The organism is Stenotrophomonas sp. AG209, from assembly GCF_003550055.1.
In the GTDB taxonomy this organism is placed as follows: Bacteria; Pseudomonadota; Gammaproteobacteria; order Xanthomonadales; family Xanthomonadaceae; genus Stenotrophomonas.
In genome coordinates this window covers 113,408-228,750 of sequence record NZ_QXDB01000002.1, presented here as the reverse complement: position 1 = coordinate 228,750, position 115,343 = coordinate 113,408, and the positions used below count along the sequence as shown (strand labels likewise).

Below are 115,343 nucleotides of genomic sequence, written 5' to 3'. Positions count from 1 at the left end.
AGCAGGGAAGGGTGGTCATCGCCCCTCGACTGCCCGAAGACGCCGGGAAGCCTTACCGCGTCCTGGACGGCAATCAGGGCGCGCCAACGGGCTTTGGCTTCTACGTGGGCACCACCCGCACCACCTATGAAGTCGTGGTCCGTGGCCCAGCCGGGGTTCGTCGGTTCTCCTTGGGCAGCGTCACTGACATCGGCCCGGAGCAAGCCTACGAGCTGGCGCGACGGAAGTTGGCGGTCGTTCGAGAAACGGGCGAGCATCCTTCGAAGGAAGAGGCCCGAACCGAGCAGCTGGCGGAGCTGAAGGGGCTCACGCTGGCGGACTGCTTTGCGGCTTACGTTGAGGACCTGCAGAAGCGCGTTCGCAACAAGAAAGCTAAGCCCGCCAGCATCCGGGCCATCCAAGACAGCTTGGCGCGGTTTGCTCGTCCGGAAGTCGGGCTGGCGGACAAGCCGATCCTTCAGCTGTTGGACAAGGACATCCACCGTGCGTTCGACAGCTTACGGCGATCGTCCATGGTGCGCTCCAACCGGATCCCCACCCCGATGCGCCAAGCGCTGGCTGATCAGCCGGATTGGGCCGCGCTTTCCACGCAACAGCTCGAAGCGTTGGGCGTGACCGGGAAGTACATCCAGCGAGTCAAAGCGGCCGGTTTGGCGTCGACCGAGCACGCGTTCACAGACGCGAAGAGGGCGGTCGACCTGATGCTGAAGCGGGAACGCAAAGCGGCGGCTCAGCAGCAGCGGGAGCCGGTGCTGCGCTACAACCCGTTCCAGGTCATCCACGACGACGACATGTTGCGGGACTCGCAAGCGCTGCGCCGGCATTACGAGCGCGCGGAAGTGCGCAATCCGTTGGGGGACGAGACGCTGCCCACGGTACTGAAGGTGATCTTGGCGCGACGGGACGAGCAGGGTGGCTTGAACGCGACCGGCGCCGACTACTTGCTGCTGACCTTGCTCTGGGGCACCCGCCGCGGCGAGGCCGCTCCCCTGCGCTGGTTTGACCGGTGCTCCCCGGGCGAGCTGCGCCAGTCGGAGGTGTCCTGGGTCTGGTTGGCAGCACCGGATGAGGTCAACCCTTACACGAGGCGGGCAGGCTCTCAGGTCTACCTGTTTGACACCAAGAATGGCGAGGAGCGCTACCTGCCGGTGGCCTACTTTGCTGAAAAGATCTTGCAGCGGCGTTACGACGAGCGCGCGGACGAAACCAAGCTCAAGCAAGACCTGGCGGACGCAGAAGAAGTGTTGGACGCCGCTCGAGCTAGGCGTGCGCGCCGGGATCTGCTGGACCGGCTGGAAAAAGAGGTGGAGAGGGCACGCCGCTCGCGGGCCAAAACCATGTTCGTGTTCCCCGCCCGATCAGATCGCAGCACGACGGGGCACTACTCGGACAGCAAGAGCATCGTGGCAAACGTGCGCCGGGACGCGGGGTTGCTCGATCTGCGGGCAGAGGTGGACATTGGGCTGACCCTCCACGATCTGCGCCGGACGCTCGGCCGTTACGCCGCCCTCCTGTTCGGCGAAAGCCGAATCGTCTCCCAACTGCTCCACCACAGAACGTTGGGGCGAGGTGAGGATCGCATGGCTGCTGTCTCCGAACGCTACACCGAGCAGGAGTGGTCCAAGCTTCGAGAGGCCATGGGCCGGGTTGAAGAGCACATGGTGGCCACGAGTCCCCGTGTTTGGAATCGCTTGAAGGGGACGGATAAGCCTCGGCTGGACGAGTCCGGCGATGCCCCAGTCTCCATTTTCTCAGCAAGAAACCGGCGCGACGCCCAGTAAGGAGCGACCCAATGGAGTGCCAGCGCAAAGAAGAGGACTACCTGGAGCTGCGCTCTGCGGCACTGGATGCTGAGCTGAACAAAGCCGCCGCGGGCCTCCCGCCTCCGACCATCAGCACCAAGGCAGCGGCGCGTTACCTGGGGGTGCACTTCGACACGCTTGGCGAGTGGCGCCGCCGAACGCCTCCGGCAGGGCCGCCCTTTGTGAAAGGCGCCGGCCGCTCTGGTGGAGGGGCGAACGAGCACGTCCGTTACCCTTACGCCGAACTCGTTGCTTGGCAGGCCTCGCGCGTGGGGCGAAGTGTCAAAGAGCGTCGCCTGATCGACGAACTGGACGCAGCCCAGCAACGGGTCCGTGAGCTGGAAATCGAATTGGCCTTGCGGCAGGCGCGGGACGACGCGAGCCGGCTTCAGAAGAAGTTGGGGCGTATCGCAACGCTGGCCACGATCGATGACGTTGCCGTGGTTACCCATGAGTGGGCATTGGTGGATGGCCTGGTGGCGGGGCATGTCTTGGTGGTGAAAGACCAAGTGCTGAGCGGTGCGCTTGAGCGGGGTGACGTTTGGGATGCCACAGTCGAGGTGGCCCTGCAGGCGGCTTGGGTCGACGGGGAGACGCGTGAGCCCTACCACGCCGCTTATGCCAAAGTGCTGAGAGTGGTGATGCAAGAACTCTCCGAAGCCCAGGCAGCCCAACGGGCCATCGATCTGGAGGCGCGTTGGGCGCCAGCAGTAGCAACGGGCTGTTCGGTGCGGCCTTTCGCCCCCAACAAAGAGGCGTTATGACGACTGCAACGGAACCGGATGCGGAGTTGATGGGCCTGCGCCCAGGACGGCCTCCGGGCCAGCCCAAACCAATCGAACTGACCCCGGCAGAAGAGCTGGAGTTGGCTAAAGCGAAAGCCGGTCGAGTTGAGTGGGTCGGTCCTGGGGTTGCCGCGTACATGCTTGGCATCTCTAAAGAGGCGCTCAAGAAGCGTCGACTCCGTGGAGAAGGTGTCGTTCCCGAGCATCGGGCGGCGAGAAGCAACAAGCACGGTGTGCGTTACAGGTGGTCGTCGGTTGTGCGCTGCGGCGGGGCGGAGCGCTTCCAAAGCGAAGTCCTTGCCGAGCGTTTGGAAGATGTCGTGAAGGTTTTGAAGAAGCTCGGGCTTGCCGGCCTGGAGCGCGACCTACCATGGGCTTTTACTGCAGAGGGACGCATCAGAGGATTGGGGCGCTTTCACCCTCAGCTTCTGGCGGAGCCTCTTTCACTCAACCGGGCGTTGCGGCAACCCTGGACCAGCACGGAAGACCGCAGGCCCTTCCAAGACCTGGCGTTTAGGCTATTGTCTGCTGGGCTGGCGGCGGCTCGTAGAGCAGCGAAACGATAAAACGTGGCGACGCGTCGTAAATGAGGATATGACTTGAAAAGCTGAGCAAAATTGGCCGTGCTGACATCTTCAGGTAGATGGTCAAACATCTCTTGCAATTGGATTGATCGCTTGGTTTCTATGGATCAGTCCGTCTGCTCGCGATCTAAAAAATCTCCAAGACAGTCTAGCTCTCGAACAGAATATCTCCCTGCTCCTCGAGATAACTTGCCAGCAAGGTCGGTGTCGAACTCTTGAAAGCTCCGCTTTCTCAATATATTGTAGATTTGACGTCTTTTTTCTGGGTTAAGTGCCCATTTTTTCTTTCCTTTGCTGATCTTGTTGATAATTAACCCGGATTGGAAAAGAAGGTTGATAACTTGACCCAGGTACTGAGTGAACTTCTCATCAAAGCCCCGCCCATTCGGTAGATCATCTGCCCACATATAGCCTTTGTCATTGTGGCCCGACCACCTTCTTTCTGCATCAAGCTTGTTCATGAGAAGTAGTGCAGTAATGACATTGGCAGGGAACAGCGGTTCGCCATTATCGTGGGCTTGCTTTACGTCAATCCACGCAAGCTCAAAGGAATCGCTGTCGTAAGCGTCATGTAGACTTACCGGCGTTCTTCCTCCGAGGCGGCGCTGAATCTCCTCGTAGTCATCATTTCGAATTGGCCTGATTAACAGAACCGGGCCGATGTTGGTCCCTACGAGCGAGCAAAAATTCGTAGGCTTCAAGGCGCTATTCGCCTCGTAACATGCCATTCGATAAGACCATTCTGGATTGGCGGTCTTGAATGCTGCCGAACCGAAGAAGCCGCTAATGCAAGCCGCTAGCCCCGGGATGGTGTTTTCTGCGGGATGCCCAACGTAGATGATGTGAGCCATTTCTATTCCGCGCGTTCAATGCAAGCCGCGCGGAATACTAAAATGCTTCTTGGCTGCTTCAAGCAGCACGCTGCTTGGCAGTGGGATAGCGAGAAGTTGTTCTGTAGTCAGGTTTGCTAGTGCTGACAAGATGCACTGACGGGCTTCTTGGTCGCTTAGGCAGCCGAGCGAACTTCCGGATCGGGCGGGCTGCGGCAAAGAATCGATCTCAGGCGAGACGAACAGAAGCTCTAGAGGAACCGAGTTTCTTAGTCCCCAAGTCTCGACTGCAGAGGATACCTTTAAAGATCTGCACCGGTTCCACTCTATGCGAAGCTTAAAGGACGAGTGTTCGCTCAGAGCGACCGGGAATGATTTATGCCAATCTTGCCCTTCAAGCGCCAGACTAACATGTTCATCTTTTGAGACATGAGCATCGGCGAACTCGCGTGCCCAAGCTTTTTGCTCAGTGTCAGCAATTGGACGAATTTCGACCCATTCGTCAATTGGGGTGGGGGAGACCTCGAGACCGAGTCGAATCGCTCCAGTCGCTCGATGCAAAAAACGTCGACCTGTTGGGCTGCTGAAAACAAAGGCGGCCCACACTGCCTTGCGCAGGGGGTTATAGCTCTTCTGCGCCACGGAGGCTGGGAGGCTCGAGAGGTCCGTTGGGGCGACAGCCCAGGCCTTCTTATCCGTCTGAAGTAAGCGAATTAATCCGCGCCGCTGAAGTTCTTCAATAAAGCGAAGAAATGACCTGAACTGGAAATCCTTCCAAGACGCCTCAAGATTCGCCCGACTAAGGCGCTCTCCGAGCGATGCGACAGTTAGATGCCCACGGCGCGGGTCAATGTTGGTCAGAATAAGCTGCTGGACCTGCGCGATGTAAGAGTCCAAATCCATGATTATCCTCATAGCAATACTCCTTAGACTCGGCCCGTCAGCCGAGTCTAAGGAGACAATCCGTTTGTAAGGCTATGCAGGAACCAGACGAACGACGTATCTTTGATACCAAAAGGGTTTGGCCATGGCGTATTAGCCACCTGCTGCGGCTCGCAGGCCAACCTTCGTTGTCATCGACCTTCAGGTCCTGGGTCATGGCCTACTGCCTTCATCCCCATTGCAAATGGGGCAGACCCGGGTCATCGGTAGCGCCTAGTATCGTGCCGCCGACGACCTATGTCAAGCCCACGAGAATGACACCTACTTGGGCAATCTCGCAGCTGTCCATAGGCGGGAGGTTGTTCTTAAGTCATTGATGTCTATGAAGATGTTGCACTTTTGTCCTTGATCTGGAGCATGCTGCTCCCGCCTGCGGCGAGGCCGTGCGCTCCCGGAACATACCGCTCCGGGCTGATCAGCTGAATAGCTCCGTTGCGCAACGTCCTAACGAAGCCCAGTTCTGAAGGGGCTGAGGTTCCGCTGCTTGACCTCAGCTACGGACGACCCTGCACTACGGCCGGAACAATGCAAGGGCGACTGGGGGACTAATCGCGCCATCGCGTTGTCGAGGAAGAAGTCCCCCCGCCACGGAAGTTGTTGTCAACGCAGCTTTGGCAAGATCTTTTCAGCATCGGGTCGCGTCCACGTCTAGGGAATCGCACCTGGTAGTGTCCTGATCGCGCTTTGACATTGTCGGGACAGATGTCTCGATAACGCACCACTGACCACTTGGAGCCCTACAGCATCCGTTTGCCACCATGGTGGCGTTCCAACCGGGAACGTCTTTGGTTGAGCGTCGATGAGCAACGAGATGGACAATGACGTGGGTGCTGAAGGGCATCGCAGTGCTTGCGATCCGCATTGCAGCCTATTGATCCAGCGAGACGATGAAACCCGGGCCGCCATGGAGGAGATGGACGATCTCATCAGCCGGCTGCCTTTGGAACTCCAAGTGCGCGCTCGAGCCTTACCGTTCCCGCAGTTCCACCACGCGTGCTCCCATGGCGATATCGAGATGGTTGCAGCGATGTTGGAAGTCGGGGCAGAGCCGGACGGCTACCCCTACACCTACGACGAGATGGACCAGCCTCCTCTGGTGTGGCTTGCATGGGCAAGCGATCTAAGTAGCAAAACTAAGCAGGAAGTGGCGGTGATGCTTCTCAAGGCCGGTGCGTGCATTGAGGAGGGCGAGCCTCGGCTCGAAGCACTGGCCTGTCAAGACGAGGAGTTCGCCGATTTTCTGGAATCGTATTCCCCTGTCTAGAGGTTGGGGTGAGGGCCAAGGAGAGGCAGCTCAGGCGCCTCCGCTTCGGCCTGTAAGGGGCAACTGCGGCGAACATAGCGTGGACCGTCGGGTGTGATCCTCCCCAAGATCACGATGTCATCGTTGATGCGGTGAAACCGATCACTCGGATGTACGGCGCACGAAGTATCGCTATAAAGGTCGAGCGCAAATGCGGTGTGGCGGGCCACTGATCTCATCCAGGACGGCGCTACTGGTGAGTCTCCTATCGCGAACGCAGCTACGATGGACACCACTGCTGCGGCAAAAATGCGTGAGCAAAGCATCAAATAGTCAAAGTCGCTCCTCTTCGTTTTCCCCCAAGGGGACGTTCCTGCAGCCCAAATGAGAATGCCTATGGCTGAAAGGCCGCTTGAAACCGTAATCACGAAGGCGATGATCGGCACGAAAGCGAAAGGCACAAGTAGAGCTACTGCAGTTGGAAAATGAGAAGGATCCTGTCCGGTGCCATCGTTGACTGCCAGGCGGCTGATCCCTGTTGCGGCGGCAAGCGCCATAACGCTCATCGCTGTGACAGCCAACTTGACCAGTGGCAGCTGGAGCTTCGGATAGAGCCAGAGAAATGCTTCACGTAGGAACCCAACTGCAAAGAAGAAACTGGCCGCGTAAGTGATGACGTCGGTGGCCAAAGCCTTCGGAGCAAAGCGGAACAGAAGAAGGGCGATGCCCATGAGGGCCGCCCCACTGCAGTAAGCCCGAACGGTCAATGGTTGGATGAACCACCACAGTTTGAACCGTTGAAAGCGATCGCTGATCGTAGATGAAAACAACATCCCGTATCCCCCGTGTCCATACCGGGCGGATTATCACCTGTTGCCGTCGCAATCGCTGAGACCGGCTCGCTGGAAGGAGCCTATGAAGGTTCGAGGTCTGCCAAGAGGCGGTCAATGGCCTGCTTTCGCTTTCCAGGGGGGAGTGCGGTCAGCTCTTCCAGGGCTTGAGAAAGCTTGGCCTGCTGGGCCTCGCTTTGAACGCCCAGCGCCAAAATGGCGTCGGCCATCGCCGGCGTCGTCGCCAGCAGGTAGGCCGGCGGCACGTCCAGTGCCTGCGCAAGCTCAAACAGTGCTTCCAGGCTCACCGTCATCGACTCGCTTTCATAGCGACTGATGCGAGCCGATGCGGTGTCTTTGTCCAGGCCCATCCTGACCCCCACTTCGCGCTGGCTGAAGCCTCGAAGGATCCTGGCTTGGCGCAAGCGCGCGGCCACGATCGCTCGCGGAGTTGTCGGCGTAGTCACAGGCTGAACGGATGCAGTGCAAGCATGCACCGATCATGACGCAAGGCCTACGCCCCGGGTAGACTCTACGTGCCACGTAAGTATGTGGCAAGTCCATCCAAAGGAACGAGGGGCTGTATGAAGAACGGGGCAGTTCTGGCTGGCGCGCTCGCGCTGGCCGTATCGACGGGCGTCAGCGCCGAACCCACGACCGCATCGGGCCTGCTTCGGCAGATCGGTGGGGCCATTTCTGGGAAATCCGCGTCACAGGCCAAGGTGTCCCATCCCCTGTACGCCGAGCCGCTCGGCATCTACTGGGACCTGGACGAGGACACCCTTGAGGGTGCTCAGCACCTGCGCGAAGGGCTGTCCTCCACCGGGGCACAAGGGATCGACATGTGCGACATGGGCCTGTTGGCCATGGCCCATTCCGCCTACCAGTTGCGGCCTGACAAACGGCAGTGGTGCTTGCGGCAGGCGTGGGTGGCCGCAAAGAGGACGACCGGCAGCAAAGAGGCAGAGCCGCCTGCGGCGGTGATCGAGCAGCGCTTCGGGCCTGCTTTCGACGCCCGGCTGGAGCGGTTCAAAGGGATTCGGCGGTATGCCGTTCGCCCGAACTTCAAAGCGCTGGGTGGGGTCAGCTACAACGCGAATCGGGGCGTCATGGAAGTGTTCGTGCCGATGCCGCAGATCTCGGTTGCCGGCTTGAGTGTCACGGGAAAGAACTTCGTCCCCTGGATCCGCAAGACGCCCACCGGCGTGTCCAGCCCTCCGAACGCGGGGCGCTACCGGTTGCTGATTCGGATGGACCCCGCCGAAGCGGCCAATCTCGCGCGGCAAGGCCGCTCGTTCCAAGACGACCGCGTGGTCTTCTCGGTCAATCGGGTTTGGGTCGACGGCACGGAGCCCAAGATGGACGTGACCGTCGAGAAGGTGAGCCTGGGCTATCGGAACGAAACGATCGAAGTGGACGTCACTAAGAACCTAGGAGAAGGTGCATGAAGCGTGGAATGGTGGCCGCTGCAGTAGCCATTGTCGGCTTGGCCGCATGCAGCAAGGCGGACCAAGGGCCGTCGATGGAGCAGGTGGCGAAGGGTTATGAGCAGTATTTGAACGAAAACCTGGTGGCCGAGCTAGGGCAGCGCGTGGAAGTGCGTGGCTGGGAGGACTTGAACGCCGACTGCCATCCGAGCGGGCCCGAACGAACGACGTGCGTCACGGGCGGCACCCTCGATGTGATCGGTTTCCAGGGCGGTCGCCAGCTCAAGGAGAGTCCTGCACCCGTGCCGGCGCGAGCGGATCTGGTGTTTGAAAAGCGGGCAGGGCAGTGGCTGCTTGTTGATGCGCAGAAGAAGCCCTGATCGGCCCCTGTAACCCGCCCTCGGTTTCGCTCATTTGGAGGTTCCATGAATGTCCACGTTCGCTCTCACTCGACCGCGTCCAATATGCAGTGGGCCCTGCTCGCACCCGCAACGGTCCTTCTTGGAGGCGCTGGCCTGCTCGCCTTCGTAGGCGGTGCAGAAATTTCTGGAGAGCTTGGGCTTGCCTGGCAGGCTGTGGCGGCGTTCTCGGCTGGAGTCGGCGTGTTGGCGCTCCTCCTGCTGCTTTACGTGCTGAACTGGCGGGCGGCGCGCGTTCGGGCAGCCAGGGCGGTCAATCCCTTCTTGGAACCGAGGCGCGGGGGCTTTTGGAAGGGGGCACTGATGGGCACGCTGGTCGTGGTGGTCGTCCAGCTGGCGAGCATCGGTGTAGGGATCTTCTACCCTGGCCTGATCGAGTCGGAACGCAACTTCTTCGTGTCTGTCCCGCCGCTGGCGTTGGCCGCCCTCTACACCGTCTTCCCGATTGCGCCACTCATGGGCGGGCTGATCGGGCGCGTGTGGCGGGCCACCAGTCTGTAAGGCGTGCCGGCAGCTTCTGACAACAATCAAAGGGGGCAAATGCCCCTTTTCAGCGGTTCGCGAAAGATGCCGGCGGCGATGGCCACCTACTCCCTTCGATGCTCGATCAAAGCCGTCCGGCAGTTCTCGCAGGCGTCCCTGAGCCCCGATTGGGCCGCCGCGATCAATGCATCGGTGCCCATGACGGAAGCTTCGTTCCGTTCGACGATCAAGATTGGTATGGCCTCGGTGGCCTGCCGCCAATCGCTAGCTAAGCGTGGTTCTTTCTTGTTACCGCGAACGTTGCCCATCGTTGCTGCCTCCGTTGAAGATGGAAGCATCTAACCATGCGTCTGAAGCTTGGCAAGGTATACGGAGTAGCGGATCTGAAAATGTGTCAAGCCATTTGCGATCTGAGGCTTAACTGCTATCGAGCTCTCACTATCCCGTAAACTGATTCATCTCCCACTGCTAGTTTCCTTCTTCAAGCCGGTCTGTCATCCACGTTGAGTGTCGCCATGATCTCCCCGGCAACCTCAGCAGTTGCGCAGAGGAAGAAGACAGCATCCTTCTCCGCCGCCTGGGACAGGAAATGGTGGACGGTGATCAATGCGGCAGTCGTGTTCCTGACGAACACCTCGTGGCACTGCGAGAGCCGAACATGCGCAAGCTGGGCTGCGAGCGCCTGCTTGGTTGCGTGGACTTCGGCACGGTGATCGCTGTCAATTCGCCCGGGAAGACCCACTCCGCATCCGGTATAGACACATTTGTCCTTGAACCTGGTTTTCCAGACGAATTGAGGTGAGTTTAGTTCGAAGGGCGGAGCGTGGAGGGGATTGCTCTTGATCATGCAGTGGCGATGACTCTGGGCTGATCGCTTCCTGCGAGTTGCGCAAGAAGAGTCCGATGCCGTTCTTGACCGCTCAGCATTGAGCGGCGTCGGCGAGAATAGTTGCGCGAGCGTGAAGGTCCCGCGACTGAGTGACCTCTCGCTTTCGCCTTTGCTTCCTGCACACCCAGAGCACAAAGCGCGGCGTAGGCTGACGCCTTAACTCGAGGTTGTTAGGCATGCTCAATTGCTCGGTTGTCTTTGTAAGCTCAGCAGTAGAGGAGCTGACTGAAGTGCGGATTGCCGAGCTGATGGCAGCCGGCGCTGAGTTCAATGAGGCATGTGGTTCGCGCGCAGTTGTGTGCTTCGATGGAAGCCGCTTTTTCACCTACCTTGAGGGGACCGCCAGCGCGGTAGGTGCGACGATGGTCTATGTGGAGTCGCTGGACATCCACTCAGAGCTTGTGCAGCTCGCTAGAGGTGCTGTCCAAAAGCTTCGCTTCTCCGATCAGCCTCTGCTGTTCATGCGGGTGTCCACTCCCTGTTTGAAGACCTTGGTTCGAGCGGACTGGACCAACTTCTCACAGCGTTTGAAGGGCAGGTTTGAGCCCGTGACGGGCATGGAGCAGCTCGCCGAGCTCGTTGCCCGACACCGAGAGCCAGCCGAGGCCTAGTGCGCGCCGTGGGCACGTAGTAGGGCGCAACTGGGGTTCGTTTCAGGATGAGGGTTTGCTTTCAATGCGGGAGCGCTTGATGGCACCTGCGGCGAAGATCCCCGCGATAACGAGGGTGCGGTGCGGGATCTTGAGACGCGAGCAAGGACGACAACGCCGCGATTGGGCGCATAACAGGGGGCGGCTTGTCGAGCCGGGTGGCCCTAGAGCCGGTTGGTGCAGGTTATTCTGCACAACCCAGCTTCGAGCATAGAAATGCACGCCTTCCAGGATTGGACGTTCAGCGCCAATGGCAGAATCATAACCGCCAGAGTGGAGGTGGATGGAAACGGGGGTGGAACCATCACTCGGTTTGAGACTCGTCCTGGTCCCGCTCAAAGCGGCCTTTCGATCAAGGTCAGCTCTCAGCGGGAGGCGGCCACCAAGCTGGAGCAGATCCTTACTGATCTATTGGGCGCTGGCTGGTAGGGCCTGGGTCCATCAGGGATATCTGTTCGGTGAGCATCCGAAGAGACTGCTGAAAGGCAGCGGTGAAGATCGGGCCATCGAGGCCGGCATGAGTGTCCGCCGCTTCCACCAACATCAGGTCCCAGATCCGGCGCAATGATGGCGGATCACTGTGGGTGGCGATGGTCGCGCCGAGTGCGTACTCCATCGCTTTGAGGTATCCCCGATGCGCTTCTAAGTCGACCTCGCATGCGTGCAGGCGTTCAGCAAGTTGCTCCAGGGTGTATGTCATAGCGGACTCGACTTGAGGATGAATACGAGAGATAGTCCATCTAGGTCATTAGGCAGACACAATGAGCATTCTCAACGTCTTGCTGAGCCCTAGCCAGCTCCTCGTTGCTGTTGACACCCTGGCAGAGGATGCCCGGACCGGCGCCCACTCCTCGGGCGCCAAAATGCTCCTGATTCCGCAGCACAATCTCGTGATGGCCGCACGCGGGTCTACGCAGTTTTTTCTTCGTGTCTACGAGCTGGCGCTTCAGGCGAGCTTCCGCGCAGATTTCACGATGGAACAGCTTTCCGCGGAGCTGGGCTTGGTGCTGGACCAACTGTGGCCGAACTACGTAAGGGCAGCTGCCGAAGCGCGCCTACCGATTGACCATCTCGGGACTGAGCTGGTTCTTGGGGGCTGGTCGCCCAGGAATGGTCGGATGATGGCAACTGCGTACGCCAAGAACGACAGCACCAGACCTACCATTGTTCAGTGCCTTGATGGCGGCTTGGCCTCGCCGGGAGAACCCTTGGCCGGCAGGCCTGAGAGCTTTGCCCCAGCCGATGTCCTCGCAGCCGGCAAAATCCAGGCCACTTGGCTTAACGCGCGGGTAGGGCGGCAGGTGGCTGGTGGTCGGCTTCTGGCGACGTTGCTGCGCGATGGGCAGGCGGTGATGCAAGATCTAGGTGCGATCTAGATCTTCGGGCACCAGCCCCGCTAGCGCCAGGATCCTGTCCTTTCTCATCTGCTCTCCCCAGAGAACCCACGCTTGGTCTACGGTCAAAATCCCCGTCACCGCGCATGCGGGACAGGTGAGCTCCACCCCCCCCACAGCATCGGTAAGGCCTTGGCCACGCGACATACGCGATTCGTCCCCACACGAGCCACACTTGGCCTGTAGGGATTCCACTCGCTCGATCGTTCCATTCAGGCGCAGCAAAGGGCGAATCCGAAGGATCCGGAAAGCGGTCGAGGGTGTCATGTGTCATACCTGAGAGGGGCTAGACACAGGGGCGAAGGATTTCGCGCCAGAGAGGAGCCAGTTGGGTCAACCTTACACCATGAACCGTTAAGAGTTTCATTCCGGCCTAAGCTCTGCGCCCCAGAGGAAGGCTCTAGAGCCTGCTCACCGGATCGATGCGCGCGGATGCCATGAGAGTGTGCCCCCCAAGCGAAGCGCTCCACCGTGTGCCTTTACGCCATGGCCTGGGTAATGCGCAATCCAATCCTGGTCTCGACCTCACGGGGTGTCAGGCAAGGCTCCCCGGGGAAGGGGGGGCTTCACGAACGCTGGTGTGTGGTCAGCTTTTGGCATTAGGCGGAAGCCACGGCATGGTGCCGGCGTGCTGATTAGAGCCGCACCCCGAGTGCGTCGAGCGTCGGAGTTGTCATCGTTCCTGTCGCTCGAATGCCGTGGGCCAATTGGAACATGCGCAGCGCCGATTGGGTTTCAGGGGTAAGCGCCCCGTCGATGGCGCCCGGATCGTAGCCCTTGGAATAGAGCGCTGCTTGGACGCGCATGATGAGCAGCTTGAGCGCATCGGCGTCCCGTCCCTCCGTGACTGGCTTTTCGTAAGTGCCAGGTTCCAAGGTCAGGTTGTTCGTAGACCTCGAGTTTGCTCGGGTGGCTGGATCCAGATTCTGGGACGGGTAGCTGTTCAAATGGCTGGCGCCACTCCCGGTGGTTCGGGAAGTTGCGGGCGCCGCCGGTTTCGCTGGCGTGGTGTAGCGGGTGGGCGGTGGGGTATAGGTCGCCGGTGGCGGGGTGTAGGAGCGATACGAGCTTCCCGACCCGGACGAATGGGAGCGATGGGAACTGTGTGATCGATGGGAGCTGTGGCTGCGGTGCCCTGCATACAGGTTGTGCCGGCCTGCATTCAACGAGGTGCTCAGGACGGTCGCGTATTTCCCGTCCAACTCGGAGAGCCTGGAAAGTTCGGACTGGCCCTTGGGCGGCTCCGTGCCCAGGGTTCCCAAGGTGGCGGCGCCGACGATCATCAGTGCGTTGGACATGATCAGGTTTCCAGGACAGGAGAGATGGACCGGCTGGTCCAAGCCGGTGTGACCCACGAGAAGAAGCCGCCGCACCGCTGTCGAACCGAGCAGGTTTCGCAGGCGGGTAGGTAGTCGTTCTTCCAAGGCGAAATGCTCTGCACGGCGTAGGGCCAAAGCGATCGGTCCAACGCGCACAAGGGCAGGTTGTAGAGCGAGACCGGGATTCCGCCCGCGGCCAGCAGCCCTACCGCTTCGGACAGGACGTCACCGTAGTCCGCTGGATCGGCCCAAAGCTCACGCTGATGGGCTTTGGCAAAGCCGATGGGCTCGATGCCCATCAGTGCAACGTGTTCGACGAAGGGCAGGTTTCGCCAGATGTAGCGGGCCAGCTGTGCCAGCCGCTCGACCGTGGGCTTGACCAACACGACTCGGATCTCCACCCGCTGCTGGGCGGCCTCCAGTGCGTAAAGCCCACGAAGGGTCTGAGCGAACGCCCCCTCGCTTTGCACGACGTAGTCGTGCAAGGCATAGCGGTCTCCGTAGAGCGGAATGCCCCAGCTCAGGTTAGGATGGAGGCCCGCAAATTTCGCGTGCAGGCCGGGCTCACGCATTCGGCCGTTGGACAGGATGTGCAGGTGGGTGTTGGGCAGCACGTGCGCGCATTTGGCCACCACGTCGACCAACCCGTCACCTAGCAGGGTCGGTTCCCCGCCGCTGATCGCCAGCGAAGGTTCCTCCGGATCGATGAGGTCAATCAGGTCCAGGAGGTGCCTCACCCGCCAATCGTCTTGAACGTCTCGGGGCGGCTGAGAGCACATCAGGCAGTAGCTGTTGCAGCGCTCGGTGGCGAACAACACATTGCCGGTGTCTCCACGCCGATATCGGATCGCCACCTTCTTCTGCAGGGGATTGAGCTCCACCACGTCTCCAGGCTTGCAAACACCCGGCGGACCTTCCAAGTGAACGAGAGGGGCCTTACCGGGTGAGCGCAACCCGCTCGAGGGCAAGACTGCACCCCAAGGCAGGTTTAGCAGCTCATTGCTGGCGTGGTCCGCTGGGACGTCCCGCAGGTCCAGAGCCAAGCGCTCGAAGGGAAGTGCTGATTGGGCAAACTCTGCCAGCGACACGACCTTGAGCAGGCTGGCCTTCGCCGACGGAGCCAGCTCGGCTCTGGTTTCAAGCGGCAGCATGGACGGCGTCCTCTACCGATGGCTTCGGATTGGCCCAAGAGCGCATCAACGCTTGGATGTTCCGGTCAGCCTTCTCGTATCGTTCCAGCAGAAAATCAAAGAGCCCCATGTTCCGTTGGCAGAAGTCGCTGCTGGGCCGATGGCCGATGGGATCCCCCTGGCGGGCGTAGTGCTCGATCGGATCGGCGCCGCACATCGGCACAAACGCGCAGTCGGAGCACGTGGGTAGGGCCTCGGCGACCCCGGCGTCCAGCAAGCGGGCCATGGCGGGCGAGGACAGCCATTGGCTGACCGGTTGGCTGACGTGGCCCAAGGCAAAGGCATCGTCCCCCATTGCGGCCAGCATGCGTGCCTCGTCCGACGGATAGACCCGCCCGTCGTGGTCGTAGATGACGGCGCCCAACCCGGCTCCGGAGGGCGATCGGAGATCGACGTAGCCGTGCCCGAAGGACGTGAAGAGCTGGGAGAGGAGGAGAGACGCGTAGGACTCTTCCATGGCGTAGCCGGCCAGGTTCACCGACAGCAAGTGGTCGAATGCGCGTCGGTAGAAGGCCAGGAAGTCTTCCGTGGGGTAGCCGGTGCGGCGGGCCGTCTTGGTGGCGAACCCGTAGGGGCTTAATGGACGCAAGGAGATGCTGTGGAAACCCAGCTTCCGGTATTCGTCGATGATGGCCTCAGGAACCTCGAGGCTCTGGCGGGTCAGCGTCGTCAGCGCCGAGACGCCATCGTCTCCGAGCCAACGGCGTGCGCGTTCAATCCCCTCCACAGTCCGCCGATAGCTGTCGCGGCCGGGCCGGGGGCGGTTGGCGTTGTGGAGCCATTCGGGACCGTCCAGCGAGGTGGAGAGCTTGAAGCGATGTTCGGTCAGAAACGCCAGCTGGTCGTCGGTGAGGTCATGCAGGGTGGATGCCAGCACGAAGCGCAGGGTGCGTCGGGCGCTCTGATTTCGCTCGACGATCCGCCGGGTGATGGCCTTCACTTGCTCAAAATTGAGCAGGGGCTCACCTCCTTGGAATTCGATCGTCAGTTCTTGGCTCGGCCATTCGAACAACCGTTCCACCGCCTGTTCGGCGTGCGTACCTTCCATGTCGAACGCAGTGGCGCTCGTCTCCTGCCGGGACACCTGGCAGTAATTGCATGTGTGGTGGCAGCGCAGCGACACCACGAAGATGTGGAGAGCGGGTCCACCCATCAGGTAGGACTTTCGGCTGCGAATTTGACTGAGCAGGGGCGCCAAGCTGCTTCGGTCGATCCCGGCGACGGCCAGGTGCCGGGCTTCCAAATCTGCAAAGAGGGCTGAGTTGGTCGGCAACTGGTGGGTCACCAGGCACTGAACGTCCTCCATCTTCATCAGGAGCCAGTCGCCTGCCATGGACGAGACAAAAGCACGGTGTTCGTCCCAGGGAAGGCGTCTGAACCGTAGAGGCAACAGTTCGTAGGCCGATGGGCCGGCGAAAGCCTCAGCGAGCCTAAACCTCGACATGGGGCACCGCCGGCTGTGCCTGGTTCAGTGCTGCACGAAGCAGCTCCTGCTGAAGTCCGCTCGTCTCCGCTCGCACGGCCGCTCGCAGGCGCTCGTCCAGCAAGTCTCGGGAAAACCGGGCCCAGAGGTCCTCTGGCAAATTAGAGCCGTCCAGAGACCACAAGAAAACGGTGAGGTTGGCGCCTTGCCCGCGTATCTCCACCCCAAACTTGTCGGTATAGCGATGCGCCGCGCGAGCGGTCACCTCGTCCGAATACAGTGTGCGATCAATAGTGAATTGCGAGCGTTCCATTGCCCATCCCCCTTTGATGCACGAACTGTGCTCCTGACCGGGCGCTGTTGCAAGTTCGGCAGTCGGAAGTCCCACTTGCTGCAGATTCCCTGTCTCCACAAAGAGCAGCGGTAGCTTGGGGCCTTCTTTCAAGCGCTGGACGCCCGCAGCCTATGCTCCGGAATGAAGCCAAACAAGCTTCTTTGCAGAGGATGGGCGGCCATGAGAGACATTGTCTTTCGGTCTTAATGGCGCCGATCGTGCAAGCGCGATATGCGGGCTTGACCGAGCCGATAGTGCTTACTCGCAACTACTTGGGGCAGCGACCTGCTCCTTGATGCGCAGGCAGTGATCTTTCAACGTTGGATTGAGCGCAAGTGCCGGCATTGCCGTCGCATCAGCGTGGAGTGCGAGCAGCTGGCTTTATCGGGCGAATCTGACACCCAAGTGCGGAGCCTGGTCGATATTAATCAACAATCTCCATGCCAGCCCAGCTGAGCGAATAGCCCGGGGCAGGAATGCCGCAGCGGCACAAAAGAAGGCGCCGCGCTCGTGACAGATAATCAAGAGCTCTACAGCAATCGTGCTGAAGCGATAACTGAGCTTAGTTAGGTCGTTCTGTTCAGGCCTCGTCGCGTGGCAGCTTTCTATCGAACCTTTCTCGTGCGGATCGAAAGCTGCTGACGTTCTCTACAATCCAAGTCCAAAGAGGGACCATTCGAACCAGGAGCTCATATCCAGAGTCGGAGAGTGCATATTCGACATGGGGCACCACTTCATCGAACTCGCGACGCACTACCAGCCCATCGCGCTCCAAATGGCGAAGCGTACGGGTCAGCATGCGTTGCGTGATTCCGTGCATCCGACGGCCGATCTCTGCATGTCGAAGCTGACCATAAACGCCTAGTGTATGAATGACACCTAGCGACCAACGGCTGCCTGCATGGGCAAGGACCTCTCGACGAAGCCCATCGTCATCATCTCGAAGTCCATCGCAGACCGTCTGGGAGTACTGAAGGATGTCTTCTCTACGGAGATTGTCTGACGGCAGTATCACGCGTGTGCCCATCTTTCGCGCCAGTTCACGGGCTGGCAGTATACCGGAAAGACAAGCTGAAGTGAGTGCAGTGATGAATAATGTGAATTATGACGTTAAGTCGAGAAATATTCTTGTATTGGGAGCGGGTGAGCTCGGTATGCCGGTGCTGCGCAGTCTGGCGCGTCGTGCGAAGGAAGTTGATGGAGCAAAAATAAGTGTCCTGCTTCGCGAAAGTGCCGTCAAATCGGGCGATCCGTCCAAGCAGAAGGATATTTCAGATATTCGTAATGCGGGTATCGAAATTGTGCTGGGGGATTTGGTGGATGACTCGATCGATGAGTTGGCTTCTCTCTTCTCCCGCTACGATACTGTGATCGGCTGTGCTGGCTACGCTGCGGGCATCAACACGCCTATGAAGCTTGCCAAGGCCGCGCTCCAGTCTGGCATTCCGCGCTACTTCCCATGGCAGTTCGGGGTGGACTTCGAGGCGATCGGTCGTGGTGGTCCGCAGGATATCTTCGATGCGCAGCTGGACGTTCGCGAGTTGCTGCGGTCGCAAGACAGGACCGATTGGGTCATCATCTCGACAGGTATGTTCATGAGCTACTTGTTTGAGCCCGAGTTTGGCGTGGTTGATCTCGAGAACAGTGAGGTCCACGCGCTGGGTAGTCTTGATAATGCTGTTACGCTAACAACACCCGATGATATTGGCCGCCTAACTGCGGAGATCGTGTTCTTTGATCCAACGATTCGTAATGAGATTGTCTTCTTGGCTGGCGACACCGTCACCTATGGTGAAGTTGCGGATAAATTGGAGGCTGGTCTTGGTCGATCCTTCAAGCGTTCCGTCTGGACGGTGCCTTTCCTCTTGGAAGAGCTGAAGAACGATCCCAAGAACATGATGCGCAAATACCGGGCTGCATTCGCCATCGGCCGCGGCATGTCTTGGTCGAAGGCCGGGACATTTAATGAGCGCGAAGGCATTCCGGTCACGGACGTGTCAGCGCTGATCGCCGCTGAGCTGGGAGGTGTTAAATAGCTTGCCTGGGCTAGTCGTCGTCCTCGCTGGGCAACTGGCGGTAGAGAGGTAGTCCTTGCTAGATCTGCGGCGAGTTACTTGAGGTGCTGATCGCAGCGTCTGTTTAGTAATGCCAAGTGGTTCCACAGATTAGGTGGGAGTCATGTGTGTCCCTGAGGTCCGCTACTTGCGCTGATTCAGGAGCCGCTCAGCGCCGGATAGCCCACCTGCGATGAGCGAGCGATGCCGCTTGGCGGTTGATTTTGATAGGCGGTCGGCCTGAAGTTCACTTCATGTTGCCTCCAACACCGAGGTATCACGCCAACGCGGCCGCCCTCCGGGGCGGACCGCGGCTTTGATGACACCAGGAGAGAGCTTGTGCGTACCGAGCTCCAGTTGTAGACGGAGCTAGATTCTCCGCCACGGGCATCGAGGAGGCCGTCAAGTAGCTGGGAGTGCCGAAGGGCTCGTTCTGCTACTACTTCGACAGCAAGGAAGCCTACGACCTTGTCCATCTGAGCGATCAGCCCAAGGGGGCTAGACTGCCCCAGCGGCACTCAAAGGCGCTCTGGTCGAGCCAGGCATCCATGAACTCTCCAGCAAGCACGCTCAGTCAATAGTTGAGCCCAGAGAGATCGCTCTGTTCAAACCTCTTCGCGTGACAGCTTGCTGGCGAACGGCTCTCGTACGAATCGAAGGCTGTTGAGGATTCTCTCCAATCCAAGTCCAAAGAGGAAATAATTGAGCCAAGATTTCGTCTCTCGGGTCAGCAAGTGCATATTCGACTCGGGGTGCCAGCTCATCTAAGTAGTGACGCACTTACCAGCCCATCGCGCTCCAAATGGCGAAACCTACGGGTCAGCATGCGTTGTGTAATCCCGTGCATCCGACGTCCGATCTCTGCAGGACGAAGCCAACCATTGAAGCCGAGTTGGTTATGCGTGTGTATCCCTGCCTCCGTCCGGGAATATCCATTCAATGGGAGATGGTCAGGGGCAATGTGGACCTCTCCCCTGACAGGAGGCGCCGCCTGCCTCGAGGGGGGCATGTCCTTGCCTTCGCTGGCAACTATGGACAAGTCATGGACAAACGAAAGATACATGTTCCTGCTGATTTCGATGGCGCGCAGCTGTAAACGGGCAGGACCGACTCTTTGGATACGCAGCGCCTGTCAAGAAAGGTGGTGAACGTCGCGCAATGTCGCTTATATGGTGGTCATTGCGAAAAGTCCAGGTGGGGTGCTACTCCGCTGTGGGAGGGCTAAGGTTGTGCCGGATGGGGCCGATCACTGGCCCGCTGACGTTGTCGGCCAGGAGCCAACTCCTCCCCCATGAAAGGTGTGAATGTGAAGAATTTCTTGATGCGGTTCAGGGTCGGTACCCGCTTGAGTGCCGCCTTCGCTATCTTGATCGCGGTTGCGATGTCCATCGTTGCGTCCGGTCTTTGGACGCTGTCCCGTGCTGAGCGAAGCATGGACTCGATAGTCAAAGAGAGCATGGAGCGCATTCGACTCTCCAAATCCATGGCAAGCGCGAACATGCAGATCAGTATCTCGTTGCGTGAACTGATCATGCTGCAGGACAAGGATGTCCAGGCATCCTTGATGCGAAAGATCGCCGAGCAGCGGAAGGTGTACGACGAGGCTCGTGATGCCCTCTACGCAACCCCTGCCGACGAGGAAGGGAAGAGGATTCGTGCCGTCATCACCGAAAAGCGACTCGCAGCGCGTCGGGTCAATGACTCAGTTGTCGAGGCGGCCTCGCAGGGTGACGTAGTTCAGGCTACTAAGCTTCTCGCAGAAGGAGATGTGCTCCTCAATGAGTGGCAAGCTGCCATCTTTGCCAACGCGGAGCTTCAGGAGCGCTTGGCGGACGCAAGCTATCGTGAGGCACAAGCCGCGAGCGCCAGCGGTCGCACGATGCTTATCACAGCCGGGCTTCTCGCGATCGTGCTCAGCATCGCGTTGGCAATTGCGATCACGCGCAGTTTGACCGTTCCTTTGGAGCAAGCCACAAGAACTGCCAATGCCATTGCATTGGGGGGCATCGAGAACTTAATCAAGGTGGAGGGACGAGACGAGACAGCAGCACTGTTGAGAAGCATGAGCGCGATGCAGGATCGCATCAAGGCTCTCATCGCTGATCAGGAGGAAATGGCCTCTGCTCAGGCCGAAGGGCGGACGTCCCATCGTATTGATAGCTCCCGTCATCCGGGTGCCTTTGGCCAGCTCGCAATTGACACCAACGCCATGGTTGAGCGCTCCAACATGCTGATCGAACAGATCGTCGACATCGCTCAGCATTACGCGATAGGGGACATGAGCGTACGGATGGAGGCTCTGCCCGGAGATCAGACCGCTATCACAGAAGCTATGGAGACCACACGAAGCAATTTGTTGGCGATCAACGAGGAGATTCGTCGTCTTGTTCAAGCCGCGGCATTGGGGGACTTTTCACAACGCGGAACTTCAGATGGCTTTAGTCACAGCTTCCGAGAGATGATTGATAACCTTAACCAGATGTTCGACGTCAGCGACCGAAGCCTTTCGAGTATCGCGAGTCTGCTGGGGGCGGTGGCTCAAGGCGATCTGACCTACCGTGTAGCCGGCCAGTTCAGTGGCGTTTTCGCCAAAATGCGTGATGCCGCGAACTCCTCCTCGGAGCAGCTTGGCAGCATCGTACGAGGCATCCAGGACGGAGCCGGAGTCATTCGGGTGTCCGCCGCGGAAGTGAGCAAGGGAAGCTCGGACCTGTCACGTCGCACGGAGCAGCAGGCGGCGAACCTGGAGGAGACGGCTGCGTCGATGGAGGAGTTGACTTCCACGGTGCGCCAGAACGCGGATCATGCCATGCAGGCTAGCAAACTCGCTTCGGATGCTGGTGAACTTGCCCTTCAGGGTGGCCGCGCTGTAGATCGGGCAATGGAAAGGATGGAAAAGGTTGAGGGGTCGTCTCAGCGTATCGCAGACATCACCGCCGTGATCGATGGGATTGCCTTCCAAACGAACATACTAGCGCTGAACGCGGCCGTGGAGGCTGCTAGGGCTGGTGACCAAGGTCGGGGGTTTGCAGTAGTTGCAAGCGAGGTCCGGACGCTGGCCCAGCGCAGCGCTGAGGCAGCGAAGGAGATCAAGCAACTCATTGATCGCTCGGTCCAGGATGTGGTCGACAGCTCGAACGAGGTCCGGCAGACGGGGGCCACCATCCATCAGGTCGTTGAGAGCGTCCAGCGCGTACGCGACATGATCACGGAGATATCCGCAGCCTCCCAAGAACAGACTGCGGGCATTGAACAGGTTAACCAGGCGGTGATGCAGATGGACGAGGTGACACAGCAGAATGCTGCATTGGTGGAAGAGGCCTCAGCAGCAGCCGGTGCCGTCGAAGACCAGGCCGATGGGCTTGCTCAGGCAGTCGCATTCTTTAAGGTAAATACTGAGTTCCGCCTCCGTTTGGTTCACGCCAGTTGAGTCCGATCCCGCCGGATAGCAATCTGTCCGGCGGGTCCTAACCCCGGAGTCAGGAATGCGCAAGTCATCCGCTAAGCGGCGATCTTTGCGATGGGCACTTCTCCGTTCAGCGCCTTTTCTTCTGGGGATAGCCGTGGTCGCGAGCACTCTGGCGGCGGCCCAGTTGGCAGTCACGCAGCGGGCTAAAGTTGAACTTGCCGACTATACGGTCGTTCTCTTGGAACACGCTCAAGATGTTGCCCGTGCCGGCGTTGATGGGTTGAACAAGGCGCTGTTGATAGATGCCGCGCCCTGTGGAGATGAGGACTTGGCCGAGCTGCGTCTCATAGCGTTTCACTCCCGCTACATCAAGGATGTTGGGAGATTGAGCAACGGGCAATTGATATGTACAGCAATATGGGGGCGCCTTCCTACGCCTGTAAAGCTTGTCGCTCCGAATCGCCTCGTTCGAGGCTATTCGCTCTGGCGGAGCGTGGCCGCCCCTGGCGATGGGCGCATCAAGGTGGACCTCGCGTCGTACGGAAACGCCATTGTGACCACGGCTCCAACAGCGTTTGAGCGAATGGCAGTGCCCATGGATGGGGGCGGAGCGTTGGTGGTCACGCGAGACGGCAGACACCGGTTTCAATCCTTTGGCGCAGTGCAGGAAATGTCGCTGGGTACGAACGGGGCGTTGACTCCATCTGCCGGGCACGTCGCTACACGCGCCTGCAGCAGTGAGTTCGATATCTGCGTCGTTGCCCAAACCGCATCCGGCAGCCTATGGAACGAACCTTCTTGGACAGTTACGTCCATCCTTGCGCTGGCTCTGGCTGGAGGAGCAGGGTCAGGGGCTCTACTGAAGGTCTTCCAAGGGCGGCGGGAAGCTCTGGACCTAATGCTGACTCGCGCAATTAGGCACGGAGACATCGACTTGGTCTACCAACCACTGCGACGCTTGTCTGACCGTCAGATGATCGGTGTCGAGGTCTTGGCTCGTTGGCGGACACTGACTGGATCCGATGTTTCGCCCGACACCTTCGTACCCATGGCGGAACACCTGAAACTCGGCACTGAGCTGGCGAAGGTGGTGGTCGCGAAAAGCCTAGATGAGATTGGATGGCGCCTACGATGTGGGGACGGCTTCTACGCAAGCATCAACCTGTCTGCCCAGGACATTCTGAGCATCGGACTAAGACAGTTTCTGCTTGCGCAGACAAAGATTTATGGAGTTTCGGCATCCGCCATAGTCCTAGAGCTGACAGAGCGATCCACTGCCTCTCAGCAGCTGCTGATAGAGGCGCTGCGCGAGCTGGAGCAGGCGGGCTTCAGGGTGTACCTGGACGATTTTGGAACTGGCTACTCGAACTTCGCCTATCTGGCTGACCTTCCTCTCGCAGGGCTGAAGATGGACCGCCGGCTCACCAGAGCTGCAGGCACTCATTCTCCGGCGAGCCATGCCGTTGAAGCCATCTGCGCAATGGCTAAGGCGCTGAAGCTGCCGCTTGTAGCCGAAGGCGTTGAAACCGAGCAGCAGGCGATTGCAATGTGCCGGCTCGTTCCCGACGCCGTTGGTCAAGGCTGGCTCTTAGGAAAGCCATGCAAGGCCGGCGCATTGCCCGCAGGTGAGAAGTTTGAAGGGCGACATCTGTGAAAGTTGGGCCCAGGACAACACAGAGCGGCGCTCCTCAGAAGGCCAGCGCGCAATGGAAAGGAAAGAGTAACGAAGTGACAATGTCCGATCGACGCCAGCCCTACAAAGGCCAACCGAAGCCTCTCTATCATGCGCTCGCGCAGTCAATCACCATTGACATTGAGCGCGGGGCTCATCCAGTGGGGAGTACTTTGCCGTCCGAGAAGAATCTCATGTCAGTTCACGGCGTGAGCCGCCAAACCGTGCGCCGGGCGTTGGCATTGCTCAGGTTCCAAGGCTTGATCGCGTCTCGCCCAGGGGTTGGCTCGATGGTGCTTCCGGCGCCACAGGAGGTGGAGGCATTTCCCCCGATCATTTCTGTAGATGGCCTTCGCGAGCTTCTCCGAAGGACAGAGCTTCACCACGTATCTTTGGGCTTGATCACCGTCAATGAGCGCCTCTCGGACGTTCTGGAGTGCCGGCGTGGTATCCAGTTGTCTGAGGCTTGTTTTCTAAGAAGGCGGTCAGCTGCTTCACTGCCGGCGGGCGTTGTGCGAGTTTACCTCCATCCGGAGTATGCGGCGGCCCAGATCACCTCGCGGATAGCACGTGGGCCGATCTATCAGAATCTGGAGCGGATGTACGGCATAGCCGTGACGGAAGTTCGGCAGGACATGACGGCTACGGTTCTCGACAAGGAGACCGCCGATCTGCTTCAAGTGGCGCCAGGTGATCCCGCACTTCAAGTTGTTCGCTTCTACTACTCCACAGCCGGCAACCCTGTCGAAGTGGCTGTCAGTCACTACCCAAGCTCACGCTTTCGACAGAGTATTAGGTATCCGCTGCCCCCGGCAAGTTGGCAGGCAGGGTGAATCAAGTGTGGCGTTACGCTGCGGCCGCGGGGCGCGAGAGCGGCTCGGCCTGGAGGTCCATCCTAAGCCGCTGTCGCGATCCATGACTACTTCGTCTGATGTCGATGAGCCGGCTCAAATCCTTCTCTCGCTGGCATCTGTCCGCGGATCCTCACGAGGGCGCGGTGGTGCCTGCAAGTACTGCTCTTTTCGGTCTGACGGCAGGGCAATTTGCGGCTTCATCCATAAGTGGATGGCGCTGCTTCGAGCAACCCGCAAAGGTGGGGGAAAATTCTCCATGCGACGTCTGGAGCACTCCCTGCATGTGCGGACATGCGGCGCAGGCTGACCGTCGTCATCGGCCAGTTGGCGACGCCCCGGCGTGGTGATAAGAAGGGCTCGCCGCCTCGACGGCTCCTGGACAAACATCAATAGTTGATCAATGACTCTTTCGAACTCTGTGTACTCGGTGTCGTCTCCTTACAGCGTGAGAAGAGTGCTGTTGGTTGAGGGTGACATTGAAAGCGCCGGCATACTTGAGGCTCAACTTCGAAAGGAGGGGTTCCTCGTAGCGGTTGCTGATGACGGAGAGCATGCCTTGGAGTTGTTCGCCCATTGGCACCCTCACATAGTGCTTCTAGAGACGATGTCTTCCAGGATGGCTGGTACCGATGTGCTCGCTATGATCCGCGGAAGGGCGAGCACACCTGTGATCATGATTTCTGCGATCGACGATGAGCGGGATAGGCTCGGTGCGCTGCATTGCGGCGCAGATGATTACATCGTCAAGCCATACAGTCCGCGGGAACTCGTCGCTCGTGTTCATGTGGTGTTGCGTCGCGTTTCGCTTGGATGGGGAATGGATAGCATCCTCCGGCAGGGAAGGCTGATTGCAGATGGAGTGGCGATGAGGGCACTGGTTGAATCAGAGGCGTCTGGACCGCCGGCTGTCGTCGACTTGACCCTGACCGAGTTCAACATCGTTTATGCGCTACTGCGGTCCCCTTCCAGAGCATTCACGCGTGGAGAGCTGCTCCAAGGCGTCGCTGCCGATGATTCGTCCAGTCGGGTTGTCGACACGCATGTCCACAATATCAGGAGGAAGCTCAAGCATCATGGCATCACCGGAGTGCTGGTGGCGGTTAGAGGTGTGGGATACCGCTTCAAATGACGGCCGAACAGTCGCATGGCTAGTAGAGACTCTTGTAGATATGAGTTCGCCTCTGACCGAGTGGGCCGGTCGTTGGCCTAAGCAATGCATGATGCTCAGCATGTTGCGCCAATGTCGCTCGGCCAGGCGGTGGGTTAGCCTGAGTGAAGAAGGTCCAGCGAAGACTTTGAAGCTGCTGTGCTAGAGGTGGATTCGCAATGACGCGAATCCACGGAATTTCGATTTCTGGCGAGGGCCACAAGATGGTGGTTGGTAAGCGTTACAGCGTGAAGTCACGTGGAATCATGACGTGCGGACTCATTTGATCAAGAAGTCGCTCGGCGACTTCCCGTTCTGAACCAAAGCAGCGAGCCACTTCGGTTGGCGCCCACGGCCGGACCAAGTCTCACCAGGGTTGGCCGGATTGCGGTACTTAGGGGCGACCTTGCTGCCGGCCGTCTTCTTCGGATTCCGGACTACTCGCTTGCCGGCCTTTTCCGTGGATGGACTTGAAAGCGCCCCATAGAGCTCCTCAATCGTGTAACCGTGGTCTTTAACATACTTGTTGATCTTGGCTCGCATGGCGGCAGCCTTGGGGCGAGTCAGTACTCTGGTTTGCTGTTTCTCTGCTTGAGCGATCAGCGTCTTGAGTTCTTTTGCCGAGAGGTGGCTGACATCGATTGTCATCTGTTCTATCCGAGGTGCAGAAGGGATAGCGTAGTTCGAAATCCGCCTCGATGCGAATGACGACAGCCTATGGCAACGGCACCGCGTCATTCCGCAGCGGCTTGGCCATTGGCAATAGCTTACGGGTAGAACTTTCCCGGGTCGCTCAGCTGTTTCGCGAACTGCCCCCTCTGGTAGGGCGGCAGCTCCACCGGCGGCGCGTAGCGGCTCAGAAGGTCGATTTGCTTCCTTCGGGCGAGTTCCGGCTTCTTATGGAAGTAGGCCTCATGCAGCACCGGCACTCTCTTGCTGATGCTGTGGCCCGTCAGCAAGGCAATGTCCTCGTCGGGAATTCCCTTGTGATGGAGCTCCGTGGCGATGGTGTGCCGAAAGGCGTGCAGCCCAATCCCCTTCCCGAAACCCAAGCTCTTCAGGTAGGTGCTGAACTGGTTGAGCGCCGCTTGGCTGTGGCGCTGGTTCGACTCACCCGTTTTGCGGTTCACGCCGGCGGTCAGGTGGGGGAACAATCGAGGATGGCCACACGCGCGGATATCCTCCACGAAGTCCAGAAAGCCCGCATCAAGCACTTGGGGAGGGATGGGGAGGGTTCGAATGGCAGACTTTCCTTTCAGGCGCTGACGGCTTCGGTTGCGGGTCTTGTGCGCCAAGTCGGGATCGACGGTCTTCTGGATCCGTATGCACCAGACGCCAGCCTCTTGCACTACGTCCGCTAGTTTCAGCTGAGCGATTTCGTTGATGCGCGCCCCTGTGCACAGGCCAAGGATTGGAAGCCACCAGCGGTGGGGGTACTTGCTAGCCCATGGGACATATGTCTCCAGGTCGAAGATGCGCTTGAGTTCTGCATCGTCAAAAAGGCGCTCGGGCTTGTTCGGATCCACGACCAAGTCTTTCTTGATTTCGTCGAAGGCGACCATCGGCGAGGCACCAATGGCCTTGGATTTCTCTAGCTTTTTGAAGAAGGTCGATAGGAAGCGCCGGTGTTTCTCGAGCGTGGCGGGGGCGGGCGGAGCAACGTTGAGTTGCTTTCCACGCGCGACCGCCTGGTCGTAGGTAAACCTTCGGTACTCGGGGTCGGACAGCAGACGGTCTGGGGCCCAGCGAATGAGGTCCCACAGCTTGTAGATGTGAGCGTGGTCGATGCGGGTGACTGGTATGTCCCCGCAGGTCATTAGAAGCAGCCGTAGGGTGCGAGAGGTCGCCTCGACGGTCTCTCTGGCCAGGCAGCTGTAGTCGCCGCGATTGCGGATGTAGTCGTCAATTTCTACGGAGAGCGAGCGCCCGGGTGTGCCCGCCGGCAGCGGCTCGGGATACCGGGTGCCGTTCTTCGTTGAGCGTGCGCGGCGGGTGCGCTCATAGGCGGCATTGAGAATCTCTTGGGCCTGGATCGCGGCCTCTCGGCTGGTGACGACCAGCTTTCCGATCCGAAACCTGCCGATGCGGATGTCGGACATCTCCAGCGAGCCGTTGGGGTCGTCCAGGTAGATTTGGAGGGGGCTTGGTGGGGGAGTCAACGGCATTGCGGGCTTCCATCGTTTCGATGGAGGTACAGATAAACCAGCTTCAGCAATCGTCAATGGAAATGGGTCGTTCGCGTACCGACCGTAGGCATCTATTGTGAGCGCCCATTACTGCTTCTTCAGGAAAAGAAAATTACGCAGGAACTGGATGAATTTAATGTATTAAAATCAAAGACTTGACTGGATAAAAATTATGTCGAATCGCAGTCATTACGGTACTGTTTAATTTCTACAAGCTAACAACTCCCTCTGAGATGCTAGTTTAGTTCTGTACGGCTGCTAAACGGTGCGGCCAGTTGATGGCTGAGAGATCACTTGGGAGGTGGAGCTGTGGCGCAACGACTCGGTCCATTGTTAGTGATCGCGATCCTCTTCGCGCCGCTGGGAGTCAGCGGTGGGACGCCCACTGACCCCGAGCTGCGCGGTGAGCTCCTGCGGATGAAGAATGCCGATCAGGCGGTGCGGGACCTCCCGCTGACCACCGAGGGCGAGGAGAGGGTGCTCAGTGCCGTCGATGCGGTGCACACCGCTCGGCTGAAGGCGATCGTTGCGGCCCATGGCTGGCCGACCGTGGCGCAGGTGGGCCAGGACGGGGCGGACGCGGCTTGGTTGCTTGCCCAGCATGCCGACAAGGACCCGGCGTTCCAGCGCTCTGTTGCGGAAGCCATGGAGCCCTTGGTAGCCACGGGGCGGGTCAGAGCGTTCAGTTACGTCTATCTGTGATGCATACACGATCCTGGGCGGCACCATTGGATGTTGGCTCCACGATGCGCGAGTGGCATACCTGACAATGCTGCCAGTTCCATCGCCCGCATGATCTCTTATCGGTTCCGATAGCGGCCAGATAGAACTAATGGGCAAGTTGACCCGTGTTTGTGGTCTGATAGCCTAGAGTCGCAATGCGTGCTTGAACAAGGAACTCATTTTTGGAGGGCGTGATATGAAAGAAAGTGATCAGGATTGGCTGGCGCGGGTTGCTGAAGTGCGGGAACGACTACGTGATGGAACGGAGCCTGTGATCCTATTGGAAGAGTATGAAGAGCTCCGGGCTGCGAGGAAGAAGAAGCGAGAGCTGGGAAGGCAGATTGGTGCCCCCCCGAAGCCCCTCTATTAGGTGGCCTAAATCCTTCTGGCTTTAACTGAATGATTCATGATTTCGCCTATGGAGTGGGTGTGAAAATTTATCAGGTCAGGATTACTGCGAGTGCCCAGGGGCAGCTGGATGCATGGGAGTTTGAGCATTCCCAAAAATTTGATTGGTCCGCAGCTGACGCTTACATCGATGATTTCGTCGAGGATGCTCGCACGCTATCGGACAACCCCCTGCGTGGGACGCTTGTGACGGTTGGGGGAAATGTTTTTCGACAAATTACTGGTTCGAGGACTCTGTGCCGCATCTCATATGATGTGGATGAAGATTGTGCGTATGTGGATGTTCTTGATTTTCGCCGTGCCAGTAAGTAGAAAGTATCAGTCAGTTTGAGGGTCTATTGCTGGAGTGATCTTAAGGCTGGCATTTGTCTCGTACGGATCGCCGTAGTTCCAGTCCCGGCATGTACGGATTGGTCTGATTCCTGCTTGCCCACCATTCGGTGCGAATCCATCCTTCCAGTGTTCCCTGACAGAAGCAGCGACCCCCTTAATGACCTCGAGGCAGAATGCCGCGTCAAATTGGGTCTGAGATTCAATAGCATGCACAATTCTCCAGCGCTATGGAACGCAGGGGCGTTGTGCAGACCCGGGGCGTTGGGAACCGCGCGCGGTTGAAGCCCCTGGGACGCTTGACGAGCGTCGCGCTCGAATGGGCCTGGCGCCCATGGCGGAGTATCAAGCGATGGTCTCCAGGCATTGCGAGCAGTTTGGGCGTTAAGATCGGATCAGCAGCTGCGGCGCTGCACGGGAACAGGCTGGGGTGAGGCCGGTTCTCCGGCATGGGGAGTTGAGAGCCCCGAGCAGTTCCGGTGCCCCGTCGCGGTGTTGCAGGGCGTGCGGGTCGGCAACTACGTAGCGAGGGAGATGCATGGGGGCTTTCGTGGGTCGCGCGAAGAGGTGGCTTGGGACGGCGCTCGCACTTGGCGCTTTCAGCCTGCCCGTGGGGGCGAGCAACCCGGAAGCGGCGTCGCACGCCTCGGCTGCAGCTCCGCAAGCGGTGGACATCCCCTTCGAGCGCTTCACGCTGCCCAATGGGCTGCGTGTCATTGTGCACACCGACCGGAAGGCGCCCATCGTGGCGGTCCACCTGTGGTATCAGGTGGGCTCCGGAGATGAGCCTGCCGGCCGCACCGGTTTTGCGCACCTCTTCGAGCATTTGATGTTCCGCGGCACCGAGCATTACCGCGACGCCTACTACGGGCCGCTGCAACGCGTCGGCGCCACCGACGTCAATGCCACGGTTACGCCGGAGCGCACCAACTACATGCAGGTGGTTCCATCCACGGCGCTGGACCTGGCGCTCTGGATGGAGTCCGATCGCATGGGTCATCTGCTGGGTGCCATCGATCAGAAGGCGCTGGATACCGAACGGGGCATTGTCGAGAACGAGAAGCTGCAGCGGCGTGGCGTGCCTTACGGACTCGTATGGGAGCAGCTCTCCCGGTCAAGCTACCCGCCGGGGCACCCGTACCATCATTCGACCTTCGGATCCGCACGCGATCTGCAGGCGGCCACGCTTGCCGACGTCCAGGATTGGTTCCGGACCTGGTACGGCCCAAACAACGCGGTGCTGGTGCTGTCAGGCGATGTTGGCGTTGAAGAGGCCAGGAAGAAGGTTGAGTCCTACTTCGGGCACATCCCATCTGCGCCCGACGTAGCCAGGTCTTCCGTGGACGTCGCCAACCGGGCTTCCACCACCCGGGAAACCTTGTCCGATCAGGTCCCTCAAGCGCGTGTTCACCGGACATGGAACATCGCAGCTCGTGGGACGCCGGACTTTGATCAGCTGCGGGTGTTGGCTTACATCCTGGGAGGAGGCAATGCCTCCCGGCTGGGCAAGCGCCTGGTGCACTCCGATCAACTTGCCACTGACGTGACGGCAGAGGCAGGGGGGCAGCTCGGATCTCGACTCATGATCGTCGCCAACGTGCGCGATGGTGTCGACCCGTCGGCCGTGGAAACCGCCATCGAGGTGGAGCTTCAGCGTCTGCTGAAGGATGGTCCCACCCTCGATGAGGTGCAACGTGCGCGGGCCGCGATGCGGGCCGAGTTCGTGAAGAGCATCGAGCGTAACGGTGGGATGGACGGCAAGGCAGAAGTGCTCGCCGCCTGTGAGGCATTTGAAGGCGATGCAGGCTGTTACCGGAGGTCCGCCGACGTGGTGGCATCGGCCACGCCCGACCAGCTGGTCCGCGTCGCTCGCCGCTGGCTGGGGCAGGGGGATCACATCCTGACGGTCATTCCGGGCGCCCGCGCTGCGTTCGCTGAGGAGGCCGAGCCGGCTGACGCGGTGTCCCACGCGCAAAGCCCAGGCAAAACCCATCGCGCTGCGGCACCGGGCGTGGATCGCAGCGCAGGGCCACCGTTTCCTGAAAGCTATCCGGAGTTGAGATTCCCTGCGATCGAGCGGGCGGCGCTGTCGAACGGCACCCACGTGATCCTGGCTCGACGGGAGGACGTCCCGCTTGTTCGCATGTCGTATCAATTCCCGGTGGATCCCGCGGCAACTGCGGGTCTGGCAGACATGGCGTTCAGCATGCTGGCGGAGGGGGCAGGGGATTACGATGCCTTGACGTTCGCGGCGCGCGCTGAATCGCTGGGGGCGGAGCTGGGTTCAAGTGTCGACGTGGGCAGCGGCGCGGTGACCCTGGTCGGTCTCAGAGACACGCTTGACGATTCGGTTGCGCTGTACGCGGACATGCTGCGCCGACCGCGCTTTGAGCCGGCAGCGATGGATCGCATGCGTGCCGCCAAGGTGGGGGCGCTTCGGGAGGAGGCGGCTAACCCACAGCGCTTGGCCACGAGCCTGTTTCCTGCGCTGCTGTACGGGCTCGATCATCCGTACGCCCAGGCCTTCAATGCACCGGGCACAGTGGCCTCCGTTGAGGCTTTGCGCCGCGATGACCTGGTGGAGTTCCACCGTGCCTGGATCCGGCCGGAGCGGGGCACGCTTGTCGTGGTCGGGGATACGACGCTCCACGAACTGATCCCGGTCCTTGAGAGGCATCTGGGCGACTGGCGCGGGTCGGGTGGGATCCCTGAGGTGCGCATCGACGACCGCCTGCCCGCGCAGGCGAGGCCACGGGTGTATCTGGTCGACAGCCCTGGCGCCCTGCAGGCTACCCTGGTGGCCGGGCAACTGGTCGCGCCGAGTTCAGACCCCCGGACGTTGGCCTTCGAGGTCGCCAATTCCGTCCTGGGAGGATCGCCAAGCGCGCGCCTCAACATGAATCTGCGAGAGGCCAAGGGCTGGTCCTACGGCGTGATCTCCAGTGCTGCCAATGCCCCGATAGCGCGACCCTGGCGAGTGGTGGCGCCGGTGCAGTCCGACCGCGTGGCGGAGGCCATGGCGGAGATTCACCGCGAGATTGCGGAGTACGCGTCCGGACCGGCGCCTGCCAGGCAGGACGAGGTTGCACGCTTCCGGGACAGCCAGGTGCGGCGTCTGGCGGGTGGTTTCGAGACGCGGGAGGCCGTCGCGTCGGAGATCGCAGACATCGTGCGGTTCGACCGGCCAGAGGATTGGACCACACAGCGCAGCAGCGCCCTCCGACAACTCGATCTCAACGAGGTCCGGGCCGCTGCCGCCGCGCTGGACGCCAGCAAGTTGACTTGGGTCGTGGTGGGTGACTTGTCCCGTGTCGAGGCACCCGTGCGTGCCATGGGGCTGGGCGAGGTGATCGTGATTGATTCGCAAGGCGCGCCGCTGCAACCCGGGAAAGCCCGGTCGGGCGGGAGTGGAGTGAACTAGGCTCGGCAATCGGGTCTAGATTGCTTTCAAGGACCTCAGGTAAGAAGATTTGTGTGCAATGCGTCTTAGGCGTTCCGGCAGGCGAATGGGCAGCTCTGAGGAATCAGTGGCATAGGACGCCCGGCCGGGGTGGTAGCACCACAGTTGAATTGTTTGTCCAAGGGAGGGGTATGAACAATTACTCGGTCTACTTGCTGCGTGAGGACATCAAGACGGACTACGACGCGATCGCCGTCCAAGTTGCTGGCATTCCCGTAGTCGATGGTGCGTCGCATTACGGGACACTGTTCGTGAAGCCGACGGCACCACGGGAGCCGAAGTGGTCTCCCTTGTTTACGCCCTTTGTGGATAAGAAAAAGCTTGGAAATGTCCAGTCCTCCGCAGCCGTCCTCATCGTTCCTGTGGACAAGCGCCTTTTCGCCGTTACGTTTGGCCAAGGAAGGCATCTACTAAAGCCCGAGGCTTTTGAGGAGCGGTTTGGGCTGCTCGTAACACTGAACTCCGTGCGGCAGGATGCTCTACGTAGTGTGGATAAGCGCGCCTTCGTGGATGACCAGAACAGCCGTGTGCAAACCAGTCAGGCATCTGCTGCCTTGGAATTCGGCATCGATATCGAGCGCGACCTTATTCGGGGCATCGTTGGCTATCCCGATGCGCCTGAGATGGGGCGCCGGTTGTCCGGATCGGATGCCCTCAACTTCACCAGCAAAGCGGATATACCGGAGCTGAGAAGGCAGCTGCGCCGCTATCTTCGGGCCTACTCTTCCACCGATTACAAGGAGAAGTTTCCTTGGGTTGATCAGGTTCGCCAGCTAAGGCCCAAGGGTCAACGTGCAGTCGAGCTAGATGCCCTGATGGTGGAGAAGCTAAAGATCGCCTGGAAGCAAGGTGGGCGGGTAGAGGGTTGTTGGCTTGCTATTCCGGATGTGGTGGACTGGGCCCGCATCGCAGGCTTCAAGTTCACCCGCAAGAAGAACGAAGGCATGTCTTCGGATCTCCACCTGCCTGGCCTCGTACAAGCATATCCGGATGCAGAGCCGAACATTGAGTTCTTGCGATCCCGGCAGGCATTCGCAGTGGATGAGGAGCAGTGGACCGTAGAGGACTGGCAAGTCTACCGCTGCATCCACTGTGAGCTGGAGGATGGTGGGAAATCTTACGTGCTCTCCGCAGGGAACTGGTTTGAGGTCCATGATGATTTTGCCGCAAGCATCGAAGAATTCTATGCGAACATCGCCAAGTTCCCTTTAGAGCTACCGATCTACAACCACGACGATGAGGCGGCTTACAACCAGGCCCTTGTGGACGAGAGCAATGGGGCGTGGTGTTTGATGGATCGCAAGCTTCTCAACGTGGGCGGTGTGCACGACAAAGTTGAGTTCTGCGATGTCTATGGGGCTAAGACTCTCTTGCACATAAAGCACTACGGCAGTTCCAGCGTGCTCGGTCACCTGTTCAATCAGGGATTGGTGTCAGCCGAGCTGCTTAAGTCAGACAAGAGCTTCGTGCAACTCGCCAACGAGAAGATCGATCCGGCTCATGCGCTTGATCTTCCCGTTGACGTCCCGCGTGATGTCAAGGATTACAAGGTGGTGTTCGGTGTGATAAGCCAGTCTGAAGCGCCAGGACTACATCTGCCATTTTTCGCCAAGGTTGTGCTCAAGTCTGTATGCGCGCGCATCCTCGAGCGTGGCTTTGGAGAGGTCATGCTTGCCAAGATCTCTGTCGATCAAGACAAAGTTAAGGTGAAGAAACTGCCGCCAGGTAAGAAGCCAGCGAAGCGCGGGCAAAGGATGGCACGGGGCGGCCACTGAGTCGTTTCAGCTGACAGTGTTGTCCTGTTCGGGTCTATTCGGAGTGCATTGTTGGAGGAGTGAGTATGACCAAGGGAAATCAAGCTGTGCGGAAGTCTGCCATCCCACCTGAAACGGATCTGGAGGGCCATCAATGGCCCAATGAAGTTCGTTTCACCCCGTATTGGGGTGACCTCTACTGGGGCGGGACGGAGGGGCGGCGGGTGCTCTTGCTTGGCGAGTCGCACTATCGGAGGGAGGGGACGAGCGATTCGCTAGAAGTGACCCGTCCTTTCACTCAAGACCATTTCCGAGAGATGGCCTTGCCGGTCCGGAACGGCCGTGACGGACCCTTCTTCAAGGCGCTCGATCTGATCCTCACCGGGCGGCAGGACTACCAACTCCAAGACGCCGCCGCGGCTTGGAGACGCGTGGCATTCCTGAACCTATCGCAGGCGTTCGCAGGTTCCCAAGCAAATCACCGGCCGCGAAATCAGGCGCTGCGCGACGGCGGGGACGTATTGGTTCGAGACATTCTGCCGGTGCTTCGGCCGGATGTGGTGCTGGTGCTCGGTCGCACAGCTTGGCGGTTCTTTAGTCATGGTGAACCGCGACCGGGCTTGGAGCCCTTCATCGCCCAGCAGGTGAATCGAGGGGCTGGCAAGCGACGCTACATTGAATCTCGGGAAGTCTGGTCGCTGGACTACACGGGAGGGTCCGCCCTGATGACGTGGGTCTACCATCCATCGTGGAACGTAGACACATGGCAGGATCGGGCGGGAGCGCTCCGGCACCTCATCTCATTTGCGAAACAGTGCTGATACTGTCAAGCCTCCCTGGGCAGAATGGAGGGAGGGCGGGCAACGGCAATGTCGAACGAATTAGTTTATATCGTTAGGGTATATTGACAGTCGTGGCGCGATGTTGCAGCTTTGTATGGCCGTTCCCTCTCAATGAAGGAGTCAAGTTATGTCGATTAAGCCTGGCCCGAAGCCGATAGCTCCCTCCACCGGGCAGCCGGATAAGCGTCGGCGGGATAACAAGGATACCCCCGGGAATACCCCTGGCTTGAAGCCTCACAAGCATAAGCCCGGCAAGTGACTTAAAGCGGATTGGTTGTCGGCGGCAGGGATCAAAAGAGCAGAAGTGCGACACTGGCCGACACCACTATGGCGCCGGCCTTCGTAGCTGTTGCCTGTTGTTGAAGTAATCGGTTTGGATATGCGCGGAAGCAATTGGCACTCTTGTCGTGTGGCGGCAAGCGGAGGGGCGATGTCTTCACCTGCCCTGAGAGTGCACAGCCGAGTGTTATGGTGAGGATGAAATCGCCGAAGTCCTGACAAAAGACTGCTGGTTTCTAGTTGGAATGCTCGGCGTATTGGATAGCCAAGACGATCCTGGAGTTCCAGACACCAGGGCGGCGTGCCCTGGAGTGTGGGGCATTCTGTTGGAAAGTGAAGAGCGGCATACTGCGCGCTCAGCTAACGCTCAACCCCATTGGCGGAAAAGAGGTCTTGCCGACGGGGTTGAGCAGCCTGCGTAAACGACTACTTACATCCTGCGCAGACCAGATGGCGCCATAGGCTTGAGTCCTTCAACCCACCTGTCGAAAATGAGCGCAGCAAGAACTTTATGGTTAAGCCTCTCGGATTCGCTGGGGGCGCGAACCTTGACGCTGATGTCTAGGTTGGCGCTGAGTTGCTGTTCCAGCTCAGGCAGCCGTGACGCATGCTTGCTGAGCTGCTTTTGATGAGTAGCGAGCAACACTGCTATATCAAGGTATAGCTGTTGCAGATAGATCAATCGGTCTTGCGTCGCTGCTGCCTTAATGGCGGACTTCGGCGTGGTCGCCTCGCCCCAGAAGAGGCCGCCGCCATTGATGACTTTGCTGATGTGGTCAATGAGCCATCCGCCTCCAGCGACTGCGCCCGTCGCCAGAAGGCCTCCGACAACGTCGATTATAGCTTTCTCCAGAACTTTCTTTGCCCAGGCTTTCCGTGTCTGAGCTGCATTGGCCGGGGACCCGCTGCCGGTTGCTTCGGTTGGCTTCTTAGTCTGCTTCTTCGCGGAGGTCTTGTTACTCGAAGATCTATTTTGGCCTTCTTCCGTCATTTTGCTCGTCCTTTTAATGGAAACTCTATATCGGTGGGTGGGGTTCAATAAATAATATACGAAGCAAGGCGCGATAGCCGATGCCGGCCATCTTCAGTAATCCGGTTAATTTGAATGAGACAACGAGGCTATAGCCTCATTCTGAGATGGCATCAGCCCTGGACTGGTCACAACGTGGTGGACTACCCGAACGCGCGCGCGAGCCAATCGGTAGCCCCTTCCAAGTCTAGCTTCATTGACGCGTAGGAGCGTCTCAAAAGGCGTGGAGGGAGGAGGCCGTCCCACTTCTGCGTGACCAGGTTGTTCGCAGAGTGAAGAAGCGCCTCTGGCGATGGCAATGGCATCTTTGCAACCCGCCCGAGCACCTTGATCACATCATCGAGACTCCTTGCTCCCATGGAAATTTCCACGCCCAGCCTACCTGCCTGAGAAGTGAATCCCTGAGCGTTCAAAAGGCAGGCGATGGCTTCATTTGCGGAGTCTCCCAGCCACGTCAGCAGCAAGGCGTCGCTGCCCTGGTCGAGAAGAATCTTCCCGTCGAGCCCCAATTGACGGTAGGCGTTCTGCGCCTCCTGCAGGAAGCGAGCGGCAGTTGGGTCCAGGAAGTCTGGTTTGATCTCTTGCTGATACAGCCCGCGCATCTTCTGGCGAACCTGCGTGTGGACCTGACCGCCCGTTCCATTGAAAAGAGGCGGGGTCCCGCCCTTCGCAGCGGTCACGTAGATCGTCTTTTGGGCTTCGTCGATCTGCTCTACTAGCCAAGTGCGACCGCCAAATAGAATTCGTTGGCCGACGGTCACCAGTTGGGATACGGGGAGCGTGCCCAGTGCCTTGCCGGCGGCCACGATCCGGAACTCTTCGTCGACGCTGAAAGCGGCGTAGAAGGTGTAGTGGTTGACCAACTTGTCGCCGACCGGGCCGTGGAGCAGCAAGCCGGAGCCGTCTTGAATCAGGACCTGTTCTTGGCCAAGGTGGCGAAGCAACTCTGCGAACGCGTCTTGGGACAGCCCGTGGAACGGTCCCTGATCTGCGCAGAGCAGCTGATAGGCTTGGGCTGCCTTGAGTCCGCCGTACTGGGCAATGGAGGAGAGCAACTGCTGAACCAGCGTCGATAGGTGTAGCCCGTTGACCGAAGGCGGTTCAAACCACCTCTCCAGCAGTAGCAGTACGCAAGCAGTGGACTGAACTGTGTCCAGTCGAAGCCTTGTTTTCAACGTCGACTCAGCATCGATTGCATCCTCGATAACGTAGCCTCGCAACACCGCTGGCTCTCCAGGGCGGCGTCCGGAGCGACCAAGGCGCTGGCGAAGGCTGGCCACGGAAGGTGGTGGGCCAATTTGCGCGATGCTTTTCACCGCTCCGATATCGATGCCTAGTTCCAGGGTGTTCGTGCAAATTGCGCTTGCTGGACGACCCCTTTGCTTCAGAGCCGCTTCCGTGTCCGTGCGTATCTCTTTGGACAGACTCCCATGGTGTGGCCAGAACTCTCTCGGCCGGCCGTCCCGTTCGCTCAGCAGGTTGAGGAGGTGGGTGTAGCGTTCAACCTCCCTTCGGCTATTGGGGAAGATCAGGTTGTTCGTCCCTGAAAGGACCCGGTAGAGGTGCTCGGCCAGTGCAGCGGGAGCCGCCGGATTCTCGTCGGACCCGGCGTCAGGTGCGGGTTGTTCGTAGCCCTTGATGATCAGTTGGAGATCATTTCCGGTTGATGAGGCGTTGACCAGCGCGGGGGCAGCCCCAACACCCGGGCGTAGGAAAGCCCCAGCGCTCGAAAAGTCACCCAAGGTTGCCGACAGGCCCAGGCGGGGAGTCTGCCGCCGTAACAGCACGTCGATCCGGTGCATCAACGATTGGAGCTGCTTCCCGCGCTCGCTTCCAATGAACGCATGGAGTTCGTCCACGACAACGTAGAGGAGCTTGGAGAACGCGGCGCCTACGGAGGTTCCGCGGTTGCAGAGCATCGCCTCCAAGGACTCCGGCGTGATCAGGAGCACGCCACGGGGGTGCTTAAAGAACCGCTGCTTGGTGGAGCCCGATACGTCCCCGTGCCAAGGCCACACGGGGACTTCAAGGTCCTCGCAAAGCCGCTGCAGCCGTTCAAACTGGTCGTTGATGAGCGCCTTTAGAGGGCTGATGTAGACAATCAGGCCCTCCTCGTCGGTGTTCAGAAGGTGCGTGAGCGCAGGAAGAAAAGCGGCCTCGGTTTTTCCCGAGGCGGTGCTGGCGGCGATGATCACGTCCCGGTCGGCGCTCAGGACGAGAGGAATCGCCAATTCCTGGACCTCACGCAGCGCCTCCCATTGTTCGGTCCAGAGGTAGCGCTGGATTCGAGGGTGCAGCGATTGGAAGGCGCTGGAGGCAGTCATCGTTAGAGCCTGAACGACGCCAGCTCGTCGTCCTCTTGCACGACCAATTCGCCGTCGCCCCCGTGGTCAGCTGCCACCTCGACCGATCCGATCAGGTCCTGCCAGTCCACGCCCGGGTTCTGCTCCAAGACGGCCAAGAGGTTGATAAAGGCGGTGATCGTTGTGCGCGGGGTGCGGAAGAAGTTATCGCCGATTCGATTGGCGCAATGGGTCATGAACTGGTGAATGGCTTCATCGGGCAAGAGATACTTGCCCGCGTCGCCGGCAGCGTAGACATGGCGAATCTTGGTGAGCAGGACGTAGAAGTCTTCGGCTGTCAGGCTCGACAGTCGAACGACAGGGCCGCTGAAATCCACCAACCCGTTGGTGGCAAAGGTATTCTGGGCCAGGCGGCTCTGAAGAGCTTCATAGCTGTAGACGCCGCGGCGGGTATCCATCAGGAAATCCGGGGTGCCGCCCAGAACAAAACCAAGGCCAACCGCAGTGCCCTGCAGGGAGTCGTTGAGCATGCGCAGGAGCTGTTCGTAGTTTGCATTCCGAGCCTGGGCGTTGGCCAACTTGTAGAGGTTGACCAGTTCGTCCAGGCACACCAGCAGGCCGCTATAGCCCGCCAGCCGAACAAAGCGGCCCATGAGCTTGAGCTGGTCGTAGACCGATGCGTCGTCCACGATGGTTCGGACGCCCAGCGCTGCACGCGCGTCCGTCCGGGTGGCAAATTCGCCACGCAACCAACGAATGGCATCGGACTTGAGCTGCTCGTTGCCTTGTTCGAAACCTCTCCAATAAGCGGCGATCACGTCGGCAAAGTCATAGCCGTTCACCAGTTCGCTCAGCTGCTCGAGCTTCGCGCGAATGACCTGCTCGGTGGATACGCCTTGCGACTTGGATTCGGCCACTGCGGTCGAAATGAACTTCTCTACCACCCCGGGCAGGGCGCCTCCGTCGGGCTTGGTCCGAGTGGCCAAGTTCCGCATGAGCTCCGCGTAGAGCGACCGGGCCTGCCCCCCTGAAGCATGCAACCGCCTGTCGGGATTCAGATCCGCGCTGGCCACGACGAGCTTCCGCTCCATTGCAATGGCGCGAACGAGGTTCAAGAAAAAGGTCTTGCCTGCGCCGTACTCACCCACTACCAGGCGGAAGGACGAGCCGCCATCGGCGAGCCGATCGATGTCACTGACCAGGGTTTGCACTTCACGGACGCGCCCGACCTGGATCAAATGCTGACCGGCGCGTGGAACGACGCCGGCGCGCAGCGACTGGATCACCGCGTCGCGGTCCCTGGAACGGATTGGGCTGCTCATTGCTCGATCTTCTCAATGAATTCGGGGTTGATCTCCAACGGGTCGTCGCCGTCGGAAAATGGGATGTCGTAAGCGTCGAACGACGCATCGTTGATTTGTTCAAGCGCGCCGTCGAGCATCAGCTCCATGTCTGCCGCGCCATCTTCCAGTTCCGCACGGGTCCAGACGGGGCGCGACAGCATTAGCCTCAGCAACGCGCTGTGTGCCTGATCAAGCCCGAGCAACTGACCAGGACTCTCCTCCTCGGCACTCACCGCTTCCGCCGGCGCAAGATCAGGGGGAGTCGCTTCCTCGTCGGTGAAAATGTTGGCGAGCAACGCGGAGACTTGGGCCGTGTCCCGCTGAAGAGCAGCGATCCGGTCGGGATCGAGTTGGAATGCGCCAGACGCAGCCTTGGGCAATGCGCTGGGGGCTTTGGACGGGCGTGGGGCATGGACGTCGCTGAACACACGAGCGGGATCCACGCCCAGCGCTTTGTAGACGCGCTCCAAGAACCGGACCTCCTCTGGGGAGACCATCCCGTCGACTTGGGCGAGCGTGGCCATGGACCCGGCGATGGCGTCCTTTATGTCCCCGCTGAGCGGATCCAGCTTCTTGCGCAACGTAGGCAAGGAAAGCGGTGCCCTCGCCAAGAGATCAAGGTGCGCGCGCAAACGCCGTCGGTCACCCTCGCTCAGATGCGTCCAGCTTTCGATTTCGCGTGAAAGGTGCTCAAGTTCGTGGGCGCTGAACGTGCCATCAGACTGAGCGACCGTCGAGGCGAGTTGCAGGGTCAACTGGGCCGTTTGATAGGCCTGAGCGTCGGTTCGATGGGTTTGGTCGGGAAGCAGGGGGAAGAGAACGATCGGGTCGTTATCGCCAGGCACCCGCGCGCCTTCGAGCACATTGGGTTCGATGCCGACCTTAGACTGCTCCAGTGCTCGTGCGAGTTCCCGAATTTTGTCCTTGCCCAAGGTGGTTCCGACTGCCCCAAGCCTTCCCAATAGGTCAGTCAGCTTGATCGACAAATTGGCGGCTTGAACATCCGAAGCGACTTCGGCCAATGCTGTCCGCGTGGCCAGCGGCCAAATCTCTGACGGAAGCAGCAAGGTGCCCTCAATGGATTGGCGGGCCTCGGGGTTCTTGCCCACGAGCCGGCTGAAGGCTCCGAGGTCCTCCGAGCACTGAGAAACAAGTTCCTGCAGCGCCTTTAGGGGCGCTCGCAATGCGGTGACATCGGGAATATCACCGAAAGTCTTGGTGCCAGCGTCGGTTCGGTCCAGGGCCGGGTTAAAGGGGCGGCGTGTGAACTTCAGCTTGGTGCGGTTTTTTGGCAGCACCATTCCAGGGCCGAACGTCTCTTGATACCGCAGAGCGAAAAGGCGATCGAACTCTTCCGCGCAACGCGTTGCGGCGGTTCGCAGCGGAATCTCTGGATTGAGTCGCACCCACGCCGTGGCCAGCGCGGGGGGCACGGGGACTCGATCCAAGGAGCATTGCCCCAGGGCCAAGCGGATGTAGAAAGGCAGTTCGTAAGTTCGTTCGAACGCTGGAAGAGGCGCGTTGTAGAGCTGTTCGCCTGCTTCGGTCAGAGCCATCCAGTCGAGCAGGCTGTTGACATGACCGTGGACGTTCGGAAGCACGGCAGCATAAGCAGACGACAAACGGAGGAGCATCGCCTTGATAGCGGGCCAGTCTTGCTTGGAATCCGGATCGTTCACCGAATCCAGCAAGATGCGACGCTCCAATCCAAACAGGAACAATCGAACATACTGGATTGCGCAGCCGGGATCGGTACGGTCCGAAGCGAGCCACTTCAGATAGGCGTGGCGTTCAGCGGGTTCAAAATCTGCGTAGCCTCCCCAGTAGCGCGTCGTGGACCGGTAATCCCCGTATCGCCCAACGGCAAGAACGCCATTGACCAAGCTGGGCTCGTTCTCACGCGTGCCAGGGGTGGCCAGCCGCGGACCTGTGTAGAACAGGCCGCCCCGGATAACGATGCCCGCGATCTCGATCTCGTCCTGGGCGCCGAGCCAGCGGGTCTTGTCCCAGCCCTCGGGGGGGCGGGGTACTGTGAATTGCTTTGCCGGCGTTCCGGCGTCGATGGCCACCCGCCGGAGTTCATCGGGCAGCGGGGGAGGCGGCGTCATTGCACCTGCGTCGCGGGTTCCGTTCGTGTGGGGAGGGTTGGTCTGCTCTGCGGCTCTTGAGTCCGAATGTGCGTGCGCTCGCCCATCTATGGTGCCCGTCAAGGGTTCGCCCGAGGTGGTGTCCGCGTTTGTGGTGGGCTGGATCAAGGGCTCGGCCAGCTCACCTTGCGAAGTCGCGGCCAAGCGCTGGGTCACGGCAAGTTTCGCTGCAGAGAGGTTGCCCGGGCGCGCGCGCTCAATGCGTTCCTCGTGAGGTTGGTAGGGGTAGGGGGTAGAAGGGTTTGCGGAGCCCACGGCCGTCAGCACCCGTGCGGCGGACTCGATGGCAAGGCGCATGCTCACCGCTGCTTTGGCCTCTTCCAAATTGCCAGGACGGGGCGGCGAAAGAGTCTCTGGGGGCGCTCTGCTCGGGGCCTGCGCCGCAGGCAGCGCCGAGCGACCCTCAGAGCCGACCGGGCACGCATCTTCTGACACGGCAGCGCAGACCGATCCCGAGGATGTGCCCGATTCAATACTCGCGGGTCTCGCCGGTTGGGCAGCTTCTGGGCGGGGCTGTCTCTGTGCCGCCTGCCCAGATGGAAGGGCGGATGCCTTGATCAACTCTGCCAAGGTCGGCTCTGGAGCGGGGACCGGCTTGGCGGGAGAGGGTGTCCTTTTCGGGCGCATCGCCTGCCACTTGGCCCAGAGCCAAACGGCAGTGGCCACCGCAAGGACGATACCCAATCCGATCCAGACTTCCTTTGGCACCAATGCTATGACGACCAGGATTGCGACGATCCAGCCGCCTGCGGTTTGCTTCCTTCTCGCCATGTGGCCCCCTGCCTTTGGCGCTTCCTTTGGGGCATTGTAGCTCGCCCACTCCACGTGAGACGCGCATAGCGAGGACGGGGCGGGGCACCGGGATGGCCAGGGTTTCGCCCATTCAGCATTGGCGTCCAGGGCGCTGGGAGTGCATGCCCGAGGCCTTGACGTTGATGGCCGTGCGATTGCGCTGGGATAATCAGTGGGACGGTGAGGGGCGTTTTTCGTTCACCGCAAGCAGGTGCCGCTGCAGGGCTGCGACGATCTCGTTGTCTGGCAGGTTCTGGGCCCCGGCCAGGAAAACGAGTTCGGCCACTTGCCGTCTGCGCTTGGCGTCGTCGCGGCGCTTGATGGCCTTCTCCCTGGCATCCTGCCGCTGATGCGCCAGAAGCTCCCTGGCTCGAAGCTGGGCCAGCCGATGGGTCGCCCTTTGGATCTGATCGCGGTAGTGATTGGTGGATGACATGATCTTCTCCTAGTGAAGTCTCCCTCAGTGAAGCAATGATTTCTCATCCGTCAACCTATTGATGGCGACATCGCATTCACACTTGAAGAAATCCAGAAAATCAGAAAAGGAAGATGCAAAAGCAAGGAGCGAAAAGCGCACTTAGGCATCACAAGTGATGCGTGCGCAAAGGGCTTCGCCCCTTGAACCCCAAGCCGCTTTTCGACTTGCCAACGGCAAATTCAAAGGCATAAAGAGCTCAAAGAACTGGAGCTCTCTGCATGGCGATCTACCACACCCGTGTCAAAACCTTCTCCCGTGCCAAGGGCCATTCGGCCGTTGCCGCCGCTGCATACCGCGCGGGCTTGTCGCTCGTAGATGAGCGCACGGGAGCGCGGCACGACTATTCTCGCAGAGGCGGAGTGGTCGAGAGCCGCTGGGTGGTACCTTTGAAGGCGCCCGACTGGTCGCTCGACGCCTCAAAGCTATGGCAAGCGGCTGAGGCGGCCGAGAGGCGAAAGGACGCGACCGTGGCCCGCGAGTTTGAGATCGCACTTCCGCACGAGCTCAACGGGCCGCAGCGCTCGGCCCTGACGGCGGACATAGCCCGGGCATTGGTTGATCGCTACGGCTTTGCGGTTCAAGCGAGCATCCACTCGCCGGGCAGCAACGATGGACTGAATTGGCACGTGCACATCCTCGCCACCACCCGGCGCTTGGGTGCCGAAGGCCTTGCGGACAAAACGCGCGAGCTCGACGGTGGCCCCTCGGGACGCAGCGAAGTGGAGTGGCTTCGGGCGATGGTGGCCCAGCTGACAAACCAGCACCTGGCCGCTGCCGAGATCCCAGTGTCCGTCGATCATCGAAGTTTGGAAGCGCAAGCGGAGGACGCGCTCGAGCGCGGCGACATCGTCGAAGCTGCGGTTCTCGGGCGGCGCCCAACGATCCACTTGGGCCAGCAGGCCTCAGCGCTTGAACGGCGGGGAGTGGAGACCGATGTCGGGAGAGTTCTGGCCAACATCGTTGCGGACAACCAGGATGCTGTGCATCAGGCAGCGATACGGTTTGAGAGGGCAGCGACGGATACAGACCGTGCCCGCGGACATGCGTCGATGCCGCCGAACCGTGTCGAGCTGGGGGCGAAATCAGGTGAAAGCTACATCGAGGACGTAAAGGGATTCGGTCGGCGAGGAGTTCTGGCCATTCGCACTCTTCCCGATGCCCCCGAACCCTCGCTGCAGTCCCTGATGGAAAGAGCATGGGGACTTTGGCGTGACGTGGTGGCGGCCGGTCTCGAGGGGGCGCTTCGCTCCACACTCGTGCTTCTACGTCGCTTGGACTTGGCTATTGGCAACGGGAGCGTGGGAACAAGGGTGCGCAAGGATGTCCAGCGAACGCTGAGGGGCTTGGCCGCGGTGAGGCGACGAGCTACAGAGTGGGTGCGGCGGGTCGAGGCTGAACGACGGGCGGCATCGCTTCTGACGCGCGCCGAGAGGTCGTTGGAGGACTTCGTCGAGCAGCAGCCCCGACCAGCAGGCGCTGGACTGGTGGCCTGGGCCCGGCGTCGCGGACGTCGTTTGGCAGCAATCGAGCAGCGTTTGGATGCCCTGAGAAAAGCTCGTACAAAGATCGAGGACGGTCAGGAAGAGGCCTGTGCGAATCAGCTGTCAGCCGCCGTGGCAGAGTTGGAAACCAGCAGCAAGATAGCCCTGGATCGGTTGGAGGATCCGCTCCACGAAATGGGAGACCCAGCAAAGCTGAGTGCATCCACGCAGCAGGCCACGCCTCGGCCAAGGCTTCACTGATAGGAATGAAGAGCCCCCGCCATGGCGGGGGCTTTAAGCCTTCAATGGAGCGTTGGCCGCTTGGTCGTTGGCGGCTTGGCCGGGGGCCTGATTCCCCGCCGATCAGCGAGCAGTTGGTTCAAAGACGCCAGCTCCTCTTTGACCTCCACGCGCTCCTTCGTTGTGGGCGTGGGCCGTTCCTGCGCTCGTGGTCCGTCGTGGGTGAGGTTTAGCGGGCTTCCACCCGCGCGCTGGCGTAGAACCTCGGCGGCGACTTCCAGGGCCACTCGAACATCTTCTGAGCGCTCTCGTTGGGAACGCTGAGCCGCTCGTTCGATGGTGCCGCTTAAAACGAGCGCGGCGATTCGGGTTTGTGGATCAGTCATGGCTCCTCCGCTGTCGATGCGTGCCCGTCGTCAGTCGACTGAGCTGTAATGTTGACCGGTTCGATCGGACTTCTCCTTTCGGACCTGCCCAGAATGCGCTCCGCGAGATCAAGGGCGTCTTGAACATCCCCCAAGCGCTCCTCGCGAGTTCGATGGGCGGTGGGATTGAGGGTGCCGCTCAGAAGTAGCGCGGCGATTTGGGTTCGTGGGTCTAGCAATGTGCGTCCTCGGTTGGTGTGTGCTCGTAGCCAACCAGCTAAGTGAAAATTAGCAAGGCCACTCAGCAGGGAATTGCGCACAGAATTGCTAGTTAGTCGGAAAAGCTCTGCTGTCGCGGTGCTTTCCCTTGAAAGTCAGCCCGCGCGGCAACGTGGCGGTCTAATAGCTTGGGAGCTTGCAGTTGAGAGAAGAAGGTGGCTACCCCGCTCTAAGCAGCTTGATGTCGGCTATGCGCTGAAGCTGTTGAAGATGATCCGGCTTGTTCTTGGCAAGCCATCGCACAACCGCTGCATTGTCCAAGAGGGTCGACCCAATGTGGGTTTTGACGATTTCGAGCTGGAGGCTGGCTGGGCCATAATTCTCCTCCAGCAGCTTCGTATCGGCTTGCAGCGCTGCCAGCTCCCGTTCCAAGCGTTGGAGCGCCTCGATAGGTGCACCGTTGACCGTCTTTGCTGCCAACGGCTCTATCAACTGTTCGACCGGCGTGTTTTGGAGAAGCGCGGTTGCAAGCTTGATCGAGTAATCTCCCAAATTCACCATGGTCTGGGCAGCATCGATCTGTCGGAAGGGCTTCATTTTCCGCAGCAACCGAAAGACGCCTGCGGCGGCGGGTTTGTCGGCCAGGATGGCGGTCGCTTCGTCGCAAACGCCATCCAGAAGCCGGAATTTGTCCCGGATGGAGCTGGCCGAGATGCTAAGCACCTGCGACAACTGTTCCACGGAAACCCCGCGCTCTGCTGCCCTGAGGATCATTCGGTGCTCTTGGACAACCGAAAGGCGGTTCACCTGCTTGTTGTAAGTGTAGCCCTCGTCGTCTGTTGAGATGAGGCAGGGGGCCACGGTTGCTCCCAGTTCCTTCAGAGCCTCCAAGCGCATTCGCCCATCCAGGACCAAGAACCGCCCGGCGGCGCCCCGGTCCAGGGTAACCACGATGGGTTCGACCAATCCCACCGTCCTGACCGAGCTCACGATCTGCTGATACTTGACGGAGGCTTTGGTTCCCGTGGGCATGGCCACGCTGTAATGGAGCTGCGCCACCTGGATGTCCACGCAATCCTTCTCAAAGCCCAGGCGTACGCCCGAAGGTTGCTTTTTGCTCATCGGGCCAACCCTCTGCGGGGCAGCAGGTCAGCCAGTGGTTGCGGGACGCTGGTCAGCCCTTCTGATTGGAGAACTCCGCAGAACTCTTTCGAGGCAAACAGCTCTTTGAAGATCTGGCGGGCCAGGAGGAGCGATTGCTGCGTGAACTCGGCCTTCTTCTGGATGCGTTGATGCATCTCCACGTCCCGTTTGTAGAGCTTGGCAAGGTCCTCGGGAGTCAGCTTCTTTCGCGGTGTGCCGTGAGCATAGGAGTTTGTTCCCTTCTTTCCGCTTCTAGCTCGATGAGCCAAGATATTTCGGACGACGGTCACCTTCTTTCCCTTAAGCTCACCGGCCTCGTAGGCGTCCATCAGCAACTGTTGCGCATCGCGATCATTTGCCCGGGAGATGTTGACTGCAAGGGCCAAGGAAATGTGGCCGGCCTCTGCGGCAGCGAGCAGACGTCGCTCTCCGCGCTCCATGAGGTTGGCCACGCTGTTCACCCAGGACGGAGTGCAGCCCAGCTTGGTGGCTATCTCCGGATCTGAGTAACCGCGCTCTCTGAGCACCTGGACCTGTTCCATGGTCTCGGCCGCCCTGGGCGTGCGGCGGGCGACGTTCTCCACGATGCTCATGACGTGGCCGGTATGCTCATCCACGTCCAAGATCAGGGCGGGGATCTCGCGGTGGCCCAACAACTTGCAGGCCTCAAGGCGGCCTTGGCCGCAGATCAGTGCATAGGGGAGGGACGTTTCATCAGGAGAAGCCTTGCGAACGCTAACCGGGCGCTTAAGTCCCACCGTTTCGATGCTTCGGGTGATGCCACGGTGGATTCGTTGGTTTCTGACACGCGGATTCGCGACGTGGATTTCGGCAATGGGGATCATCTGTACGCTTGTGCTTTTGTTCGTCATGCGGCCTCCAGCAATGCGGCCCGACCGGCCAAAGCGAAGAACTCCTCCAGTGTGTCCATCCGGTAGGCATCCAAGGAGAAGCCGTTGTCCTCCATGGAGGGCATGCCATCGGGGGTGAAGTCGATGGAAGGAAGCACGTAGAAGTCATGGGCATGACGGTTACCGGGATCCATCCGGATCACTACGGTCAAATGCGGCGTCAGGCTAGCATCCAGTCGGATGCGCCAGCGGTTGGAGCCGGCGGGTGTGGGCTTGCATCGTGCGATGACGACGGATGTGAGGAGCTCACCGTTCACCCGTAGCAGGCCGGTATCCCGGTATGGCTCGACCCACCCACCCTGTTGGGCTATGCCATCCACCACCAGCTGGACCATCTCGGGATGCCGCTGCCGAAGGGCGCGGTTGATCTCCAAGTAGGCGTAGTCGCGTTTGGGGGAGTAGCCAACCAAGCTATAGGCCCGGAGCAGGCTACCAAACCGATGACGAAAGGCGCTGCTGGAGGGGACGCCCTCTTCTTCGTCGATCAGCATCCCTGACAGCGCACCATGCCGCTCGAGCAGCGACCGCAGGGCGTCCAGCATCTGGTCGTCGTCCAAGTGGACCGAACGTGCCGCTATGACTGCTTGAACGCGCTCGAACAGATCAAGCGGAACAATGGCTTCAAACGCATGTTCCTTTCGCACCCACGCTTCCGGCGGGTTCTGAACGTGTTGCAGCTTCAGCTTGAACGAGGTCCGGTTGTAGACGTTGTGGCCGACGTATTTCTCATTCGTCAGTATTTGATGGATCGTCCCTCTGCTCCAGGGGCCACCCACTTCATTGGGGATGCCTTCTCGGTTCAGAACGGAGGCGATGACCCGTTCGGGCATAGCGTCCTTTAGAAACAGCCCATAGATCCGCAAGACGGTGGCGACTTCTTGCGCGGGCCCGGGCACCAGGATCACACGATCGGTCTGGATGCTCTTTTGCTCTCCCCGAGCGAGCACCGCCTTGGGCTGGAGGTGCCCGTCCACGAGTTGTCGGCGCAAGCCGTATCCCGGCGTGCCTCCTTGTCGGAACCCGTGTCGCACGATGTTGCATGCCCCTTTGAACACCTTGTCAGATAGCTCTCGGCTGTATTCGGCGGCCATGCTGCGCTTGAGGCCAATCATGATGGTGGATGGCAACGAGCCATCGTTCTTGAACGCTTCCGCGCAATAGATGACCGGCACACCATGGCTCTTACAGGCGTGAACGTAAGCGGCGGCCTCGTCGGGGTCGGGGAAGCGCCCCCAACGGCTCACGTCGTAGACCAAAATAGCGTTGAAGCCAGGGGAGGGGAGCTTCACATCCCGGAGAAGGGCTTGAAGAGCGCTCCGACCTTTCAGGTTTAGTCCACTCTTGCCTGAGTCCTCGTAGGTCTGGACGATCTCCATGCCGTGCGCCTTGGCATATTCGGCAATTGCCGCGGCTTGGTTCTCCGTGGAGTAGCGCTGATGCTCGGTAGACATGCGCACATACTGGGCAACCGGAATGAGCCGATCGGGGGGCTGAGTAGCATCGGACACTGCGTGGTGCGAAAACACGGTCAGCGCTTCCCATGTAAGACTATGTATTCAGCGACCGTAGGCGGGTAGATTGACGGTCTTGTGACCGTTTGAGTTCTTGGCTGAACCCGTCCGGTTAGTGACGGATCAGAAGAAGGCCAGGTTCTAGGGCGCAGACCATGTATCGTGGACAAACAGATGGTCATTCCGAGAGAGCGGATGGACGACATCGAAGATGAGAACGGCGGGGATTACCCCCGCTATCATGAAGAGATCGAAGCCAGTGAGTTGGTGGCCGGCCTGATGAGTCTGGCTCTGCTCAGCGACGATTTGGCAATGGTTAGCCAAGCCTACAACGTGGCTGCTGTGGACAAATTCATCATGGGTTGGAGATGCAATTCCTGCGCAGCCGCTATGATGAAGAGACTCCGCGCGAAAATAGGGGTGGCATGTTCTTATCTGCCCAAACCGAGATGTGGATCTTCGCCGCCTACGAGCTTGTCCGGTCCTGGCGGGAGCGGGCGAAGCTGGCGATTAAGCTTGCCGAGAATGGTGGGTTGGACGTCAAGATCTCTCACCTCGTTGGGAAGCCAGATTGGGATTACGGAAGCCAGATGGTGGCCCGCCAACTCAGTCAGGTCCGTGATGAGCCTGCGCTCGTTGCAAGACTTAAGGACGATCTGCGCCGGAGCCATATCCCATTCCACTTGATCGAGTGGGTGAGGGTTCAGCTGGCAAAGCATCAAGAGCCCGGTAACGCTAAGTCTTTTGTTCGCTCGCATCCGATGATGGATCGAAACACGGGGTCGCTTAATTATCAACTGACTCAGGGGCCTTTGATCTTGGCCACCATGAGCAGACGCGAATTGGCAGACGCGCTTCGGGACCTCAACGATCCGTCGGTCCCTTCAGAAGAGGACATCGCGTCTTTCAATAATTTCCGAAAGGCAAGAGCGGTGAGCATTGATACACCAGGAGAGTGACTCCGCCGCAGGTCCACGGGGGAACATCTGGCGACGGCAATGAGAGGATTACGCTGAGAGTGCTGGACCCGAAGGCGGACGGGTGTGACCTGGATGGTGTAAGTCTCGCGGGGCTGGGTGGGATCGCACGCCAAAAGGCCTCGCAGCCCCCTGTTGCGACAGCGTTGCGACGGACCAGTGATCTCGTGGCTGGCGTCGAAGATCCTTGCTGCACAAGGCTCTTGATGACTAAGATCTTCTTTTAGTCGTTTTGCTTCATCAGCGGGGTGTGTTCGGCGGACCTTTCTTTGGACATGGGGCTCGTGAATCCGGGGCGTCCGTTCGCGCTGGAGGGCGGCGCGGCGGAGCGGGTACAGGGATGCCCATGGTAACTGGTGGGGGCAGGGGCTGCCGCATTCGCAGGCGTGGGCTGCCGCTTGCTTCAGGCCTGCACCAGGGTGATGTCCGGGTGGGCCGCGAAGATCTCCATCACGATCTCGAAGTAGGTCTGCCCTTCGCCGCACTCCAATGCCGCAAGCTGCTGCTCGATGGCCGCGGTGTTGAATGCGCCGGGATGGGCCAGTTTGGCCTGCAGCCAGCTGCGTGTGGCAGCCACGCCCAATGCTACGCGGCTGTGTTCGACATCGCGCCAGATGATGGTGCGGGTGGACCGTCCGGCCAGGGCGCCATCTCCGCCGTACAGCAGGTCATCCAGCGCATCCAGGCTGGGCGCCAGCTGCCAGTCTTCTCCGGCCATGAACACGCGGTTGATCTCGGCATAGAGGCTGGCGATGTCGCCGATGGCGGCGCCTTCGATCTGTAGGAGGATGGTCATGCGCCGACTGTAGCGTCAGCAGGCGAAAGCCGGCGTGCTGAACGACCGGGTTCGCGCCAGGGCCCGAGCGCGCATGCTTCCCGGGCGTTTGCGGTGTGGTTCCCCGCAGCCGACTGAATTTGCAATCTTCCCTATAGAAGTTCCTGTGGCGGCCGATACCCTTTGCGCCTTTCTGCGCTTCGCGCGGCGGCGTGCTCTCGCGTGTGCGACGGCAGACCCGAATCAAGCCGGCACGTCGATGCCTTGTCCTTTCCGGACAGAGCGCCCGACGGCCTGCATCAATATCAGGAAAAGACTGTGCGGTCAGGGAAGAAGCAGGCACGACAGGTGTGCCGTGGTGGTGGGTGGGTGGTGTTGCTTGGCATGACCTTCAGTGTTGCCGCCCAGCAGGCCGGTGATCCAGCCGTGCAGGAACTGCTGCGGCAACAGGAACGCGAACGCGTGCTGCGCGAGCAGCAGGAACAACGGCCCGACGTCCGCCTGGAGCGGGATGCGCCGAAGGACGGTGAGCACCTGCCGGCGCGGGAGCAGCCCTGCGTGCGCATTGACCGCATCGTGCTGGAAGGCGACGACAGCCAGCGCTTCGGCTGGGCACTGGCCGCGGCCGACCCGGTGGATGATCCGGCCACCGGCCGTTGCCTGGGGACCGAAGGCATCAACGTTGTGATGAAACGCGTGCAGAACGCGATCATCGCCCGTGGCTATGTCACCACGCGGGTGTTGTCGGCACCGCAGGACCTCAACCAGGGCACGCTGACCTTGTCGGTGGTGCCGGGCCGGTTCCGCGAGGCCGTGTTCTCCGATCCGCAGGGCCGGCATCCGGCCATCGCCAATGCATTGCCGATCCGCAGCGGCGGCCTGCTCAACCTGCGTGACATCGAGCAGGGGCTGGAGAACCTGCAGCGCGTGCCCACCGTCAGCGCCGACATCAAGATCGCGCCGGCCGACGGCGAGGGCGCGGCGCCGGGCCAGAGCGACCTGCAGATCGACTGGACGCAGCGTTCACCGGTACGCGCCAGCGTCACCCTGGACGATGCCGGCAGCCGCGGCACCGGCAAGCTGCAGGCCAACGCGACGCTGTCGCTGGATAATCCGCTGGGGCTGAACGAGCTGTTCTACATCAGTGCCGGGCGTGGCGTGTTCAACGGCCGCGGCAGGGACACCGACAGCTGGACCGCGCACTACGACGTGCCGTACGGCTACTGGCTGTTCGGTGCCACCGCCAGCGCCTACGACTACAGCCAGAGCGTGGTCGGCGCCTTTGAACGCTATGACTACAGCGGCCGCAGCCGCAACGCCGAAGCGCGGGTGGACCGGCTGCTGCTGCGCAATGCCAAGATCAAGTTCAGTGCCTATGCACGCGGCTGGCAGCGCGAGTCGAAGAACTACATCGACGATACCGAGATTGAAGTGCAGCGCCGCCGCACCGCTGGCTGGGAACTGGGCCTGACCCACAAGCAGTTCATCGGCACTGCCACGCTCGATGCCAGCGTGGCCTACCGGCGTGGCACGGGCGCCTTCCACGCCCTACGCTCGCCGGAAGAGAAGGCGCAGCAGTGGGACCCGACGCTGCCGCTGGAAGGCACCTCGCGGATGAAGGTGATCACCGCTGATGCGCAGTTCAGCGTGCCGTTCCAGGTGGGCAAGCAGCGCCTGCGCTACACCGCCGCATGGCGGGCGCAGTGGAACCGAACGCCGCTCTCGCCACAGGACCGCTTCGCCATCGGTGGCCGCTATACCGTGCGCGGTTTCGATGGTGAAAGCTCGCTCAGCGGCGAGCGTGGCTGGTCGCTGCGCAACGATCTTTCGCTGGGCATCGGCGGCGGCCAGGAGTTCTACGTGGCCGCCGACTACGGCCGTATCGGCGGCCCATCCACGCAGTGGCAGTCCGGCCGCGACCTGGCCGGCATGGCGCTGGGCCTGCGCGGCGGCTGGCAGCAGCTTTCCTGGGATGGCTTCGTGGGCTCGGCACTGCACAAGCCCGCCCATTTCCCCACCGACTACACCACGTTCGGCTTCAGCCTGGCCTGGCGCTACTGATCTGCCACAAGGACACGTGACATGAACACTATCTATCGTCTGGTTTTCAACCGCGCGCTGCGCGTCTGGCAGGTGGCTTCAGAGCTGGTGAAGGGCGGCGGTGGCCTGGTCGGCCATGTGCCGGGCCGGCAGAGCGCGGCACTGTCGCTGCTGGGCTTCGCGCTGATGTGCTCACTGGGCTGGGTCAGTCTGGCAACACCTGCGCTGGCGCAGTCCGATGCACGCATCAGTTCCGATCCGAACGCGCCGGGCCGTGAACGGCCGACGGTGGTGACGGCACCCAACGGCGTGCCGATGGTGAACATCACCACGCCGTCGGCGGCGGGTGTGTCGCGCAACCGCTATTCGCAGTTCGACGTGGGCCGCGAAGGCGCCATCCTCAACAACGCCCGCGGCCAGGTGCAGACGCAGCTGGGCGGCTGGGTGCAGGGCAACCCGTGGCTGGCCACTGGCAGTGCACGGGTCATCCTCAATGAAGTGAATGGTCCGGCCAGCCGGCTCAACGGCTATGTGGAAGTGGCCGGGCAGCGTGCCGAAGTGATCATTGCCAACCCGGCCGGCATCCAGGTCAACGGTGGCGGCTTCCTCAATGCCAGCCGGGTGACCCTGACCACCGGCACCCCGATGTTCAGCGGTGCAGGCGCACTTGAGGGCTACCGTGTCACCGGCGGTGCGATCCAGATCGATGGCGATGGCCTGGACAGCAGCCGTGCCGACTACACCGACCTGATCACCCGTTCGTTGAAGGTCAATGCCGGCATCTGGGCCAACCAGCTGCAGGCAACGCTGGGCAGCAACGTGGTCAGTGCCGACCACAGCCAGGCCAGCGCGAACGCGGCCAGCGGCGAGGCACCGACGTTCGCACTGGACGTCGGCGCGCTGGGCGGCATGTTCGCCAACAAGATCTGGCTGGTCGGCAACGAGCATGGCGTGGGCGTGCGCAATGCCGGCAGCATCGGTGCGCAGGCCGGCGAGCTGGTGGTGACAGTGGATGGCCGTCTGGAAAACACCGGTGCGCTGCAGTCGCGGCAGAACGTGCGCGTGCAGGTCAGTGGCGACCTTGCCAATGCCGGCACCATCGCGGCTTCGCGTGAGGTGGCCATCACGTCTGGCGGCACGCTGGACAACAGCAACGGCACGCTCAATGCGCAGCGCCTGCAGCTGCAGGCGCAGGGGTTGCGCAACCAGGGCGGCGCGATTGAACAGACCGGCGTGCAGGCCCTGGTGCTCAAGGCCGACGCGGCCAGCAACCGCAACAATGGCCTGCTGGGCACACTGGATGCCGTGGCGTCAGGTGGCAATGAGGGCAGCCCTGGCGGCGGTACGTCGCCGGGCAGCGGTAGCGGAACGCCCGGAACCGGCACGCCCGGAACACCGGGAACCGGCGGCGGCAATGGCGGCTCGACCGGCACGCCGACGTCGCCGGCGCTGCCGCTGGCCGAGGGACTGATCGCCATCACCGGCACGATGGACAACGACGGCGGCAGCATCAGCAACGGCGGCGCGGTGTCACTGGCTGCACGCAACGGTCTCGACAACAGCGGCGGTCGCCTGGGAGTGAGCGCGCTGCAGGCCGGGGGCGAGCTGCGCAATGAGGGCGGCACGCTGCAGGTGCATGGCGATGCCGCGCTGCAGGTGGGCCTGTTGTCCAACCAGAAGGGCGCGCTGAGCGTGGCCGGCGGCCTGCTGCTGGAGGCGCAGTCGCTCGACAACCGCGGCGGTGAACTGCGGCACGCCGGCAAGGCCGCATCGTCGTGGGCGGTGCATGGCCTGTTCAACAACGACGGTGGCCTGCTGGCCACCAATGCCACGCAGCTGGCGTTGCGCGCAGGCCAGGTCGGCAATGCCGGTGGCCGCATCGAACATGCCGGTGAGGGGGGCCTGCAGCTGGATACGGGCGACTGGGCTGGCGCCGGTGGCCGGCTGAGTACGCTGGGCCGCCTGCAATGGACGGCCGGCAACGCCGAGCTGCGCAACGGCTCGCTCAGTGCGGCCGGGTTCGACATCGTCGCCGGGACGCTGGACAACCGGGGTGGCAGCCTGCTGTCGCTCGGCACCGGTGCCAGTTCGGTGAAGGCCACGGTGCTGGACAACAGCGCCGGCGGCACGCTGGCCAGCAATGGTGATCTGGGCCTCACCGCGATCACGCTGGAAAACCGCAAGGGGCTGGTACAGCAGGCCGGCACCGGCAGCCTGCGGGTGCAGGCCGAGACCCTGCGTGGCAGCGAAGGGCGCCTGCTCAGCAACGGCGCGCTGGTGCTGTCCGGCGGCGAGCTGGACGTGAGTGGCGGTACCACGTCGGCGCAGCGCGTGCAGATCCAGGCCGATGTGTTGCGCAACCGCCAGGGCCAGATCGTTGCGCAGGGAACGCAGGCGTTGGCACTGGACGTGCGCGATGCGCTCGACAACCAGAGCGGCCAGATCGTCGGCAACGGCGGGCTGCGCATCGACGCCGGTCGCATCGACAACCAGCAGGGCACGCTGCAGTCGGCCGGCACGCAGGGCGTGGCGCTGACGGTGCGCGACACGCTGGACAACAGCGGCGGAGGCATCTCCGGCAATGGCCAGGTGCAGCTGCAGGTTGGCAGCCTGGTCAACCAGGGCGGCAAGGTGCTGGCGGCAGGCAGCGGCGCGCTGCAGGTGCAGGCCCGCGAACGTCTGGACAACGGCAGCGGCGGCCGCCTGGCCGGTACCGGTGATCTGCGGCTGCAGGCGGCATGGCTGGACAACCGCAGTGGTGCGATCGAACACGCCGGCGGCGGCACGTTGCAGATCCGCGCCGACAGCGTGCAGGGTGCGGGCGGCCGCATCCTCAGCCAGTCGACGCTGGAGCTTGAGGGCGGCGACCTGCTGCTGGGGGCCGGCAGCATTACCCAGGCCGAGCGCATTGCCATCGACGCGCAGCGCCTGGACAACGCTGGCGGCAACCTCAGCGCGACCGGCAGCGGCGCGCTGCGGCTGCGCGTGGCGCAGCGCGTGGACAACAGTGGCGGCACGATTGCAGGCAATGGCGCGCTGGAGGTAGAGGCCGGCGAACTGATCAACCGCAAGGGCACGCTCAGCGGCGCCGGTACGGCTGACAGCACGCTGCAGATCGCCGGAGCGCTGGACAATCACGAAGGCACGATCGCCAGCAACGCCAACCGCCTGGCGGTCACTTCCGCACGGCTGGACAACAGTGGCGGCAGCATCCGCCAGGCTGGCAACCAGGGCCTGGACATCACCACCGGCCGCCTGGACGGCAGCAAGGGCACGCTGGTCTCCTCGGCCACGCTGACCCTGCGCGCCGACGACGTGGATCATCGTGACGCGACGCTGGGCGCTGATCGCTTCGACCTTGAGGCCGCCACGCTCGACAACGCCGGTGGCCGCATCATCGCCAGCGGTGAAGGCGCCAGCCGCATCAAGGCGACGACGCTGGGCAATGCCGGTGGCACGCTGGCCAGCAATGGTGACCTGACGCTGCAGGCGCAGGCGCTGGACAACAGCGCAGGCAGGATCCAGCACGCCGGTAGCGGCCAGCTGCAGGTCTCGGCGCAGACCCTGCTGGGCAAGGGCGGCAGCGTGCTCAGCAATGGCAGCTTTGCGCTGGATGGCGCCAACCTCGATCTGACCGGGGCGACCACCTCGGCGCGCCGCGTCGACATCACTGCCGGCACCCTGACCACCGCCGGTGGCACGCTTACCGCAACGGGTGAAGACGCGCTGCGCCTGCGCGTACAGGGTGTGCTGGACAATCGCGGTGGTTCGCTCGCCAGCAATGGCGCGCTGGATGTCACCGCGCAGCAGCTGATCAATGCGCAGGGCACGCTGCAGGGCGCAGGCACCGGTCACTCCACGCTGGCGATCGGCCACGCTCTGGACAACCAGAAGGGCCGCATACTGCTCGGCGGTGCCGGTACGGTCACCGCTGACAGCCTCGGCAACCAGGGCGGCACCGTGCATGCGGGCGGCAGCGCGCTGGTGCTGGGCGTTGACGGTCGCCTGGACAATGGCGAGCAGGGCCTGCTGTCCAGCACCGGCACGATGACCCTGGACGCCGACAGCCTCGACAACCGCCACGGCACCCTGGTCGCTGGCAAGGACCTGACGGTGACCACGGCAGGAGGCGTGGACAACAGCGACGGTGCGATGCAGGCCGGCGAACGCCTGCAGTTGCAGGCCAATGGCCTGCTCAACCAGCGCGGTACGCTGCTGGGCGGCCAGCTGGACATCGATACCCGCGGCCAGCGGCTGGACAACCGCGCCGGCACGCTGGGCACGCAGAAGGGCGACCTGATCGTTCGCAGTGGCGCGATGGACAACCAGGGTGGTCGCGTGCAGTCGGCGGCCGACCTGACCATCAACACGGCCGGGCAGGACATCGACAACCGCGCCACCGCCGGCAGCGGTGGATTGCTGGCAGCCGGGAAGCTGCAGCTGGATGGTGGCGTGCTGGACAACCGTGGCGGCGCAGTCAATGCACAAGGCGATGCGCGCTTGCTGCTGGCCCGCGTCGACAACAGTGGCGGTGGAACACTTGCCAGCTCCGCGGATCTGTCCCTGCAGGCGGCGAGCCTGGCCAATGCCAGTGGTCGCGTGCAGGCCGGGCGCAACCTCGACCTGACCCTGGCCGGGCACCTGGACAACGCCGCCGGCGCGATCGCGGCCGGGCAGCGGTTGACCCTCACTGCCGCCAGCGTGGACAACCGCAACACCCGTGGCGGCGACGGCACGCGTGGCCTGCAGGCGGGCCAGCTGCAGTTCGGCGCCCAGTGGCTGGACAACAGCCAGGGCCAGATCGTCACCGATGGCGGTGCGCGGCTGCAGATCAACGGCCAGCTGCAGAACACCGGCGGCGTGATCAGCACCGGCGGCAACCTGGACAGCCAGGCGGACAACGTCGCCAACAGCGGTGGCCTGCTGCGCGCCGATGGCAGCCAGACCCTGGTGGCACGTGCGCTCAGCGAAGACGGCCAGGTGCATGCGCAGCGTGACCTCGGCCTCACCCTGCAGCAGGGCATGCGCCAACGTGGCGAATGGATCGCCAACGGCACGCTGTCGCTGAATCTGTCCGGCGACCTCGACAACCAGGGTGTGGTGCGCGGTGGCAACCTCGACCTCAACGCCCAGAACATCACCAATGCGGCTTCGGGTGAGATCTCCAGCCAGGGCACGACCCACCTCAATGCCCGTGGCCAGCTGACCAACCGGGGCCTGATCGATGGCGCGCTGACCCACCTGGAGGCCGGCGAAATCGACAATCTCGGCACCGGGCGCATCTACGGTGATCGCGTGGCGATCTCCACCGGCGTGCTGAAGAACCGCGCCGAAGAGGCCGGTGGTGCCACCCGCGTCGGCACCGTGGCCGCACGTGAGCGCCTGGACCTGGGCGTGCGCGAGCTGCAGAACACCGGCAAGGGCCTGATCTACAGCGGTGGTGATGCTGCCATCGGCGGCACGCTCGACGCTGACCGGATCGCCAGCGGCATTGCCGGGCGGATCGACAACATCAGCTCGGTCATCGATGTGACCGGCAACCTGTCCATCGATGCGCAGGTGGTCAACAACATCCGCGAGAACGTGGTCATCACACAGGCCACGACCGTGATGGATCCGGTGCGGCTGGACCGCCCGGCATGGTGGCGCAACGGCAAGAACGGCACCGAGGATATCCGCAGTACCAGCCACTACTCCGCGCACGAGGTGTACTACCTCGACCCGGCCGACATCCTCGAAGACACGCCGCACATCACGCCTGATGGCTTCACCGTGCATCGCGCGGTGGTGCGCCTGAGCTCGAAGACCAGTGCCTACTTCTTCGGACGCGGTGGCCTGTATGCCGGCCTGGGCGAGCGCGCGCGCCTGAACGTGCAGGATGGCACGGTGGTGATGTACTACGTCGGCCGCCAGGACAACCAGGTCAATCCGGACCAGGTGCGTGTCGGCGCGGATGACCCGTTCGCCGAGCTGAGTACCCTGCATCCCGATGCGCCGGCATTCCGCTATGTCGACGACAAGCTGACCTATTCCAGCAACTACGGAACCTGCACCACCAACTGCGTGCAGTTGTGGACCTACAAGGACTACAACGATCCGGACCATACGCTGACCAATCCGCGCGGCTCGGGTGGCAACAACGTCAGCAGCAATGAGCAGTACCGCATCGCGACCCGGACAGTGACCGAAGATGTGCTCGGCGCCGGGGTAGGCGCCGACGCGGTGATCCGCTCCGGCGGCGCGATGCGCATCGGCACCGACAACCTGAAGAACCACTACGGCAGCATCGCCGCAGGGGGCAACCTGAGCATCGTGGGACTGACCGCGACGGCGAAGGTGGAGAACCTGGCGCAGACGCTGTTCCGCACCCATGAATTCAACAATGTGGGTCACACCTACAGCAACGAACGGGTCACCTGGAGCAATGACACGATCTCCGAGGAGATCGGCAGGATCGGTGGCAGCATCACCAGTGGTGGCACGCTGGTCATCGACGTCGGTGACCTGAGCAACCTCAACCAGGGGCGAAACGCGCCGAACGTGCAGAACGGTTCGGCCATGGCCAACCTCAATGTGCAGGGGCCCAAGTCGCTGCCGGATGGGCCGGGCCATGGCGGTGCGCAGGGGCCGGGCCAGTCCACCGGCACCGGTGCCGAACGCGCGCTGGCGCAGGCGGCCGATGCCGCCGGCACTCAGCAGGGCGGCAACGTCGGCGGCGTGGCCGGCAACAGCGGCACCTCTGGGCCGCGCGTGGTCGCGGCCAGTGGTGGATCATCGGACCGCATCGCGATGGGTGCACCGGACACGCGCGCGCCGAGCGCCAGCCTGTTCAACGTCAATCCCAACAGTGGCCACTATCTGGTCGAGACCGATCCGCGCTTCACCGACCACAAGACCTGGCTGAGCTCGGACCACCTGCTGGGCCAGATGGGCTACTCGCCCGATACCGTGCACAAACGCCTGGGCGATGGCTACTACGAGCAGAAACTGGTGCGCGAACAGATCGGCCAGCTGACCGGTCGCCGTTTCCTCGATGGCTACGCCAGTGACGAGGCGCAGTACCGCGCGCTGCTGGAGGCCGGTGCCACGGTGGCCAGCGAATGGGGCCTGCGCCCCGGCGTGGCGCTGACCGAAGCACAGATGGCACAGCTGACCAGTGACATCGTCTGGCTGGTCGAGCAGACCGTCACCCTGGCCGATGGCAGCACCACCACCGCGCTGGTGCCGCAGGTCTACCTGCGCCTGCGACCGGGCGACCTGGACGGCAACGGTGCACTGCTGGCCGGTGCCAATGTCGATATCAAACTGGGCAATGGCCTGGTCAACACCGGCAATATCGCCGGCCGCAAGCTGGTGACCATCGATGCCGGCAACATCGAGCACCTCGGCGGCAGCATTTCCGGCCAGTACGTCGGGCTGTCGTCGGACAAGGACATCCGCGTTGTCGGTGCCGCCGTGACGGCCACCGATGCGCTGTCGGTCAAGGCGGCGGGCAACGTCACGGTGGCCTCCACGGTGGAGACACAGCGGGGCGGTGGCAGCTACCAGTACGAGACCAACCGCATCGATCGGGTCGCCGGCCTGTATGTAACCAACCCCAGTGGCGACGGCATGCTGTCGGTGGTGGCTGGCGGTGACATCAGCCTGCAGGCCGCACAGATCCGCAACGCTGGCACTGACGGCCTGACCCAGCTGGCCGCAGGCGGCAATCTGGATGTTGGCGCGATTGCGCTGGAGGAACGCCGCGACGCCACCTTCGACGAGCGCAACCACCAGCGCAGCAGCAGGACGACACATGCCGCCTCGTCGGTGCAGGGCGCTGGCGATGTGGTGCTGGCCGCTGGCAAGGACATCACCCTGGCCGCCGCGCAGATCAAGGCGGGGGCCGGCCTGGCATTGCAGGCCGGTGGGGACATCAACAGCCAGGCGTTGGTGGACAGCGAGAGCCGCGATTTTGCCAATGCGGGCAAGCGCAGCTCGCTGCAGGTCAGCCAGCGTGATGAGACGGTGCGTGGCAGTACGTTGCAGGCAGGGGACAATCTGCTCCTGAAGGCTGGCCGGGACGTCAACCTGACCGCCGCGTTGGTCGACAGCAATGACGGCACGGTAAGCGTGGCTGCGGGCCGCGACGTCAACCTGCTCTCAGCCAACGAGACGCACGACTACAGCCTCGACAGCTACGACAAGAAAAAGAAGACGCTCTCCAGCACCACCACCACGCGCAGCGTCGACGCCAGCGACAGCTATGCCATCGGCACGGCGATCCAGGGCGAGCGCATCAACATCACGGCTGGCCGCGATCTGACTGCGGTAGGTGCGGTGGTCGATGCCACCGGCAACGTGATCCTGGGGGCTGGCAACAATGTGCTGATCACTGCCGCCGAGGACCATCACAGCAGTGAATCCAGCGAGAGCAAAAAGAAATCGGGCGTTACCGGAGGCTTCGGCAACGGCGTGGCATCGGTTGGATACAGCAGCGCGAAGAACAGCAGCACCCGCGCCGAGCAGTCCACCACCCAGGTGGGATCGGCGATCGCCTCGCGCGACGGCAATGTGCTGATCAATGCTGGCAACACACTGACGATCGGGGCATCGGACGTCGCCGCAGGCGAGAACCTGACACTGGTGGGCAAGGACATTGCGCTGCTGGCGCGGCAGGACACCACGGATAGCGAATCCAGCCAGGCCAGCAAGTCCAGCGGCTTCTCGGTGGGCGTGACCTACGATCCGACCAAGGCCTACCGCAGCGCCCGCGATTCGACCACCGACGGCATGGCCGACAGTGGCTCGGCAATGGGGCGGATCACCCGCACCGCTGAAGGTGCAGCCTCCGGCCTGCGCGCGGCCACCACTTCGACCGTGGTGACTGCCGGCAGCCAGCGCACCAACAGCGAACAGAGCCATTCGACCAGTGATGCCCGCGTCAGCCAGTTGGCTGCAGGCGGCGATCTCACGTTGATTGCCAATGGGGGCTCGATCCTCAGCCAGGGCACGCAGATGTCGGCCGAGGGCAACGCTGTGCTGCTGGCCACCAAGGACATCGTGTTCGACGTGGCCCACAACACCGAGCGCAGCGACAGCAGCAGCCGCGGCAAGGGCTGGGGCTTTGCCAACAACACCAGCGGCCTGCCGTTCGGTACCAACAACTCGCAGAGCCAGGGCAGCGGCAGCAGCGACACCATCACCGGCACGCAGCTGTCGGTCGGCGGCGGCGTGCGCATGGCCACCACCGAGGGCAACATCAGCCTGACCGCAGCCAATATCGCCGCCGAGAAGGACGTCAGCATCCGTGCGGCCGGTGATCTGCTGGTCCGCAGCGGGCAGGATACGGTCAGCAACGCCAATACGTCGGACAGCAAGGCGATCGGCACGGTACAGATATCGGATACCGAGAAGTTCTCCGGCTGGCACCGCGAGCAGCACCAGGACGACAGCGCGCAGGTGTCACAGGTGGCCAGCAGCATCGGCAGTCTGGGTGGCAGCGTGAACCTGACCGCCGGTGGCAAGTACACGCAGACGGCCAGCAATGTAGTGGCAGCCAAGGACGTGAACATCACCGCTGCCGAGATCGAGCTGCTGACCGCCGACGAAAGTGGCCATTACTCGCAGAGCGACAAGGACCTGAAGATCGGCGTGTTCGCGCGGGTGAAGTCGCCGTTGATCGACCTGATCAACAACGTGGACGCGGCCCGTCAGTCAGATGATCGCCTGCAGAAGATGCAGGGCATGGCAGCGGGCGCCAACGCGTACCAGGCAGCCAGTGCGATCTCGGCGCTTTCCGGCCATGGCGGCAGTGGCGAACTGTTCCGTGCTGAAGCAGGCATCGGCTTCAAGACCGCCAACAGCAGTGCCGATGGCAGCAGCATGGTGTCGCGTGGTTCCACCATCCAGGGCGGCGGCAACGTCAACCTCACCAGCACCCAGGGCGACATCCATGTTGTTCAGGGCAACCTGAGTGCAGGCAACACCCTCAGCCTGGATTCGGCCGGAGATATCCTGCTGGAAGCTGGCAAGGCGCATGTGGCCGACCGCAGCAAGAGCAGCAATGCCGGCGCCGAAGTCGGCGTGGGGGTCTCTGTAGGCGCGCAGACCGGCGTGTATGTGTACGCCGAAGCGAGTGTTGGCAGCAGCAAGGCCAATGCCGAGAGTAGCACCTGGCAGAACACCACGCTGACCGGCAAGAACATCTCGATGAAGGCCGACGGCGATACCACGCTGCGTGGCGCCACAGCGTCCGCTGATCGCATCGACGTCAAGACCGGCGGCACGCTGACGATCGAGTCGCTGCAGGACATCGCCGAGAGCATGTCCAGGAACAGCCAGGTGGGTGGCCGCGTGCAGGTGTCGTTCGGCACTGCGTGGAATGCCGACGGTTACGCCAGTGCAGGCAAGGCCAGCGGCAGCTATCAGGGTGTTGGCCAGCAGAGCGGCCTGTTTGCCGGTAATGGCGGGTACCACGTCGATGCCGGCCACGTGAACCTGGTGGGTGGTGCGATTGCCAGCACCGATGCGGGCAACAGTGAACTGACTGCGGACTCGCTGACGTTCACTGACCTGCAGAACCACATGGACTACACGGCCAGCTCCGGCAGCATCAGTGGTGGTGCGGGCGGGGAGATGGATGGCTGGACGCCCAAGCCGGGAACTGCCGCACCCCGAGGTGGTCCGGGCCTGCCGATGATGGAAAAGGGCAGCGACAGCAGCTCCACCCTTGCCACCTTGACCGAGGGCAACATCACCATCGGTGGCAAACAGACCTCGGCGGCTGAGTTGGGCATCAACACTGATGCCAGTGGAGCGCATCGTGGGCTGGATGCACTGCCGGATGCGAGCAAGCTGCTGGCGGATCAGCAGGCAATGGCGGCTGCGGCGGGGACGGTGATGGCCACCAGCCAGCAGATCGCCTGGGATATTGGCAGTGCAGATGCGAAGAAGATCACGGATAAATATCGGGAGCCGATGAGTCCCGAAGAGAGACGGGCGTTCGATGCGCTCCTTCCCGACGAGCAGTTCAAGCGCCTCGTGGCGTTCGATGCATCCTACCCGGAAGCGCTGGTGACCCAGCAGAAGTGGGCCCCTGATGGCGTCTATGGTCGCGCACTCGGCGCAGTGACCAGCGCGTTGGTCGGTGGTGTTGAAGGACAGGGACTGGGTCAGCTGGGTTCCAACGCGCTGGCGCCGTATGCGGCTGAACTGATCGGCAAGACGTTTGACCCGAACAAGCAGAGTGCTGTGCCTAGCGAGGCCATGCAGATGCTGTCGCACGCGCTGCTGGGCGCGCTGTTGGCAGAGGCCAATGGTGGGTCGGCGGGAAGTGGGGCGTTGGCGGCCGGTGGTGGTGAGCTGGCGGCGAAGTTCCTGGGCGACTACTACGCCAAGCATAATAAGGGGCAGTTGTCGCCCGAGCAGGCGGAGCAAGTAAGGGTGCTCGGACAAGCGGTCGGCGCAATGGCGGGAGGACTTTCCGGTGCAGGTATTTCTGGCGCGACATTGGGCATGGGTATCGCAAAAAACGCCGTTGAGAACAACTACCTGAATCATGACGAGCGGATGGAGTACCTTCAGGCGACTGTTATCTGCTCTGATGCAGGTAAAGACTGCGATATCAAGGAAAACTTCGAGCGGCTCTCCGCTGAGCGCGATTACAAGCTCATGATGGCATGCCAAGTGCCAGGGTCTATCGCGTGCAGTGAGCAGCGATCACTTGCGAAGATTGCACTGGAATCGCATAACTCTCCTATATATAAGGGGGAGTATGACGCATGGATGGCTGAAAACGCCGATAAGCTCATCGCTGCGAGCAATAATGCCGGTTCTGGGGTCAACCTTGAAAAAATTGCCATTCACTCTTCCACCGAAGATCTGCAAAGGAAGGTGTACTGTTCGCTGGTTGGTGAGTGTGGTTCGAACACTGTCGATTTATTGCGTGGTGCAGGCTACGGTGCGGAAGCCGACTGGTTGTCGTCGACGAATCGAGCGGTCGCTGGTGCTGCGTTCGTAAACGGGCTCTGGACCGGCGGAAAGGACCTGGTAGCGGGTGCTGCAAGCATGAACCAGATCAGTGTTCTGCTGGGCTTGGTCTCGGATTACAAGGAGATGGATAAGCTCGGCTTGCAAGCGTTCTACGAAAAACGCAACAACGCGATCAGTCAGGCCATTAATGGGTACATGGAAAAGACGGCAGGCCTTGCGTACTATCTGACGGCTGGGCGAAATTCGTGGAACTTCGAGGACGTTGGCCAGGCAGCCGACATTGGCGGAAGGCTTGTTGTTGATATTGGAAGTTCTTTCGCAGGGCCTGAGGCGCTCCTTGCAAAGGGGGCTAAGGTCACCGCACTGGAGGCTGCTGCTTCAGAGGCACTCGAACGAGCTCGAAAGGCGCGCTCGGTAAAATTGGAGCCGGATGGCTCGTTGCCGCCGCATCTTCTGCCGGATAACATTGATGGTCACGGTCTAATCGAACATCCCGTTCTGCAAATTCCGGATTCATCAATGGTCGCCGCCGAGAGGCTGAAATCTGATCTGTTCGAGCTACAGAAGGTTGATGTTAGGCTTAACACGATGTTGCCCGGCGGTGGAAAGCCAATTGAGGTAGTCGCGGAAAGTAGTATTGGTGGCCAAGTGCTGTGGGATACCAATCAGGGGTCGCGGCCAGCTCATTTGGCCGATCCGAATCGGCCGACCTTGATCTCAGATCTGGTGCCTCCAGGGCGTCCAAATTCAAATATGAAAGACGCACATGCCGAGATCGCGTTGATTCAACAGGCGTTCGATGCAGGTCTTACGAGAGGACAGGATATGAGTATGGTCGTGCGAGGCAGATCCGTTTGTGATTTCTGTATGTCTGATATCGGAAAGGCTGCTGACCGCGCCGGTTTGAATAGTGTGAGAGTACTGGATGCGAGCAATGGTAGAGTCCATGTTTGGGTAAGGGGGATCGGATGGAAATGATGGTGGACGATAGTCTTGAGGACGATCGAGCGTTCGAGGTTGAAATTCTTATTGGGCGTTCCAGTCCGCACGTTGAAATCGCAGAGAGGGTGGTCTGGAGTAGGGTTGAGGCTGGGGTTAGAGCAGTGTTCGCTCAAGGAGGACGAGTAAGATTGCGACTTCTCGAAGCAAGCGGTTACATTCGAAAGATGAGCATGGACGCAAATCCGGGCAATTTCAGAATGCTTGCTTTTACTTCTTCGGATGATATGAGGATGGAAATTCTGGAGTGGTGTGGGCCTGATGATGGAACGGCCAGTGGCTACGTAAAATTTGACGATGATATGTGGGATTCTCGAAAAGTGTGCAGTGATGTCGATGTTGCACTTCGATTGTTTGGTGAGTTTTACAGTCGAGGAGATCTTCTTGATGGGCTTGTGTTCTTCAGGTCGCCTTGGGATCCTTTGCAATGAATTCCGAGAGGTGCTGCAACTCTTGGTTGAAGCGCCAATAGATAATCTTGCGGCGGTCCCATGCCATTATTTCAGGCCGCCGAATGCCTTTTCCTGAATAAGTATATGGAGAGGGGGCAGGGCACTCTTGCTGATCTATTGTCTTCGGGAGGGGAATTTCTGTGGGCGAATGGCTTGCCCAACGACCCGGTAATGTGGGGTGACTGGTGCGACGCATTTGCTGAGGTTTCAGTCGATGGAAATGCTCTTAATTATGAATTCTGTAGCGCGCAAATTAGTTCATCAGGCGGACGTTTGACGTTGCTGGATGCGTTCTCAGTAATGCTGGTATTCCTCGAGGCGATCTTTGATCGATCCGGTGAGGATCTTCCGCTTTTCGAAGTTATTGGGCGTCTCATGTCGCCTCTAAGTGATTCCGGTTGTCCGAATGATTCCTCTGTCTGGGTTGAGTGGGTGGAGTCGGTTGGAAAGGTTAGGTCGTAGGGGTTTGGGCGGCGGCTTCCCTGATGGCAATAGGGATTGAAAGGGGTGGGGCTGGCGATGCAAGAGGATCTTGAATTTGGTTGTGACTTCGAATTCGAGATTCTTGTCGGCCGCAGTAGGCCTCATGCTGAGGTGACAGAGGAGCCTGTCTGGAGCAAGGTCGAGTTTCGTGGCGAGTTTGGATAAAAGATAATGAGAGCAAGGATTGAACCCACCTTCGGTAGCGCCGACGGTGAAGCAGTACAGCGCACAGATACAGCCTCCGATGGGCTGAGCGAAAAGGACGCACTGGCGATCGTGGTAGGAGACAGGTTCTCCACCTATCTCCACTACTGGAGGCTGTACGAAGCATGCGGCAGGGCGCCAAGGCGATGGAACTGGCCGGCATTCCTGTTCTCGTCACTCTGGTTCTTCTTCCGGCGCATGCATGCGTGGGGCGCGATCTGGTTCATCCTTTCGCCGTTGCTGATGACCACCTTCGCGCTGCTGGGGCTGCCATGGTTGTCCTTGCTCTCTTTCGTGGTGTTTCGCGTACTTGCAGGAATCCTGGCGAATCCGCTGTACCTGGCGCACTGTCGAAGGATTGTCCGCATGGTTGATGCCGAGCATCGCGGGGCACATCGTCGGCACCTTGAACTGCAGAAGGCTGGCGGCGTCAGCTACACCGCTCTGGTGATCGCCTTGGCGGTAACGGCCTCACAGAACACCCTTATCAAACTGATCGTTGGTTCGATATCAGAGCCAACGCCCACGCAGTCTGCCGTGTACGTGGCGGCGAACCCGCCGTATCTGCCGGACCCGCAGATAGAGGAAGCGGAGCGGGTGGTGTACCAGGAGCAAATGCGTGCGATCGCAATGACGGCGTGGCCAGCGGGCGTTCCAACCGAGGGCAATGCCTGCATTGTCGAGTTGCGTTTGGCGCCACCAGGTCAAGTGCTGAAGGCCAATGTCCTGGAGCCGTGTACGTTGAACGACGCCCAACGCGAGATGATGCTGGGTGAAATCAGGCGCACGGACTTCACGATCGAGGGGAAGATGCGGTTCTTCAACAGGCATACCCTTATCGACTTGCACAAGTAATGAGCATTTCGCTGTTTCTCGAAGCCGAAGCCGAAGCCGGTGCCGACCTGGATGCCGTGCTGCACGCCCTGGATTCGATCCAGGCCGAGTACTCCGACGGTACTGACGGTCTGCATGGGTATCTTCCAGCGTCCAACACCAGCTTCGGGTTCGGCATCGTCGACCCGCCGGAGGCGCTCGTAGCGGAAGGGCTTGAAGTCGAGTGGCAGGTGGGCCTGCTCGGCTCGTTTCATTTCCGCGCGAGCGGGTTTGAAAGCGCCTGGGAGGAAATCTGCCGCTTCACAAAGCGCTACGCCGCGACGTGTGGGTTTCGATTTGTGCTCTCGTTCCAGTTCGAGAGCGTCTATGCGGCAAGGCTCGGAAAGGATCTGGTCTTCCCGGGGCCTGCTGCACCGTAATGCCGGATAGCGGGGGGGCAGGCCCCGGCCTGATCCCATTCGCGCTACCCGTGGCGATATACCTTATGGATATAACGCCTTCGTGGGTCGTCTGATTTCACACCTGTCTGCACAGTTCCAGAGTTTTGGATCGATATAATAATATCGACCCATAAAGTTTCCCCTGTCTGCGCCGCCATCGATCGTACGGCCATGATCAAGGGAATTGAGATGCTCGCCTTACGCAACCTCCGAGTGGGATCCCGGCTGGGTGCCGGGTTTGGACTGCTGCTGCTGTTCATCGTGGCCATCGTCGGCCTGGTGCTGTACGGGAATCACCTGAAGTCCGCCCAGTTCGAGAAAGTGGTGGACGTCAACATGGTGAAGATGCGGCTGTTGAACGACATGCTGGATACCAACAACGCAGTGTTGATGCACCGCCGGCTGATGGTGATCAAGCGTGGCGAGGATTTCGACAAGGATTATCAGAAGGCGCAGGAGCTGTCGCGGACCTACGACGGCATCTGGGCCAAATACATCAAGATTCCGCGTGATGCCACCGGCGATACCCTGGTTGCGAAGATCGACGCGGCACGCAAGGCCACCGATGCCTCCACCCAGCATCTGCACGAGCGCATGAAGGCCGGTGATTTCGACGGCGCGGCCAAGGAACTGCTCGCCGAGCATGGGCTGGCAACCGCATGGAACGAGGCCATCTCGACATTGCTGCGGCATCAGGAAGCGCTGACCGCGCGCAGCCGCGAGGAATACCGGTCAACCGAATCCTGGACCGGTACGTTGTCGATCGTGTTCGGCGTGCTGAGCCTCATACTGGGTTCACTGGCCGCGTGGGCCATCACCCGCAGCCTGACCCGTCCGCTGGAAGGGGCGGTGAAGCTGGCCGATGGCATCGCCAACGGGCGGCTGGACAGCAGCATCGACGCCTCCGGCAATGATGAGGTAAGCCAGTTGCTCCGGTCGATGCAGCGCATGCAGGCGCAGCTGCAGTCGGTGATGGCGGCGCAGGGTGAGCTGGCGCGCCAGCACGATGCGGGCAGCCTCAGCTACCGCATGGACGAGAGTGCCTTTCCCGGCGACTACGGGCGCATGGTGCATGAGACCAATGCGCTGGTCGGCTCGCACGTGCAGGTGCAGAACCGGTTGATCGAGGTGATGAAGCACTACGCCCGTGGCGACCTGTCGGTGGACATGGATCCGCTGCCGGGCGAGAAGGCGGCGATCACCCAGGCCATGGACGAGACCAAGACCAGCCTGTCGGCGATCAACAGCGAGATCCGCCGGCTGGCGACGGCAGCGGCGGCGGGCGATTTCAGCCTGCGCGGCGATGAAGATCGCTTCGCCTATGATTTCCGCGACATGGTGACCGGGCTCAATCGCCTGATGCAGACCACCGACGAGAACCTGGTGCAGGTGTCGACCCTGCTGCAGGCGATCTCGCGCGGAGACCTGACCGTGCGCATGCAGGGCGACTTCCATGGCGTGTTCGCCCGCATGCGTGATGACTGCAATGCCACCGTCGACCAGCTCAAGCAGATTGTCGGCCGCATCCAGTCCAGCGCGTCCAGCATCAACCTGGCGGCAGGCGAGATCGCCTCGGGCAACACCGATCTGTCGCGGCGCACCGAGCAGCAGGCGGCGAACCTGGAAGAGACGGCTGCGTCGATGGAGGAGCTGACCTCTACCGTGAAGCAGAACGCCGAGCATGCCCGCCAGGCCAACCAGCTTGCCATCGGCGCGCACGGTGTCGCCTCGCAGGGCGGCGAGGTGGTCGGACAGGTGGTCACCACGATGTCGGCCATCGAAGCCTCGTCGAAGAAGATCGCCGAGATCATCTCGGTCATCGACGGCATCGCCTTCCAGACCAACATCCTGGCGTTGAACGCGGCGGTGGAAGCTGCGCGCGCCGGCGAGCAGGGCAGGGGCTTTGCGGTGGTGGCCAGTGAGGTGCGCACGTTGGCCCAGCGCTCGGCCGGTGCGGCCAAGGAGATCAAGGGCCTGATCGAGGATTCGGTCGGCAAGGTCGCCGATGGATCGGCGCTGGTTCGCCAGGCTGGCACCACGATGGGCGAGATCGTGGCGTCGGTGCAGCGCGTGACCGACATCATGGCCGATATCTCCGCCGCCTCGCAGGAGCAGAGCTCGGGCATCGAACAGGTGAACCAGGCGGTGGTGCAGATGGACGAGACCACGCAGCAGAATGCGGCACTGGTGGAAGAGGCCAGTGCAGCGGCACGCTCGATGGAAGAGCAGGCCAACCTGCTGGCCGAGGCGGTTTCGGTGTTCCGCACGGGTGCGGCGACGGCGGCGGCGGTGGCACGCCCTGCATTGGCAGCGGTAGCTGCGACGGTCACTCCAGTGCGTCGGCCCGCTGCGCTTTCACCCCGCATCGAACCGACACTGGCGGCCAACGCCGGTGGCTGGGAAGAGTTCTAGCAAGGCAGCACGCCGGTAGGGAGACGGCGCCCATCACGATGGCTGATCGTGATGGGCGCGGATTTTCTTCCTGAACGCGCGATGGCCGATGAGGTGGCGGACACGCGCATTTCACTTCCGGTTGCCAACCGCGGGAGGACACTTGCGCCATACCGGAACTCAGGAGATGGCCATGAAGACCTCGACCCGACTGCTTGTGCTGGGCACCCTGCTGGCGGCTTCGTCGGTAGCCGGTGCACAGACCTACGGGCCGCGCGATGAAGGACGCCGATTCAACGATGGCAGCCGCGTGGTCTGCAAGAACGTGGAAGTGCAGCGCAACTCGCGCGATCCCAACCGCATTGCCGGTACTGCCACCGGCGCGGTGATCGGCGGCCTGCTGGGCAACCAGGTGGGCGGCGGCAATGGCAAGAAGCTCGCTACCGTGGCCGGTGCTGTTGCCGGTGGTGCGGCCGGTCGCCAGATCCAGGGCAACAGCCAACAGAAGAATGGCGACCGCGTGGTCGAGCGCCGCTGCGAACGCGTCTATCGCTGATCGATCGCTGCCAGACCCCGTTTTCCCCTTCCACATCGCAGCACTCGAACGCCGGCCCCGCGCCGGCGTTCTTCGTTGCAGGAAAAGGGGACGGAGGGGATTAAGTCGCAATCCCCCCCAACCGGCCGCTTACGACTTAATCCCCTCCGTCCCCTTTTTTGCGAGGAGGCGCCAGGTGGCGAGGCTGCCGTAGAGCAGCAGCAGGGCGGTGAGGGTGATCAGTTCGTGGCTGACTTCGGCCAGGCTGGTGTCCATCTGGTTCAGGCGCACCATCAGGTTGATGCCCGAGGTGGTCGGCAACAGCTGCGCCAGCCAGACCAGCGGTTGTGGCGTCATCACCGCCGGCCACGACAGGTTGGCCAGGAAGAACAGCGGGATCGAGGTGGCGATGATGTACTGGAAGGCGCGTTCGCGGGTGCGGAAGAAGCTGCCGACGAACAGGCCGAAGGCCACGGTGGCGGCGATGAACAAGGTGCCGCCCAGCAGCTGGCCCAGCGGGTTGCCGCCGCGCGGATAGTCCTGCACCCAGGCGGTGAAACCGGCGTAGTAGAACAGGCCGAACAGGCCGATCAGGCCGAAGCCCATCGCCATGCCGGCCAGGGTCGGCAGGTCGAAGCGCAGGCGCCGGCCGAGCGCGAGGCGGCGGCCGCCGAGCAGGACGCCGATGCCCATCAGCAGCGTCTGGTGCACGATCAGCTCGGCCACGCCGGGCACGATGGCGCTGCCATAGCCTTCCTGCGTGTTGTACAGCGGGCGCTGCACCAGGGTGACCGGTGGTGCCTGCGGTGCGCCCATGAAGGCGGCCTGGCCGACCACCGCCTCACGCCCGAACGCGCCCAGTGCATCGGCCACGCTGCCCAGCACCCAGCTGGCACGCCCCAGGTAGGCGCCGTTGCCGAGCAGCACCAGCTTGGCCGGATGGCCGCGCAGGATGTCGCGTTCCAGGTTGGCCGGGATCAGCACGATGCCCTCGGCGTGGCCAGCTTCCAGCTGCTGCCGGGCACTGTCGATGTCTGCCGGTTGCCCGACTACGCGTGCCACCCGGAGTGCATCGAGCTTGCGCAGCAGCTCACGGCTGGTCGCGCTGTGGTCTTCATCCACCACCAGCACCGGCAGGTTGCCGGCCACCTGGTGACGGTACGCAGCCGGGTAGAAGAACGAGTACAGGATCACCGCGCCGACCATCACCACGATCGCATAGCGGTCGCACAGCACCGCCATCAGGGTCTGCCGCAGGCTGCGCCAGAGTGCGCTCATGCGTCGGCCCCTGCCGGTTGTGCGGCGGCAGGCGTACGCGCAAAGGCGATCAGGCGCAGGCCACCGATGCCACCGGCCACCACTGCCATCAGCAGCAGCGTGGCCAACGGCCATGCCGAAACCTGCAGCGGCGAACCGATGAACTGCTGCTGGGTCTGCAGCTTGATGTAGGCGCTGAGCGGCAGCAGCTGATGCCAGATGCGGGTGAACAGGGGGCCATCCAGCACCGGGAAGGTGGCGCTGGAGAACGCCAGTGCGGTGCCGATGCTGAGGCCGACCGCGGACAGCGCGGTGCCCATGTCGCGGGTGACGCCGACGAAGAACAGCGCGTAGGCGGCCGTGGCCAGGTAGAACAGCGGCTGTGCGAGCAGCAGCAGGAGCACGCTGCCCGCCACGCCATCGCCGCGCAGCCAGGCCAGGTAGCCGATGCCGAGTGCGCCATACACCGAGAACATCAGGATGTACGGTGCGACCTTGCCGGCAATCGCCAGCCACGGCGTGCGGCCCAGCCAGGCGGGCAGGGTACCGTCGCGGATCTCGCGGCCGAGGCTGCCGGCCACTGCAAGTGCCAGCACCAGCGACAGCACCGCCGGGAAGATCAGCGGCAGCAGGAACAGCTCGTAGCTGCGCGCCGGGTTGTACAGGATGTCCGACTGCACCGCGATCGGTGCCGCACGCAATTTACCCGGACCGACCTGCAGTCCGATGCGCTCGCGCAGCAGGCGTGCGTTCCAGGCCGAGACCGCGTCGCCGATATCGCGCGCCGCGGACTGGCCGGTGGTCATGTAGGTGGCGTTGTAATAGGCGAACACCGTGCCCTGGCGGCCACGCAACGCCTGCCGGGTGACGTCGCGCGGCACCAGCACGATGGCGAACACGTCCAGGCTGCGCAGCTGCGAGCGTGCGTCTTCCAGGTCCACCGGCTGGCTGGCGATGCGCACGCCGGGGCTGGCATCGAGCATGCGCAGCAGCAGGCGGCTGTCACTGCTGTGGTCGAGGTCGACCACCGCGATCGGGATGTCGCGCATCACCGAGGGCGTGAACATCCACGCCATCACCACCAGCATCAGAAGCGGCAGCAGGGTGACCAGCAGCAGGTCGGCGCGGTTGCCGCGCAGTGACCGCAGCTCGCGCCGCCAGCTGGCGGCGAAGCCGCCGCGGCCAGGGCTCAGTGCTGGGGCCATGCGAACAGCACGCTCATGCCGGGGCGGAAGCCCTCGATGCGGCGTACCGGGCGCACCCGCACCTCGAAGCTGCGGACGTCGTAGCCGGACGACTGGCGGGTGGTCCGCCAGGTTGCATAGTCCCCGGCCGGATTGATGAAGTAGACCTCGAATTCGCCATCCAGGCCGAGTGCCGGCACGCTGCCCTGCAGCTTGCTGCCGACCTTCAGGCCCTGCATCTGCGATTCGCGCAGGTTCATCGCCACCCACATGCGGTCGATGTCGACCAGGGTGAACACCGGGTAGCCGGCCGGCACCAGTTCACCCGGGTCGGCCATGCGCTTGCTGATCTCGCCGGCGACCGGCGCGCGCCCTTCCACTTCGACACGCGCGGCGTTGACTTCGGCCACCGCGCCCTGTGCCTGCTGTACCTGGCCCTGCGCGGCACGCTTGTCCTGCTCGCGTGCGCCGGCCAGGGCCATGTCGTACTGCGCGCGGGCGGCACGCGCCAGTTCACGCGAACTGGTGGCCTGGGCATGTGCTTCATCGCGCTTCTGCCGGGTCATCACCCCTTCGTTGAACAGGTTCTGCACGCGCTGGTAGGTGGCTTCAGCCAGCGTCGCACCGGCTTCGGCCCGCTTCCAGTTCGCTTCGGCAGCGCGGATGTCCTCGCTGCGCGCGCCTTCGTCGGCCTTGTCGGCCACCGCCTGTGCGGCGGCCAATGCGCCGTGCGCCTGCTGTTCCTTGGCGGCCACTTCCGGGCTGTCGAGCAGGAACAGCACCTGCCCGGGCTGCACGCGGTCACCCTCGCGCACCTTCAGCTCGGCCACGCGCGCGGTGATCTTGGCGGCCACGTTGATGGTGTCCGCATCGGCCATACCCTGGATCTGGTCGCCCGGGCTGCGCCAGGCCAGCCACAGGCCGAGCACCACCACGACCAGCAGCACCACTACCAGGATCGGTCCCAACCGGCGCTTGCCCGGGGGCGTCGTCGCATCGTCGTGCAGCACATCACTCATGGTCGATCACCTCGTCCGCACGCCGCCGGAACTCTTCGAAACGGTCCATCTGTCCACTGACCTCCAGCAACTGTGCCAGCGCAATATCGTATTGGTAGGCGGCCTGTGCGCGCTCGACGCGGGCGCCGCCGAGGCCGAGCCGCGCGTCGATCACATCCAGCGAGGTGGCCTGGCCTTCGCGGAACGCCAGCTCCTGCAGGCGCAGGTTTTCCTGTGCCTGGGCAATGCTGCTGTCGAGCAGCACGTACTGCTGGCGTGCGGTTTCCAGTTCGTTCCAGGCCTTGCGCACGCCCAGCGCGACCTGGTTCTCGGCCTCGCGCAGGCCCGCTTCAGCCTGGTCCTGTTGCGCACGCGCGGCGCTGATCTGCGCCGGCCGCGAATTCGGCGACAGGAAGGTGTACTTCAGGCCGATGCCGAACGCCCAGTCCGGATCGGTCAGCATCTCGTCGCGGCGGCGGAAGTCGTACTGGCCGAAGGCGAAGATCTGCGGCTTCAGCTTGGCCTGCTGCACGCGCACGCCCTGTTCGGCCTGCGCCACCATCGCCCGCAGGCGTGCGATCTGCGGCTGGCGCGCCTGCGCCGTGCGCTCGAAGCTGGCCACCGGTTCCAGCGGCACGCGCTGCACGAACAGCGGCGACACCGGCTGCACCTCGCCACCACTGCGCAGCAGCGTGGCCAGTGCGGCCTTCAGCGTGGCCAGGTCGTTCACCGTCTTCTGGTATTCGCGCTCGGCCTTGTCGCGGGCCACGGTGGCCTGCAGGCGCTGCGCGCGGGTGGCAAAGCCCTCGCGTTCCAGTTTCTCTGCGTCGGACAGGTGGCGGTTGAGCCCATCACGCACGTCGCGGCGCACGTCCACCGCCTGCTCGGCTAGGCGCTGGCCGAAGTAGGCCTGGGCCAGCTGCACGGTTAGCGACTGGCGCTGTGCTTCGCGCTCGGCACTGGCCTGTTCGTGCGCGGCGCTGGCCGCACGTTGCGCGGCCGGAATCACACCGCCGGTGTACAGCGGCAGCACCGCGGTCACCACCGGGCGGGTACGCCAGTCGCGTTCGGTGAACGACAGCGGCGAGTCGATGCCATAGGCCTCGGCCACCGGTGCCAGCGAACCCAGTGGCAGGGTGAGGGTCTTCTGGAACTGCAGGCGGCGCACTTCGCCGGTGATCTCCGGCAGGCGCAGCAGACGCGTCGCGTCCTGCAGGTCCTGCTTGTTGCGCACGGCGGCGTCGGCGGCGGCCAGCGCATCGGAGACCTGTTCCAGGCGCTGCCGTGCCTGTTCCCAGTCCAAAGCCGGTGCATCGGTGAGGGTCTGCGCCGGCGCTGCCAGTGGCAGGCAGGTCGCCAGCGTCAACGCCAGCGCGGCCTTCGCGCGGTGCATCCTTGTACGTCGGCCGATCACGCCCATGCCGTCCCAATGGTGAAGAAGTGCGCAAACGGTAGTGCGCGCGGCGTGAAGCCCGGGTCTGCGATCATCGGTTTGTCCTCAACGAAGGGTGCCGCTGGCCGCAGTGCGCAGCGCCTGGGTGATGTGCTGCAGCGTGCTTGAGCGCACAGCGGCATGCTGCCAGTACAGCGGCACATCGAGCCAGCGGCGGGGTTCCAGTACCACCACGCGGCCGGCGCGCACGGCGGGCGCGACCAGGGTTTCCGGGGCCATGCCCCAGCCGAGTCCGCACGCGGCGGCTTCGACGAAACCGGTGGAGGAGGGCAGGTAGTGTAGCGGCGGCTGCAGTCGCGCGCGGGTCAGGCGCCGCACGAAGCGCCACTGCAGTTCATCTTTGCGGTTGAACACCAGCATCGGCGCGCGCGCCAGGGCCGCGGCCTGCATGCCATCGCTGAAGTACTGGCGGGCGAAGCCGGGCGAAGCGATGGCGTGGTAGCGCATCGCGCCGAGCGGGTGCACGTTGCAGCCCTTCACCGGTTGGCTTTCGGCAGTGACCGCGCCGAGTACGCTGCCATCGCGCAGCAGCTGCAGGGTGTGGTCCTGATCGTCCATGCGCAGGTCGAACAGGTAACCGCGGCGCTGGTGCAGGTCGGCGATGGCCGGTACGAACCAGGTATCGAGCGAGTCGTCGTTGACCGCCAGCGGGATCGGCGTGCGCGCAGCGTCGCTGCCACGCTCGGGCAGCAGCTCGGCCAATGCCTCGGCCTCCAGCGCCTGCATCGGCCGGACCCGGCGCAGCAGCGCTTCACCTGCGGCGGTCGGCCGGCACGGTGCCTGGCGCACGACCAGTACCTGGCCGAGCCTGTCCTCCAGCGCCTTGATCCGTTGCGACAGGGCCGACGGGCTGATCGACAGGCGGCGTGCCGCGGCCTCGAAGCTGCCTTCTTCCAGCACCGCGGCAAACGCGGCCAGTTGTGGATGTACCAGGTCCATGCCGGTGCCTCTTCAGTTTTCCTGCACAGGATAAAGAAAAATCAGTTTGTCTAAACAGGGGCGGCGGCCGCACCCTGCGCGTCCCCTCGCTGCCTGGCCTGTCCTGATGTGGATCGCCGCTACTGCCGCCGGCCTGTTCGCAGGCGCCGGCCTGATCATCGCCATCGGTGCGCAGAACGCGTTCGTGCTGCGCCAGGGCCTGCAGCAGCGTCATGTCGGCAGGGTGGTGCTGGCCTGTGCCGGCGCGGACATCGTGCTGATCCTGGCCGGCGTCGGCGGCATGGGCGCGCTGGTGCTGCAGTGGCCGCTGCTGCTGCAGGTGCTGCGCTTCGGTGGCGCGGCCTTCCTGCTCTGGTATGGCCTGCAGGCGGGGCTGCGCGCATGGCGCGGTGGCAGTGCGCTGGCCGCCGCCGAGGCGCAGGGCGGCAGCGGACGGCAGGTGCTGCTGACCTGCCTGGCCTTCACCCTGCTCAACCCGCACGTCTATCTGGATACCGTGGTGCTGCTGGGCAGCCTGTCCACGCGCTACCCCGGTGACCTGCGCTGGGCGTTCGCCGCCGGTGCCTGCGCCGCCAGCGTGGCCTGGTTCTGCACGCTGGGCTATGGCGCGCGCCTGTTGCAGCCGGTGTTCCGCAGGCCGGGCGCCTGGCGGGTGCTGGATGCGGGCGTCGCGATCTTCATGTTCTGCCTGGCCACGCTGCTGCTGTTGCGTCCGCTCTAGGCCGCTTCCACCGCGCACAATGGCGTTTCGCCGGGGCGCAGGGTCAATACGCGCACGCCGCTGCGGGTAACCGCCACGGTGTGCTCGAACTGGGCAGACAGCTTGCCGTCGCGGGTGTACACCGGCCATTCGTCCGGCTGTTGGCGGATGGCCGGTTTGCCCTGGTTGAGCATCGGCTCGATGGTGAACACCATGCCTTCTTCCAGCACCATGCCGGTGTTGGGATGGCCGTAGTGGAGTATCTGCGGTTCTTCGTGCATTTCCTGGCCGATGCCATGGCCGCAGTATTCCTTCACCACGCTGTAGCCGTGGCTGCGTGCATGACGGGCGATGGCGTGGCCGATGTCGCCCAGGCGCGCGCCGGGGCGCACCGCGGCGATGCCTTTCCACATCGCCTGGTAGGTGGTCTGCACCAGCCTGCGCGCGGCGTAGTCGACCTCGCCCACCAGGTAGGTGGTGCTGGAGTCGGCGATGTAGCCGTTCTTCTCCAGGGTGATGTCGAGGTTGACGATCTGTCCGTTGCGCAGCACGTCGGTGGTGCTGGGCACGCCGTGGCAGATCACGTTGTCGATCGAGGTGTTGAGCACATACGGGAAGCCGTACTGGCCCTTGCTGGCCGGCCGCGCCCGCAGTTCATCGACGATCATGCGTTCGACGAAATCGTTGATCTCCATCGTGCTGCGGCCCTGCAGCGGCAGCCGGTCGAGCGCGGCGAACACCTGCGCCAGCAGGCGGCCCGATTCGGCCATCAGCGCGATCTCGTCAGGGCGCTTTATGATCGCCATCTGCTCAGACCTGCCCCGGTGCCAGCAGCGGCGGCTGCACGCCGGCCGCCCGCAGTTCGCTGGCGACGATGTCCTGGAAGCTCAGCGTGGGGTTCATCTCGCACAGCATGCCGACCCGGATCCAGAAGTTGGCCTGGGCATTGATCGAGCGGCTGGAGACGGTGCAGGCACGACGCAGCTGGTCGTGCAGGGTGTCATCGATGTTGACGATGCCCATGGGCGGTCCTGGAGGATTGGATATACGAAGCGTATATGTTTCGTATATCCAACTCAAGGCCGCCCGGTTCAGCTGGCGTCGGTGGCGAAGCGCAGGCGGTTGCCGTCGGGGTCACGCAGCAGCATCTCGCGGCTGCCCCATTCGGTGTCATGCGGCGGCTGTTCGATGGGGACGCCTGCGGCACTGAAGGCGCGGTGCAGGGCGTCGACGTCCTCGACGATGAAGTACACCGCGCCGCCGACTTCGCAGTCGCCGCTGTGTTCGGTGAGGAAGATCGTCTGGCCGTCGCGGGTGAGCTGGGCGAACAGCGGGAAGCCGGGTTCGAAGCGGTGTTCCTAGTCGACCACGAAGCCCAGCCCCTGTACGTAGAACGGCAGGGTGGTATCGGCATGGCGCATGCGCAGTTGCGGGATGACGGTCTGGGGCATGGCGAGGGCTCCTGGGGCAGGCGTCCAGTGTAGTGCCGAGCCATGCTCGGCCATCGTCCCCTGTAGAGTCGAGCCATGCTCGACTCGGTGGCCAGCAAACAGCAGTCGAGCATGGCTCGACTCTACAGGACAGCGGTCAGCAGGCCGTCGGCACCGAGGCCATCGCGGCCAGCAGTTCGCGGTTCACCTGCTGGTGCCGTGCCTGCCACACCGGCAGATCGTCGGCGCTGATGTCGGGCTGGCCATCCAGCGAGGACAGCCAGCGCTTGAAGCGGCTCTGGTAGTTGGCCAGCGACACTTCGCCGGTGATGTCACTGCCGACCAGGCCGCCGGCGCGCAGCGCTTCGATCACCACCAGCGCGTGTTCCAGCTGGAAGCGGCCCTGGTCCCAGTTACTGCGGGCGACGTCCTCGGCGAACACATCCTTGTCGATCGACAGGTAGGTTGGCTGTGGCGACTTCGCCTGCTCTGCAGCGAACGCGGCCACCAGCGCTTCGGGATGCTCAAAACGGCGGAAGGCATGGCCCATGCCGAGGCGATGCCCCCAGCCTACGTCCACGTCCATGCACCAGTAGGTCAGGCGACCGCCGATCAGCGGGCGCCAATGGTTCTCCCAGGCGTGGCCAAGGCCGATGTCACTGGAGGTGATGCCCAGCACATGGATGTGCGAGATCTGCGGCAGCTTGCTGGCCGCGTTCACCCAGGAACCGCAGTGCATGCCGAACGGGAAACGCATGTTGTCGGGATGGTTGTCCAGCACCACCAGCTGGAACGGCTCCTGCGCGCGCATGCGACGCAGCAGAGGCAGGCTGAGATGATGGAAATCACCGCTGCCGAGCATCACCGTGCCGAGCTGGGCCGGCAGCGGAGCCAGCACTTCAGCGGCGAAACGGTCGAGGGTGGCATTGCTGCAGGCGAAGCGCAGTGGATCGTGCCATTGCGGCAGGGCCAGGGTCTGCGCCTGGGGCAGCGGCAGCACGCCACCGTCCAGGTCCAGGATCAACGGGGAACGCAACGGCATCGTTCAACCGCCTCCATCAGGTTCGCCCTGCAGGTACGGGGCCAGCCTGCGCAGGGCGGCGCGCAGCAGCGGGGAGCGTGCGTGGATCGCGTGCCGGGTGGAGGTGAAGCGGGCGCCGAGCTCGGCCTTGATCCGCGAGTCGGTCCAGCCGGCCACGTAGTGGCTCAGGCCGTGCTGCAGCGCGTATTCGAGGTTGTGCATCCAGCTGACCGCGTACAGGTTGTGCTCGCGCGACTGCGGATAGGCCAGGCCGATGTACTTGTCCACCAGCTTGCCGGCATGCACGTAGCACAGGTTCCAGCCGATCAGCTGGCCCTGGTGGCGGTACAGGAACATCCGTCCCTGGCCCAGGCTGTCGGCCAGCAGGTACTGGAAATAGGGCAGGTCGAGCTGGTCGAAATGCACCGCGCTCTGCGCGTACACGCCCAGGTACAGCGCATACAGTTCGGCCTGCAGCCGCGGGTCGGCCAGGGCCGGATCACCGGTGGCGATGCACTCGATCTGCAGCTCGTCACGCGAGCGCAGCTTGCGCCGGATGTTCTTGCGGCGCGAGGACGACAGGCGTCCGAGATAGCCATCGATCGAATCGAAATCGATGGCCACCCAGGCCAGCGGCATGCCTTCCAGTTCGACGAAGCCGCGTGCCAGCAGCGCCTGCAGGAAGGCACCGCTGTGTGCGTTGGCGGCGTCGTCCAGCAGCGGCGAATCGATCGCCAGGTCCTTGACTACCAGCAGCCGCGTATCGCCGATCGCGTGACGCGTCACGTCCTCGGCCAATGCCTCTGGTGCGACGTGCGCGGGCAGCGGGGTGTACTCGGTGCTGGTGGCACCGACGAAGCGGGTCTTCCAGGTGATCCATGGCCGCCACAGGCGCGACAGCGGCAGGCCAAGCAGCTTGCCGCGCAGGTCGTCATCCATCGTGGTGGTCAGGTCCAGCGGCGCACGGAAGGTCGGCAGGCCGCTGGGAAGGCGGCCCGCCTCGAATCCGAGCGGCGGGTGGGCCAGGAAGCCCTCCAGCAGCGCGGCCGGTTCCAGCGCGGTGCTGGATGCGCGTGACGTCATCTCCATCGGCACGGGAACCGGCAGCGCATCGACCTCAGCCCTTGGCCTTGGTCAGCGCCTGGTCGAGCAGGGTGATCGCCAGGTCGATCTCTTCGTAGCTGATGTCCAGCGACGGCGCGAAGGTGATCACGTTCTTGTACCAGCCACCCACGTCGAGCACGAGGCCCATGCGCTTGCCGTCGTGCAGCAGGTCACCGGCCAGGCCGATGTCGACCATGCGGTCCAGCAGTTCCTTGTTCGGGGTGTAGCCGTCGGTCTGGCAGATTTCCGCACGCAGGGCCAGGCCCAGACCGTCGACGTCGCCGATTTCCGGGTGGCGCTTCTGCAGGCCACGCAGGCCGTCGAGGAAGTACGCGCCCTTTTCCGGCACGGTGCGCTCGTAATCCATTTCCTTGCCCAGCTTCAGCACTTCCAGGCCCAGGCGGGTGCCCAGCGGGTTGGAGTTGAAGGTGGAGTGGGTGGAACCCGGCGGGAACACGGTCGGGTTGATCAGCTCTTCGCGCGCCCACAGGCCCGACAGCGGGTTCAGGCCGTTGGTCAGCGCCTTGCCGAACACCAGCACGTCCGGGGTCACGCCGAAGTGCTCGATCGACCACAGCTTGCCGGTGCGCCAGAAGCCCATCTGGATTTCATCGACCACCATCAGGATGCCGTACTTGTCCAGCACGCGCTTGAGGCCGGTGAAGAAGTTGCGCGGCGGGATGACGTAGCCGCCGGTGCCCTGGATCGGCTCGACGTAGAACGCGGCGTACTCGGCCTGGCCGACCTTGGGATCCCACACGCCGTTGTACTCGCTTTCGAACAGGCGCTCGAACTGCCAAACGCAGTGGTCGGAGTACTCGTCCGGGGTCATGCCCTTCGGGCGACGGAAGGGGTACGGGAACGGGATGAACATCGCGCGCTCGCCGAAGTGGCCGTAGCGGCGGCGGTAGCGGTAGCTGGAGGTGATCGACGACGCACCCAGGGTGCGGCCGTGGTAGCCGCCTTCGAAGGCGAACATCAGGCTCTTGCCGCCGCGCGCGTTGCGCACGATCTTCAGCGAGTCTTCGATGGCCTGCGCGCCACCGACGTTGAAGTGCACGCGGCCGTCGAGGCCGAACTTCTCGTGCATGTCCACGGCAATGGTCTTGGCAAGCTGCACGCGGGTCGGGTGCAGGTACTGGCTGGCGACCTGCGGCAGGGTGTCGATCTGGTCCTTCAGCGCGTCGTTCAGGCGCTTGTTGCTGTAGCCGAAGTTGCAGGCCGAGTACCACATCTGCAGGTCGAGGTAGGGCACGCCCGCACCGTCGAACATGTAGCTGCCTTCGCCGCGCTGGAAGATCTTCGGCGGGTCGACGTAGTGGACGGTGTCGCCGAAGGAGCTGTAGCGGGCTTCGTCGGCCAGCAGCTGCGCGTCGGAGGCAGCCGAATCGGCGTTCTTGTCAAAAATGTTCATGCAGTTCGGTTCCGTGAAGGACGTTCGAAAGGGGTAACGGGGGAGCGTGCCTGGAAGGGAGTGCTCAGGCGGTGGCCAGCAGCAGTGGCAGTGCGGCGGGCTGCGGGCTGGCGTCGAGGCGACGTGGCTGCAGCAGGCTGCCATCGAGCAAGCGCGGCAACAGTGCGATTGCATCGTGGAAGGTATCGATGGCGGCATGCTCGATGCCGGCATGGGTGCAATGGGTGATCAGGCGGCGCTTGGCGAACACGAAGTCGGCATCCTCGGACACGCAGAAGTCCGAACTGCCGTCGCCGATCATCAGCACGCGCGGCGCTTCGTTGGCACGCGCCTGCGCGGCGCAGGTGCACTTGCAGGTACCGCTGCGGCACCCCTCGGCCTGGTAGGGCGACTCCAGTTCCCAGTGGTCTTCGCACCAGCGCAGGTGGTTGGCCACCACCGGCAGCGGCGGCAGGCCATGGTTGGCGAGGATGCGGTGGATCGCATAGTCCAGGCCGTCGCTGACGATGCGCAGCGGCAGGCCCAGCTGCTCGGCGCGGGTGACGAAGGCGGCGAAGCCCGGATCGATCTTTACCGGGTCCAGGTGTGCGTCGAGCGTGGCCGGGTCCAGCTTCAGCAGCCGCACCTGGCCCTGCATGCATTCACGCGAGCCGATCTTTCCCGACTTCCACTGGTCTTCCAGTTCCTGCCAGCCCGGCTGGCCGTACTTCTCCAGCAGCGAGTCGATGACATCTTCGAGGCTGATGGTGCCGTCGAAGTCACACAGGATGCTCCAGTGCATGGGCAGGTCCGTCGATGAGAAAGGCGTCCGGCACGGTGCCGGGGCAGGCTCAATGTAGGCAGGCAGCCTTTCTCGTTCCTTTCCTGTTGAAAGGCTGCACTGCGGGGTGGGGAAAGTGTTCAGGAATCGAACATCCTGAATGGGCGCAATGCCCGGAAAATAGCCGTTTCAGGGCTGCGCGGCGGCCAGCGCCTGCAGGATCTGCGCGGTCTCTTCACGGGTCTGCCAGGCGCTGTTGCCGAGGGTCAGCATGCGTGCGGCGAAGTCGCGCGCGTTCGGCATGTCGTCCTGCGGCACGATGCCACGCAGGTAGGCGTAGTCGGGCAGGGCATGGATGAACATGCGGCTGGCACCGAGGCCACGCGGCCACAGGTCGTCCAGTGCGGCATCGCGCGCGCGCTGGCTGGGCAGCAGCAGCATCAGCATCGGCCAGGTGCCGCCGGTACCGGCCAGGCCATCGACCACCTCCACCGCCGGCAGCTGTGCCAGCTGCACGCGCAGCTGCAATGCGCGCAGGCGCCCGGCCTGCAGGAACGCCGGCAGCCGCCGTGCAGCATGGGCACCGATGTTCTGCCGCCAGTGGCTGACCCGGTGCTGCGGGATGTCCAGCGGAAAAACATCGCCGACCGCTTCTTCCAGATCACCGCGTTGCAGTGCGCTGCGCAGTGGATTGCCGTACACCAGCGACAGCAGCGAGGGGCGGTAGCAGGCGGCAAGGCCCAGCAGCTGCACGCTGCGAAGCAGCTCCCAGCGCAGGCTGAAACGGACCTGCTCGGCCGCATGTTCGGCCAGCGCGGCACGCAGTTCGTCATCGCGGCTGACCAGCAGGCCGCCTTCGTGCAGGCTCAGCCCCTTGCCGGCGGCCAGGCTGAAGAATCCGATATCGCCACGCAGGCCGACGCTGCTGTTGCCGACCCGCGCGCCCAGCGCCTGAGCGGCATCTTCGATGACCCAGGTACCGGCGCCATGCGCGATGTCGGCGGCCAGTTCAACATCGGCGATGCGTCCGCCGAGGTGCGTGGGCAGGATCGCCAACGTGCGTGCGTCGGCCAGGCGCGAGAGCTGTGCCGGATCAAAGTCGAAGTGGCCGCGACGGGTATCACACAGCTGCACGCGCAGGCCGAGGCTGTGCACCGCGATCGGCACCAGCGGGCAGGTGTAGGCCGGCAGGATCACGGTATCACGCTTGGGCGCACGCTTGCGCAGGGTGCGCAGCGCGATAAGCAGCGCGTGGGTGCCGGAACAGGTCAGCTGCAGCGGCGGTGTGCCGAGCTGTTTGGCCAGGATGTCACGCAGCTCGCCGCCACCGGGAAGGAAGTCGCTGGCCTGCATCGGCAGGCCGGCGGTCGGAGGCAGTTCGCGCGCGAACAGGCTCATCGCAGCCCGCTCACGAGGTGCTTTCGGCGGGGCTGTGCGGGTCATCCGCTTCGGCGCGGCCGAGGCAGACGATGCCGGCCACGATCAGCACCGCGCCCACCAGGTGGTGCAGGGTCAGCGGTTCGTTCAACAGCCACGCCGACAGCAGCAGCACACTGATCACTTCCAGGTGCGAGGCCGCGAAGGCAGGGCCGATCGGAGCGTGGCGCAGCAGGCTCATCCAGGTGAAGAACGCGCCGACGTAGCCGAGGATGGCACCGTATACCCACGGCTGCGACAGCACGCGCAGCAGCCAGGCGGTGTTGGCCTCGACCGGCAACGCGGCGTCACCGGCGTACTTGAAGCACAGCTGGGCCAGCGTGTCGAAGGCCATCAGCAGCGGAAAACCGATCACATACAGGCGCCTCATGAGCCCGCCCCCACCACCGCCACGCCCGCCGTGACCAGCAGCATGCCGGTCACCCGCAGCGGCGTGAGCTTTTCGCGGAACAGGAAGCGGCCGGCGATCATCAGCGCAACGATGTTGATCGAGCCCAGCAGCACGCCCTTGGACAACGGTACCAACGACAGGAACGCGATCCAGGCCACGAACTCAAGCACGTAGCAGGCGATGCCGATCCACAGCCAGGGGCGGCTGAGCATGTGTTTCCAGCGTTGCAGTCCTTCGCCGTCCTGCGGGTCGCTGGCGGCGGCCTTGAAGGCGAGCTGGCCACCGGTATCGAGCACGACATTGGCCAGCCACAGCAGCGTGGCGAGTGCCCCCATCTCAGGCCACCGCCTTGAGGACGCCGCTGCGTTCACCGATTTCGGTGAAGAAGCGCGCGCTGCGGCGGATCACGTCGCGGCGTTCGCGGTCGATGGTGATCATGTGGTAGCTGTCTTCCAGCACCACCAGTTCCTTCGGGCCACTGACCCGCGACATCACCAGTTCGGCATTGCCCATGCTGGCCACGTCGTCTTCGCGGGCGTGCATCACCAGGCACGGCGCGGTGACCTGATGCAGGTGGCGACGGGTCCAGTTGCTCAGGGCACGCATCTCGGCCAGCGCGTGCCAGGGGTTGCCCGGCAGGCCGGCAGCGGCGCTGTCGCCGGACAGCATGGCGGCGCTGACCTGCGCGCGCAGGCGCTCGTCACGCAGGCCGTAGGGCGGTTCTTCCATGAACATGCGGTCGCGGCCGATGTTGAAGCGCTTGAACCACGGCAGCAGGAACGACAGGCGGGCCACGGCGGGAATGTTCCAGCCGTCGTAGCGGAAGGTGGCGCCATACACGCCGACGCCGGACACCCACTCGGGGCGGCGTGCAGCCAGCGCCAGCGACAGTACCGCGCCCATCGACAGACCACCGACGAACAACTGGTCGACCTTGCCACGCAGGCTCGCCGCCGCATCTTCCACGCCCTGGTACCACTGTTCCCAGGTGGTCGCCAGCAGGTCATCCACGGTGCCGCAATGGCCGGGCAGCTGCACGCCGTGCACGGTGAAACCGGCGTTGTTCAGGCCCTTGCCCAGCATGCGCATTTCCGCCGGGGTGCCGGTCAGGCCGTGGACCAGCAGCACGCCCTGCGGGCCACCGGGGAGGAAGAAGTCGTGCGATTCGGTCACCTGGCGGCTCCGGGACGGCAGTGGGGATGGTCAGGATCGCAAGCGCGAATTTCGCCAGCCTTTCAGCGCCCCGGTCCGGGTCAGGGGGCCTTCAGCAGCGGAAGCGTGATGGCGACCTTCAGGCCCCCACCGGCACGGTTGAGGAAGGTCAGTCGGCCGCCGAAGTGCTCCACCGCTTCGTGGGCGATGGCCAGCCCCAGGCCGGTGCCGCTGGCGGTGGTGCCGGGCGCGCGGAAGAAACGCTCGCCCAGCCGCGGCATCACGTCCTCGGGTACGCCGGGTCCGTTGTCCTCCACGTACAGTTCGACGTCATTGTCGTCCAGCGCATGCACGCCGACCGTGACGGTCGCATCGCGGCCGGCGTAGCGCAGCGCGTTGTCGATCAAGTTGTCCAGTGCTTCCTGCAGTTGGGCACCGTTGCCGAGCACGCGCAGTGGATGGGGGCTGCCGCGGTAGCCCAGATCGATGCCATCGCGGATCGCCTCGGGCACGCGCATGCCGACCCATTGCGGCACCAGTTCGCACAGGTCCAGCGCTTCAACGGTATCGGGCACGGTCTGCGCACGGCTCAGCGCCAGCAGCTGGGTGCTGACCCGCGCGGTGCGCTGGTTGAGCCGGCGGATGTGCTGCAGCGCCTCGCGTACCGTGTCCGGGTCGCCATGCGCCAGCGCCTGGTCCACGTGCAGGGCCATGCCGGCCAACGGCGAGCGCAGCTGGTGCGCGGCATCGGCGATGAAGCGGTTCTGCAGCGTGATCATTTCCGCCTGGCGCGCAAACAGATCGTCGATGGTGCTGATCAGTGGCTGGATCTCTTCCGGCACGTCGGCATCGGAGATCGGCGCCAGTTCGCCGCGGCGCTGCGCCAGGCGGGTCCTCAGCGGCGTGAGGATGCGCAGGCCGTAGGTCACGCCAAACCAGACCAGCGCAGCGGTGCCCAGCGCCAGCATGGTCATCAGCGGGATGATGATCATCAGGATCTCGCGCGCACGCTGGCGGCGGTCGGCCATGCTTTCGGCCACGGTCACCGCCAGCTGGTCCTGCGGGTCGTTCATCGCCTGCGTGCAGACGGTGGCCATGCGCACCTGCTGGCCATTGAGGTTGCCGTCGTACAGCGCCGGATGCACGCCGGTGCAGTCCTGCGAAGGGGCATACGGGCTGAAGTCCGCGTTGCCGCTGAGGGTGCCCTTGCGGCTGCTGTCGACGTTGAAATAGCGATGGCCGTCGGGGTCGTACTCGATCAGGAAGCGCGCCTGCGGAGACAGGTCGCTGGTCACCGGCATGGTGCTCAGCATCTGCGCGAACGAGTGCGTGTCGTCGATCAGGTTGCGGTCGTGGATGCGGTTGGAATAGTCCAGCGCAACGTAGTAGGCCAGGATCGTATTGAAGGTGAGTAGGCCCAGCATCGGCAACGCCAGGAAGGCGAGCAGGCGCCGGCGCAGGCTGGGTGGTCCACTGATCACGGGGCGCTGTCGTCCTGCGCGTCTTCCAGCATGTAGCCCAGCCCGCGCACGGTGCGGATGCCCATGCCGCCGGGTTGCAGCTTGCGGCGCAGGCGGTGCAGGGCGATGTCCAGGCCGTTGTCGGTCAGGTCCTGGCCCCAGTCACACAGCGCCTCCACCAGCTGCGCGCGCGACACGATGCGCTCGGCGCGTACTGCCAGCGCCGACAGCAGGCCGAACTCGCGCGCGGTCAGTTCCAGCGACTGGTCGTCGATCCACACGCGATGCCCGGCCAGGTCCAGGCGCAGGCGTCCGATGCGCAGGTCCGGGTTGCCATTGCTGGTCACGCGGCGCAGCTGTGCGCGCACGCGCGCTTCGAATTCGTCCAGCGCGAACGGTTTGACCAGGTAGTCGTCGGCACCGAGGTCGAGCACGCGCACGCGTTCGGCCAGGCCGTCGCGGGCGGTCACCACCAGCACCGCCAGGCCATCGCCGCGCTGGCGCAGGCGCTGCAGCACGTCGCGGCCATCCAGCTGCGGCAGGCCCAGGTCCAGCACCAGCAGTGCGTACTGGGTCGAACCCAGCGCGGCGTCGGCGTGCGCGCCGTTGTCGACGTGGTCGACCACGTGCCCCTGTCGGCGCAGCGAGGCGCACAGGCCGGAGGCGATGTCCGGGTCGTCTTCAGCAATCAGAACGCGCATGCGCGGGGGGCTCCTGTATCGGTCGGGCCCAGCGGATGGACGGGGTGGGCCTCTCGGTTGCCGAGGGTAGCCGCAAACCGGGTGAAGGTGGAGCGCGACGACACCGCCGGGGGCCGTCGCGCTGTCCCGCCATTCAGTCCTGCAGGCCGGGCTCGCCTTGTGCCAGCGGCACCCGTGAGCCGTCCAGCAGGCCGCGGCTGAGCCTGCCATCCTCGATGAACAGCAGTTCGCCGTTCTCGCCGTTCTTGATGCTGCTGTCGATGGCGATCACGCGGTCGCCATGGAAGCTGCTGACGTGCGGCATCGAGGTGTGGCCGACCACGATGCGCTTGAGCTGCAGGCGATCGAGCACGGTCTGTACCCCCGCCGTGTCGAGGCGGCCATCGAAATAGCCGCGGTACCAGATCGGGCTGGTCTTGCCGTCATACAGCGGTGCGGTGGCCGGGTCGGCCTTCACTTCGGCCTTGGGCAGGCCCAGTGACGCCTGGTAGGCCGCGTTGGTGCGCGCCGGGTCCAGCGCCAGCTGCACCGCCTCGGGCGAGATGCCGCCGTGCAGGAACAGGGTGTCGCCGATCTTCAGCAGTACCGGGCGGGTGCGCAGCCACTGCCCGATCACCGAATCGGCGCCATACAGCTGCGGGTAGCTGCGGTCGAGCAGCTGGGCGCTGCGCAGGTATTTCGGGTTGACGTAGCGCAGGTCGTCGTACAGCACCATGGTTTCGTGGTTGCCGAGCACGAAGTGCACTGCGCCGCCGGCGGCGGCCGCCTGCTGCTGCAGGCCATACAGCAGCCAGAACGCCTCGGTCACCTGGGGGCCGCGATCGAACACATCGCCGGCGATGACCAGGGTGTCCTTGCCCAGTGCCCAGCGGTCCTGCGCGTCGATGACCTGGTGGGCGCGCAGCAGGCGCACCAGCAGCCCGTACTGGCCATGGATGTCGGACAGCGCAACGATGCGCGGCGCGGCCGGCAGTACGGAGATCGAAGGTGCATTCGGCGCGGCCACATGCACGGTGTGCCCGTAGCCGCAGCGTGGGGCGATGTCGGTGCCTGCGGGCTGCGTGGCCAGCGTGCGCGACTCGACCTTGTCGTCGCAGATCCACTTGGCCTGCAGCTGCGTGCCCTCGCGGAATACATAGGGGCCATCGGCCTGCACGTGGTCGGCGGGCGCGGCAACCTCGCGGGCCTGCGTGGCTCCGGCGCTGCAGGCCAGCAGCGGCAGCAGCAGGGCGGTCATCAGGGAAGGGCGATAGCGCGGCATTGGCGGCGTCCTGCGGCGGAAACATCCGATGCTAACCGGCGCGGCCGGATCGTGGTGTGCGCGAATGGGTGGATCAGGCGCCGCGCCCGTCGTCCTTGAGCTTGCGCACGCGGGTCGCGGCGGCCTGCAGGGGCTGACCGTCGCGCCCGTGCGGTTGCATGTAGGGCAGCGGTCGCCGCGTGCTGGATTCGATCAGCTGCGAATGAGCTTCACCAGCGCCGAAGCGATGGCGTTCTCCCCACTGGCGCAGCGCGACCAGCAGCGGGAACAGTTCCTGGCCGGCGTGGGTGAGTACGTATTCCTGGTAGGCCGAGCCATCGGAGGCCGGTTGCAGCTGCAGGATGCCGGCCTCGACCAGCCTGCGCAGGCGATCACTGAGGATGTTGCGCGCCGCGCCGAGGCTGCGCTGGAAGTCGCCAAAGCGGGTGATGCCATCGAAGGCATCGCGGATGACCAGCAACGCCCAGCGGTCGCCGAGCAGGTCGGCGCTGCGGGCGACGGGGCAGGGACTGTTGGCGTGCATGCTGGGGCCTCCGGATGTGGTTGCAGTTTAAAACCAATGGCGATAGCCTGCATCAAGTTTCAAATTGCAACCACATCATGAGCGTTCCATTGATTTCCCGCCCATTGCTGATCCTGCTCGCGGTCGCGGCCGGCGCCAGCGTTGCCAACGTCTACTACGCGCAACCTCTGCTGGATCGGCTGGCGCAGGGCTTCGCACTGGACCGTGCCGTGGCGGGCGCAGTGCTGGCGGCAACCCAGGCCGGCAGTGTGCTGGCCTTGCTTGGCCTGCTGCCGTTGGCCGATCGCGGTGACCGGCGACGTCTGCTGCGGCTGCAGTTGATGGCGCTGGTGCTGGGCCTGCTGTGGCTGACGGCTGCCCGGACTGCGGCATGGCTGTTGTCGGGCATGCTGCTGGCCGGCCTGCTGGGCACCGCGCTGACCCAGGGGCTGATCGCCTATACCGCCACGCTGGCGCCGCCGGAGCAGCGCGGCCGCGTGGTGGGCGTGGTGCAGGGCGGCGTGTTCATCGGCCTGTTGCTGGCGCGCGTGGTATCGGGCGCGATCGCGGCCACCATCGGCTGGCGTGCGGTCTATCTGCTGTCGGCAGCGATGATGGCGGCCTTGGCCGTGCTGTTGTGGCGGCGCCTGCCGGCGGTGCCGGTACCGGCGGTACCGCCGCGCTGGTCCGCACTGCTGGGTTCGATGCTGGGCATGCTGCGCCGGGACCGCAGTCTGCGCGAGCGTGGGCCGCTGGCGTTGCTGCTGTTTGCTGGCCTCAACGTGTTCTGGGCGGCGGCGCCGCTGCCGTTGTCGGCGCCTCCGTTGCAGTGGTCCACCGCGGCCATCGGTGCGCTCGGCCTGGCCGGCGTAGTGGGCGCATTGATGGCGGCGCGGGTCGGGCACTGGATGGACCGCGGTTTCGCCGATCGGGTCAGTCTTGGCGCACTGCTGCTGATGCTGGCCGCGTGGTGGCCGCTGCTGGGCCTGCCGCAGTCGCTGTCGTTGCTGCTGCTGGGCGTGATCGTGCTCGACCTCGGTGGGCAGGCACTGCACGTATCGAACCAGGCGCTGCTGCTGCGCGCGCCGGCAGAACAGCATGGGCGCCTGGTGGCGCTGTACATGCTGTTCTATGCGGTGGGCAGTGGCGCCGGTGCGGCGGCCGGACCCTGGATGCAGGCCCGGCACGGCTGGCCTGCCGTGTGCCTGCTGGGTGCAGGCATCGCGTTGCTGGCGCTGCTGTGGTGGGCCGCGTGGCGGGTGGTGGCGGTGAAAGCAGCGGCTGGTGCCCGTATCGGTAGTGCCGGCTGTCGGTAGAGGCGGCGCGCCATCAGCGTTGCAGTGCACGCCGCCCCGGGGCTTCCTGCAGGTCCGCACTGGCCACCACCACGCGGTTGCGGCCACTGCGCTTGGCCTCGTACATCGCCGCGTCGGCACGTGCCATCAGCCGCTCGTAGTCCGGGTGGCCGTCATGGCCGGCCACGCCGATGCTGGCAGTGAGTGACAGCACCTGGCCATTGGCCAGTGCCACCGGCGAGTGTGCGATCTGCCGGCGCAGGCTCTCGGCGATCACCGAGGCCTGCGACTCGCTGGCCGCGACCAGCACCACCACGAACTCCTCGCCGCCATAGCGGAACAGGTAGTCGCTGCCGCGCGTGAGCTGGCCGAGCAGGCCGGCGACGTGCTGCAACGCGCGGTCGCCGGCATCGTGGCCGTGGCCGTCGTTGATCGCCTTGAAATGATCCAGGTCGAGCAGCAGCAGCGAGAACGGCGTGCGGTTGCGCGTGGCCAGTTCGATCTCCCGGCGCAGCACGGTAGGCAGGAAGCGGCGGTTGAGCAGGTTGGTCAGGGCATCGCTGCCGGCATCCAGTTCACCGATGCGCTCGAACAGCAGCGTCATCAGCGTGCGGATGGCGGCCAGGTCCTCGCGGATGGCCGGCAGCACGGCCAGTCGCTGTGCCGGGGCATCATGGCTTGCCTGTTGCAGGCTGCTGTCGATGCGGGCCATCAGCTGGCCGACCTGCTGGGTCTCGCTGCTCTCGCCGAAGCTGGGGATGCCCTTGTGGGTGAACCACAGGCCGAACTCCGATGTCGCCAGGCTGGCGCTGTCGCTGGCCTGCACATGACCGGCCAACGCGTAGAGCAGGGCGTTCTCCCAGTCCAGCAGCAGTGCCCGCTGGCGCTCGCGTTCGGTGCCGACGTTCTGCACCAGCGAGAACAGCCGGTACGCAGCATCGGCACGGGTCGAGCGCTCGCGGGCATGGGTGTAGGCCAGGGTCATGCCTTCCATGGCGATGTCCATGATCGCGCTGAGGCAGTCGATGGCGGCGAACGCAATGGCGCTGTTGGGCGCATCATCGCGCAGGCGCACGAACAGCTCGTGCTTGAGCACGCGTGCGCCACGGGTCACCAGGTCGACCGGAATGCCGACCCGGGCATGCACGTCGCCGATCACCCGTTGCGAGGCGACGGTGGCAGCAATGCCGTCGGCATCGGTGGTCAACAGCTGCACGAGCCAGCGCTGCATGGCCGGTTGCAGGCGCTGCTTGACCTGCTCGTGGGACAGGAAGCGGCGTGCACGCCCATCCTGCAGCAGCACTTCATAGAAGCGCTGGGCCAGCGCGGGCGGGGCGTCGATGGCAGCGGCGCGCAGCAGCGCGGTGGCGGCGGGGCCGGCCTGTTGCAGGCAGTGCTGCCAGGCTTCGGCCAGCGGCTGGCTGGCATCGTCCAATTGGGGTGGTTCCACGTCGATCTCTGACTGCGTACGGCAAACCACGGGTATCGGCCGCGGCGGCATACGGTTGATGGCGGGTTAGCCGGCCAGTTTACGCGCGGTGCAGGGTTGCACGGTGCGCAAAGCACATCGGCGTCGCTGCGGCAATGAGTGAGCGCATTTGAGAATCAATCGCATTAATGGGAGAATGCGCGCACGGATCGGGCCGCAGGCGACTGCAGCGACGCTCCGCCTCCCCCTCGTTGTTGCCTCAAGCCCTTTGCCAGAGGCCCCGTTGCCCTGCCAGAAGGTCCAGATCATGTCCCGAGCCGTTGTCCTTTCGCCGCGCCCGCTGGCGCTCGCCGTTGCCGCCCTGCTGGCGGGCAGCGCCCTGACCGCCCAGGCCGAAACCGACGCCACCGATATCGACACGGTGCATGTCACCGCCTCGCAGATCGCCCGCCAGGCGTTGGGCACTTCGACCATCACCGCCGAGGACATCGCCAAGCGCCCACCGGCCAACGACATCGCCGAACTGCTGCGCACCATGCCGGGCGTCAACCTCACCGGCAACAGCGCCTCGGGCCAGTACGGCAACAACCGCCAGATCGACCTGCGCGGCATGGGCCCGGAGAACACGCTGATCCTGGTCGATGGCAAGCGCATCGGTGCGCGTGACGCCGTACGCATGGGCCGCAGCGGTGAGCGCAATACGCGCGGCGATACCAACTGGGTGCCGGCGGAAATGATCGAGCGCATCGAAGTGCTGCGCGGCCCTGCGGCGGCGCGCTATGGCTCCGGTGCGTCCGGCGGCGTGGTCAACATCATCACCAAGCGCCCGACCGGCAACCTGACCGGTGCGGTCGACCTGTATGGGTTGGTGCCCGAGCACAGCGCCGAAGGCGGCAGCGAGCGCGTCGGCCTGCAGCTGAGCGGGCCGATGACCGACACCCTGTCGTTCCGCCTGTACGGCAATCTCAACAAGACCGACGCGGACTCGCTGGACCTCAACCGCCAGTACGCGACCAACCCGAACGCGGTGCCGCCGGCTGGCCGCGAGGGCGTCAAGAACCGCGACGTCAACGCGTTGCTGCGCTGGGACATCACCGCCGATCAGGTGGTGGAGTTCGAAGCCGGTACCAGCCGCCAGGGCAACATCTACGCCGGCGACCGCGCCGTCAGCACCACCGGTACCTCGACCGGTGTCGACCTGGCGGCACTGGCCGAAGGCGAAGCAGAAACCAACCGCATGTACCGCAACACCGGCGCGATCACCCATCGCGGCCGTTGGGGCGACGTGACCTCGCGGGTGACCGCCGCAGTGGAAGCGGTGAACAACTCGCGCATCAACGAAGGCCTGGCCGGTGGCCCGGAAGGCAGCTTCAACGGCACCGACTGGTCGACCTCGCGCCTGCGCAACTACCAGCTGGATGGCGAAGTGAGTTTCCCGACCACGCTGGGCGGCGCCGAGAACATCTGGACGCTGGGCTTTGAATACCTGGACAGCCGCCTGACCGACCCGTACTCGATGAGCCAGTCCAGCAGCAGCGGCGGTGGCATCCCGGGGCTATCGGCCGATCGCGGGCGCGGCAAGGCCGATGCGCAGACCACCGCCGTATTCGTGGAAGACAACATCTACCTGGGTGAGCGCTGGATTGTCACCCCGGGCCTGCGTTTCGACCATCACAGCCAGTTCGGCAACAACACCAGCCCCAGCCTCAATGCGCAGTTCCGCATCAACAGCGACTGGGTGGTGAAGGGCGGCATCGCGCGTGCGTTCAAGGCGCCGAACCTGTACCAGTCGAACCCGGACTACCTGTACTACACCCGTGGCAATGGCTGCCCGAATGCACTGCCGAGCCTGGGTGCTGGTTGCTACATGCGCGGCAACGCAGACCTGAAGGCGGAAACCAGCCTGAACAAGGAACTGGGCATCGAGTGGGCACCGCAGAGCGGCTGGCAGGCCTCGTTGACCTACTTCCACAACGACTACAAGGACAAGATCCAGGCTGGCTACACCCAGATCGGGCTGACCGCCGACACCAAGGGCCGCATCTTCCGCTGGGAGAACGCGCCGAAGGCGATCGTGCAGGGGCTTGAAGGCAACCTGGTGATTCCGCTGCTGGGCGAGCAGGGCAACCGCCTGAAGTGGAGCAACAACTTCACGTACATGGTGGAGAACGAGAACAAGAGCACCGGCCAGCCGCTGTCGGTGATCCCGAAGTACACGATCAACACGATGCTGGACTGGCAGGCCACCGACAAGCTGTCGGTGCTGCTGACCGGCACCTTCTACGGCAAGCAGAAGCCGGCCACCACCAACATCAACAATGATCCGCGCTGCACCGGAAGCTGCGATGCGTCGATCGCGCTGCAGGACCGCGGCGCCTACAACATCTGGGGCGTGAGCGCGCGCTACAAGGTGACCGAGACCGTCAGCTTCGGCTTCGGCGTGAACAACCTGGCCGACAAGCGCCTGTTCCGCGAGGCCAACAGCAGCGATGCCGGCGCGGCGACCTACAACGAGCCGGGCCGCGCGTACTGGGCCAGCCTGCGCTTCGGGTTCTGAGCGCACGCGGACGTCGGTCCGCTGCCTTCGCCAGGCCTGGCCTGGCGCTACCGGCCACGCTCCGGTAGCGCCGGGCCATGCCCGGTGAGGGACCGCGTGGCCTGCAATGTTATAAACACCGTAATAGTCTCCCCCGCCAGCACGGCGTAGCCTGCACCGCATCGCAAAGGAGCTGTTGCCATGGGCCACGACCACGATCACCTGCCATCCGAGATCCGTCACGAGAAACCCTTGTGGTGGGCACTCGGCCTGACCTCCACCTTCCTCGTCGTCGAGGTGGTGGGCGCGTTCTGGACCAACAGCCTGGCGCTGCTGTCAGACGCCGCGCACATGGCCACCGATGCGTTGGCGCTGATGATCGCGCTGGTCGCGGTGCGGCTGAGCCGGCGCCCGCCGGACGCGCGCCGCACCTACGGCTACGCACGCCTGGAAGCGCTGGGCGCGATGATCAACGGCGCCATGCTGTTCGTGGTTGCCGCCTACATCCTGTGGGAGGCGGTCGGGCGCTTCCGCGAGCCGCAGGAGATTGCCTCCTCCGGCATGCTGGTGATCGCCGCCGCGGGCCTGGTCATCAACCTGATCTCGATGCGCCTGCTGCAGGCGGGCAGTGGCGAGAGCCTCAACGTGAAGGGCGCCTACCTGGAAGTGTGGGCGGACATGCTCGGCTCGGTGGCCGTGATCGCCGGTGCGTTGCTGATCCAGTTCACCGGCTGGAAGCCGATCGACCCGATCCTGGCGGTACTGATCGGCCTGTGGGTACTGCCGCGCACGTACGTGCTGATGCGAGAGGCGATCAACGTGCTGCTGGAAGGCGTGCCCAAGGGCATGGACGTGGCCAAGGTGCGCGACAGCCTGTCCGGCCATGCCGCCGTGCTGGACGTGCATGACCTGCACGTGTGGGCGCTGGCCTCCAGCACCCCGGCGCTGACCGCGCACATCGTGATGCGCGACGGCACCGATGCCGATGCGCTGCGCCGTGAGCTGGGCGGGCGCCTGCACGATGACTTCGGGATCGAGCACGTGACGCTGCAGATCGAAGCGGACCACTGCGGCGAAGCCTGTGGTGAGCCGGCGCCGGCCAAGGGCAGCGAGCACGAGGGCCATGAAGGCCACGACCATGGCGAGGACGCGCAGGGCCATCGCGGCCACGTGCATCGTTGATCGAGGATGACGACCGCGCCGGGCGGTGCCCGGTGCGATCATTCGTCCCGTCGCGAGGCCAGCCGGTCCGCCAGCCGGGTCGGCTCCGGCAACCGGTAGCCGCGCAGCGTGCGCTGCACCCAGTCCAGCGCGGTATCCGCACTGACCCGATGGCCGCCGGCCACGAACAGTGGCTTGCAGCGCACCTTGCTGCGCAGCACCCAGCCCAGTTGCTCATCGCCATCCATCAGCGGCGTATGTGCGCCGGCCTCGGCGCCCGGTTCGACGAACCGGCCGACCAGCTTCGACTTGGCCACGCCGATGCTCGGCAGGTCGGTGACCACACCGAGGTGAGCGGCCACGCCCAGCCGGCGCGGGTGGCTGATGCCATGGCCATCGACGAACACCAGGTCCGGCGTGCGCGGCAGCAGCGCCAGCGCGGCCAGCAGTGCCGGCAGCTCGCGGAAGCTGAGCAGGCCGGGGATGTAGGGCATCACCGTGGAGATGCGCGCGATCTCCTGCGCCACGGGCTGCAGCGTCTCCGCGTCCAGCAGTACCGCCGCGGCGCGGGTGATGGCGCCGTTGTCCTCGAAGCCGACATCCAGCCCGGCCAGCCAGCGCATGTTGCGTGGCAGGCGGTCCTGGCGCTCCACGCGGCCGGCCAGCTGCAGCTGCTGCGCGCGTGCCGCAGCGACGCTGCCTTCCCAGCGCCCGGGGTCGATCACCGTATTCATTGCTCAAAGCATCGCATGCGCGGTGCCACGGCCCGGTGAGCGGCGCCCGGGGCTACAATGGCAGCCTGCCTTTCCTCGCGTTGGAGACCCTGCAGTGACCCGTAAACTCGTACTGTTGCGCCATGGCCAGAGCCAGTGGAACCTGGACAACCGCTTCACCGGCTGGGTCGATGTCGACCTGACCGAGCAGGGGCGCCGGGAAGCGGCCGCTGCGGGTCGCCTGATGCGCGAGGAAGGCCTGCAGTTCAACGTCGCCCACACCTCCGTGCTCAAGCGCGCCATCCACACCCTGCAGGGCGCACTGGCCGAGCTGGAACAGGACTGGCTGCCGGTGAACAAGTCCTGGCGTCTCAACGAGCGCCACTACGGTGGCCTGCAGGGCCTGGACAAGGCTGAGACCGCTGCCAAGCACGGCGAGGAGCAGGTCAAGGTGTGGCGTCGTTCGTACGACATCCCGCCGCCGGCCATGGACCTGGAAGATCCGGGCCACCCGATCCATGACCGCCGCTACGCCGGCCTGGACCGCAACGCGCTGCCGGGCACCGAATCGCTGGCGACCACGCTGGACCGCGTGCTGCCGTACTGGCACGACGCCATCGCGCCGCAGCTGAAGGACGGCAAGACCGTGCTGGTCACCGCCCACGGCAACTCGCTGCGCGCGCTGTACAAGTACCTCAACAACGTCTCGCGCGAGGAAATCCTCGAGCTGAACATCCCGACCGGCATCCCGCTGCTGTTCGAACTGAACGACGACCTGACGGTGAAGTCGTTCCGCTACCTGGGCGACCCGGAAGCAGCGCGCAAGGCCGCTGAAGCCGTAGCCAACCAGGGCAAGGCGAAATAAAGAAGCAGAAGGCCGGCGCAAGCCGGCCTTCGCTTTTGTAGAGTCGAGCCATGCTCGACTGACGCTGTCGCACCCCAGTAGAGCCACCCCATGGGGGGCTGCATCTGCCAGCTACGAAGGACCCAACAGACGCGCGCTCGGCGGCTGCAACGCGGCAATGTCGATGACGTGGTCCTGGCATATCACCTGATAGTGCGTGAATGGGCCGGGGTAGCGGGTGTCGGCGAAGGTGGCGCGGTCCAGATAATCGAGGAACTTCGAACGGCTGTAACGGCGGAACAGGTTGCCGCTCCAGGTTTCGGAGTCGTCCCAGCTCTGGTAGGACTCGTTGTGCACGGTGTAGCTGATGTAGGCGTTCCAAACCAGCTCGAACCGCTGCGAATGGGAGGTTATCTCTATCGCGCGCACGCCCTCGATCGAACGTCCATTGCCGAGGTCCACTGGGCGAGGCTCTCCTTTCACCTGTCCCTCTTCGATGACCAGCCGCAGACAGTTGGCCTCCGGTTCGCCAATACCCGTCAGGAATAGATACTCGCAGCGGTCGAGGGCCAGTAGCAGCGCAGCGTCGTACATGGGCGCGAGATCCGGTGATCGGGAAGATTAAGAATACCGGCATGCAGTTGGTTGGCGACTCCACGGGCTCGTGACCTTTGGCCGGTCCCCAGCTCCGTTCCCCCGGCTACCCTGTGAAATTACCCGCAGGAGAGCCTCATGAACGTCCGCAACCTGGTCCCGCTGGGCCTGACCATCGCCATCGCTGCCTCGCTGGCGGCCTGTGGCAAGAATGAAACCGCGCCGGCGGCCAGCGCCGACGCCAAGCCGGCCTTCGACCTGTCGCAGATCAAGACGCCGCTGATCTCGCTCAACAGCGCCGATCTGGATCCGGCCATTTCGGCCTGTACCGACCTCAATGGCTTCGTCAACAGCAAGTGGCTGAAGGCCAACCCGGTGCCGGGCGACCAGACCACCTGGGGCAGCTTCGAGATCCTGCGCGAGCGCTCGCTGGAAGTGCAGCACGCACTGGTGCAGCAGGCCGCGGCCAGCCAGGCCAAGGCCGGCTCGGTGGAAGCCAAGATCGGTGACATCTGGAAGACCGGCAACGATGAAGCCAAGATCGAAGCCGCCGGCCTGGCGCCGCTGCAGCCGCAGCTGGACAAGATCACCGCGCTGAACGACACCGCCGCCATCACCCAGTACCTGCGCGACAGCCAGGCCGAGGGCAAGGGCGTGCTGTTCTCGCTGTTCGCCAATGCCGACTACAAGGATTCGGCCAACGTCATCGCCTATGTCGGCCAGGGCGGCCTCGGCCTGCCGGAGAAGGGCTATTACTTCGATGACGCTCAGGCCAAGATCCGCGATGCCTACGTGGCCTACATCGCACAGGTGCTGACCCTGTCCGGCGTGGACGCGGCGCAGGCCGCCGAGCAGGCCAAGGCCGTGATGGCCTTCGAAACCCGCCTGGCCAAGGCCTCGATGTCGCGCATCGAAATGCGTGACCCGGCCAAGCGCTACAACCCGCTCAGCGCCGCCGACGCCGACAAGCTGACCCCGAACTTCAGCTGGACCGCGCTGTTCGACACCCTGAAGGTGCCGGCCGCGCAGAAGTTCTCGCTGGCCCAGCCGGGCTTCTTCAGTGAAATGGACAAGATGCTGGCCGATACCATGCCCAGCACCTGGCAGGCCTACCTGCGCTTCCACACCATCGACGACGCCTCGCCGTACCTGAGCAGCCAGTTCGAGAAGGCCAACTTCGATTTCTACGGCACCACCCTGCGTGGCCAGAAGGAAATGCAGCCGCGCTGGAAGCGTGTGCTGGAGTCGGTCAACGGTGGCATGGGCGAAGCCCTGGGCCAGCTGTACGTCGACGCCGTGTTCCCGGCCGAATCCAAGGTGGCCATGCAGCACCTGGTGGAAAACCTGTCGCAGGCGCTGAAGGCGCGCCTGGAGCAGCTGCCGTGGATGGGCGAAGAGACCAAGAAGAAGGCCCTGGAGAAGTGGGCCAGCTTCACCCCGAAGATCGGTTACCCGGACAGGTGGCGTGACTGGGCGGGCCTGCAGACCAACGGCGACAGCTACCTGGGCAACATGCAGGCGGCGCGTGCGTTCAACTACCGCTACATGCTGGACAAGATCGGCAAGCCGGTGGACAAGACCGAGTGGGGCATGACCCCGCAGACCGTCAACGCGTACTACAACGCCACCAAGAACGAGATCGTGTTCCCGGCAGCGATCCTGCAGGCACCGTTCTTCGACGCCAAGGCCGATCCGGCGCTGAACTACGGCGGCATCGGTGCGGTCATCGGCCACGAAATGATGCACGGCTACGATGACTCGGGCAGCCAGTTCGCCGCCAACGGCAACTTCGACAACTGGTGGACCGACGCCGACCGCAAGGCCTTCACCCAGCGTACCGACCAGCTGGTCGCGCAGTTCGACGGCTATGAATCGGTGCCGGGCGTGTTCGTGAAGGGCAAGCTGACCCTGGGCGAGAACATCGGCGACCTGGGCGGCCTGACCGTGGCCTACGACGCGCTGCAGATGGCGCTGAAGGAAGACCCGAAGGCGAATGTCGAAGTGGATGGCCACAGCCAGGACCAGCGCTTCTTCATGAACTGGGCCACCGTGTGGCGCCGCAACTTCACCGATGGTGAGCTGCGCGTCCGCCTGAACACCGACCCGCACGCCCCGGCCAACTTCCGTGCCAACGGCGCGCCGTCGAACATGCCGTCCTATGCCGCTGCGTTCCAGTGCAAGGCCGGCGACGCGATGGTGCGTGCCGACGACAAGCGCGTGGTGATCTGGTAATCGATCATGCGTGATGCGTGATGCAGAAGGCCCGGCGAATGCCGGGCCTTTTGTTTGCGCGGTTGGTGGCGCCGGGCGGTGCCCGGTGGATCTCAGGCCAGCTCCGGCTCCCGTGCCAGCATGCGATGGAAGCGCTGCAGCACGTAGGGGTCCACCAGCCCGCCGGATTGCGCTTCGATGATCCGCAATGCGGTTTCGTGCTCCATCGCGTCGCGGTACGGGCGCACGCTGGTCATCGCATCGTAGGCATCGGCGATGGTGACGATGCGCGCGCCCAGCGGGATGGATTCGCCGCGCAGCCCATCGGGATAGCCGCTGCCATCGAAGGCTTCGTGATGGGCGCGGATCAGTCGCGCCACGGGCGCGGCGTCGCTGCGGCCGGTGGCCAGGAAGATATGCTCGCCGCGCACCGGGTGCTCGCGCATGATCGCGCGCTCCTCATCGGTGTGCCGGTGCGGTGCCAGCAGCACATCGTCGGGAATGCCGATCTTGCCGATGTCGTGGAAGCGCGCGGCCAGGCCGATCTGCGCACAGGCCTCGTCATCGAGATCGCAGTGCGCGGCAAGGCGCTGCGCGAACAGGCCGACGCGGTCGCAGTGGTGGCGGGTATAGGCGTCGCGCATCTGCAGCGACATCGAAAGGGCATCGATCAGGCAGGCCTGCGCGTGCAGCAGGTCGGGGGCGGGTACGGCGTCAGGAAACATGGTCATCCGCCCGCACCGGGTGGGGACCGGTGCGGGGTATTCGGGGGCGATCAACCCGGGGCGAGGGTGGTCAGAAGGGCGCGGGCCGCGTTGAAGCGGTCTTCCGGCAACGGCAGCGGGTGCTTGATGCGCAGCTTGTCAGGCCCTTCCATGGCGTACAGGTTCGGTTGTTTCTGGATCAGCTGGATCACCGCCATCGGGTCGATGTTCGGCTTGGATTCGAACACGATGCGGCCACCGTTCTCACCCAGGTCGAGCTTGCGGATGCCCAGCGTATTGGCTTTCAACTTCAGCTCGGCGATGGCGAACAGGTGCTTGGCCGCATCCGGCAGCAGGCCAAAGCGGTCGATCATCTCCACCTGCAGCTCGCGCAGCGCATCGCTGTCGCGCGCGCTGGAAATGCGCTTGTACAGTGTCAGGCGGGTGTGCACGTCCGGCAGGTAGTCTTCCGGAATCAGCGCCGGCACATGCAGTTCGACCTCGGCACCGCGTACTTCCTCGCCGGCATCCAGGTCGGGCAGCTTGCCCTGCTTGATGCTGCGCACCGCGCGCTCCAGCAGTTCGGTGTACAGGCTGAAGCCGACCTCGGCCATCTGCCCGCTCTGGTCCTCGCCGAGCAGTTCACCGGCGCCGCGGATCTCCAGATCGTGCGTGGCCAGGGTGAAGCCGGCGCCGAGTTCGTCCATCGAGGCGATCGCTTCCAGGCGCTTCTCCGCATCCGGGGTGATCGAACGGCGGTCGGGCGCCACCAGGTAGGCGTAGGCGCGGTGGTGCGAACGACCGACGCGGCCACGCAGCTGGTGCAGCTGGGCCAGGCCGAAGCGGTCGGCGCGGTTGATGATGATGGTGTTGGCGTTGGGGATGTCGATGCCCGACTCGATGATCGTGGTCGACAGCAGCACGTTGAAGCGCTGCTTCTGGAAATCCAGCATCACCTTTTCCAGCTCGCGCTCGGGCATCTGGCCGTGGGCGATGCCGATGCGTGCCTCGGGCACCAGCTCGGACAGCTCGCGCTGCATGCGGCCGATGCTTTCCACGTCGTTGTGCAGGAAGTACAGCTGGCCACCACGCGCCAGCTCGCGCTGGAAGGCTTCGCGCAGCAGCGCGTTGTCCCACTGGGTGATGAAGGTCTGCACCGCCAGCCGGTTCGGCGGCGGCGTGGCGATGATCGACAGGTCGCGCAGGCCGGCCATCGCCATGTTGAGCGTGCGCGGGATCGGCGTGGCGGTCAGGGTCAGCAGGTGCACGTTGGCGCGCAGCGCCTTCAGTGCCTCCTTCTGGCGCACGCCGAAACGCTGCTCCTCGTCGACGATGACCATGCCCAGGTCCTTGAACTTCACGTCCGGCTGCAGCAGGCGATGGGTACCGACGATGACGTCGATGGTGCCGGCGGCGACCTTCTCCAGCTCGGCCTTGATTTCCTTCGTGGTCTTGAAGCGCGACAGCACCTCGACCTTCAGCGGGTAATCGGCGAAACGGTCGCGGAAGTTGCGGTAATGCTGTTCGGCCAGCAGCGTGGTCGGCACCAGCACGGCCACCTGCTTGCCGGCACTGGCGGCCGCGAATGCCGCACGCACTGCCACCTCGGTCTTGCCGAAGCCGACGTCGCCGCAGACCACGCGGTCCATCGGCTGGCTGCTGGCCAGGTCGCGCAGGGTGGCGTCGATCGCGGCCAGCTGGTCCGGCGTTTCCTCGAACGGGAAACCGGCGGCGAACGGCTCGTACATCGCGCGGTCCACCTGCAGTGCCAGGCCGGCACGCGCCTGGCGGCGGGCCTGGATCTCCAGCAGCTCGGCGGCGACGTCGCGCACCTTCTCGGCGGCCTTGCGCTTGGCCTTGCTCCACTGTTCGCCACCCAGCGAATGCAGCGGCGCGGTTTCCGCCGACGCACCGGAGTAGCGGCTGATCAGGTGCAGCTGGGCGACCGGCACATACAGGCGGTCACCCTTGGCGTATTCGATTTCGAGGAACTCGCCGGGCATGCCGCCGACGTCCATCGCGATCAGGCCGCGGTAGCGGCCGACGCCATGGTCCTCGTGCACGATCGGCGCACCCTCGGTCAGCTCGCCAAGGTCGCGGATGATCGCTTCCGGCTCGCGGCCGGCACGGCGCGTGCGACGGGTGCTGCCGGCGCGTTCGGGGAACAGCTGGCGCTCGGTCAGCACCGCGATGCGCGGGTCGTCCAGTGCGAAGCCATCCTCCAGCGGCGCCACCGCGATCGCGAAGCGCGCATCGTCGGCGAGGAAGCTGGGCAGGTCGGCCGCCACCGGCGGCTTCAACTCGGCGGCCTGCAGCACTTCCAGCAGCGCCTCGCGGCGGCCGGGCGAATCGGCGGCGATCAGCACCCGGCCCGGATAATGGCCGAGGAAGGATTTCAGCGCGTCGCCTGCGGGCGCCTCGCGCGCGGCCACCGGCAGCGGCGGCAGCGGCTGGTCGCCCAGCGCGTGCGCGTCGGCGATGCGTGCGTGGTCAGCCGACCACACCTCGATGCGCGGGGCATCGTTCAGACGCTCGCGCAGCAGCTCCGGCGACAGGTACAGCGCGGACGGCGGCAGCAGCGGCCGTTCCACATCGTGGCGGCGTTGTTCGTAGCGCTCACCGGTCTGCGCCCAGAATGCCTCGGCGGCTTCGCCGGCACCGGCGCAGACCACCGGCAGGCTGCCGTCGGGCAGGTAGTCGAACAGGGTCGCGGTGCGTTCGAAGAACAGCGGCAGGTAGTACTCGACGCCGGCCGGCGCCAGCCCGGACTTCAGGTCCTGGTACAACGAACTGCGCCGGGTATCGACATCGAAACGCTCGCGCAGCGTGGCCAGCACGCGGGCGATGCTGGCTTCATCCATCGGCACTTCGCGGCCCGGCAGCATGTGCACCGCCTCGACCTTGTCCAGCGAACGCTGGCTTTCCGGATCGAAGGCACGGATCGAATCGATGTCCTCGTCCAGCAGCTCCACCCGCAGCGGCTCGTCGGCACCCATCGGGTACACGTCGAGCAGGCCGCCGCGCACAGCGAAGTCACCCGGGTCCATCACCTGCGGCACGTTGCGGTAGCCGGCGCTTTCCAGGCGGCGCTTCTCGGCTTCCAGGTCCAGGCGCTGCCCGACCTTCAGGTCGAAGCTGCCACCGATCACGTAGCTGCGCGGGGCCAGCTGCTGCAGCAGGGTCTGCACCGGCACGATCACCAGGCCTCGCTTCAGCGCGGGCAGGCGGTGCAGGGCGGACAGGCGCTGCGAAATGATGTCCGGATGCGGGCTGAAGCGGTCGTAGGGCAGGGTTTCCCAGTCCGGGAAGGCGACCACCGGCAGGGCCGGGTCGCCGCCGAGCAGGGTGTGCAGGTCGGCTTCGAGCTGGTTGGCACCGTGGTTGTCACGGGCGATCACCAGCAGCGGGGCGTCGTGCGCACGCGCGGCCTGGGCCAGGTACCAGGCCAGGGCGGTCGGCGAGGCGGGGGCGCGCCACCAGGCGCGGAGCTGGCCGGCGCGCGGCAGCGGCGGGGCGGGGTATGAGGTACGCGACATGGACCCCGGATTTTAGCAGAAGCCCGATCGAAGCCCGGTGGGTCGTGAGCGCCGCTGGCCGGCAGCCTCATGCGCCGTTGGGGTAGCGCAATGCCGGCCAGCGGCCGGCACGACCGGAATGCATCGCCGGGCCATGCCCGGCGCTACCATCAGTTGTCCAGCTCCAGCACCATCCGCACCAGGCCTTCGGCACCGGTCGGGTGCGGCACCGGCTTGAAGCCCAGCGAGGCGGCCAGCTGCTTCATCGGCTCGTTCTCGGCGGCAACGTCGCCGTACAGGCGGTCCAGGTACTTGCCGCGGCCCCACTTCACCAGCTTGCGCATCAGCTGCCGGCCCAGGCCCTGGCCAATGAGGAAGCGGCTGATCAGGATCGCGTACTCGGCTTCACGGGTGCCGGGGATGATCGAGGCCCGGGCGACCGCGCCGACCACCGCTTCGCCAGCGGGCAGGGATTCGGCTGCGACCAGGGTGATCTCGGTCTTGGGATTCGGGTGGGTCAGGCGCTGGGTGGTTTCCGGCGACAGCTCGGTCACCGCCTGCAGGAAACGATCACGGATTTCTTCCGGCCCGAACAGGCTGAACGCCGCTTGCAGCGGTGCGCCATCTTCCGGGCGGATAGGGCGGATCAGCAGCTCGTGGCCGCTGGGAGCCTTGAAGATCTCATGCCAGGGCGGCATGCGGTTGCGAGTGGCCATACCGGGTGATTCCTTGGTGGTCCATCGATTGTGGCATCACCGGGGCTGCATTCCGTGAACGAAAGGCTCACGGCGGTACAGCCTCGTGAAGGCCGTTATTCGGGGGCTTTGAGCCAATCCAGGCGGGTGCTGGCCCCGGGTTCGCCCAGGTGCTGGCGCAGCGCCGGCAGGGCCGGGCCGACCACCCGGTCGAACTGCCAGGGCGGGTTGAGCAGCAGCATGCCGCTGCCGTTGAGGCGCAGCGGCGAGTCGTCCGGGCGCACCAGGAACTCGATCGTCATCGCCGATTTCACCGGCAGGGCAGTGGCCTTGCGCAGGAAATGCAGGATGGTGCGGCGCTGCTTGATCGGGAACCAGACGGCACAGGTGGCCTGCGGCCAGCGTGCCAGGGTCTCGGCCAGGGCGGCCAGTACGGCCTGGTATTCGGCGTCCTGGGCCTCGTAGGGCGGGTCGATCAGCACCAGGCCACGGCCGATCTTGCTGCCGTTGAACTTCGGCGGCAGCAGCGAACGCAGCAGGGCATAGCCATCGCCCGGGCGCACATCGACGCGGCTGTCATGGGCGAACAGGGCCTTCAGCGTGGCCGTTTCGGCCTCCTGCAGCTCACAGACCGCCATGCGGTCCTGGGCGCGCATCGCCTGCGCGCTCAGCAGCGGCGAGCCCGGGTAGTTGGTCAGCGCGCCCACCGGGTTGTCGGCCTGCACCGCCTTCAGGTAACGCTCGACCACCTCCGGCAGCTTGGGCTGGGCCATCAGCCTCATGATCCCGGATTCGGATTCCAGGGTCTTGCGGCTCTCTTCGCTGGCCAGCAGGTAGCGGCCGGCACCGCCGTGGGTGTCGAGCACGAAGAACGGGCTGTCCTTGCGCTTGAAGCTGTCGATCAGGGCCAGCTGCACGATGTGCTTGAGTACATCGGCGTGGTTGCCGGCATGGAAGGCGTGGCGATAGTTCATGGGCGGCAGTGTACGGGGCGGCGGCCGCAGCGGCTATGCTGCGCGCCATGACAGCTCCTGTTGCCCATGTCCTGGTGGTCGAGGACGAAGCCGCCATCGCCGAAACCGTGCTCTATGCGCTGCGCAGCGAAGGCTATGCCGCCAGCCACTGCCTGCTGGGCGGCGAGGCCCTGCAACGGCTGCAGGCCGGCGATATCGACGTGCTGGTGCTGGACGTGGGCCTGCCGGACCTGGGCGGTTTCGAGGTCTGCCGGCGGCTGCGCGCGCAGCCCGGGCCGGCGGCACAGCTGCCGGTGATCTTCCTGACCGCCCGCAACGATGAAGTGGACCGCGTGCTCGGCCTGGAACTGGGCGCCGACGATTACATGACCAAGCCGTTCTCGCCGCGCGAGCTGGTGGCGCGGGTGCGTGCGCGCCTGCGCCGTGCGGCACCGGCCGTCGCAGCGCCCCGCGCGGACGCCGGCTGGCAGGAACACGGGGCGTTCGCCATCGACCGCGAAGGCCGGCGCATCCGCTTCCGCGGCCATGCGCTGGACCTGACCCGCTACGAATACGCGTTGCTGGAAGCGCTGCTGCAGCGCCCCGGTGCCATCCTCAGCCGCGCGCAGCTGATGGACCGGGGCTGGGACAGCAGTGCCGACAGCGCCGACCGCACCGTCGACACCCATGTAAAGACGCTGCGTGCCAAGCTGCGTGCGGCCGGTGCCAGCGACGACCCGATCCGCACCCACCGTGGCCTCGGCTACGCGCTGGAGGTCTAGCCGATGCGCCTGGTACTGAAGCTGTTCCTGGGCTTCTTCCTGATCACCGGCATCGCGGCCTTCTTCGTAATGCGCGTGTTCGTCAACGAGGTGAAGCCGGGTGTGCGCCAGGCGATGGAATCGACCCTGGTCGATGCGGCCAACGTGCTGGCCGAGATGGCCGCCGCCGACGTCAAGGACGGCACCATCCGCAGCGGCAGCTTCACCCGCAACCTGGCCAAGGCGCGGCAGCGCGACCTGAAGGCCATGGTCTGGCGTTTTCCCAAGCGCTCGCTCGATTACCGGGTGACCATCACCGATGCCAGGGGCATCGTCATCTACGACTCGCTGGGTCGCGACCTGGGGCGTGACAACTCGCGCTGGAACGACGTCTACCGCACCCTGCGCGGCGAGTACGGCGCGCGCTCCAGCCCGGAAGTGCCAGGCGAAGAAGGCGATACGGTGATGCATGTGGCGGCGCCGGTGTACGACCCGGCCGATGGGCGCACCCTGATCGGCGTGCTCAGCCTGGCCCAGCCCAACCGCAGCATCGATCCGTTCATTGCTGCAAGCCAGCGCGCCATCATCGAGCGCGGCGCCTGGTTGATCGGGCTGTCGGCGCTGGTCGGCGTGCTGGTGACGATGTGGCTTACCACCGGCCTCGGCCAGCTCAGCCGCTATGCACGCGCAGTCACCGCCGGCGAACCGGTGCCACCGCCACGGCGGCGACGCGACGAGATCGGCGACCTGGGCCAGGCACTGGAAACCATGCGCCGCAAACTGGAGGGCAAGGCTTACGTCGAGCAGTACGTGCAGTCGCTGACGCATGAGATGAAAAGCCCGCTGGCGGCGATCCGCGGTGCCGCCGAGCTGCTGCAGGAGCCGCTGCCCGAGGCCGACCGCGTGCATTTCGCGCGCAGCATCGTTGATCAACAGGAGCGGCTGACCGAGACGATCGACAAGCTGCTGGCGCTGGCGGAAGTGGAACAGCACGGCTGGCTGCAGACCCGCGATCCGATTGCGCTGCCAACCTTGCTGGCCGATGCGGCAGCGGCGGCGCAGGTGCGTGCGCAGGCGGCCGGCGTGCAGGTCCGCATTGGCAGCGTGCCCGACCTTCGGGTACAGGGCGACGCCTATCTGTTGCGGCAGGCGTTGCACAACCTGATCGACAACGCCATTGCCTTCTCGCCGCCCGGCGCGGACATCGCGCTGCAGGCCGAGGTGGACGGGCAGGGCGTGCGCCTGCAGGTAGCGGATCGCGGTGCCGGCATTCCCGACTACGCGCGCGAACGGGTGTTCGAACGCTTCTATTCGCTGGCCCGCCCCGGCAGCGGCCGGCGCAGTTCCGGCCTGGGCCTGCCGTTCGTGCAGGAGGTCGCGCGCCTGCATGATGGTCGCGCCAGCCTCGACGCGCGCGACGGCGGCGGCACCGTGGCCAGCCTGTGGCTGCCGTTGGCACTGCCGGGCCAGCGTCCGCGCCGCTGACTTCACACTGGCTTCAAATTCGCCACAAACCCTGCTCACCGCAGCGGTCCATCCTGCAGCCCTCTCCAACGAGGATGGACCATGAAATCCCTGAAGATGCTGCTGAGGTTCGCCATTGTCGGCGGGCTGATCCTGTTGTTGCTGGTGCCGCTGATGATGATCCGCGGGGTCATCACCGAGCGCAGCCAGTACCGCGACGAGGCCTTTGCGCGAGTGGCCGACAGCCGTGCCGGCACGCAGCAGCTGGTGGGCCCGGTGCGGGTGGTGCCGTGGGTGGAACGCAAGCAGGTCGAGGTGGTTGACGCCCAGGGCAGCAAGAAGATCGAGGAGCAGGTCACCGAGGGCCACTGGCTGCAGATGCCAGCGTCGCTGGAGGTGGGCGGCGAGATGCTGCCGAGCCAGCGCGAAGTCGGCCTGTTCAAGGTGCCGGTGTACAGCTGGAACGGCCAGCTGAAGGCCACCTTCGCAGCAGACGACTATCCATCGAAGAGCGGCCGCAGCTACGGCGAGCCCTATGTAGCGCTGGGTGTTTCCGATGTGCGTGGCCTGGTCGGCACGCCGAACCTGCGCGTGGACGGCAAGCAGCTGCGGTTGCTGCCTGGCGTTGGTGCGGCCAGCGAAATCGGCCGTGGCCTGCATGCGCCGGTGAGCGGTCTTGCCTCGGATCAGGGCCTCTCCCTGGCTGCCAGCACCATCGAACTGGAGCTGCGCCTGGACGGCAGCCGCATGCTGTCGGTGGTGCCAGTGGGCGATGACACCCGCATCGCGCTGCGTTCGAGCTGGCCGCACCCGTCGTTCAGCGGCGCCTTCCTGCCCAACGAGCGGCGCGTCGATGCACAGGGCTTCGATGCACGCTGGGCCGTGTCCTCGCTGGCCTCCGACGCACAGCGCCAGCTGCGCAGCGAGGGGCCGATCGATTCGCAGGCGGTGACGGTGTCGCTGGTCGATCCGGTCGATACCTATACCCAGGCCGACCGCGCCTCGAAGTATGGCGTGCTGTTCGTGCTGCTGACCTTCGTCGGCTTCATTTTGTTCGAGCTGATCAAGTCGCTGCGCATCCACCCGCTGCAGTACCTGATGGTCGGCCTGGCGCTGGCGATCTTCTTCCTGCTGCTGATCAGCCTGTCCGAGCACATCGCGTTCTGGAAGGCCTACCTGGTCTCGGCCGTGGCCTGTATCGGCCTGCAGGCGGTGTACCTGGCCAATGTGCTGGGCCACTGGAAGCGCGGCCTCGGCTTCGCTGCGCTGCTGACCGTGCTGTACGGCGCGCTGTATGGCCTGCTGGTGTCGGAGAACAACGCGCTGCTGATGGGGTCGCTGCTGCTGTTCGTGATCCTGGCGCTGGCGATGTGGGTGACCCGCCGGGTCGATTGGTACGCGCTTGGCGCGGACCTGAAGTAAGGAGCACGCCATGAGCTGGCGCCAGGGATTGCGGCAACGGGCACGGCAGGGCATTCCGGCCCTGCTGGAAGTGGATGCACTGCTGCAGGCACATGGCGTGCTGGCGGCCCTGCCGGGGGCACGGATCGCCCCCGGCCTGGTCCGCTTCCAGCTGGCCGCGGTGACCTGCGAGGGATTGCAGGGCAAGGGCCTGGCCTGGTTGCAGGGCGCGCGGCAGGGACGCGGTGCGCTGGCGGGGAAGGTGCCGCGCTACCGGCCATGGAAGGCCGGGGCGGACGCACTGACCGAAATCGGCATCGGTGGCCTGCCCGATGACTGGCCGGCGCATGCGGCGGTATACGGCTGCAGCAGCATCGACCGGCGGCACTGGTTGCTGCTGCTGCCGGAGCGGGCGCAGTTGTGGCTGGGCTGGAGTGGGTGATTCGGCAGTTCATCCACGCATGGCGTGGATCTACTGTCGCTGTCCATGACCGATGGGACGGTATCGGCGCGCCCCTGCTGGCTAGACTCGATGGGTTGATGAGCAGGCCGGAAGGCAGGGGTGTGATGTGTTGAAGTGGGGCGTGCTGGCCGTAGCGCTGGCGATGGGTGGCAATGCAGCGGCGCAGCAGCGCGAAACGGTGGACCTGGACATGGTCAGCCGCATCCGCCAGGAGGCCTTCCATCGTTCGCAGGTGATGGACACCTTCAGCTATCTCACCGAACGCATCGGCCCACGGCTGACCAACTCGCCGGCGATGGGCCGGGCCAACGCGTGGACCCGCGGCAAGTTCAACGAATGGAAGCTGGACAACGTCCACGACGAAGCCTTCGATGACTTCGGCCGTGGCTGGGAGTTCACCTCGGCCAGCGTGGAAATGCTGGGTGACCGCATCCAGCCGCTGCACGCGCTGCCGAAGGCGTGGACGCCGGGCACCCAGGGCCCGGTTGAAGGCGAGCTGGTGCAGGTCGAGATCAAGAAGCCCGAAGACATCGAGAAGTACCGCGGCAAGCTGCGTGGCAAGATCCTGTTGCTGGGCGAAGCGCGCGAATACAAGCGCGGCACCGAGCCGGATTCCCATCGGCATGACGCGACCTCGCTGGAAGGCCTGCAGGAGTTCACCCTGCCGAAGGACCAGGACGCCACCGCCGAGCGCGCCAAGCGGGTCAAGGAGTACCAGGAACGCCAGCAGCTGGCGGCCAAGGTCAATGCGTTCTTCGTCGAAGAGGGCGCGCTGGCCTCGATCAGCATCAGCAGCTGGGACAATGGCATCATCCGCGTTGCCGGCGGCGGCTCGCGCAAGGCCGGCGAGCCGGTGGGCATCCCCGAGCTGGCGATGATCAGCGAGCACTTCAATCCGCTGGTGCGCGCGCTGAAGGCCAAGCAGAGCGTGCGCCTGCGCGTGGATGTGGCCGCGCGCTTCACCGATGAAGCCGACCAGCCGGGCTACAACACGCTGGCCGAGATCCGCGGCAGCAGCAAGCCCGATGAAGTGGTGATGATCGGTGCGCACCTGGATTCCTGGCACAGCGGCACCGGCGCGGCCGACAACGCCGCCGGCGTGGCGGTAATGATGGAGGCCATGCGCATCCTCAAGGCCACCGGCGCCAGGCCCAAGCGCACCATCCGCGTGGCGCTGTGGAGCGGCGAGGAGCAGGGCCTGATCGGCTCGCAGGCCTATGTGGCCAAGCATTTCGGCCGGTTCCCGGAGCCCACCGACCCGGCGCAGAAGGCGCTGCCGGCCTCGCTGCGCGAACCGACCGGCGCGCTGCAGAAGACCCGCGATTACAGCAAGTTCCAGGTCTACTTCAACATGGACAACGGCTCGGGCCGCTTCCGTGGCATCTACGCGCAGGAAAACCTGGCGGCGATGCCGATCTTCGAAGCCTGGCTGGCCCCGTTCCATGACGTCGGCGCCACCACCGTGGCCACCCGCAACACCGGCAGCACCGACCACATCAGCTTCGACCGCATCGGCCTGCCGGGCTTCCAGTTCATCCAGGACCGGCTGGACTACTTCACCAATGTCCACCACAGCCACCTGGACACCTGGGACCACGCCGAACCGGAAGACCTGAAGCAGGCCGCGGCCATCGTCGCCTCGTTCGCCTACAACGCCGCGATGCGCGAGCAGTCCTTCCCGCGCAAAGTAGAACCGTAAAAAGGGGACGGAGGGGATTAAGTCGTATCTCCCCTCCGTTTCCCGGTTGCAGGCCCAGCGGCTGGGCAATCGCGACTTAATCCCCTCCGTCCCCTTTTTCCGTCGGGGGCGGTGGGCTGGTAAAATCGGGGGATTCCCGTTCCTCGAGCCGTCCATGACCTGCCGCACCCGCTTCGCCCCCAGTCCCACCGGCTACCTGCATATCGGTGGTGCCCGCACCGCGCTGTACTGCTGGCTGGAGGCCCGCCACCGTGGCGGCGAGTTCGTGCTGCGCATCGAGGACACCGACCGTGAACGCAGCACCCAGGGCGCGATCGACGCCATCCTGGAAGCGATGGAGTGGCTGGGCCTGGACTACGACGAAGGCCCGATCTACCAGACCGACCGCGTCGCCCGTTACCAGGAAGTGGCCGAGCAGCTGATCGCCGACGGCAAGGCCTACTACGCCTACGAAACCCGCGAAGAGCTGGACGCGATGCGCGAGGCCGCCATGGCCAGGCAGGAAAAGCCACGCTACAACGGCGCTGCACGCGAACTGGGCCTGCCGTACAAGGACGACCCGAACCGGGTCATCCGCTTCAAGAACCCGCTGGAAGGCACGGTGGTGTTCGACGACCTGATCAAGGGCCGCATCGAGATCGCCAACAGCGAGCTGGATGACATGGTCATCTTCCGCCCGGACGGCTACCCCACCTACAACTTCGCGGTGGTGGTGGACGACTGGGACATGGGCATCACCGAGGTCATCCGCGGCGACGACCACATCAACAACACCCCGCGGCAGATCAACCTGTACGAAGGCATCGGTGCGCCGGTGCCGAAGTTCGGCCACATGCCGATGATCCTCGACGAGCAGGGTGCCAAGCTGTCCAAGCGCACCGGCGCGGCCGACGTGATGCAGTACAAGGACGCCGGCTACCTGCCCGATGCGCTGCTGAGCTACCTGGCCCGCCTGGGCTGGTCGCACGGTGACCAGGAGCTGTTCAGCCGCCAGGAGCTGATCGACCTGTTCGACGTGAAGGACTGCAACTCCAAGGCCTCGCGCCTGGACATGGCCAAGCTGGGCTGGGTCAACCAGCACTTCCTGAAGACCGAGGATGTGGCCGCGATCGTGCCGCACCTGGTCTACCAGCTGCAGAAGCTGGGCCTGGACGTGGCCGCCGGCCCCGCCCCGGAGGACGTGGTGATCGCCCTGCGTGAACGCGTGCAGACCCTGAAGGAAATGGCCGAGAAGGCCGTGGTCTGGTACCAGCCGCTGACCGAGTACGACGAAGCGGCGGTGGCCAAGCACTTCAAGGCCGGTGCCGAGGTGGCGCTGGGCAAGGCCCGCGAGCTGCTGGCCGCCCTGCCGGAGTGGACCGCCGAATCGGTGGGTGTGGCCCTGCACGATGCGGCCGCCGCGCTGGAGATCGGCATGGGCAAGGTCGCCCAGCCGCTGCGCGTGGCCATCACCGGCACCCAGATCAGTCCTGACATTTCCCATACCGTGTACCTGGCCGGCCGCGAGCAGGCCTTGAAACGCATTGATGTGGCCATCACCAAGGTAGCAACGGCCTGAGGCATCCTTGCCAGGCCCGAACCGGAGAACACGCATGCCCGCCAAGACCGCCACTGCCTGTACCGCCCCGCACCACCACGTCCACGACGCATCGGATTTCGTGGCGGTGGTCGAGCGTGTCTCGCGCGAACGCGGGCTGCGCCTGACCCCCATCCGCGCCAATGTGCTGAAGCTGATCGCCGAGGCCGGCAAGCCGGTCAAGGCCTACGAGCTGCTGGAATGGGTGCGTAACGGCAAGGGCGTGGGCGCTGATGCCCCGCCCACCGTGTACCGCGCGCTGGACTTCCTGATGGCCAATGGCTTCGTGCACAAGCTGGAGTCGGTGAATGCCTTCGTGGCCTGCCATCACCCCAGCAGTGCCGCGCACTCGGTGCCGTTCCTGATCTGCAACAGCTGCCACAGCGCGGTGGAACTGGAAGACCGCGAGATCGTCACCCAGCTGGAAAAGCGCGCCA

90 protein-coding genes and 1 pseudogene (2 of these 91 running past the window's edge) are annotated in these 115,343 nt (G+C 63.7%); 42 read left to right on the top strand and 49 right to left on the bottom strand.

Annotation, left to right across the window (positions count from 1 at the left end; genetic code table 11):
* The 3 genes in view from DFO63_RS12635 to DFO63_RS22010 are tightly spaced (at most 11 nt apart) and all read left to right on the top strand, a layout consistent with a single transcriptional unit that may run on beyond the window.
* On the top strand, positions 1–1,781 hold the 3' portion of the coding sequence (locus tag DFO63_RS12635) for an integrase (RefSeq protein WP_049434008.1). 115 nt of this gene lie to the left of the window's left edge; the window shows 1,781 of its 1,896 coding nt (coding positions 116–1,896); its start codon lies beyond the left edge, outside the window; the stop codon is at positions 1,779–1,781.
* An 11-nt stretch (positions 1,782–1,792) separates the two neighbouring features.
* The gene (locus tag DFO63_RS12630; RefSeq protein ID WP_053091851.1) at positions 1,793–2,566 is read left to right on the top strand and encodes a hypothetical protein; all 774 of its coding nucleotides are present in this window, start codon (positions 1,793–1,795) and stop codon (positions 2,564–2,566) included.
* Entirely contained in the window at positions 2,563–3,153 is a 591-nt protein-coding gene (locus DFO63_RS22010) for a hypothetical protein (RefSeq protein ID WP_143568713.1), read from the top strand. Before DFO63_RS12630 ends, DFO63_RS22010 begins: the two co-directional genes overlap by 4 nt.
* 125 nt (positions 3,154–3,278) lie before the next feature.
* Here DFO63_RS22010 and DFO63_RS22005 read toward each other — a convergent pair whose 3' ends face one another.
* Both DFO63_RS22005 and DFO63_RS22000 read right to left on the bottom strand, forming a co-directional pair.
* On the bottom strand, positions 3,279–4,022 hold the full coding sequence (locus DFO63_RS22005; RefSeq protein ID WP_143568714.1) for a hypothetical protein: 744 nt from the start codon (positions 4,020–4,022) through the stop codon (positions 3,279–3,281).
* A 15-nt stretch (positions 4,023–4,037) separates the two neighbouring features.
* Positions 4,038–4,904 carry a hypothetical protein gene (locus DFO63_RS22000; RefSeq protein ID WP_143568715.1) on the bottom strand — a complete coding sequence of 289 codons (867 nt, stop codon included), beginning with the start codon at positions 4,902–4,904 and terminating at the stop codon, positions 4,038–4,040.
* 838 nt (positions 4,905–5,742) lie between these two features.
* Here DFO63_RS22000 and DFO63_RS12625 point away from each other — a divergent pair.
* Positions 5,743–6,207: an ankyrin repeat domain-containing protein gene (locus DFO63_RS12625; protein ID WP_053091850.1), complete on the top strand. Its 465-nt coding sequence runs from the start codon at positions 5,743–5,745 to the stop codon at positions 6,205–6,207.
* Here DFO63_RS12625 and DFO63_RS12620 read toward each other — a convergent pair.
* Positions 6,204–6,917 (bottom strand): hypothetical protein, encoded by a 714-nt coding sequence (locus tag DFO63_RS12620; RefSeq protein ID WP_143568716.1) that lies wholly within the window; start codon positions 6,915–6,917, stop codon positions 6,204–6,206. The genes DFO63_RS12625 and DFO63_RS12620 overlap by 4 nt on opposite strands.
* 182 nt (positions 6,918–7,099) lie before the next feature.
* On the bottom strand, positions 7,100–7,453 hold the full coding sequence (locus tag DFO63_RS12615) for a helix-turn-helix transcriptional regulator (protein WP_100049909.1): 354 nt from the start codon (positions 7,451–7,453) through the stop codon (positions 7,100–7,102).
* 147 nt (positions 7,454–7,600) lie between these two features.
* Here DFO63_RS12615 and DFO63_RS12610 point away from each other — a divergent pair, with 147 nt between their 5' ends.
* The 4 genes from DFO63_RS12610 (at position 7,601) to DFO63_RS22140 (ending at position 9,687) form a co-directional block, all read left to right on the top strand.
* Positions 7,601–8,464, top strand: coding sequence for a hypothetical protein (locus tag DFO63_RS12610; RefSeq protein WP_119007124.1), 864 nt, complete (start codon positions 7,601–7,603; stop codon positions 8,462–8,464).
* Positions 8,461–8,823, top strand: coding sequence for a hypothetical protein (locus DFO63_RS12605; protein ID WP_026346942.1), 363 nt, complete (start codon positions 8,461–8,463; stop codon positions 8,821–8,823). Before DFO63_RS12610 ends, DFO63_RS12605 begins: the two co-directional genes overlap by 4 nt.
* A gap of 45 nt (positions 8,824–8,868) precedes the next feature.
* A complete protein-coding gene (locus DFO63_RS12600) occupies positions 8,869–9,363 on the top strand; it encodes an ABC transporter permease (protein ID WP_231110266.1) in 495 nt (164 codons plus the stop codon).
* Positions 9,364–9,441: 78 nt separating this feature from the next.
* Positions 9,442–9,687 carry a hypothetical protein gene (locus tag DFO63_RS22140; RefSeq protein WP_154081309.1) on the top strand — a complete coding sequence of 82 codons (246 nt, stop codon included), beginning with the start codon at positions 9,442–9,444 and terminating at the stop codon, positions 9,685–9,687.
* A gap of 139 nt (positions 9,688–9,826) precedes the next feature.
* Here DFO63_RS22140 and DFO63_RS12590 read toward each other — a convergent pair whose 3' ends face one another.
* A complete protein-coding gene (locus DFO63_RS12590) occupies positions 9,827–10,192 on the bottom strand; it encodes a hypothetical protein (protein ID WP_119007123.1) in 366 nt (121 codons plus the stop codon).
* A 218-nt stretch (positions 10,193–10,410) separates the two neighbouring features.
* Here DFO63_RS12590 and DFO63_RS12585 point away from each other — a divergent pair, with 218 nt between their 5' ends.
* Positions 10,411–10,845, top strand: a complete 435-nt coding sequence (locus DFO63_RS12585) for a BLUF domain-containing protein (RefSeq protein WP_019659243.1) — start codon at positions 10,411–10,413, stop codon at positions 10,843–10,845.
* 439 nt (positions 10,846–11,284) lie between these two features.
* Here the strand turns inward: DFO63_RS12585 and DFO63_RS12575 are convergent, their stop codons facing one another.
* Positions 11,285–11,584 carry a hypothetical protein gene (locus tag DFO63_RS12575; protein WP_065183090.1) on the bottom strand — a complete coding sequence of 100 codons (300 nt, stop codon included), beginning with the start codon at positions 11,582–11,584 and terminating at the stop codon, positions 11,285–11,287.
* A 61-nt stretch (positions 11,585–11,645) separates the two neighbouring features.
* Here DFO63_RS12575 and DFO63_RS12570 point away from each other — a divergent pair, with 61 nt between their 5' ends.
* Complete coding sequence (locus DFO63_RS12570; RefSeq protein WP_019659241.1) at positions 11,646–12,260, top strand: hypothetical protein; 615 nt, start codon at positions 11,646–11,648, stop codon at positions 12,258–12,260.
* A 653-nt stretch (positions 12,261–12,913) separates the two neighbouring features.
* Here the strand turns inward: DFO63_RS12570 and hxsA are convergent.
* The 5 genes from hxsA to DFO63_RS12540 form a co-directional block, all read right to left on the bottom strand.
* A complete protein-coding gene (hxsA, locus tag DFO63_RS12560) occupies positions 12,914–13,576 on the bottom strand; it encodes a His-Xaa-Ser repeat protein HxsA (protein WP_119007122.1) in 663 nt (220 codons plus the stop codon).
* A gap of 2 nt (positions 13,577–13,578) precedes the next feature.
* A complete protein-coding gene (gene hxsC / locus DFO63_RS12555) occupies positions 13,579–14,748 on the bottom strand; it encodes a His-Xaa-Ser system radical SAM maturase HxsC (protein WP_119007121.1) in 1,170 nt (389 codons plus the stop codon).
* A complete protein-coding gene (gene hxsB, locus DFO63_RS12550) occupies positions 14,735–16,231 on the bottom strand; it encodes a His-Xaa-Ser system radical SAM maturase HxsB (RefSeq protein WP_019659237.1) in 1,497 nt (498 codons plus the stop codon). The genes hxsC and hxsB overlap by 14 nt, the downstream gene beginning before the upstream one ends.
* Positions 16,218–16,523, bottom strand: a complete 306-nt coding sequence (locus DFO63_RS12545; RefSeq protein ID WP_019659236.1) for a hypothetical protein — start codon at positions 16,521–16,523, stop codon at positions 16,218–16,220. The genes hxsB and DFO63_RS12545 overlap by 14 nt, the downstream gene beginning before the upstream one ends.
* A gap of 601 nt (positions 16,524–17,124) precedes the next feature.
* The gene (locus DFO63_RS12540) at positions 17,125–17,571 is read right to left on the bottom strand and encodes a helix-turn-helix domain-containing protein (protein ID WP_080112492.1); all 447 of its coding nucleotides are present in this window, start codon (positions 17,569–17,571) and stop codon (positions 17,125–17,127) included.
* Positions 17,572–17,632: 61 nt separating this feature from the next.
* Between DFO63_RS12540 and DFO63_RS12535 the strand changes: the two genes are divergently transcribed.
* From DFO63_RS12535 to DFO63_RS12510, 5 genes are all read left to right on the top strand, one after another.
* Positions 17,633–18,580: an aromatic alcohol reductase gene (locus tag DFO63_RS12535; RefSeq protein ID WP_026346940.1), complete on the top strand. Its 948-nt coding sequence runs from the start codon at positions 17,633–17,635 to the stop codon at positions 18,578–18,580.
* Positions 18,581–19,889: 1,309 nt separating this feature from the next.
* Positions 19,890–22,028: a methyl-accepting chemotaxis protein gene (locus DFO63_RS22440; RefSeq protein ID WP_310648428.1), complete on the top strand. Its 2,139-nt coding sequence runs from the start codon at positions 19,890–19,892 to the stop codon at positions 22,026–22,028.
* 55 nt (positions 22,029–22,083) lie between these two features.
* The gene (locus DFO63_RS12520) at positions 22,084–23,661 is read left to right on the top strand and encodes an EAL domain-containing protein (protein ID WP_182474423.1); all 1,578 of its coding nucleotides are present in this window, start codon (positions 22,084–22,086) and stop codon (positions 23,659–23,661) included.
* Positions 23,662–23,741: 80 nt separating this feature from the next.
* Positions 23,742–24,512, top strand: coding sequence for a GntR family transcriptional regulator (locus tag DFO63_RS12515; RefSeq protein ID WP_019659231.1), 771 nt, complete (start codon positions 23,742–23,744; stop codon positions 24,510–24,512).
* Positions 24,513–24,933: 421 nt separating this feature from the next.
* Entirely contained in the window at positions 24,934–25,662 is a 729-nt protein-coding gene (locus DFO63_RS12510) for a response regulator transcription factor (protein ID WP_119007119.1), read from the top strand.
* 297 nt (positions 25,663–25,959) lie between these two features.
* Here the strand turns inward: DFO63_RS12510 and DFO63_RS12505 are convergent, their stop codons facing one another.
* Positions 25,960–26,328: an H-NS histone family protein gene (locus DFO63_RS12505; RefSeq protein ID WP_019659229.1), complete on the bottom strand. Its 369-nt coding sequence runs from the start codon at positions 26,326–26,328 to the stop codon at positions 25,960–25,962.
* 119 nt (positions 26,329–26,447) lie between these two features.
* Entirely contained in the window at positions 26,448–27,845 is a 1,398-nt protein-coding gene (locus tag DFO63_RS12500; RefSeq protein ID WP_119007118.1) for a site-specific integrase, read from the bottom strand.
* A gap of 357 nt (positions 27,846–28,202) precedes the next feature.
* Between DFO63_RS12500 and DFO63_RS12495 the strand changes: the two genes are divergently transcribed.
* The 5 genes from DFO63_RS12495 (at position 28,203) to DFO63_RS12480 (ending at position 35,362) form a co-directional block, all read left to right on the top strand.
* The gene (locus tag DFO63_RS12495) at positions 28,203–28,568 is read left to right on the top strand and encodes a DUF6624 domain-containing protein (protein ID WP_019659227.1); all 366 of its coding nucleotides are present in this window, start codon (positions 28,203–28,205) and stop codon (positions 28,566–28,568) included.
* 420 nt (positions 28,569–28,988) lie between these two features.
* Positions 28,989–29,309 (top strand): type II toxin-antitoxin system RelE/ParE family toxin, encoded by a 321-nt coding sequence (locus DFO63_RS21995; RefSeq protein WP_143568718.1) that lies wholly within the window; start codon positions 28,989–28,991, stop codon positions 29,307–29,309.
* Positions 29,310–29,994: 685 nt separating this feature from the next.
* On the top strand, positions 29,995–32,748 hold the full coding sequence (locus DFO63_RS12490; protein WP_259337429.1) for a pitrilysin family protein: 2,754 nt from the start codon (positions 29,995–29,997) through the stop codon (positions 32,746–32,748).
* A gap of 170 nt (positions 32,749–32,918) precedes the next feature.
* Entirely contained in the window at positions 32,919–34,562 is a 1,644-nt protein-coding gene (locus DFO63_RS12485) for a DUF6119 family protein (protein ID WP_049433922.1), read from the top strand.
* A 65-nt stretch (positions 34,563–34,627) separates the two neighbouring features.
* The gene (locus DFO63_RS12480) at positions 34,628–35,362 is read left to right on the top strand and encodes a uracil-DNA glycosylase family protein (protein ID WP_019659224.1); all 735 of its coding nucleotides are present in this window, start codon (positions 34,628–34,630) and stop codon (positions 35,360–35,362) included.
* A 730-nt stretch (positions 35,363–36,092) separates the two neighbouring features.
* Here DFO63_RS12480 and DFO63_RS12475 read toward each other — a convergent pair.
* The 5 genes from DFO63_RS12475 to DFO63_RS12455 all read right to left on the bottom strand — a co-directional run bounded on the left by DFO63_RS12475 (position 36,093) and on the right by DFO63_RS12455 (position 43,713).
* Positions 36,093–36,653 carry a hypothetical protein gene (locus tag DFO63_RS12475; RefSeq protein ID WP_019659223.1) on the bottom strand — a complete coding sequence of 187 codons (561 nt, stop codon included), beginning with the start codon at positions 36,651–36,653 and terminating at the stop codon, positions 36,093–36,095.
* A 182-nt stretch (positions 36,654–36,835) separates the two neighbouring features.
* Positions 36,836–39,016: a DEAD/DEAH box helicase gene (locus tag DFO63_RS12470; protein ID WP_019659222.1), complete on the bottom strand. Its 2,181-nt coding sequence runs from the start codon at positions 39,014–39,016 to the stop codon at positions 36,836–36,838.
* Positions 39,017–39,018: 2 nt separating this feature from the next.
* A complete protein-coding gene (locus DFO63_RS12465) occupies positions 39,019–40,317 on the bottom strand; it encodes an ATP-binding protein (RefSeq protein ID WP_053442707.1) in 1,299 nt (432 codons plus the stop codon).
* Positions 40,314–43,256 (bottom strand): TerB N-terminal domain-containing protein, encoded by a 2,943-nt coding sequence (locus DFO63_RS12460; RefSeq protein ID WP_119007117.1) that lies wholly within the window; start codon positions 43,254–43,256, stop codon positions 40,314–40,316. Before DFO63_RS12460 ends, DFO63_RS12465 begins: the two co-directional genes overlap by 4 nt.
* A 190-nt stretch (positions 43,257–43,446) precedes the next feature.
* Entirely contained in the window at positions 43,447–43,713 is a 267-nt protein-coding gene (locus tag DFO63_RS12455; RefSeq protein WP_106467441.1) for a hypothetical protein, read from the bottom strand.
* Between the two features lie 260 nt (positions 43,714–43,973).
* Between DFO63_RS12455 and mobQ the strand changes: the two genes are divergently transcribed.
* Entirely contained in the window at positions 43,974–45,497 is a 1,524-nt protein-coding gene (mobQ, locus tag DFO63_RS12450; RefSeq protein ID WP_106467442.1) for a MobQ family relaxase, read from the top strand.
* Positions 45,498–46,279: 782 nt separating this feature from the next.
* Here the strand turns inward: mobQ and DFO63_RS12445 are convergent.
* From DFO63_RS12445 to DFO63_RS12435, 3 genes are read right to left on the bottom strand one after another with little or no spacing between them, the layout of a single operon-like run.
* The gene (locus tag DFO63_RS12445) at positions 46,280–47,182 is read right to left on the bottom strand and encodes a plasmid partitioning protein RepB C-terminal domain-containing protein (RefSeq protein WP_099596498.1); all 903 of its coding nucleotides are present in this window, start codon (positions 47,180–47,182) and stop codon (positions 46,280–46,282) included.
* Positions 47,179–48,075, bottom strand: coding sequence for a plasmid partitioning protein RepB C-terminal domain-containing protein (locus tag DFO63_RS12440; RefSeq protein ID WP_074726242.1), 897 nt, complete (start codon positions 48,073–48,075; stop codon positions 47,179–47,181). The genes DFO63_RS12445 and DFO63_RS12440 overlap by 4 nt, the downstream gene beginning before the upstream one ends.
* The gene (locus tag DFO63_RS12435; RefSeq protein ID WP_259337436.1) at positions 48,072–49,571 is read right to left on the bottom strand and encodes a recombinase family protein; all 1,500 of its coding nucleotides are present in this window, start codon (positions 49,569–49,571) and stop codon (positions 48,072–48,074) included. The genes DFO63_RS12440 and DFO63_RS12435 overlap by 4 nt, the downstream gene beginning before the upstream one ends.
* Positions 49,572–49,993: 422 nt before the next feature.
* Between DFO63_RS12435 and DFO63_RS12425 the strand changes: the two genes are divergently transcribed.
* The gene (locus tag DFO63_RS12425; protein ID WP_147416448.1) at positions 49,994–50,584 is read left to right on the top strand and encodes a hypothetical protein; all 591 of its coding nucleotides are present in this window, start codon (positions 49,994–49,996) and stop codon (positions 50,582–50,584) included.
* Positions 50,585–51,005: 421 nt separating this feature from the next.
* Here DFO63_RS12425 and DFO63_RS12420 read toward each other — a convergent pair whose 3' ends face one another.
* Complete coding sequence (locus DFO63_RS12420; RefSeq protein ID WP_119007110.1) at positions 51,006–51,398, bottom strand: ribonuclease inhibitor; 393 nt, start codon at positions 51,396–51,398, stop codon at positions 51,006–51,008.
* 363 nt (positions 51,399–51,761) lie between these two features.
* Here DFO63_RS12420 and DFO63_RS12415 point away from each other — a divergent pair, with 363 nt between their 5' ends.
* From DFO63_RS12415 to DFO63_RS12390, 7 genes are all read left to right on the top strand, one after another.
* Entirely contained in the window at positions 51,762–53,438 is a 1,677-nt protein-coding gene (locus tag DFO63_RS12415; protein WP_259337428.1) for a ShlB/FhaC/HecB family hemolysin secretion/activation protein, read from the top strand.
* Positions 53,439–53,459: 21 nt separating this feature from the next.
* A complete protein-coding gene (locus tag DFO63_RS12410; RefSeq protein ID WP_259337427.1) occupies positions 53,460–66,368 on the top strand; it encodes a hemagglutinin repeat-containing protein in 12,909 nt (4,302 codons plus the stop codon).
* A 2-nt stretch (positions 66,369–66,370) separates the two neighbouring features.
* Positions 66,371–66,820: a hypothetical protein gene (locus DFO63_RS21990; RefSeq protein ID WP_147416446.1), complete on the top strand. Its 450-nt coding sequence runs from the start codon at positions 66,371–66,373 to the stop codon at positions 66,818–66,820.
* Between the two features lie 675 nt (positions 66,821–67,495).
* Positions 67,496–68,383 carry a DUF2628 domain-containing protein gene (locus DFO63_RS12405; protein WP_119007107.1) on the top strand — a complete coding sequence of 296 codons (888 nt, stop codon included), beginning with the start codon at positions 67,496–67,498 and terminating at the stop codon, positions 68,381–68,383.
* A complete protein-coding gene (locus DFO63_RS12400) occupies positions 68,383–68,781 on the top strand; it encodes a hypothetical protein (RefSeq protein ID WP_119007105.1) in 399 nt (132 codons plus the stop codon). The genes DFO63_RS12405 and DFO63_RS12400 overlap by 1 nt, the downstream gene beginning before the upstream one ends.
* 210 nt (positions 68,782–68,991) lie before the next feature.
* Positions 68,992–71,214 (top strand): methyl-accepting chemotaxis protein, encoded by a 2,223-nt coding sequence (locus tag DFO63_RS12395; protein WP_119007261.1) that lies wholly within the window; start codon positions 68,992–68,994, stop codon positions 71,212–71,214.
* Positions 71,215–71,380: 166 nt separating this feature from the next.
* Positions 71,381–71,749 carry a glycine zipper 2TM domain-containing protein gene (locus DFO63_RS12390; protein WP_014646414.1) on the top strand — a complete coding sequence of 123 codons (369 nt, stop codon included), beginning with the start codon at positions 71,381–71,383 and terminating at the stop codon, positions 71,747–71,749.
* 129 nt (positions 71,750–71,878) lie between these two features.
* Here the strand turns inward: DFO63_RS12390 and DFO63_RS12385 are convergent, their stop codons facing one another.
* The 5 genes from DFO63_RS12385 to DFO63_RS12365 all read right to left on the bottom strand — a co-directional run bounded on the left by DFO63_RS12385 (position 71,879) and on the right by DFO63_RS12365 (position 77,559).
* The gene (locus tag DFO63_RS12385; protein WP_119007103.1) at positions 71,879–73,006 is read right to left on the bottom strand and encodes an ABC transporter permease; all 1,128 of its coding nucleotides are present in this window, start codon (positions 73,004–73,006) and stop codon (positions 71,879–71,881) included.
* Positions 73,003–74,190 (bottom strand): ABC transporter permease, encoded by a 1,188-nt coding sequence (locus DFO63_RS12380; protein WP_119007101.1) that lies wholly within the window; start codon positions 74,188–74,190, stop codon positions 73,003–73,005. Before DFO63_RS12380 ends, DFO63_RS12385 begins: the two co-directional genes overlap by 4 nt.
* On the bottom strand, positions 74,175–75,188 hold the full coding sequence (locus DFO63_RS12375; protein ID WP_119007100.1) for an efflux RND transporter periplasmic adaptor subunit: 1,014 nt from the start codon (positions 75,186–75,188) through the stop codon (positions 74,175–74,177). The genes DFO63_RS12380 and DFO63_RS12375 overlap by 16 nt, the downstream gene beginning before the upstream one ends.
* Positions 75,181–76,587: a TolC family protein gene (locus DFO63_RS12370; protein WP_119007098.1), complete on the bottom strand. Its 1,407-nt coding sequence runs from the start codon at positions 76,585–76,587 to the stop codon at positions 75,181–75,183. The genes DFO63_RS12375 and DFO63_RS12370 overlap by 8 nt, the downstream gene beginning before the upstream one ends.
* Before the next feature lie 78 nt (positions 76,588–76,665).
* Positions 76,666–77,559: a LysR family transcriptional regulator ArgP gene (locus DFO63_RS12365; protein WP_119007096.1), complete on the bottom strand. Its 894-nt coding sequence runs from the start codon at positions 77,557–77,559 to the stop codon at positions 76,666–76,668.
* Positions 77,560–77,665: 106 nt separating this feature from the next.
* Here DFO63_RS12365 and DFO63_RS12360 point away from each other — a divergent pair, with 106 nt between their 5' ends.
* A complete protein-coding gene (locus DFO63_RS12360; RefSeq protein WP_119007094.1) occupies positions 77,666–78,280 on the top strand; it encodes a LysE/ArgO family amino acid transporter in 615 nt (204 codons plus the stop codon).
* Here DFO63_RS12360 and map read toward each other — a convergent pair.
* The 15 genes and pseudogenes from map to DFO63_RS12285 all read right to left on the bottom strand — a co-directional run bounded on the left by map (position 78,277) and on the right by DFO63_RS12285 (position 90,913).
* Positions 78,277–79,059 carry a type I methionyl aminopeptidase gene (gene map / locus DFO63_RS12355; protein ID WP_182474428.1) on the bottom strand — a complete coding sequence of 261 codons (783 nt, stop codon included), beginning with the start codon at positions 79,057–79,059 and terminating at the stop codon, positions 78,277–78,279. The two genes, DFO63_RS12360 and map, sit on opposite strands and share 4 nt — an antisense overlap.
* Positions 79,060–79,069: 10 nt before the next feature.
* A complete protein-coding gene (locus DFO63_RS12350) occupies positions 79,070–79,282 on the bottom strand; it encodes a ParD-like family protein (RefSeq protein ID WP_005415768.1) in 213 nt (70 codons plus the stop codon).
* Between the two features lie 68 nt (positions 79,283–79,350).
* Positions 79,351–79,710 (bottom strand): annotated as a pseudogene (locus tag DFO63_RS12345) (VOC family protein).
* 136 nt (positions 79,711–79,846) lie between these two features.
* Entirely contained in the window at positions 79,847–80,731 is an 885-nt protein-coding gene (locus tag DFO63_RS12340) for an arginase family protein (protein ID WP_014036432.1), read from the bottom strand.
* 3 nt (positions 80,732–80,734) lie between these two features.
* Positions 80,735–81,799, bottom strand: coding sequence for a GNAT family N-acetyltransferase (locus tag DFO63_RS12335; protein WP_049446372.1), 1,065 nt, complete (start codon positions 81,797–81,799; stop codon positions 80,735–80,737).
* 28 nt (positions 81,800–81,827) lie between these two features.
* Positions 81,828–83,228 (bottom strand): aminotransferase class III-fold pyridoxal phosphate-dependent enzyme, encoded by a 1,401-nt coding sequence (locus tag DFO63_RS12330; RefSeq protein WP_014036434.1) that lies wholly within the window; start codon positions 83,226–83,228, stop codon positions 81,828–81,830.
* A gap of 64 nt (positions 83,229–83,292) precedes the next feature.
* Positions 83,293–84,009, bottom strand: a complete 717-nt coding sequence (locus DFO63_RS12325; RefSeq protein WP_119007090.1) for an MtnX-like HAD-IB family phosphatase — start codon at positions 84,007–84,009, stop codon at positions 83,293–83,295.
* A gap of 168 nt (positions 84,010–84,177) precedes the next feature.
* Complete coding sequence (locus DFO63_RS12320; protein ID WP_101765153.1) at positions 84,178–85,386, bottom strand: DegT/DnrJ/EryC1/StrS family aminotransferase; 1,209 nt, start codon at positions 85,384–85,386, stop codon at positions 84,178–84,180.
* 10 nt (positions 85,387–85,396) lie between these two features.
* Positions 85,397–85,795, bottom strand: a complete 399-nt coding sequence (locus DFO63_RS12315) for a DMT family transporter (protein WP_075674983.1) — start codon at positions 85,793–85,795, stop codon at positions 85,397–85,399.
* A complete protein-coding gene (locus DFO63_RS12310; protein ID WP_006425769.1) occupies positions 85,792–86,151 on the bottom strand; it encodes an EamA family transporter in 360 nt (119 codons plus the stop codon). The genes DFO63_RS12315 and DFO63_RS12310 overlap by 4 nt, the downstream gene beginning before the upstream one ends.
* A 1-nt stretch (position 86,152) precedes the next feature.
* Positions 86,153–86,989 (bottom strand): alpha/beta fold hydrolase, encoded by an 837-nt coding sequence (locus DFO63_RS12305; protein ID WP_049446362.1) that lies wholly within the window; start codon positions 86,987–86,989, stop codon positions 86,153–86,155.
* Positions 86,990–87,069: 80 nt separating this feature from the next.
* Positions 87,070–88,449, bottom strand: a complete 1,380-nt coding sequence (locus tag DFO63_RS12300) for a sensor histidine kinase (RefSeq protein ID WP_101765155.1) — start codon at positions 88,447–88,449, stop codon at positions 87,070–87,072.
* A complete protein-coding gene (locus DFO63_RS12295; protein WP_008265770.1) occupies positions 88,446–89,129 on the bottom strand; it encodes a response regulator in 684 nt (227 codons plus the stop codon). Before DFO63_RS12295 ends, DFO63_RS12300 begins: the two co-directional genes overlap by 4 nt.
* A 133-nt stretch (positions 89,130–89,262) precedes the next feature.
* Entirely contained in the window at positions 89,263–90,390 is a 1,128-nt protein-coding gene (locus DFO63_RS12290; RefSeq protein ID WP_119007088.1) for a metallophosphoesterase, read from the bottom strand.
* 73 nt (positions 90,391–90,463) lie between these two features.
* Positions 90,464–90,913: a helix-turn-helix domain-containing protein gene (locus DFO63_RS12285; RefSeq protein WP_014036442.1), complete on the bottom strand. Its 450-nt coding sequence runs from the start codon at positions 90,911–90,913 to the stop codon at positions 90,464–90,466.
* 77 nt (positions 90,914–90,990) lie between these two features.
* Here DFO63_RS12285 and DFO63_RS12280 point away from each other — a divergent pair, with 77 nt between their 5' ends.
* Positions 90,991–92,208 carry an MFS transporter gene (locus tag DFO63_RS12280; RefSeq protein WP_049446353.1) on the top strand — a complete coding sequence of 406 codons (1,218 nt, stop codon included), beginning with the start codon at positions 90,991–90,993 and terminating at the stop codon, positions 92,206–92,208.
* A gap of 13 nt (positions 92,209–92,221) precedes the next feature.
* On the opposite strand, the gene DFO63_RS12275 is transcribed toward DFO63_RS12280, so the two are convergent.
* Positions 92,222–93,637, bottom strand: a complete 1,416-nt coding sequence (locus DFO63_RS12275; protein WP_119007087.1) for a GGDEF domain-containing protein — start codon at positions 93,635–93,637, stop codon at positions 92,222–92,224.
* Positions 93,638–93,923: 286 nt separating this feature from the next.
* Here DFO63_RS12275 and DFO63_RS12270 point away from each other — a divergent pair, with 286 nt between their 5' ends.
* Positions 93,924–96,173 carry a TonB-dependent siderophore receptor gene (locus DFO63_RS12270; RefSeq protein ID WP_119007085.1) on the top strand — a complete coding sequence of 750 codons (2,250 nt, stop codon included), beginning with the start codon at positions 93,924–93,926 and terminating at the stop codon, positions 96,171–96,173.
* 180 nt (positions 96,174–96,353) lie between these two features.
* A complete protein-coding gene (locus DFO63_RS12265) occupies positions 96,354–97,334 on the top strand; it encodes a cation diffusion facilitator family transporter (RefSeq protein WP_119007083.1) in 981 nt (326 codons plus the stop codon).
* 38 nt (positions 97,335–97,372) lie between these two features.
* On the opposite strand, the gene nfi is transcribed toward DFO63_RS12265, so the two are convergent.
* Complete coding sequence (gene nfi / locus DFO63_RS12260) at positions 97,373–98,047, bottom strand: deoxyribonuclease V (RefSeq protein WP_119007081.1); 675 nt, start codon at positions 98,045–98,047, stop codon at positions 97,373–97,375.
* 94 nt (positions 98,048–98,141) lie between these two features.
* Here nfi and gpmA point away from each other — a divergent pair, with 94 nt between their 5' ends.
* Positions 98,142–98,891 carry a 2,3-diphosphoglycerate-dependent phosphoglycerate mutase gene (gpmA, locus tag DFO63_RS12255; protein WP_119007079.1) on the top strand — a complete coding sequence of 250 codons (750 nt, stop codon included), beginning with the start codon at positions 98,142–98,144 and terminating at the stop codon, positions 98,889–98,891.
* 111 nt (positions 98,892–99,002) lie between these two features.
* Here gpmA and DFO63_RS12250 read toward each other — a convergent pair whose 3' ends face one another.
* A complete protein-coding gene (locus tag DFO63_RS12250) occupies positions 99,003–99,464 on the bottom strand; it encodes a hypothetical protein (protein ID WP_119007077.1) in 462 nt (153 codons plus the stop codon).
* Positions 99,465–99,602: 138 nt separating this feature from the next.
* On the opposite strand from DFO63_RS12250, the gene DFO63_RS12245 reads away from it, so the two are divergent.
* On the top strand, positions 99,603–101,696 hold the full coding sequence (locus tag DFO63_RS12245; RefSeq protein WP_119007075.1) for a M13 family metallopeptidase: 2,094 nt from the start codon (positions 99,603–99,605) through the stop codon (positions 101,694–101,696).
* A 92-nt stretch (positions 101,697–101,788) separates the two neighbouring features.
* Here the strand turns inward: DFO63_RS12245 and DFO63_RS12240 are convergent, their stop codons facing one another.
* From DFO63_RS12240 to rlmJ, 4 genes are all read right to left on the bottom strand, one after another.
* Positions 101,789–102,406 carry an HD domain-containing phosphohydrolase gene (locus DFO63_RS12240; RefSeq protein ID WP_119007073.1) on the bottom strand — a complete coding sequence of 206 codons (618 nt, stop codon included), beginning with the start codon at positions 102,404–102,406 and terminating at the stop codon, positions 101,789–101,791.
* A 44-nt stretch (positions 102,407–102,450) separates the two neighbouring features.
* The gene (gene mfd, locus DFO63_RS12235; protein ID WP_119007071.1) at positions 102,451–105,915 is read right to left on the bottom strand and encodes a transcription-repair coupling factor; all 3,465 of its coding nucleotides are present in this window, start codon (positions 105,913–105,915) and stop codon (positions 102,451–102,453) included.
* A 149-nt stretch (positions 105,916–106,064) separates the two neighbouring features.
* Positions 106,065–106,610: a GNAT family N-acetyltransferase gene (locus DFO63_RS12230; RefSeq protein WP_004150340.1), complete on the bottom strand. Its 546-nt coding sequence runs from the start codon at positions 106,608–106,610 to the stop codon at positions 106,065–106,067.
* Positions 106,611–106,705: 95 nt separating this feature from the next.
* Positions 106,706–107,563 carry a 23S rRNA (adenine(2030)-N(6))-methyltransferase RlmJ gene (rlmJ, locus tag DFO63_RS12225; protein ID WP_119007069.1) on the bottom strand — a complete coding sequence of 286 codons (858 nt, stop codon included), beginning with the start codon at positions 107,561–107,563 and terminating at the stop codon, positions 106,706–106,708.
* 35 nt (positions 107,564–107,598) lie between these two features.
* Here rlmJ and creB point away from each other — a divergent pair, with 35 nt between their 5' ends.
* From creB to DFO63_RS12190, 7 genes are all read left to right on the top strand, one after another.
* Positions 107,599–108,324 carry a two-component system response regulator CreB gene (gene creB / locus DFO63_RS12220; RefSeq protein WP_119007067.1) on the top strand — a complete coding sequence of 242 codons (726 nt, stop codon included), beginning with the start codon at positions 107,599–107,601 and terminating at the stop codon, positions 108,322–108,324.
* A gap of 3 nt (positions 108,325–108,327) precedes the next feature.
* On the top strand, positions 108,328–109,788 hold the full coding sequence (gene creC, locus DFO63_RS12215) for a two-component system sensor histidine kinase CreC (RefSeq protein ID WP_049446335.1): 1,461 nt from the start codon (positions 108,328–108,330) through the stop codon (positions 109,786–109,788).
* A gap of 81 nt (positions 109,789–109,869) precedes the next feature.
* A complete protein-coding gene (creD, locus tag DFO63_RS12210; RefSeq protein WP_101765162.1) occupies positions 109,870–111,189 on the top strand; it encodes a cell envelope integrity protein CreD in 1,320 nt (439 codons plus the stop codon).
* Positions 111,190–111,199: 10 nt separating this feature from the next.
* Positions 111,200–111,610, top strand: coding sequence for a hypothetical protein (locus tag DFO63_RS12205; protein ID WP_049446331.1), 411 nt, complete (start codon positions 111,200–111,202; stop codon positions 111,608–111,610).
* 127 nt (positions 111,611–111,737) lie between these two features.
* Entirely contained in the window at positions 111,738–113,330 is a 1,593-nt protein-coding gene (locus tag DFO63_RS12200) for a M20/M25/M40 family metallo-hydrolase (protein WP_119007065.1), read from the top strand.
* A gap of 154 nt (positions 113,331–113,484) precedes the next feature.
* On the top strand, positions 113,485–114,888 hold the full coding sequence (gene gltX, locus DFO63_RS12195; RefSeq protein WP_119007063.1) for a glutamate--tRNA ligase: 1,404 nt from the start codon (positions 113,485–113,487) through the stop codon (positions 114,886–114,888).
* Between the two features lie 34 nt (positions 114,889–114,922).
* On the top strand, positions 114,923–115,343 hold the 5' portion of the coding sequence (locus DFO63_RS12190) for a Fur family transcriptional regulator (RefSeq protein ID WP_004150412.1). The gene runs 71 nt beyond the window's last position; only the first 421 of its 492 coding nucleotides appear in the window; the start codon lies at positions 114,923–114,925; the stop codon falls past the right edge of the window.

Bases quoted from the DNA above. Each gene is read 5' to 3' on its own strand.
- DFO63_RS12630 (WP_053091851.1), top strand. From the start codon at position 1,793: ATGGAGTGCCAGCGCAAAGAAGAGGACTACCTGGAGCTGCGCTCTGCG.
- DFO63_RS22010 (WP_143568713.1), top strand. From the start codon at position 2,563: ATGACGACTGCAACGGAACCGGATGCGGAGTTGATGGGCCTGCGCCCA.
- DFO63_RS22005 (WP_143568714.1), bottom strand. From the start codon at position 4,022: ATGGCTCACATCATCTACGTTGGGCATCCCGCAGAAAACACCATCCCG.
- DFO63_RS22000 (WP_143568715.1), bottom strand. From the start codon at position 4,904: ATGGATTTGGACTCTTACATCGCGCAGGTCCAGCAGCTTATTCTGACC.
- DFO63_RS12625 (WP_053091850.1), top strand. From the start codon at position 5,743: ATGAGCAACGAGATGGACAATGACGTGGGTGCTGAAGGGCATCGCAGT.
- DFO63_RS12620 (WP_143568716.1), bottom strand. From the start codon at position 6,917: ATGGGCATCGCCCTTCTTCTGTTCCGCTTTGCTCCGAAGGCTTTGGCC.
- DFO63_RS12610 (WP_119007124.1), top strand. From the start codon at position 7,601: ATGAAGAACGGGGCAGTTCTGGCTGGCGCGCTCGCGCTGGCCGTATCG.
- DFO63_RS12605 (WP_026346942.1), top strand. From the start codon at position 8,461: ATGAAGCGTGGAATGGTGGCCGCTGCAGTAGCCATTGTCGGCTTGGCC.
- DFO63_RS12600 (WP_231110266.1), top strand. From the start codon at position 8,869: ATGAATGTCCACGTTCGCTCTCACTCGACCGCGTCCAATATGCAGTGG.
- DFO63_RS22140 (WP_154081309.1), top strand. From the start codon at position 9,442: ATGGCCACCTACTCCCTTCGATGCTCGATCAAAGCCGTCCGGCAGTTC.
- DFO63_RS12590 (WP_119007123.1), bottom strand. From the start codon at position 10,192: ATGATCAAGAGCAATCCCCTCCACGCTCCGCCCTTCGAACTAAACTCA.
- DFO63_RS12585 (WP_019659243.1), top strand. From the start codon at position 10,411: ATGCTCAATTGCTCGGTTGTCTTTGTAAGCTCAGCAGTAGAGGAGCTG.
- DFO63_RS12575 (WP_065183090.1), bottom strand. From the start codon at position 11,584: ATGACATACACCCTGGAGCAACTTGCTGAACGCCTGCACGCATGCGAG.
- DFO63_RS12570 (WP_019659241.1), top strand. From the start codon at position 11,646: ATGAGCATTCTCAACGTCTTGCTGAGCCCTAGCCAGCTCCTCGTTGCT.
- hxsA (WP_119007122.1), bottom strand. From the start codon at position 13,576: ATGTCCAACGCACTGATGATCGTCGGCGCCGCCACCTTGGGAACCCTG.
- hxsC (WP_119007121.1), bottom strand. From the start codon at position 14,748: ATGCTGCCGCTTGAAACCAGAGCCGAGCTGGCTCCGTCGGCGAAGGCC.
- hxsB (WP_019659237.1), bottom strand. From the start codon at position 16,231: ATGTCGAGGTTTAGGCTCGCTGAGGCTTTCGCCGGCCCATCGGCCTAC.
- DFO63_RS12545 (WP_019659236.1), bottom strand. From the start codon at position 16,523: ATGGAACGCTCGCAATTCACTATTGATCGCACACTGTATTCGGACGAG.
- DFO63_RS12540 (WP_080112492.1), bottom strand. From the start codon at position 17,571: ATGGGCACACGCGTGATACTGCCGTCAGACAATCTCCGTAGAGAAGAC.
- DFO63_RS12535 (WP_026346940.1), top strand. From the start codon at position 17,633: ATGAATAATGTGAATTATGACGTTAAGTCGAGAAATATTCTTGTATTG.
- DFO63_RS22440 (WP_310648428.1), top strand. From the start codon at position 19,890: ATGAAAGGTGTGAATGTGAAGAATTTCTTGATGCGGTTCAGGGTCGGT.
- DFO63_RS12520 (WP_182474423.1), top strand. From the start codon at position 22,084: ATGCGCAAGTCATCCGCTAAGCGGCGATCTTTGCGATGGGCACTTCTC.
- DFO63_RS12515 (WP_019659231.1), top strand. From the start codon at position 23,742: ATGTCCGATCGACGCCAGCCCTACAAAGGCCAACCGAAGCCTCTCTAT.
- DFO63_RS12510 (WP_119007119.1), top strand. From the start codon at position 24,934: ATGACTCTTTCGAACTCTGTGTACTCGGTGTCGTCTCCTTACAGCGTG.
- DFO63_RS12505 (WP_019659229.1), bottom strand. From the start codon at position 26,328: ATGACAATCGATGTCAGCCACCTCTCGGCAAAAGAACTCAAGACGCTG.
- DFO63_RS12500 (WP_119007118.1), bottom strand. From the start codon at position 27,845: ATGCCGTTGACTCCCCCACCAAGCCCCCTCCAAATCTACCTGGACGAC.
- DFO63_RS21995 (WP_143568718.1), top strand. From the start codon at position 28,989: ATGATTCATGATTTCGCCTATGGAGTGGGTGTGAAAATTTATCAGGTC.
- DFO63_RS12485 (WP_049433922.1), top strand. From the start codon at position 32,919: ATGAACAATTACTCGGTCTACTTGCTGCGTGAGGACATCAAGACGGAC.
- DFO63_RS12480 (WP_019659224.1), top strand. From the start codon at position 34,628: ATGACCAAGGGAAATCAAGCTGTGCGGAAGTCTGCCATCCCACCTGAA.
- DFO63_RS12475 (WP_019659223.1), bottom strand. From the start codon at position 36,653: ATGACGGAAGAAGGCCAAAATAGATCTTCGAGTAACAAGACCTCCGCG.
- DFO63_RS12470 (WP_019659222.1), bottom strand. From the start codon at position 39,016: ATGACTGCCTCCAGCGCCTTCCAATCGCTGCACCCTCGAATCCAGCGC.
- DFO63_RS12465 (WP_053442707.1), bottom strand. From the start codon at position 40,317: ATGAGCAGCCCAATCCGTTCCAGGGACCGCGACGCGGTGATCCAGTCG.
- DFO63_RS12460 (WP_119007117.1), bottom strand. From the start codon at position 43,256: ATGGCGAGAAGGAAGCAAACCGCAGGCGGCTGGATCGTCGCAATCCTG.
- DFO63_RS12455 (WP_106467441.1), bottom strand. From the start codon at position 43,713: ATGTCATCCACCAATCACTACCGCGATCAGATCCAAAGGGCGACCCAT.
- mobQ (WP_106467442.1), top strand. From the start codon at position 43,974: ATGGCGATCTACCACACCCGTGTCAAAACCTTCTCCCGTGCCAAGGGC.
- DFO63_RS12445 (WP_099596498.1), bottom strand. From the start codon at position 47,182: ATGAGCAAAAAGCAACCTTCGGGCGTACGCCTGGGCTTTGAGAAGGAT.
- DFO63_RS12440 (WP_074726242.1), bottom strand. From the start codon at position 48,075: ATGACGAACAAAAGCACAAGCGTACAGATGATCCCCATTGCCGAAATC.
- DFO63_RS12425 (WP_147416448.1), top strand. From the start codon at position 49,994: ATGCAATTCCTGCGCAGCCGCTATGATGAAGAGACTCCGCGCGAAAAT.
- DFO63_RS12420 (WP_119007110.1), bottom strand. From the start codon at position 51,398: ATGACCATCCTCCTACAGATCGAAGGCGCCGCCATCGGCGACATCGCC.
- DFO63_RS12415 (WP_259337428.1), top strand. From the start codon at position 51,762: ATGACCTTCAGTGTTGCCGCCCAGCAGGCCGGTGATCCAGCCGTGCAG.
- DFO63_RS12410 (WP_259337427.1), top strand. From the start codon at position 53,460: ATGAACACTATCTATCGTCTGGTTTTCAACCGCGCGCTGCGCGTCTGG.
- DFO63_RS12405 (WP_119007107.1), top strand. From the start codon at position 67,496: ATGAGAGCAAGGATTGAACCCACCTTCGGTAGCGCCGACGGTGAAGCA.
- DFO63_RS12400 (WP_119007105.1), top strand. From the start codon at position 68,383: ATGAGCATTTCGCTGTTTCTCGAAGCCGAAGCCGAAGCCGGTGCCGAC.
- DFO63_RS12395 (WP_119007261.1), top strand. From the start codon at position 68,992: ATGCTCGCCTTACGCAACCTCCGAGTGGGATCCCGGCTGGGTGCCGGG.
- DFO63_RS12390 (WP_014646414.1), top strand. From the start codon at position 71,381: ATGGCCATGAAGACCTCGACCCGACTGCTTGTGCTGGGCACCCTGCTG.
- DFO63_RS12385 (WP_119007103.1), bottom strand. From the start codon at position 73,006: ATGAGCGCACTCTGGCGCAGCCTGCGGCAGACCCTGATGGCGGTGCTG.
- DFO63_RS12380 (WP_119007101.1), bottom strand. From the start codon at position 74,190: ATGGCCCCAGCACTGAGCCCTGGCCGCGGCGGCTTCGCCGCCAGCTGG.
- DFO63_RS12375 (WP_119007100.1), bottom strand. From the start codon at position 75,188: ATGAGTGATGTGCTGCACGACGATGCGACGACGCCCCCGGGCAAGCGC.
- DFO63_RS12370 (WP_119007098.1), bottom strand. From the start codon at position 76,587: ATGGGCGTGATCGGCCGACGTACAAGGATGCACCGCGCGAAGGCCGCG.
- DFO63_RS12365 (WP_119007096.1), bottom strand. From the start codon at position 77,559: ATGGACCTGGTACATCCACAACTGGCCGCGTTTGCCGCGGTGCTGGAA.
- DFO63_RS12360 (WP_119007094.1), top strand. From the start codon at position 77,666: ATGTGGATCGCCGCTACTGCCGCCGGCCTGTTCGCAGGCGCCGGCCTG.
- DFO63_RS12350 (WP_005415768.1), bottom strand. From the start codon at position 79,282: ATGGGCATCGTCAACATCGATGACACCCTGCACGACCAGCTGCGTCGT.
- DFO63_RS12340 (WP_014036432.1), bottom strand. From the start codon at position 80,731: ATGCCGTTGCGTTCCCCGTTGATCCTGGACCTGGACGGTGGCGTGCTG.
- DFO63_RS12335 (WP_049446372.1), bottom strand. From the start codon at position 81,799: ATGGAGATGACGTCACGCGCATCCAGCACCGCGCTGGAACCGGCCGCG.
- DFO63_RS12330 (WP_014036434.1), bottom strand. From the start codon at position 83,228: ATGAACATTTTTGACAAGAACGCCGATTCGGCTGCCTCCGACGCGCAG.
- DFO63_RS12325 (WP_119007090.1), bottom strand. From the start codon at position 84,009: ATGCACTGGAGCATCCTGTGTGACTTCGACGGCACCATCAGCCTCGAA.
- DFO63_RS12320 (WP_101765153.1), bottom strand. From the start codon at position 85,386: ATGAGCCTGTTCGCGCGCGAACTGCCTCCGACCGCCGGCCTGCCGATG.
- DFO63_RS12315 (WP_075674983.1), bottom strand. From the start codon at position 85,795: ATGAGGCGCCTGTATGTGATCGGTTTTCCGCTGCTGATGGCCTTCGAC.
- DFO63_RS12310 (WP_006425769.1), bottom strand. From the start codon at position 86,151: ATGGGGGCACTCGCCACGCTGCTGTGGCTGGCCAATGTCGTGCTCGAT.
- DFO63_RS12295 (WP_008265770.1), bottom strand. From the start codon at position 89,129: ATGCGCGTTCTGATTGCTGAAGACGACCCGGACATCGCCTCCGGCCTG.
- DFO63_RS12290 (WP_119007088.1), bottom strand. From the start codon at position 90,390: ATGCCGCGCTATCGCCCTTCCCTGATGACCGCCCTGCTGCTGCCGCTG.
- DFO63_RS12285 (WP_014036442.1), bottom strand. From the start codon at position 90,913: ATGCACGCCAACAGTCCCTGCCCCGTCGCCCGCAGCGCCGACCTGCTC.
- DFO63_RS12280 (WP_049446353.1), top strand. From the start codon at position 90,991: ATGAGCGTTCCATTGATTTCCCGCCCATTGCTGATCCTGCTCGCGGTC.
- DFO63_RS12270 (WP_119007085.1), top strand. From the start codon at position 93,924: ATGTCCCGAGCCGTTGTCCTTTCGCCGCGCCCGCTGGCGCTCGCCGTT.
- DFO63_RS12265 (WP_119007083.1), top strand. From the start codon at position 96,354: ATGGGCCACGACCACGATCACCTGCCATCCGAGATCCGTCACGAGAAA.
- nfi (WP_119007081.1), bottom strand. From the start codon at position 98,047: ATGAATACGGTGATCGACCCCGGGCGCTGGGAAGGCAGCGTCGCTGCG.
- DFO63_RS12250 (WP_119007077.1), bottom strand. From the start codon at position 99,464: ATGTACGACGCTGCGCTGCTACTGGCCCTCGACCGCTGCGAGTATCTA.
- DFO63_RS12245 (WP_119007075.1), top strand. From the start codon at position 99,603: ATGAACGTCCGCAACCTGGTCCCGCTGGGCCTGACCATCGCCATCGCT.
- DFO63_RS12240 (WP_119007073.1), bottom strand. From the start codon at position 102,406: ATGACCATGTTTCCTGACGCCGTACCCGCCCCCGACCTGCTGCACGCG.
- mfd (WP_119007071.1), bottom strand. From the start codon at position 105,915: ATGTCGCGTACCTCATACCCCGCCCCGCCGCTGCCGCGCGCCGGCCAG.
- DFO63_RS12230 (WP_004150340.1), bottom strand. From the start codon at position 106,610: ATGGCCACTCGCAACCGCATGCCGCCCTGGCATGAGATCTTCAAGGCT.
- rlmJ (WP_119007069.1), bottom strand. From the start codon at position 107,563: ATGAACTATCGCCACGCCTTCCATGCCGGCAACCACGCCGATGTACTC.
- creB (WP_119007067.1), top strand. From the start codon at position 107,599: ATGCTGCGCGCCATGACAGCTCCTGTTGCCCATGTCCTGGTGGTCGAG.
- creC (WP_049446335.1), top strand. From the start codon at position 108,328: ATGCGCCTGGTACTGAAGCTGTTCCTGGGCTTCTTCCTGATCACCGGC.
- creD (WP_101765162.1), top strand. From the start codon at position 109,870: ATGAAATCCCTGAAGATGCTGCTGAGGTTCGCCATTGTCGGCGGGCTG.
- DFO63_RS12205 (WP_049446331.1), top strand. From the start codon at position 111,200: ATGAGCTGGCGCCAGGGATTGCGGCAACGGGCACGGCAGGGCATTCCG.
- gltX (WP_119007063.1), top strand. From the start codon at position 113,485: ATGACCTGCCGCACCCGCTTCGCCCCCAGTCCCACCGGCTACCTGCAT.